Source organism: Marivita sp. S2033, assembly GCF_046592965.1.
Classification (GTDB): domain Bacteria; phylum Pseudomonadota; class Alphaproteobacteria; order Rhodobacterales; family Rhodobacteraceae; genus Marivita.
Map to the genome: position 1 here is coordinate 54643 of NZ_JBISBV010000005.1, position 107207 is coordinate 161849.

Consider the following 107207-nt stretch of genomic DNA (forward strand, 5'->3'; position numbering starts at 1 on the left):
GATCGTGCCGCCAAAGTCTTGCACGATACGTTCGGCGGTCTGATCCTCGGTCGGGCCGGCAAATTCGATCTCGACCCCGCATAACCGGTCTGTGCCGTCGCTCTTTTTGGCGACCGGAAGGGGCGGAAAGGGTGTGGCGTTGGTGGCCATGTCAGCCACGCGCCGGGGCAGGCACCTCTTGCGGGTCATCCTCCAGTGCCCCTGTCTGGATGACGAACACGCTGATCCAGACAACGATGGGCAGGGCCACGATGCCCCCGAGCGGCCCCCAAAGCCAGAGGCCGAACACAATGGCCAGAAACACGACCAAGGGGTTGAGGCTCAGTTGTTGGCCGACGAGCGTGGGCGTGACGAACTGCGCTTCGGTCATATTGAGCAGGAAGTAGACCAGCGGTGGCAGCAGAGAATAGGCGCCGTTGAATTGAGTGAGCCCTGCGACCAGAAAGGCAACGATCAGGATCACCGGGCCGAGATAGAGAACGAAGTTCAACAGAAATGCGGCCGTTCCCCAGAGGATCGGGTTCGGCAACCCGATCGCGGTCATGGCGGCAAAGACTGCACCGCCGAGCACAGCGTTGATGGTCGCGACCGTCACGAAGTAATGCGACACAGCGCGGTCCGCCTTGCGCAATGCGGATTGCTGCTTTTTGAAGTTGGTATAGATGTCGTTCTGCGTCAGGCTGTAGAAAAAGAAAGTGCCGGCGAACGTAAGGAATTGTGCCGCGAAGTTCGGCGCGATCCAAAGCGCGTCGATCAGGCTTGGCAAGGCCTCTTCCACAGCCTCTCCGCCCCCTTCTGCCAGCGACTCCTCGATCTCGCGCTGCACCGTTTCAAGCCCGCGGATGGTGCGGCTCAACCGGGTAAGCCAGAAGCGGATTTCGGCCTCGATCTGTGGCATCTGGTCGATGAGATCCATCATGACCGGACCGAGAACCGACACCAGAAGCACGCCGAGAAACACCACGAGCAGAAGACTGATACTGGCACTGACAGCGCGTGGAATGCCCGAGCGTTTGAGCAGGCGAACAGCGGGAGTGGCGATCACGCCAACGACGAGCCCGAGAACGACCGGGGCAAACAGGCCCTGTGCGGCACGAAGCGCGAACGCCGTGGCTATGAAAGCCAAAAGCCCAAGGCAGACGAGCTGCACTTGGGCCATTTTTTTATGTGACCGAAGCATCACACGGACTTGCGGGCGTCGGAGAACTCCGCTTTTGCTTCGGCGATACCGCTTTCGATGGCGGCCTTGCCTTGGCGTTCGACCTTGCTGATCTCATCGCGCAAAACGGATTCCGCGTCCCGCATCATCTGATCGCGGGTGGCGCCCATCAAATCGGCTTCAACCTTGGTTGACGGAATGAGAGCACCGATCACGGCACCTATTCCGGCGGCAATAGCGCCCGTGATGAAGGGTTGCGACTGGTGCGCCTCGCGCGCCTGGGCGGATGCCTTGTGCGCCTGATATTCAAACTTTTCCTGCGCGTCGATGACCTTGAGGCGGGCTTTGGTCACGCGGGCGCGCGCCTCTGGTGACAACTTGTCCAAGCCCTTGTCGAGCGACTTGCGCAAGGTCGAGGCTGATTGACTGTGCGCGAAATGTCCGCTTGCAGCGCGGCTCCTCGCTTTCATGTGGGCGTCGGCACGGTCAAGGCGATCGTCGAAATTGCCGGTGTCCTCGTAGGATTTCAGCCCGGCACTTGGGCGCGGTGTGTGTTGGGACCGTGCCGATGTGAGCGCGATCAATGCCGCGCCGACGCCGACAAGGGCAAATCCGGCGGGGTTGCGTTTTGCGCCGTCAAGGACGGCTCTGGTGACCATCTGACCCATGTCGGATGCTTCGCCGATTGCCCGTTTTCCACGTGCTTCGGGGTTAACCGAGGAGGCAAGGCTGCTCAGGCGATCCGCCAGATGCGCCCGGTGGGTTTCTGCGGTGCGTTCAAGTTGATCTTTGTCAGACACGGGTGATCTCCTTCATGGCGTGAACATCGGATTTGATCTGGCCGATCGTCCGATTGGGTTTCAGGGCATCGACCGACAGCCGCGATTTGCCGACGAGGGCGAAAATGGCAGCCAGGACAAGAAAGCCGATTGCGACGATCAGCGCGGACCACCCAAAGGGCACACCCAGCGCGGCAACGCCGAAAACGGCGGCAACCGCAAAGGCGTTCAGGGCGACGAACGCGGTCAGAGCGGCAATGCCGAACAAAACAAGGCCGGTGCCGGCGCGCGAGACATTGTCGGATATCTCGGTCTTCGCAAGTGCAAATTCCGCGCGGATCAGGGCGCGCGCGTCGGCAATCGACGCGCTGATCAGTTCGATGATGGTTGTGGGTTCGTTCGGGGGCGGGGTGTGTGTCATTAATAGGTCTCCGAATCCGAGTCCAGATACCCTGCCCACGGATCACTCGATGCATAGTCGCTGCGCGGCGCCGCGTTTCCCGACTTCATAAAGCGCGCGGCCGCGAAGCCGAGGATTGCAGCGCCACCCAAAAACAGCAGCGGATTCTTGCGGGCAAACACGACGACGTCGTCGAACATCTCGTCGACGGGCTTGTCGCGAAGGGCCGATGCGACATTTTCGATCTGGTTCCCGAGCTGCTGCATGGCCGCGGCCTGAATCGACCCTTGATCGAATTCCGAACCAGCGGCTCTGGCCGCGTCGGCTGTCGCATCTGCTTGATGTATCGCGCTATCGCGAGCCTGCTTTGCTTCTTCGCGTGCTGTATCGGTGACCGCCTCTTTGGCATCGTCCGCCAGTTCGCTGGCGCGATCCTTGATTTGGTCTGCGGTGCTTTTCGTGTTGGGCATTGTAACCTCCGACGTTACAGAAATTTCTTGTTTAGCGACTGTTCGAGAGGGTCGTGGACCTTCGACACCATCGCGGAAAGACAGGAAGCAGTTTTGCGAACGCGCAGCGCGTGAGCGGGTGTCGGTGCGTCAGGCGAGATGCGTGGCATTGTGTCCTCCTAGCTGAAAAGTGAACGCGTCAACGCCCCAGGAGTTCCTCGGCAAATGTTGGATGCACACCGGTGACTTTCGTCAGCATCGCTTTGCTTCCCGCAGCTTTTACAAGCACGCCGAACGGCGCGATCAATTCCGCTGCGGAGGCGTGCACAAGAGTGGTTCCGGCAAGCGTGTCGCCAACAAAGTGGTGCGCATAGGCATTGCAACCATGTCCCTCGGGCTTGAGAACACCTGAGGCCAGCCCGTCGCCGTAGGTCAGTTCGATGTCGTCAGGGACGGTGCCGACCTGCGCCACCGGTGGATAGACAAAGACGGCGGAAGGCACCTTGTCGAGATCGACCTGCGTGGCACCGGGGCCAAACTGCTGGTCCGCGAATGTCGTGCCATCGCGGGTTGCCACCGGAGTCAGCGGCAGGCGGTCGGCGGAATCGCCGACAGCGAATACGTCTTTCACCGACGTGGTGAATTCGGCATCTATCGCAAGCGCGCCGGATTTCGCGACCTCGAGCGCTTTGCAGATAGAGCCGAGCTTGTCGACATTGGGTTGCCGTCCGGTCGCGAGCAGAATCCGCTCGCTTTTGAGCGATGTTCCGTCCGAGAGATGGGTGACCAAATGGTCGTCCTTCTTCTCGAGCCTATCGGGCGTGACGCCGAGGTGCATCTCGACACCTTGCGCTTGCATGTTCTCTTTCGCCAACTGTCCCGCGCTGCGCGCAAACTGGTCAAGCAGCCGGTCGTCTTCGTTCACCAGCGTAACATCGACGCCCAATGCATTGAGGATAGAGGCGAATTCGCAGCCGATATAGCCGCCGCCTATGATCACGAGAGTGTCGGGCAGGCGGGTCCAAAGGAATACGTCATCGCTGACATCGGCCAAATCCGCGCCCTGGATATCAAGCCGCTTCGGCCGCGCGCCGGTCGCCAGCAGAAGCTTGTCGGTTGTATAGGAGGTGCCGTTGACGCGGATATCGTCAATGCCCGAGATTTCCGCCGCGCCACGGACCAGTGTGATACCGGCATCGGACAGCTGGTTTTCAAACATCGAATTCAGGTTAACGAGATGGTCGGTGATGCGGGTCTGCATCTGGCCGAAGTCAATTCGCGGCTCGTTCGCGATATCCATCTGATAATGTTCCGCCGCTTCGATTCGCTGTCTGGCGGTCATCCACATGAGTTTCTTGGGCACACACCCGCGATTGACGCATGTCCCGCCGAGGCGGTCGCGCTCGATCAATGCGACCCTGGCGCCGTGAGACGCGGCACGTTTGGCCGAAGAGAGCCCGCCGGAACCGCCGCCGACAACGATGAGGTCGAAGGTGTTCGACGCGTCAGATTTTGAGTTTACCATAGTGCCGCAACGCCGGTGCAGCGCGATTGGTTGCACGCGCGGCGCGAGATTAGATCAGCGGGCGTCTTTGCAGCGGATGCCCCGTGGATTTGCCGAGCGCGGCCAATTCTTCGGGGCGATGGACGGTGAGCGCATCATCGGCCCAAGTGATCACGCCCGCATCGCGCAGTTTCTTGAGCGTCTTGTTCGTATGGACAAGCGAAAGGCCCATCGCGTCGGCAATGTCCTGCTGTCGGTAGGGAAGCGGCACCTGGTTGTTTTCGTTCAGATGGAGAGCGCTGAGCCGGTTAAAGAAGCGGTTCATGCACCATGCGATTCTCGCAGTGGCGTCCATCTGGCCGACAGCAATGAGCGCCTCGCCGAGAAGATGCTCCTCGGTGGCCGCGACATGGGTCAGATCGAACGCGCGGTTTGGTTGCGATGTGAACAGGTCCCAAAGCTCGGATCTGTTGAAAACGCATAATGTCATACGGGACGTTGCTTCAACGGTGTGCTGCATCTCGCCCATGACGCCGCTTTGCAGGCCGACAAAATCGCCCGGCATGATGAAACCGACGACCTGTCTGCGTCCGTTATCAAGCGTTTTATATCGCAGACCCATGCCCTGAAGCACGCTGAAAAGCTGCGACGATGACGCCCCTTCGGCAAGAATTTCCGTGCCCGGCTGTGCCACCAATTCGCCGGTCTTGAATTTATCCATGAATTGGAGTTCGTCTTGAGACATGTCCTCGAAAAGATCGAGCTTGTTCAGCGGGCAATTAAAGCAATCGGTTGTCATGGTGTCCCTCTATGTCACAGTTTAATGCAGGGTTTTGCATCAAATGTCACTTGTTGGTTCAGACAGGAGGAAACCGATTCGATGACTGATCTGAACGACGCGGATACCACGGCGCTTGTAGTGACGAACAGCGTGCTCGAGGGCGAGGATCTGCTTGAGATTCTCGAGACGCAGGGCATTGGCCCGGCGCGGCACGTCAGGGATTTCGAGACGGCGCTGAGAGAGATCGCTTGTTCGGGCGATCGGTTGAAATTGTTGATTTTCGGATTGAATACTCGGGCTGACGAGGCGGCGGTTCTGCTGGCGGCGGTCGATCCCGCCAAGACAGCATTGCTGCTGATTGACGACTCACCTCACCTGTCATCTTCGGATGGGGCGGGATTTGTGGCCCGCCCCTTCACGACTGAGGATGTTATAGCGGCGTTGACTCAGGTCTGCCTGTCGACCTGAGACTTAGTGGCGACCGCGAAGGGCCAGCCCCAGAAGCACACCGACGCCGACTGCTCCCAATACAGCGGCGGTGGGGTTGCGCCGTACCATATCGTCAAACTCGGTTTGCATTGCGCTGGCGCGCTCGCTGCCCACTTCGACCATATGGGACGTGCGTTCCGCCACAGTATCGGCGGCATCGCGCACCTGCTGCTCGGCAGTTGCGACAGCCCCGCGAACGGTCTCCTGAGCTGTGGTCGCTGCGTCGCGTGCCTTGTCGGCAATCGCCTCTTTCCTGCTCTCGCCGGAGGATTGAACTTTCTTGTGCTCGTTGGGGGATTGACCCTCGGTCGTAGTGGTTTTGTTGTTGGCCATGAAATGTACTCCTTTCAAAGCGCCAACGTTCATGCCGGACAATAAGTTCCTGCGAATAATGACCGGAACATTCGCGCGACAGTGTTGGTTGAGTGTGCAGACATGCTGATGAAATTTGGGAGTACGAAATGCTGTATTGGGCAATTATCTTTCTCGTCGTCGCCTTGATCGCCGCTCTGTTCGGGTTTGGTGGCATTGCGTCAGCCTCTGCGGGTATCGCGCAGATCCTGTTCTTCATCTTTCTGGCGCTGTTCGTCGTGGCACTTATCGTTCGTGCCCTGCGATCAAGGTGAGATGAAGTTACAAAGTTGAAAAAACCCCGCATCGAGCGGGGTTTTTTTTGGCTTCAGGCTTTCAGGGTTTCGGTCGATGAGAAGAACATCGCCTGACTGACCGCCGACCTGACCTGTTCTTCGGTATAGGGTTTCGCGATCAGGAACGCCGGTTCCGGGCCTTCTCCGGTCAGCAGACGCTCCGGGAACGCGGTGATGAAAATCACAGGCATGTCGGGGTCTTTTGCGACAATCGCATTGACGGCGTCGATCCCGCTCGAATCGTCGGCCAACTGGATGTCGGACATGATCAGGTGCGGCTTTTCCGTCTGATACAATTTGACTGCCGCGTCAGCCGTGCGTGCAATTCCTGTCACGGCATGGCCCATATCCGACACGATCGCCTCGAGGTCCATCGCGATGATCGCTTCATCTTCGATAATCATCACGCGGCCGGCAAGCGACTTGGACATTTCGGTATACGCGATATCGACCAGCTTTTCAGCCTCCGCCGCGCTGACGTCCAGCACCTTGGCGGCATCCTCGAACGACAGCTCCTCGATCGTGTGCAGAAGCAGCGCCTCGCGGGTATCCGATGTCAGGCCGGACAGATGTTTCTGCGCCTTCGCTGCCACGCCCTGTTCGGCGTCGCTGAAGGTCGCGCCGGAGCTGGCCCAGATGGAGTGGAATACTTTGAACAAGGCAACCTTGTCCGGCAAGCTGTTGTCGAATGCGGACGGATCGCTGAGGATCGCTTCGAGCGTTGCCACCGCATATTTATCACCCTGCTCCTGAGAACCAGTCAGTGCCCGCGCATAGCGCCGAAGGTAGGGAAGGCATGCGCCAATTTTCGCGGTCAGGTCTTTGGGCTGTTCGGTCGACATTAATTTAAGCTCCCACTTAGTCGTATTATTCGGGAACCAAACGCGCCATTACACGTTAAGTTCCGCAGGATGAGCGTGGAACCGTCTTTTTCCATTTGAAGGGCTACATGAAACAGGAACGCAAAATGTCAAGTCTCGAGCAGGCGATAGAAGCCAACCTTAAACGCGCCTATGATGACGTCGCAAGCCAGGAAGTGCCAGACCGCTTTACGGAACTGCTGAACCAACTTCGGGAAGCTGAAAAAACGAAATCGGAGAACAAGAATGACTGATCCTCGTGAAGAGATCGTCGAACACCTTAGCGCCATGCGCGCATTTGCGATGAGCCTCACGAGAAATTCGGCCCTTGCCGATGATATGGTTCAGGACGCGCTGGTCAAAGCGTGGACCAAGATCGATTCATACCAGCCCGGCACCAATATGCGCGCGTGGCTGTTCACGATTTTGCGCAACACCTACTATTCGCATCACCGCAAGGCACGGCGCGAAGTGTCGGATGTCGATGGTGAACTGTCGGCCTCTCTGTCACAGAAGCCTGACCATGATGGGCGATTGCAAATGCGGGATTTCAACCGCGCATTCGATCAGTTGAACGTCGAGCAGCGCGAAGCGTTGGTTCTGGTCGGAGCCGGGGGATTTTCCTACGAAGAGGCTGCCGAAACATGCGGCGTCGCGGTCGGCACAATCAAGAGCCGCGTCAACCGTGCGCGTCGGCAATTGACGGTACTGATGCAGTTGAACGACGATGAGGTGATGGAAGCGACCGACATCGTCACCAGCGGGATCGTCGCCAATCAGAGAAGCGTTGCGTAACTTTACTTTCTTTAGAAACCAACTGGACCGGACGTGATGCATCCAAGCGCTGACGTGCGCACCGATACGCTTGCCGATTTCGATGTGCTTATCACAGCAGAAGAAGCCTGGCCCGCATTCGAGCGGGCCATTTTGAATGCTGAATCCGAAATTGATGCATCTTTCCGTATCTTCGACCTGCGAACCAAGTTGCGCTCTGACGCTGCGCGCGACATCGGGGAAGACTGGTTCGATCTCCTGGAGCACGTCATACGCAAGGGCGTCCGGCTCAGGCTGATCGTGAGCGATTTCGATCCGGTCATGGGCACGTCGCTGCACGAGCTGTCGTGGCAAACGGTGCGCCAAACACTCGCCATGGCCGAAATTGCCGAGGCGAAACCGGGGCAGGTGACGGTTCATGCCGCCCTTCATGCGGCCCGCGCCGGGGCGTTGCCGTGGGTTGCCTTGCTGCCGGGGGCGTTCAAGCTCAAATGGTCGCGCATGAAGCGTCTGGACGAAGCGCGCCTGTCGCGTCAGGCCGTTCTGCTCGACCAGAAGGCAGCGCCGGAACTGCGCACGGCGACGCATCATCAAAAGCTGGCCGTGATCGACGACGACACGCTGTTCATTGGCGGTCTGGACCTCAACGAGCGCCGGTATGATACGACCGAGCATGACCGGCCGGCCTCTGAAACATGGTCCGATGTCCAAGTCATCCTGCGCAATGGACCCGAGGTTGCAGAGGCCAAGGCACATCTTGAAACTTTCATCGGTGTCACCGACGGACGGGTTGAGCCGCCCGCCTTGAAATCCATCAAGCGCACAGCGTCTGCCCCGCGACGTATCCAGTTTCCGTTTCTGTCCCCGCGCACGGTGCTGCGCGAGATCGAGGAAGCGCATTTGATGGCGTTTCGGACCGCCAGGCATCTGCTTCACATCGAGACGCAATTCATGCGGTCCGGAGTCATCGCCGACGCGTTGGCCGAAGCTGCGGCCAAGAACACCGATCTACGTCTGGTGATGGTCCTGCCAGCGTTGCCCGACGATGTTGCCTTTGACGGCGCGCACAGTCTCGACGCGCAATTCGGCATGGCGCTACAGAAAGACGCGTTGCACATCATTGCGCAGGGATTTGGCGACCGTGCGATTTTCGCGTCACCTGTACGACCTGTCATGGCAGCGCGTGACGGGCTTCCCACACTTCGCGGATCTCCGATCGTCTATGTCCACAACAAGGTGCTTATTCGCGATGATGACTATGCCGTCATCGGATCGGGCAATCTGAATGGCCGCTCCATGCGTTGGGATACCGAGGCCGCGATCGAGATCACCGCGCCGGAGCGCTTGACGATCGTGAGAAACAAGATCCTTAATCATTGGTGGTTCGAACCGCTGGCAAAAGACGCGTTCGACTGCGCGACGCTGTTTCCCTGGTGGGACGAGAAAATCGCAAGGAACAGTGTTTGCCTGCCGGAGAACCGTTCGGGGTTCCTTGTTCCGCACGACCCGGATAACTTGGCGGAAACCGCTCAACGCCTGCCCGGCGTCACGGAAAACGTTGTCTGAGCGAATTCGGCTTTCGACTGTCCGGGCGCACAGGAGACAGTGAACATGCCGCGTGGACGCTCTGCCTACCATCCTTCCGAAATCCCTGCCAAGGGTCTGCTCGATGTCGTCGTTCGCATGTGGCACAAGCAGTTGACGCAAAACCTCGGTTTGATTGCGGCGGGGATTGCGTTTTACGGATTGTTGTCACTTTTCCCGGCCATCACCGCAGCGGTGGCGTTCGCCGGCGTTTTCCTGCAACCGGGAATGTTGGTCGCCAACAGCGCCGAGATTGCGGCCATGTTGCCCGACGCGGCGGCCGAGATCGTCCTTGACCAGCTGAATGCGGTGGCGAATGCCGACAACTCGACCCTGAGCTTTACAGCCGTTCTGGCGATTGCGATCACGCTGTATTCCGCGTCACGCGCCGTTGCGAATTTCATCGCCGGACTGAATGTCATCTACGACGAACGCGAAACGCGCAATTTCTTCAAGGTCAAGCTCCTGACCATCGTGTTGACGATGTGCCTGATCGTGGTTGTGATCGCGACCATCCTGATCGTCGCGGCAATCCCGATCTTTGCCTCCATTTTCGCCGAGGCCGGCATCATTGACGACGTCGTGATGTTTCTGCGTTGGCCCGTCCTGTTCGCAATGGGTGTCGTGGGGATCATGATCCTCTATCGGTTCGGACCTGACAGACGTTCGGCGAAGTGGCGTTGGCTCACCCCCGGGGCCGTCTTGGCCTGTGCGCTATGGGTTGCGAGCAGCTATGGCTTCAGCCTCTATGTGCAGTCGTTTGGCTCCTACAACGAAACGTTTGGCGCGCTGGGCGGTGTCATCGTGCTTTTGACGTGGCTTTGGCTATCCGCCTTCGTGGTGCTGATCGGTGCGTCGCTCGACGCGGAACTTGAAGCGCAAACGGCCCGTGACAGTACCATCGGCGCTGATCGCCCGATGGGCGAGCGCGGCGCCGTCAAGGCAGACACATTGGGCGCGGTCCGGGGAGAAGATTTGACGGAACCCTAGCCCTGCCGAGGCGTTGGCTCTTTAAGTGAATTACGAGGGCCTGATGGAACGGCACGACACCAGCCACACATCGTTACCTGATGCCGACAGTGCGCACCGGCTTGCGCAGCTGGAACGGTTGGCCGGCATTCTGGACAGCCGCTTCCGCGTGCCAATCATCGGATTTCGCATCGGGTGGGATTCCATTCTCGGACTGATCCCCGGTGTCGGGGATGTGGCGACCGTTGTACCGGCTGGCTATTTCATCTGGCACGCGCATCGAATGGGCACCCGGAAGTGGGTGCTGGCGCGTATGGGTGTGAACACAGGCATCGACATGGTCATCGGGAGCATACCGCTTGTCGGTGATCTGTTTGACGCCTCGTACAAATCGAACCTGAAAAACCTCGCGCTGCTCAAAGCCGAAATGCAGCAAAAGGTTGTCAAAGCAAGCAAAATGGAGGTTTCCAATGCCTGAACGTCACAGATCGAAAGATGGTAGCCGCGACACCGATAAGGTGCTCGGTGACGACACCGAGGTTTCGCAACAGGGGCGCGCGGGCGGGCGACTTGCTCGCACCGTTGGAACCAAGGACGAGATGAAACGCGCCAATGAACGCCCGGCAGGCGCGACGCGCGTCACCAAAGGCATGGAAGATGAGGAGAGCGGCGATGACGCGTAAATCGGGAGTACCAGAGGGCGCATGGGTCTTGATTGCGGATGGCGAAAAGGCTCTGTTTCTTGTGAACGAAGGTGACGAGCTTGACATGAACCTCGTCGTGCGTGGCAAGGAGGAGCAGGAGAACCCCCAAGCTCAGGACTGGGCCGCCAATCGACCGGGCCGGTTCAATGACGGTCCGAGTGTGCATCGCTCTGCTGTTCAGGATACGGACTGGCATGAGCTCGAAAAAGAGCGGTTTGCCAAGGATCTGGCCGATCAACTCTACAAGGATGCCCACAGCGGGCGCTTTGAGCATTTGATCATCGCCGCCAGCCGTCCTGCCCTCAGCGCGCTGCGCGACGAGCTTCACCAGGAGGTGACAAAGCGCATCATTCTCGATGTTCCAAAAGTGCTCACCAATCACCCGATGGACGAGATCGAAATGCTGATCAGCCGCGAGATGGAAAAGGCCTGATTGACGGCCTGAAATGTGCGCGGCATCGATCATGTTCGCAAGGAGCATCACATCATGAAACCGGCCTATGTCGTCGCCGCTCTCGTGCTTGTGGTGGCCATCGTTTTTGGCTTTTACATTATTGACGTCGATCGTGTCCGAGATGGTTCACTGCCCTCGGTCTCGGTCGACGGGGCAGGACCGTCCGTGAACGATCCCGAAGTCGGTGACGTTAACGTCGGAGAAAGAGACCTTCCGTAAGCGCTTACTGCTGCGAGGGTGGGGGTCCGGTTCCGATAACCTAGGGTCGCCAGCTTTGGCTGCTGTGGTGGGTTGCAATGATCGACCTCGCCAACCGGCTTCAGGCCCGTACCTGCTACAGCGTTTTGCGCTGACAGTCTGGTTAATCAGCAAGAGTTCAGTAGACCCATTTCCACCAGAGACTTGACCTGCATCCTTAATATCAATAATTCTTGATTTATGGATAGGAATCACGCACTCGACGCCTTTGCCGCGCTTGGTCAGTCTACCCGGCTTGATGTGTTCCGCCTGCTTATCAAGGCCGGCGATGGTGGCATGTCGGCAGGCGACATCGGTACCGCCCTCGGGGTTCGCCAGAACACGATGTCGGCCAATCTGGGCGTCTTGGCGCGTTCCGGTTTGATCCGCAGCGTCCGGGAAGGGCGCAACATCCGCTACTTCGCTGACATGGAAGGGATGCGGGGGCTTCTTGCCTTCCTCATGGAGGACTGCTGCGGCGGGCGTCCCGAATTGTGCCAGCCAGTCATCAATGAACTTGCCTGTGCCTGCTAGGGGCACCCTGAGGTCCAAAGATTGAAAGCCCGACATGACCGACATATCTAACTCCGCGACCGCAGGTCTGGGAACCTTCGAACGCTGGCTCTCCGTCTGGGTGGCGCTCGCCATCGGCGCGGGACTGCTCTTGGGCAATCTTTTCCCCGGCGTCTTTTCCTTCCTCGCCTCGCTCGAGGTCGCCTCGGTCAACCTGCCTGTCGCCGTGCTGATCTGGGCGATGGTCTATCCGATGATGGTCGGCGTCGACTTCGGCGCGTTGCGACAGGTGGGCGACAAGCCAAAGGGGCTGGTCGTGACGCTGGTGGTGAACTGGCTGGTCAAGCCCTTCACCATGGCCGCCCTCGGCGTGCTGTTCTTCGAGTATGTCTTTGCCGGCCTGATCCCTCCCGACGATGCACAGGCCTACCTCGCAGGCGTGATCCTGTTGGGGGCCGCGCCCTGCACAGCCATGGTGTTCGTCTGGTCAAACCTCACGCGGGGCGATGCGACCTACACCCTGGTGCAGGTCAGCGTGAACGATGTCATCATGATCTTCGCCTTCGCGCCCATCGTCGCGTTCCTGCTGGGCGTGACGGATATCGTCGTGCCCTGGGATACGCTGCTGCTGTCGGTCGGACTCTACGTCCTGCTGCCGCTGTTGGCCGGGTATCTGACGCGGCGCAATCTCGTCGCGACAGGCAGCGATGCCGCAGTGGATGCGTTCAAATCCCGCGTGCAGCCGTTTTCGATCCTCGGTCTGCTGGTGACGGTGGTGCTGCTCTTCGCCTTTCAGGGCGAGGTCATTCTGGACAGACCGCTCGTTATCGTGCTGATCGCCGTGCCACTGCTGATCCAGTCCTACGGCATATTCTTCGTCGCCTATGGCGCGGCGCGGGCATGGGGCATCCCGTTCAACGTTGCCGCCCCCTGCGCGCTGATCGGTACGTCGAATTTCTTTGAACTGGCCGTGGCCGTCGCCATCAGCCTGTTCGGGCTCGGTTCCGGGGCCGCCCTGGCGACCGTCGTCGGGGTTCTGGTCGAGGTGCCGGTGATGCTGTCACTGGTCGCCTTCGCCAACCGCACGCAGCACTGGTTCCCGAAGGACGGGACGGCGTCGTGAGCATCGTCATTCACCACAACCCCGACTGCGGAACGTCGCGCATCGTGTTGGCAATCATCACGGCATCGGGCGAGACGCCGGTGGTCGTCGAGTATCTGAAGACAGGTTGGACCCGCCCGCAGCTCCTCGCATTGTTCGCCGCTGCCGACCTGACGCCCCGCACCGCCCTGCGGACGACGAAATCTCCGGCAGAGCAATTGGGTCTGCTGGACCCTTCCGTGGATGACGAGACGCTGCTCGCGGCGATGCTCGACCATCCCGTCTTGGTGAACCGCCCCATCGTGTGCTCGCCCAAAGGCGTCCGACTCTGCCGCCCGAGTGAAACCGTGCTCGATCTACTCGATCACCTGCCTTCCGGCCCGATGGTGAAAGAGGACGGCACGCCCCTGATCGACGCAGACGGAAACCGCGTCGGCTGAGGTCGACATGGAAGAGCAGGGAACCAGAGGCCGAATTGTAGCGCACGTTTGAAGAATGCCCGAAAATCTCGATGTCACGATGTGACGGGCTGGTTCATGACCGGCGCACTCCCGCCGCAAGCTACGCGACTGCCGTGATTGAGCGCTAAGCCGCCGTTCCATCCGTAGAAAGCGCCGAGGTTCTGGACCTCTTGACGCGAAAAAAGCGACACCGTGAGGGCAATTCTGCGAACACTCCCGCTGGCGCAGAGGGAGGGGACAGCCAAGTCATTGGAAAAAAATGGAGGCGAGTACCGGAATCGAACCGGTGTACACGGATTTGCAATCCGCTGCGTCACCACTCCGCCAACTCGCCGTGTTGTTGTGGTGTTTCGGATTTAGACGATGGCGCGGGGGTTCGCAAGGGGGAAGGCGGCGGTGACGCTGTGAGCTGGCCAGGCCGGTCGCGGACGATCAACCTAAATGAGAAACGGGGGAGCATTGGCTCCGATGTTCCTGATCTGTCTCGAAGATATCGGGGTGACGCTGGCGCAGCTTGTTTGATGACCGGTTCCAAATTAAAGACCTGAGAAGAAGCAGTTCCGCGCGAGGAAACGGCTTGGGGGCTTGCCGGGCATCTGCGGTGGGGATGTTCGGTCGAAACGCGCGTCATATGCGCCGAAGGACATTTTCGATGACAGATCAGAATTCTGGAGTGACGCGCTATTCACCGGCGCCAGGTGCGTCTGACGAGACGATTGCCCATTTCCTGTCTGCGGCAAATGCGATTGATGTGGCGGGATGGCTTGAACACCTGCCTCAGCCGGAACTTTGGACATACTTGGCGCGGATGTCGCTGGCGCGTCGTGCGGACGTGTTCGGGAATCTTCCGTTGTCGGTGCAGGCGAACCTGGCGCGCAGTCTGACGTCACCCGATCTGGTTGCCATCGTCACCGGGATGGATGCGGATGATCGGGTCGATCTCTTCAACGAACTGACACCGCAGGAACAGGCGCGATTGATGGCCGATCTGTCGAGTGACGATCGCGCCGACATCACCCATCTGTCGGCTTACGCTGAAGAGACTGCCGGTGCGATCATGACCTCGGATTTCGCCGTGCTTGGCGAAGACATGACCGCGGACCAGGCGCTCGGTGAGCTTCGCCGTCAGGCTCCTGACGCGGAAACGATTTACCGCTCTTATGTACTGGACGACCATCACCGCCTGATCGGGTCGGTGCGATTGCACGAGTTGGTGCTGGCGTCGGATGCGGCTCTGGTGCGCGACCTCATGGACGCCGATCCGGTTGCCGTCTCGCAGGATACGGATCGTGAAGACGTTGCGCGGATGATCGCGCGCTATGACCTTCTGGCGTTGCCGGTGGTGGATGATCGGGGCCAGTTGCTCGGAATCGTAACGCATGACGATGCCGCAGACGCGATGCAGGCCGAGACGACCGAGGATTTTCAGAAGATCTCGACCGTGCTGCCGTTTTCGCAAAGCGTGCGCGACGCCGGGATCGGGGTGCTGTATTCAAAGCGGATCGTGTGGCTGGCGCTGTTGGTGTTCGGAAACCTGTTTTCCGGCGCGGGCATCGCCTATTTCGAAGAGACCATACTGGCGTATGTGTCGCTGGTGTTTTTCCTGCCGTTGTTGATCGACAGCAGTGGCAACGCCGGTGCGCAATCGGCCACGTTGATGGTCCGGGCGATTGCCACGGGCGATGTGGCTTTGAAGGACTGGCGCGATTTGATCCTGCGCGAACTGGCAATTGCGGCGGCGCTGGGCGCGACGATGGCGCTGGTGGTGTTTCCGCTCGGTCTGTGGCGCGGTGGGCCCGAGATTGCGTTTGTGGTGGGAATGACAATGGTTCTGGTGGTGATGATCGGCAGCCTTGTCGGCATGTCCTTGCCGTTCCTGCTCAGTCGGATGAAGCTTGATCCGGCCACTGCAAGCGGCCCGCTTGTCACGACGATTTCGGATGCGGTCGGCGTGGTGATCTATTTTTCGATTGCGACACTTGTGTTATCGTTATGACGTGGCACCGGGGGCTTGGCCGCAGATCAGGACATCGCAGGCCGCCTCTCGCAACAGACGTCTTGAGACACTGCCGATAAACGCCCGACGGATCAGACCCGATCGCCCCCGGCCAAGCGCCAACAAATCGACATTCGCACCGCGGCACAGGCTGGCGAGCACGTTTGCAGGATCGCCGTGCAGAACTTGCGTCGCGACGTTCAGTCCTGCGGTTTCGGCCAGCACGGACAGGTGAGCGTCGGCAGTTCGGGCAAGTTCGTCGCGCTGTTCGGCAAGACCTGATTGCGTGGTTCCGACGCGCAGCATCGCCTCTTCGAGTTGAGGCGGAATCTGCACCACCTGCACCAGTTTCAACTGCGCGTGCGGGAAAAAGGCTTTCACGCAAGTCACCGCATCAGTCGCCTGATCGCTGCCGTTCGTGGCGAGCGTTACACGCATGTAAGGCGCATCCGCCGGCGTCTTGACCACCAGAACCGGCGATTTGTCCGCCGCAATCAGGCGTTCCGTCGTCGAGCCAAGCAGCTTGTCCGCGATATCGGTTCGCTGATGGGCGCGCATGACCACAAGATCGGGCGAACGTTCCTCGCACAGCGCGATCAATTGCAAAGCGTGCGCGCCAGCCATGATCCGGATCTCGATTTCTTCACGGGTAATGTCGTGGCTCGCGAGCGCCGACTTGATCGTGTCGCGCGCCGTCTGCGCCGTTCGTCCCAGAAGGCTCGAGGGGTCGTTGAGATCCGCATCACTGCCGGGCAGATCAAGCACATGCACGATCCCGAGCTTGCCGCGACAGGCTTGCGCAACCTCATGCGCGCGGATCAGGACCGCGTCGTCGTGAGGAAGCTGGCCAATCGCGGCGATGACGAGAGGGTGGGGCATGGGCTGGCCTTTTGACGAGTTACGCGCCGGACGCGCGCCCAAAACCCGACAGCATCGACCACGCAGACGCATAGAAGACCATTGCCGGAAGCGCCGTCAAGCCGTAGCTCGACTTTGCCGCTGCCCGATTGCCATCAGCCTCGGGCGACTCGTCGCTATCGGAGGGCGAGGGCAGAACCATCCCGCCATCGTCCTTCCAGCGCGAGAGGCTGCTTTGGCTCGGATCGGAATGTTTCGACCGCTTGGATTTATTGAGATAGGCCGGGAAAAGCTCGTCCAGATCGGCTTTGGAGATCATCATTGGAGTGTCCTTTCGATGGAGAGTGGTCAGGGGTGTCCGCGCGGCCAACGTTGAGGCGGCGCGGACGGCTGAATGCCGAAGCGCGGTTTAGGCGGCGAGCCCGATGGTCGGCGCGGGCGCTGCGGTTTCGGCGACCGGCCGCATGCGGAGCTCGCGATCATCGAAACTGTCAACGATCTGCGTGATCTCGTGACGGTTGATGCCGATATCGCGCAGCATGTGATCGTTCATGCCCTGCAAGGCGGCGATCATCTTGCGTCGTTTCCAATTGCGGAAGGACGACCGGGTCCAGCGTCGCAAGAAGCCGGCCTGAGCGGGCATGTAGTCGGAGCTGCCACCGGTGATTGCGGCAGGGTTTCTGAAGTAGTTTCGGTGAGACAGAAAGGGATGCATATCATCCTCCAAGCGAAGAAATACTGAAGCCACGACAGAAGACCGGCGAGCAGAGGCGGAGGGCGTGTGACAAACGCTCCAACCTGCCAATAAAGCTTGTGTCTCTGTCAACTCGATCAGATCAGGTGGATCTGGTAGAACCCCGAGGCGTGATGCGGCGCGAGCCGGCATCCCCGCCCGGGGTTACCCGCGGTTCAGTAGATATCCTGCGATGCGCAGGACCCTCATATGGAAGCTGAACTTTGTCATGCTCACTATATGGACCGGATCGCCCGAGCTTTCAATCGAGCGTGGCCGAAACCGAACTTTTCGGCGCAAAAGCGCCTACTTTTCAGGTATTTGGCGCAAGTTTGACCGATGCAGGGGGTATAGCGGTCAGAACCTGCGATCAGGATTGACTTGGTGTCGCACCGTGCCTAGCTTATTGGCATGAAGGTTCACGCAGATCATTTTGGATTTCGCTTGCTGAACCGCCCGTTTCCCCGGGCGGTATAGGCGCGTTTGCGCCTTCGTACGTTCCGGGGCTCCTCACTTTGTCACAACCCGTACGCGGCGAACCTTCGCCTGAGGAGATAGCGTCATGAACACCCTGCAATCCGGCCATAGCCACCCGCATACGTTTCCCGACATCAGGGAGCTTCGGATGCCGACCACGTTTCTACCCGAGTCAGATTATGCCAAGCTGCGAGACCATCTTGCGGACTGCGAAGCCGCCCTGCGGCCGTCGTCGGCGCTGTTGGCGCATGTGTTGTCCCACAAGCTGATGACGACCGAGCCCGTTTCAGGCGCGCCGGACACGTCGGTCGTGGTCGGCGGATGCCACGTCACCTATTCGATTGATGACGGGGTCGCGCAATCTGGTCTGCTGGTCCACAACGCGCGTGCGGGCATGGCCAGCGGCGTCATTCCGGTTGCATCATTGCTCGGGGCGGCGCTGATTGGGATGCGAGCCGGTCATCACGCGCCACTGTTGCGCGAGGATGGCAGCATCGGTCGGGTCAAAGTGCTCGATGCCGGCCAACCCGTCTAGACACCACCGCCGAACCGAATTCCTTTCCCCTTCAAGGAGGCTATGAAATGCCATCCACAACACCCGTTTCCACCGCGAAGAAGCCGTCCAAACGGCATCCCAAGGTGATCATCAATGCCGACGATCTTGCCCATCTCGAAGGGCTGGCCGAAGGCATGATGAAGCGCAACCCCGCCTTGGCGGACCGCCTGTTCGACGAAATCGGGCGCGCCCGTATCGTTGCACCTGCCAAGGTGCCGAAAGATGTCGTCACGATGGGAAGCACCGTGACCTATCAGGACGAAGCAACCGGTCAGGAGAAATCCGTCATACTCGTCTATCCCGAAGACGCCGATATCGCGCGAATGCGAGTTTCGGTGATGACGCCCATCGGCGTTGCGCTTCTGGGTCTGAGCGAAGGTGCCAGCTTTTACTGGGACACCCGGACCGATCAGCGCCGGACTCTCAAAATCATCCGCGTCGAGCATCCTGGCGCGGATGACGAGAGCTAAGCCCGCGTCCTGCGAAAACCGGAGGGGCGCTACGCCGCCCCACCGTTGCTCGGGCCCGTCAGCATGAGCCCGGCGCCTTGCGGGTCGTCAGCGCCGATCATCCAGCCTGAATTGTCCGGCAACTCGAACGGGCCGTATTTCACGGTTCCACCAGTCGCTTCCACCGCAGATTTTGCCACGTCGATATCCGCAACCTGAAACGCAAAGTTCCAGAACGGCGTGGCGTCCTTGTCCTTGGCATTCATGACAGCCCCGAAATCCAATTCACCGCTTCGCAGGAACGTGTAGGGGCCGGCATCGTCCATCGGCATGCTGCCGGTTTTCTCCCATCCAAACAGGGCGCTGTAAAACTCGAGCGCCGATGTCTGGTCTCGCGTCACCAATTCGTTCCACACGCAATGGCCTTGCGCCGACGTCGAGAATGCACGGCTCATGTCGTCGCTGTCGCCGCGCATCAGATAAAAATGTGCGCCTTGCGGGTCGGTGACGAAGGCAAAACGCCCGACGCCGGGAATGTCCTGCGGCTCCATGTGCACCGCGCCGCCAAGCAATTTCAGCTTGTCGACCGCGGCATCCACGTCCGCCACCGCGAAATAGACCGACCACACCGGATCGAACGGCGCACCTTCGGGGATCTGCATGATCCCGCTTACCGTATCGCCGTCCTGCGCGGTGCAAAGCCGGTAGTCCCGTCCATCCGCGGTCTGCGTGATGTCGCAAGACCAGCCCATGATCGCGGCGTAAAACTCCTCTGCCACGTCCGGTGCGTTGGTCATCAATTCATACCAGATCGGCGTTCCTTCGCGGATCGTCATGGTTGTTCCTCCTTGGATTCCGAAAACAGCAGTCGGACGTAGTGTACCAGACGATTGCTCCGGTCCGGTCGAGATTCTTCAACCCTGCAATACGCTTGCCGCCAGCGGTGGACAGATGCCGGACGCCTGTGACGCTATTTCACGCGTTCTGCGCATTGCTGAAAGGTCACGGCTATGGCAGAAGTCCACCAAACCAACTGGACGAACGAGTTTTGGACATGATCGATTTTGCAGCCCGCCGAAATATGATGGTCGACACCCAGGTGCGGCCCTCGGATGTGACCAAATTTCCGATCATCGAAGCGATGCTCTCGGTGAAGCGAGAGCTGTTTGTCCCCTCCGATCAAATCGAAGCGGCGTATGTCAGCGAAAACATCCCGCTCGCGCCCGGGCGCGTCGTGCTCGAGCCGCGCACCTTGTCCAAGCTGCTGGACGGCCTCAACATTCAACGCAACGAGCTGGTGCTCGATATCGGGGCAGGGTACGGCTATTCCTCTGCGGTGATCGCGCGGCTGGCCGAAGCGGTGATCGCGGTCGAAGAAGACGAAGACATGGCGGCCGAAGCCCAAACCCTGCTGTCCGAGCAGGGCGCGGATAACGTGGCCGTGCACACCGGCCCGCTGAGCGAAGGCGATGCGAAAAACGGCCCCTTTGATGTCATTGTCATCCAGGGAGGCGTTGCCGATCTCCCCGATGCCCTGATCGACCAGATCAAGGAAGGCGGTCGCATTGGCTGTCTGTTCATGGAAGGCGCGCTTGGCGTCGCGCGCATCGGCTACAAGATCGACGGCGTGATGTCCTGGCGGTACTCGTTCAACGCCTCGGCCCCAGTGTTGCCCGGTTTCGCCACACAGCCCGCTTTTGCGCTATAGGTGTCGACAGATCATCAAAAATAATGGACCGTAAAGGTTCAAGGAGAGCAGCAATGGCGAAATACAGGAATTTGACAGCAATCGCTTTGACATTCGGTCTGGCGATGGGCGCGACGATCGCCAAGGCAGAAACGTTGGCCGACGCCATGATCGGCGCCTACAACACCAGCGGATTGCTAGAGCAGAACCGTGCCGTATTACGGGCCGCCGACGAGGACGTCGCGCAAGCTGTCGCCGCGCTTCGACCCGTCATCAACTGGTCGGCCGACGCGACGCGCCAGTTCGGAACTTCCCGCAGTTCATCGACCGCCGGAAATATCGTGCCGACGGTCTCCAACACGATGTCCGCCAACCTGATCGCGGAACTCACGTTGTTTGACAACGGCCAGAACACGCTGGCGATCAGCACCGCCAAAGAGGCTGTGCTGGCGACGCGGCAACAGCTGGTCAGCGTGGAACAGCAAGTGCTTTTCTCGGCGGTCGAAGCGTTCATGGAAGTGCGCCGCGCGCTTGAAAACGTGGCGCTGCGCCAAAACAACGTGCGCCTGATCACGCAACAACTGCGCGCTGCGCAAGAGCGATTTGAGGTCGGCGAAGTCACTCGCACCGACACCTCTCTGGCCGAAGCGCGTCTTGCTGCCGCTCGCAGCCAGCTTGCGACGGCCCAAGGTGCGCTGACCATTGCGCGCGAGCAATATCTCGCCGTGGTCGGACGGATGCCTGGCAACCTCGAACCGCCACGCAGCTTGCCGAATTTGCCCAATTCTATCGAAACCGCGAAAAGCATCGCCTTGCGCGGACATCCACAGATCAAATCCGTGCAGCATCAGGTCGCCGCGGCCGAATTGAATATCCTGCGCGCCGAGGCCGCGATGAAGCCGACGGTTCGAATGGCTGGCCGCCTGTCGGTGACCGAAGGAATCGATTCCGATAGATTCACCCGCGGCGGCTCCATCGGTATCGAAGCTGGCGGACCGATCTATCAGGGGGGGCGGCTGCCCTCGCTCGTCCGTCAGGCGATGGCGAACCGCGATGCGTCTCGGGGCGTGTTGCACCAAACCATTGATCAGATCGCGCAAACCGTCGGGGTTGCCTATTCCCAACTGCGCATCGCGCGCGCCAGCCTGGTTTCGACCGACGAGCAGATCCGGGCAGCAACGGTGGCGTTCCGGGGAATCCGCGAAGAGGCGGCCCTGGGTGCGCGCACCACCCTTGACGTGCTGAACGCCGAGCAGGAATTGCTGGACGCACGGTCGGCCCGCATATCGGCTCAGGTCGAAGAGGCGATCGCGGCGTACAGGGTCTTGTCCTCATTGGGGCAGTTGACGGCGGGTGACCTGAACCTGAACGTGCAGCAGTATGATCCGGCGACCTATTACAATCTGGTTAAGGACAGCCCCTCAAGCATCTCAAGACAGGGCGAACAACTGGATCGTGTTCTCAAGGCCCTAGGAAATAACTAAGTTTTTTCCTATCTGTTGTGCGAATTGCTGCCGCGGGTTACGCTATGGGCGAGGTAGCAGTGGTGAACCATGTCTGATCCCGTGACAAACGTGGAAATCGAAGACGTTCTATCGTCGATCCGCAAGCTTGTGGCCGAGGAATCGCGCTCCGCTCCGGCCCCGCGCAAACCTGCGCCTGAGCCAGAGCGTCTGGTTCTGACCCCGGCGCAACGTGTGGACGACCCGGTGCCGGTCAAAGCGCCGGATCCGGTCTTGCTGACGCAACCAGTCGACCCTCCACCGCGCGACACGGTTCTGAACAAGCCGATCGAAGAAATTCCCGGAACAGCGCGGCTTTCCGATTTTGGCGATGTCGAAGGTGCTTTCCCCGACGCCGACGGCGCGAATGACGACCACCTTGGCGTTGCCGAACAGGATGTTTCGGACGACACGCATGCGTATTCCGCAAGACAGTCGGAACTAAGCCGCCTGATCGAAGATGAAGTCTCGGCCGCGTTGACGTCGCCGAACGATGCATTCCAATCACTGTCCGACCGCGCCGCCCTCGTGCATGACGATGACGATACAGCATGGGATGACCTCGGCTTTGGTGACGATCAACTGACGCAGGATTCCGAAAGTGACGAGCAAGCACAGGAATTCGTCTCGGTTGACGAGGCCGAGGAGGTAGCATCAGAAGGCACGGCGGCAACGCTCTCACTCGAAGAGAAGGTTGCCGCCCTGGGGCGGCTGGTCGCGCGCGATACCCAAGAGTTTGAAGAAGACCCGGAAACCTCTGGCAGAACGGAACTGGCAGGGCAGGCGGAGGCGATGAACTGGTCTGAACCGGCCCCGTTTATCGAAGTCCGGGACGATGACAATTCCTTTGAAACGGGCAACGAACGCTCGAACGTCTTGCGCTCCGAGAGTGCATGGCCGGCCCCGGATGCCGACCTGCCAGACAGCGCTGACGAGGAACCCGCTGAGATCAGCGCGCCGCCCGCCGACGATGTGAGTGAAGACCTGGCACTGACAGAAATAGACGAGGCACTTCTGCGCGAAATGGTTGTCGATATCGTTCGCCAAGAGCTTCAGGGCGCATTGGGCGAGCGGATCACCCGCAACGTTCGCAAACTGGTGCGGCGCGAGATCCACCGCATGTTGATCGCTCAGGAGCTTGATTGACAAGCTGCGGCGACCAGCATCCAAGCACGCAAAAGGGCCACTCCAAAACGCAAAGAACGCGCCATAAGACAGGCGCGTTCTTTGCAATTTCAAGGGTTTATTAAGCGGCTTCTGCCTGTAGAGCGGCAGCGTTGCGACGCTCGCTCTCTTCACGCGACAGGGCGACAGAGGTGCGAACACCTTTGCCCACAAATTCCATCAGGCCAGACACAACCCGCTCGTTGGGGTCGATCCCGGCGCAGCTCAGCACCTCGCGGCCGTCACGCGACCGCGCCCAACGGGCGATCTGTTCCGGCCCGTTGCCATATTTCTTGTCATCCGCAATTGCGTCATCCAATGCCGCAAGAACCACAGCCGCAAACAGTTTGCGGGCGCGATTACCTTGCTCAGCGTTGAAGGCGGTACCGTCAACGAAATCCTTCATGATCCGTCCTGTGATTATTGCTCTTGTGTTTCCGGCTTGAGGCTTGTTATGGCGTATTTCAGTCGATTCGGATACCCTATATTCGCATAACATCTATGCGTCTGGCGCATAGCTCTTCGCGATTGCGCCACGATATCTGGTCGTCTGGACAGGCTCTCATCGCCCATATATAGGGTCTGCCAAAGTTCGATCAACCTTTTATCAAAGTTTAGCCATGCCCAAAATCAACGGTAACGAAATTCGCCCCGGAAACGTGCTGGAACATAACGGCGGTCTGTGGGCTGCCGTCAAGGTCGACCATGTCAAGCCCGGCAAGGGCGGGGCCTTTGCCCAGGTCGAGATGAAGAACCTGCGCAACGGGTCCAAACTCAACGAGCGCTTCCGGTCCGCCGACAAGGTCGAGCGCGTGCGCCTTGAGCAGAAGGACATGCAGTTTCTCTACGAGACCGACGGGATGCTGGTGTTCATGGATACCGAAACCTACGATCAGGTTGAACTGCCCGCCGATATCCTGGGTGAACGTCGCCCGTTTCTTCAGGATGGCATGACCATCGTTGTGGAATTTCACGAAGCCGAGGCGTTGAACGCGACACTGCCGCAGAAAGTCACCTGCAAGATCGAGGAAACCGAGCCGGTCGTCAAAGGTCAGACCGCCGCCAACAGCTTCAAGCCGGCGATCCTGGACAACGGCGTCAAGGTCATGGTGCCGCCCTTTGTCGGACAGGACGAATTGATCGTCGTCAACACCGAGACGATGGATTATTCCGAACGCGCCTGATCCGGCGTCAGCTTGGCTCGACGCGCGCCACAGTCGCGTCATCAGCCGTCATGGCACCGCTGGCGCGATCAAAGCGCAAATACGCCAATCCCTTGCCACCTGACTGGCTATAAAGCGTTCCGGCGGGTTTTTCGCCCGCCAGAATCTCGGTTCCGACAGGGACGGGGGCCGAGACCGTCACTTGTGCAAGCCCTTTGCGCAATTCGGTCTTGTGCTTCATACGGGCGGTCACCTCTTGCCCGACATAACAACCTTTGCGGAAATCCACGCCGTTCAGACGTTCGAAATCCATCTCTAGGATAAAGCTGTCGGCGGTCAGTTCCACGTCGCTTTCCGGGATCGCGGCCGCGACCCGCAGAGCCGTCCAGTCAACGTCATCGTCGCCCGCTTGGCCGTCATAACCGCGCCAGCCCAACGATGGGTCGCGCGGATCGGCAAACGCGCCGTCCGGAGCATCGCCAAGTCCGCGCGTGACACGGCGATCCGTCTCCTCGATATCGACGGATGAGCGCAGCTTGTACATCATCAGTGCCTGCTTCAGACCTGGCGCCAGCGGCGTCGCGACATCCAGCAGCACGTCGTCGCCATCCGGGACAAGAAAGAAATCGGCCCGATACTTGCCTTGCGGTGTCAGCATCGCGGCATAGACCAACCCCTGCTCAAGCTTGGCGACATCGTTTGTCACAAGCCCTTGCAAGAAGTCATGTGTGTCAGCGCCGCTCAAGCGGAAGATGGTGCGGTCTGTCATTCTGGCCTCGTGTGACGGGGATCACTCAAGAGGTAACAACCTGTCACCAGGCTACAAGGGCCTGCGTGTCTCAATTCTCTGGACGGTCGCGCTCCAGCGGTTCAAGCGCGCCTTGGCGCGGCGTTCCATCCGGGCGCGACGGCAGGCTGATCGTCTTGCAGGTGTCCGCGTCCACCAGTGTCCAGGCATTGCCCTGATAATCCACCTTCGAGGTGCCTGCCGTGTTCTTTTCCGGCTCGCTCATGCCGTCATTCTGCCCCGCCTTTGCGACGCCATAGCACTTTTCTTTCGCCTGTGCAGAGACCGGCGACGTCTGGAGATACAAGGCGGCGGCAATGATGCCAATCAAGGTTGCGGAATGAGTGATGCGCGACATTTGGACAATCCCAGGGAACAGTCGACAGCGAAATGCCACCGACGGCATATTATCGCCTGTTATCGCGCGCTGCGCCAGTCACACAAGCGTGTGAACGCAACGGGGCCGCTCCTGCAAAAGAACGGCCCCACTGTTCGGGATTTACCCTGATTACCTGATTAGACGAGATCAGGTGGTGTTGCGTCGCGCGCCAGCGATTCAACAATTTCGTCCAGCGAGATCACAGATGTCTGCTTTTCGCCAAGGCGGCGCACGGTCACGGTTTTATCCTCGACCTCGCGGTGGCCGATGGCCAAAATCACCGGCACCTTGCCAAGACTGTGTTCGCGCACCTTGTAGTTGATCTTTTCGTTGCGAATGTCGGCTTCGGCCCGCACGCCCTCGGCCTGAAGCGCGGCAACGACCTCGTGCACATACGCATCCGCTTCCGACACGATAGAGGCCACGACAACCTGACGCGGGGCCAGCCAGAACGGTAGTTTGCCTTCCCAGTTCTCGATCAGGATGCCGATGAAGCGCTCGAAAGAACCCAGACAGGCACGGTGCAGCATGTAGGGGCGATGCCGGTCGCCATCGGCACCGATATAGTTCGCGCCAAGCCGTTCCGGCAGGTTCGGATCGACCTGGAACGTGCCGCATTGCCAGACCCGGCCGATTGCGTCGGTCAGGTAGAAATCGAGCTTCGGGCCGTAGAATGCCCCGTCGCCCGGCTCCAGCACATACTCGCGCCCCACCGCCTTGATCGCGTTCTCCAGCGCGCCTTCTACGTGATCCCAGCTTTCGTCAGAGCCGACGCGCTTTTCGGGGCGAGTGGCGAAACGGATCTCGAAATCGTCAAACCCGAGTTCCTTGTAGACATTGGCAAGGAAGTCGATGAAGCGGGCGCATTCCTCCTGAATCTGGTCCTCGGTGCAGAAGATATGCGCGTCGTCCTGCGTAAAGCCGCGCACGCGCATGATGCCGTGCAGCGCGCCCGACGGCTCGAATCGCGCGCAGGAGCCGAATTCGGCCAGCCGCAGCGGCAGGTCGCGATAGGATTTCAGACCCTGGTTGAACACCTGCACATGGCACGGGCAATTCATCGGCTTGAGCGCGTTGATGCGGGTCTGGTCCTTGTTCTTCGCGCTCGCATCGTCGGTCTCGCCGTCGCGGCTTTCGTCCACCTCGACGATGAACATATGGTGCTGGTATTTCTCCCAATGGCCCGACGCTTCCCACAGCTTTCGGTCCACCACCTGCGGCGTGTTGATCTCTTGATAGCCACCGGCGCGCTGCTTGCGGCGCATGTAGTCCTGAAGCAGCGTGTAGATCGTCCAGCCGTTCGGGTGCCAGAACACCTGACCGGGGGCTTCTTCCTGCATGTGGAACAGGTCCATCTCGCGCCCAAGGCGGCGATGATCGCGCTTTTCCGCTTCTTCGAGGAAGGTCAGGTATTTCTTCAGGTCATCGCGGTTCTTGAACGCCACGCCATAGATCCGTTGCAGCATCGGGCGGGTGTTGTCGCCAAGGAAATAAGCGGCGCTGACGTTCATCAGTTTGAAGGCATCGGCCGGCACCTGTCCGGTATGGGCAAGATGCGGCCCGCGACACAGATCCATCCAATCGCCGTGCCAATACATGCGAATGTCTTCGCCCTCCGGAATCCGGTCGAGGATCTCGACCTTGAAGGGCTCGTTATTGTCGGTGTAGTGCTGGCGCACTTTTTCGCGTGACCAAAGCTCCGTGCGCACGTCGTCGCGCGCGTTGATGATCTCTTTCATCCGCTTTTCGATAGCGCCGAGGTCTTCGGGCGTGAACGGTTCCTTGCGGTCGAAATCGTAAAACCAACCATTGTCGCGCACCGGTCCGATGGTGACTTTGACATCAGGCCAGATTTCCTGCACCGCCCGCGCCATGATATGTGCAAGATCGTGACGGATCAGTTCCAGCGCCGGCTCATCGTCCGACATGGTGTTGATGGCAATCTGCGCATCATGGGCGATCGGCCACTGCAGATCGTGATGCGTGCCATTCACGGTGGCTGAAATTGCCTTCTTGGACAACGATTTGGAAATACTCGCTGCGACATCGGCAGGGGTGACGCCTGCGTCATACTCGCGCGCAGTGCCGTCGGGGAAGGTCAGGGAAATCTGGCTCATGGCCGATGCTCCTCGTCAGTTTGGCGCCCACGGAACGCCCGGTTGCGGGTTATGTGTGATAGACGCGCTTTTGGCAGTGCTGCAAAGCAGCGTCAAGATGCGGTGGCGCGATAGGCTTGGTGTGCTAGGTAAATACCCCGAACCCAATATGCCATTCAGCACAATCGCGCGTTTGCGGAGAGTTGAATCTACCAGCACGGATGCCACAGTCATGACCACTCCCATCCAATCGGCCTATGAAGAGATCACGGGCGCAACCGAGGACGTTCGCGCCCGCGAGGCCCGCAACGGCGTGCGTCACATGCTCAGCCTGTCGATGACCAAGGTGGCAGACGGGTTGATCGACCCCAAGCTGGTGCTGAGCTGGCTTGCCGGAGCACTGGGTGCCCCCGCTGCATTGATCGGGCTGCTGGTTCCCATCCGCGAGGCCGGGGCGCTCTTGCCGCAGATCGTCATGGCGGGATGGGTGGAGTCGATGACGCATCGCAAATGGGCGTGGGTCATGGGATCGTTTGGCCAGGGTGTCGCGGCACTGGCAATCGTGGGTATTGCCCTGACGATGACAGAAGCTGCCGCGGGAGTTGCACTCTGCGCTGCATTGGCGGTGCTGGCCGTGTCGCGGGCGGCCTGTTCGGTCAGTTACAAGGACATTCTGGGCAAGACGGTGCAGAAAACCCGCCGCGGCGCAGTGACGGGTGTTGCTGGCTCTGTCGCGTCCATCGCGGTGCTGGTGTTTGCCGGATTGCTTATCTCCGGTCTCTTGCGCGACGTGCTGCCGGTGGTTGTCGCCATCGGGTTGGCGGCGCTGCTTTGGGTTGGCGCGGCATTGCTGTTTTCGCGGCTCGAAGAAAAGGCGTCTGACGAGACCAGGGATACAACAATTGATTTCACCCCGCTCAAGGAAGACGCGCAGTTTCGGATGTTCATCCTTGTGCGCGGATTACTGACGGTGACCGCACTGGCACCGCCCTATTTCGTCATGCTGGGGGGCGGACAATCGGCGTTGCAGGGGCTGGGAGCCTTGCTTCTGGCCTCGGCTGCGGCGGCGTTTGTCAGTTCCTACATCTGGGGCCGCTTCTCGGACCGCTCCGCGCGCAAGGTGCTTTTTGCATCCGGGCTGATGGCGTCGATATTCGCCGCATTGGCGGTGGCCGCCGAGGTGGTCGGCTGGGCGAAAAGCGTGTGGGTGATTCCTCTCATCCTGTTCTTCTTCATGCTGTCCTATCAGGGCGTGCGTTCGGCGCGCTCGGTCTATCTGGTGGATATGTCGCCCGGAGATGCGCGTTCGTCCTACGCGGCACTGGCCAATACGGCGATCGGCGTGTTGCTGTTGTTGACAGGCGCGCTTGGCGGCGTTCTGGCATTGGTCGGGCCGGTGGCATCGCTCATCGGGTTTGCCGCGTTGTCGCTGGTTGGCGGGCTGCTGGCGCTCAGATTGAACGAGGTCGAACAGGACTGAGCACGCATCGCCTCTTGGGTTTTCGCGTGTGGTGCGTAAAGTCGCGCAAACCAGAACGGAGGCGTGTGTGACAGAATTGACCCATATCGACGGAGCGAACGGCACAAAGCTGGCCTATGTCAAAACGCAAGGACAGGGTCCGTGCATCGTGTTCCTGTCGGGGTTCAAGTCCGACATGGAAGGCACCAAGGCGATCCATCTGGAGGCATGGGCGCGCGATCGGGGTCGCGCATTCTTGCGGTTCGACTATTCCGGACACGGCGCGTCGGGCGGTGCGTTCGAGGATGGCTCGATCGGTGGTTGGGCCGCGGATTCGCAAGCGGTGATCGAGGCGGCGACCGACGGGCCGGTGATCCTCGTGGGCTCGTCGATGGGCGGCTGGATTGCAGCGTTGCTCAGCAAGGTGCTGCCGCAAGTGGTGGGATGTGTCGGCATCGCGGCGGCCCCGGATTTCACCGAAGACGGGTTCTGGGCGAATTTCACCGAAGACCAGCGCCGTGCGGTCATGGACGACGGACAAATCGCCCTGCCGTCGGAATATGACGAACCCTATATCATCACCCGCCGCCTCATCGAAGACGGGCGCGACCGGCTCGTGCTGCGCGCACCATTGCCGATGAGCTTTCCCGTGCGACTGTTGCAGGGCACCGAAGACACCTCCGTGACACGCAAAACGGCGTTGCGTCTGCTCGATCACATCGACGGCCCGGATGTGCGGCTGACCTTCGTGAAAGGCGCAGACCATCGCTTTTCCGACCCCGCCAGCCTCGCTCTGATCGAGTCCGCGATTGTTGACGTGGGCGGGTAGGCGGCTTCTTCCAACGGACCGGGCATGATGGCAAACGGCATGGCTGCTCGCACCGTGTCAGAGTGTTATGCGAGCAGGCGTTAACCAAATCGAAGGAAAAGCAGTGGAAAGAGGGGCAGAGGGCAAATGCTGGTCTGCCGATGTTGCGGGTCGGTCGGACGACTGAAAGGTTGAGCATGAAAGGCTTCGATACCCGCTTCGCGGATTTTCCCGACTATATCCTCGGGACCACGCGGGAGATTTGGGAAAACCGTGGTCTTCGTGCGCGGATGAAGGAGTATTATCATCCCGAAGTGATCGTGAGGATGCCCGGCGGCATATCGTTTGGCGAAAACGCCCTGTCCGCCGCGACGATGTCGGCGCTGACAGAATTTCCGGATCATGTCTTGCTTGGTGAAGACGTGATTTGGTCCGGCTCTCCCGAGGTGGGGATGTTGGCATCACATCGCCAACTGGCCTGCGCAACACATGCACGAGACGGTGCGTTCGGGCCGGCAACGGGGCGCAAGATCGAATATCGCGTGATCGCGGATCGCTATGCGAAGAATAACAGGATCAGCGACGAATGGGTGATCCGCGACAGTGCCGCGATGGTTCACCAGCTTGGGTTTTCCGTCAAGGAATGGGCGCGCGACCGCATCTCCGCTCTTGATCCGGACACCCAACCGTTCCGGCCCGCAATCGACGTCCAGGGCCCCTACACCGGGCGCGGGAACGACAATCAGTGGGGGCACGCATTTGCGGCGCTGTTGGGCCGCATCATGGAGGGCGAAAATTCGGTAATCGCGGATCAATATGATCGCGCTGTTCAGGCCGAATATCCCGGTGGAACCTCGGTTCACGGGATCGCAGAGGTGGACGCATTCTGGCTCGGCCTGCGCGCGGCGTTTCCATCGGCCACCTTTGCAATTCACCACCGGATCGGCATGGACGACGCCAACATGTCACCGCGCGCTGCGATCCGCTGGTCACTCAGCGGCAAACACGACGGCTGGGGCGCCTTTGGAGCACCGACGGGGGCAGAGGTGCATGTGATGGGGATCAGCCATGCCGAATTCGGGCCGCGTGGTTTGCGCCGCGAATGGACCCTCTACGACGCGACCGCGATCTGGATGCAGATCCTGGCACATCAGGGATGACGCCGAACGTCGCAGGAGAAATCAATGCGCGATGCGGCCTTTCTTGTTAGCATGAACGCCCAACGGGGAGAACGATCATGCTGAAAATCACCAAACCTGAACCCAACAGGGTCGATATCGAGCTTTCGGGCAAACTGGACGCGGACACCATGGCGAAAGGGCTGGATGAGCTGCTCGCCCTGTCGCAAGACGTCAACAACGGTGTCATGCTTTATCGCATCACCAGCATCGCAATGCCCGATCTCGGTGCCATAGCCGTCGAGTTGTCCCGCCTGCCAAAGCTGTTCGGATTGCTCAGCCGGTTCGACCGCTGCGCGGTTCTGAGCGATGCGGCCTGGATCCGCACGGCCGCGGAGGTCGAGGGCGCGCTCTTGCCTGGCTTTGAGATCAAGTCGTTCGAATTGGGTCAAGTTGATCGGGCCGAAGCGTGGTTGAAAACGGGAATGGCGTGAGCATCGAGCCGAAAGGTCAGACCGGCTGACCCAATGTTTCGCGCGCGAAACATTGGGTCCGCTTCGATCCTAAATCGGGATCTCGATCACTTCGCGCTCTGTCACGATCAAGTCCAGCTTCTGGTCCGTGGTCTCCAAGGGCAAGTCGCGATCCTCTTGCGCGGCGTAGGCAAACCCGATGGCCAGCATCGGCCTTTCAGCGCGAAGCCGTTCAAGCGTGCGATCATAAAACCCGCCGCCATAACCGAGGCGCCCACCCGTACGGCTGAAGGCGACCAACGGTACGATAACAATCTCGGGCGTCATCAGACGTTCATGCGTTGGCACAGTGGCACCAAACGACCCTGCGACCATCTCGCCGTCCGGTTCCCAGCGGGAGAAAACCAAAGCCTGACCGGGCGCGCGGATCACCGGCACCCCGACCGGCCCGTATGCGGCTGCTTCGGCCATCGCGGGCAGGGGGTCGATCTCGGTGCGAATCGGCATGTAGCCTGCGAGCGGCACGCCGCGATACCCCGCCAGAACCGCGCTCAGATGCGCCGATGCGCCGGAAGGCCGGGCCAAATGTGCCGCTTTGCGACGCGCGAACGCGGCTTTGCGGGCGGCGGCCTTGCGGTCCTGCAACGTCACAAAAGAACGATCACGGCCAACCCGAGGAAGGCAAAGAATCCCACGACATCCGTCACCGTCGTCACGAACGCGCCCGAGGCCAGGGCGGGATCGATGTTCAGCTTTTCAAGAATGATCGGAATGGCCGTGCCTGCCAACCCCGCAACGACAAGGTTGATCACCATCGCCGTGGCGATCACGCCACCCAATGCCAGCGAGCCGAACCAGACATAGCCCACGGCCCCCATGATGACGGCAAACGCCAATCCATTGATAAGGCCCACCAAAACCTCGCGCCGGATCACCCGCCAGACGTTCGATCCGGTGAGATCCTTGGTCGCCAAGGCGCGCACCGCAACGGTCAAGGATTGCGTGCCGGCGTTGCCACCCATCGAGGCGACGATAGGCATCAGCACCGCCAGAGCCACGATCGTGGCGATTGCGTCCTCGAATTGCGAAATCACGAGACTGGCCAGAATGGCTGTCACAAGGTTGACGAACAGCCACGGAAACCGCCGCTTGGTCGTCTCTCTCACCCGGTCGGAAACCGAGCTTTCACTGTCGACCCCGGCCAGACGCAGGATGTCCTCCTCGTGTTCTTCGTCAAGAACCGCCATCGCGTCGTCAATGGTGATGACGCCCACCAGACGGTCATTTTCATCGACAACCGGCGCGGAAATCAGGTGGTATTGATTGAACGCATAGGCCACGTCGCCTTCGTATTGCAGCACCGGAATCGTGTGAAACGTCTCTTCCACGATGGATTTCAGCAACACTTCGCGCCGCGATCCCATCAGCTTGCCCAAGGTGACGTTGCCGACCGGGCGCAGGCGCGGGTCAACCAGGGTCAAGTGATAGAACTGATCCGGCAGATCGTCGGAATTTCGAAGGTAATCAATCGCTTCGCCGACGTTCCAATGCTCGGGGGCCATCACCACTTCGCGCTGCATCAGGCGACCGGCCGAGTATTCGGGGTAGGTCATCGACTGCTCGACCGCGACCCGGTCGCTGTCTTCCAGCGCACCCAGAATGGCGTCCTGTTGCGGCTGGTTCAGATCCTCGAGCAGATCGACGACATCGTCGCTCTCCAACTCGCGAACCGCGTCGGCCAGCACCTCTGGCGACAGCAGACCGATGACCTCTTCGCGGATGGATTCATCGAGTTCTGACAGGATGTCGCCGTCGAATTCCTTGTCGTACAGTTTGATCAGGCGAATCCGGTCGAACGAGTCGACCTGTTCCAGAAGGTCGGCAATGTCCGCCGGATGCATCGGCTCCATCAGATGCACGAGCAGCGCGCGATCCTCCAGGTCCAGCGCCTGCCGGATATGCGCCACCGCCTTGCGATCCAGCTGATAGGCCTCGTCGCTTTCCTGGGTCTCGATGGTCTGGTCTTCGCTCATCCGTCGCCTCGCTTTGTCGCCGTTCCTTTTACGCGTATCTGCGCCAAAGCAACAGGGCACATACATATTTCAGACACGCAGCGTCCGAGCCGTCGTCAAACGCATATGCCACAAAAAAGGCCGCGCGGGGCAATCCCTGCGCGGCCTGATCTTCACTGTCCGTGAAACGTGAAGGCTACTTGATCTTGCCTTCTTTGTATTCGACATGCTTGCGCACGACGGGGTCGTATTTCCGCACCGACATCTTCTCGGTCATCGTACGTGCGTTCTTCTTGGTCACATAGAAATGACCCGTTCCCGCAGTCGAGTTCAGGCGGATTTTGATTGTGGTCGGCTTCGCCATGGGTCGTCTCCTGCACCGGGCAAGGACTGCCCGTAAAATTCCAGTATGAAGGCTGCCTTCTACCCGTGCCGACAGGCGAGTCAACCCTTCAAGCGCCGCTTCTTTGACGAAACGACGAGAAAAAAGCGCGGAGGGCCTGTAAGCCGGATTCTGTCCCGGATGGGTTGCCCCATCCATGGATGACCATTCCTCTGGGACCACCGTCACCGATGGCCTCGTGCTGCCAACCCGGGGATCTGGGCTGAAGCGACCCTGCCGACGCGCGGCGCGATCCCCCTATTCGGCATTGCTCCCGGTGGGGCTTGCCGTGCGGGGGCTGTTGCCAGCCCCCCGGTGGGCTCTTACCCCACCGTTTCACCCTTACCACGGACGAATCCGGGGCGGTCTGTTCTCTGTGGCGCTTTCCGTCAGGTTGCCCTGCCCGGGCGTTACCCGGCACCGTTGCTTCAAGGAGTCCGGACTTTCCTCCCCAAAAGGGGCGGCCATCCAGCCTTCCGCGCAAAGGTCGAGTTAGGCCAAGGCGGGCGGGCGGTCAATGGGGATGGTCAGCACGACCATTTCCGGGGTTAGCGCGGTCTGGCGCGTCGGGATGCCTCCGGCGGAGGTATTTGGGGCCCAAAGAAACCGGGCCGGTGCGTGTGTCGCAGGCGTTTTCTATCGCAGGACATAGGGCTGTTTCAGCCACTTGCGAAGCGCGTCGGTTGTCTCGTCAGGTGCTTCCAAAGTCGGGAGGTGGCCTGCATTGTCCAGCACGACAAGTTCGGCATGAGGAATGAGTTCGGCCATGAAGCTGTGGCGTTTGACCGGGCAAAGGGCATCATGCGCGCCGCACAGGACCAGGGCCGGTTGGCGGATTTTGCGCAATGTGGATTGCTGGTCGCGACGGCGCTGCAAGGCACGCGATTGGTTGACATAGACGTCCGGTCCGAGAGTCAGCGCCATCTCCATCACGGTAAGCAGAACCTGAGGGCGGCGCGGGCCGGGCGCAAGGTAACCCGGTTTCATTTCGTCCCGCATCACCTCCATCAGCTTGCCGGATTTCACCTTGACGATCTGGGGTTCGCGACTGGCCGCCACCGGCGGTGTTTCGGCCAGGCAATTTGTGTCCATCAACGCGATGCGGGTGACACGCTCCGGCGCACGACGCAGGAGTTCCATCGCGACGATGCCGCCCATACTGAGGCCGGCCAGTGCGAATTTCGCGGGCAGCATCGGCAACAGACCGGAGGCGATTTCCTCGATCCTCTGACCGTGGGTGATCGGCGCGATCATTACTGGGTGTGTTGTCGAAAATGCCCTGATCTGCGGCTCGAACAGCCGCGCGTCGCACATCATTCCGGGCAGGAAAACCAGCGGTTCCAACATCGCTTAGCTCTGCCCTTCGGGCGCGTGGCACAGATAGGCGAACGTCTTGATCCGGTTGATCTTGATCGACATGCTGACACACCCGCGCTGGAGAAGTTTGGCGGCACAGTAGCAAATCGCCTGCCGGACGGAAGGGGGTGTCATAAATCCGCCAGCCGCGCCGCAAGCTGGTTTTGCCGCTCAATGACGCGCGGTAGATCAATCGTGGTGACAACCCCGTCTGCAACCACCTGCCGCCCTTCGACAAGCAGATGCTTGACCCGGCTTGGCCCGGCCAGCAACAGCGCCGCAGGATCCCAACTTCCGGCGCTTTCGATGCCCGAGATGTCCCAGATCGCAATATCGGCGCGCTTGCCCACAGCGATCTGGCCGCAATCGGGCCGGCCCAGAACTTCTGCGCCGCCCCGCGTTGCGATGTATAACGCTTCGCGCGCGCTCATCGCGTCAGCGCCGCGCGTCACACGCTGCAACAGCATCGCTTGGCGGGCTTCGGCCGCCAGGTTTCCGGTGTCGTTGCTGGCCGACCCGTCGACGCCCAGACCGACCGGAACACCGGCGTCCCGCATCGCACGCACCGGCGCGATGCCCGACCCGAGGCGGCAGTTCGAACAGGGGCAGTGCGCGACACCTGTTTTGCTGTTGGCAAACAGATCAATCTCCGGCCCGTCGAGTTTGACGCAATGCGCGTGCCAGACATCGGGCCCCGTCCAACCCAGATCTTCGGCGTATTGGCCAGGGCGGCAGCCGAATTTTTCAAGGCTGTAGGCGACGTCTTCGTCGTTTTCCGCCAAATGGGTGTGCAGCATCACACCCTTGTCACGCGCCAACAGCGCGGCGTTGCGCATCAGGTCGCGACTGACCGAGAATGGCGAGCAGGGGGCTACGCCGACCCGCACCATCGCGCCTTCCGACGCATCGTGATGGGCGTCGATGACGCGGATGCAATCTTCCAGAATGGCCGCCTCGGCCTCTACCAGGGAATCCGGCGGGAGTCCTCCATCGCTCTCCCCGATGCTCATCGCGCCGCGCGTCGGGTGGAACCGCACGCCGATCTCGTGCGCTGCCGCAATCGTGTCGTCCAGCCGCGCGCCGTTGGGGTAGAGGTAAAGGTGGTCTGATGACAGCGTACACCCCGAAAGCGCCAGTTCGGCCAACCCGACCTGGGCTGAGGTGAACATCTCTTCCGGGCCGAACCTGGCCCAGATCGGATAAAGTGTCTGAAGCCAGCCGAACAACAACGCGTCCTGTCCGCCGGGCACTGCGCGGGTCAGGGATTGGTAAAGGTGATGGTGCGTGTTCACGAGGCCCGGCGTGACCACGCAACCGGCAGCGTTGATCACGGTATCGGCGTTCTCTGCGCCGTTACTGACCGCTGCGATCACACCGTTTTCGATGAGGATGTCGGTATTGCGCAGTTCCTGCGCGTCGTCGTCCATTGTCAGGGTGATGTCGGCGTTCTTGATCAAGGTTTTCATGGTATTGCCTTCCGCATGTCAGACGTCCTTTTCGGTGCAGTGCAAGGCCGCAACGACAGAAAAGGAGCGGAAGGACTCGACGCGGCACTTGGAATTTAGCGAAATTCGCAACGCCTGTCAGCCCCTGAGAAGACCAAGCGCCTGCGCGTGAAGCGTTTGATTGGCTGCTGCCAGCATTGTGCCGCCCTCATGCGCCGGGCCTCCCTCCCAGTTTGTGACAGTGCCGCCTGCCGCTTGGATCACCGCAATGGGGCCGTGCACGTCATAGGGGTTCAGTCCCGCTTCGATCACCAGATCGATCTGGCCTGCCGCCAGAAGCGCGTAGGCATAGCAGTCGCAGCCGAACCGGGTGAGATTGACGGCGTTCATCACGCGTTCGAACGCTGCGCGCTCGTTTGGCGTGCCGATCTCGGGGAAAGTGGAAAATAGTGTGGCTGCGGCCAGATCGGTCGTTGATCGCGTTGACAGGTGTTCATCGCGTCCCGGTCCGAACCACCGGGCGCGGCCCAAACCGCCCATGAAACGCTCGGAGGTATAGGGCTGGTCGATCATCCCCAGAACAGGCCCGCTGTCGTCGGACAATGCGATCAACACGCCCCATGTGGGCGTGCCGCTGATGAAGGAGCGTGTGCCGTCGATCGGGTCGAGCACCCAGGTCAACCCGCTGGTGCCGGTGATGGCGCCAAATTCTTCGCCAAGTATGCCGTCGCCGGGGCGCAGTTTTGCCAGCACATCGCGCATCGCGGTTTCCGCAGCGCGATCCGCCTTCGTTACCGGATCGAACCCGGATATCTGTTTGTTGTCGGCGATCAGGTTGCGGGACCGGAAATACGGCAGGATTGCATCGCCCGCGACGTCAGCCAGTCGTTCGGCGACCGCCCAAAGTGCAGCTGCCTCGCTATCGTCGAACCGGGTCATGATGCACCTTCCCTTGGCAGCCCGTTCACCGGGCTACCTCAGGTTACGGGTGCACTCAAGCAACGTCAGACAGGACACGCGCCAGTTCGAACAGGCGGCGGCGCTGGTTCTCGGGGATCGAATAATACGACCGGATCAAATCCAGCGCTTCCTTGTCGCCCAGAAGGTCGGCCGGAACCGCCTCGGTGCGGGCCGCAGTGGTGGCTTCGGGTTGCGCGTCTTCGATGCCTTCGAAAAAGAATGCGACAGGCACTTCCAGCGCATCGGCGATATCCCAGAGCCGGGACGCGCTGACGCGGTTCGCGCCGGTTTCGTATTTCTGGATTTGCTGGAACTTGATGCCAACTTTTTCAGCCAGCTGTTGCTGGGTCATGCCGACCAGCCACCGGCGATGCCGGACACGCTTACCTACATGTACGTCAACAGGATGTGCCATAGTGCTCCCTTTCTCAGACGTAATACTCGTCCTTGTACCGGACAGGACCATAGAGACCGTGGCTTAACCGATCCCTAAAGCAAACAACCTATCCGAATGTTCATTGAGAAACGCTATAGCATGACAGGTATCAGGGCAACAATTTTGGCGCGTCTTAACACAAAATGGTTAACAAAATGCAATCACAGGACGAGTTACGAGACGTGAATGCCGGATATTTTGAACTCTTGCGATACTTAACTTTGCGGCATAAGCCATGACGATACAATGAAAATCATAGACAGGTGTTCTGCATGAAAGCCTATCGGGTTCAGACACATGACGCGCATCCCACACTCACTGACATTGCGATGCCTGATCCCGCAGATGGCGAGATTCGCGTAAAAATTCACGCCTGCGGGCTGAATTTTGCCGATCTGCTGATGCTGTCGGGCACGTATCAGGACACGCCTGCGCTGCCATTCACTCTCGGAATGGAGGTGGGGGGAATCGTTGATGCGGTCGGTGAGAGCGTCACGACAGTGACCGTCGGCGACCGGGTGGCGGTGTTCGGCGGGCAGGGCGGTCTGGCGGAATTCGGCTGTTACGATTCGCGCCGCGCGGTGCGCCTGCCGGCTGGAATGTCGATGACGGACGCTGCGGCCTTTCAGATTGCCTATGGCACCAGCCACCTGGCGTTGGACCACCGTGCGCGCCTGCAACCCGGTGAGGTGCTGCTGGTTCTTGGCGCGGCCGGCGGCGTGGGGCTCACGGCGGTCGAAATCGGCAAGTTGATGGGCGCGACGGTTGTCGCCTGCGCGCGCGGTGCGGACAAGTTGGCTGCTGCCAGAAACGCCGGCGCCGATTATCTGATCGACAGCGACACTCAGGATATCCGCACCGAGATGATCCGGCTTGGCGGGGCCGATGTGGTGTATGATCCTGTTGGTGGCGACCAGTTCGAGGCCGCGTTTCGGGCCTGCAACCCGGAGGCGCGGATTTTGCCCATCGGCTTTGCCAGCGGCACGGTTCCGGTGATCAAGTCGAATCATCTGCTGGTCAAGAACCTGTCGGTTCTGGGTGTCTATTGGGGCGGCTATCTGAAGTTCCGGCCAGAGATCGTGACCGAAAGCCTTGCAACGCTTTTGCGCTGGTTTGAAGCAGGCAAGCTGAAACCCCATGTCAGCCATGTGCTGCCATTCGATCAGGTGGCGGACGGTCTGGAGTTGTTGCGCAGCCGAAAATCGACCGGCAAGGTGGTGATCGAGATCGCCGGATGAAAAATGCACCATTTCTCTGATAATTGAAGTAAGGCGTGACAACTGAAGCTTGAAATGTGCCTCGGTTGACACGATATTCGATGAACACGTCCCCGGCTTTGCGGGTGACATTGGAATTTCTTTCGGAGGGATAAATGGCTGAATTTAACACAATCCGGACGTCCGGCGTTGCTGGCGCCCGTGCCGCCCAGATTGATGAGGGTCTGCGCGCGCATATGAATAAGGTGTACAGCACCATGTCGATTGGCATGTTGCTCACCTTTGCTGTCGCTTGGGCCGTCGGCACAAGCCCCCAACTGCTTGCGGTGTTCCGTGATCCTGCCACGTTGCAGCCGAACATCCTTGGCTGGATCGCCATGTTCGCACCTCTCATCATGGTGTTTGCATTCGGTGCAATGATCAACAAACTGTCGGCTGCGGGCGCGCGGACGTTCTTCTATGTGTTCTCGGCCGTCATGGGTTTGAGCCTTGCGTGGATTTTCGTGGCGTTCACCGGCTTTTCGATCGCCCAGATTTTCCTCGTGACGTCGATCGCCTTCGCCGGCCTGTCGCTCTATGGCTACACGACCAAGAAGGACATCTCCGGCTGGGGCGCTTTCCTGATCATGGGTGTGATCGGCCTGATCGTGGCGATGGTGATCAACATCTTCCTCGCATCCCCGGCAATCATGTTCGCGATCTCGATCATCGGCGTGCTGATCTTTGCGGGTCTGACCGCCTATGACACGCAGAACATCAAGAACACGTACCTTCAGCACGCCGCTCATGGCGACAAGGAATGGCTTGAGAAGTCGGGCATCATGGGCGCGCTCAGCCTGTACCTGAACTTCATCAACATGTTCATGTTCCTGCTGCAACTCTTTGGCAATCGCGAATAATTCGCGCTGCAAGGTAAAGCAAAAGGCCGGTCTCGCGACCGGCCTTTTTTGTGTCTGTCAGAAATAAAGCCGCTTACACGCCGATGTCCGGGCCAAGGCACATCATCGGTTCATCGTTCTGCTGCGCCTCGTACAGGGTTGTGGCGTCAGGGTTGTTTTCAAAGATCGCCCGCAAGCCGTCGCTCTCCTTGAAAAATGACCAGCATTGCGGGTTCGGATTGTCTTCGTAGACAAAGCAGATCATGCCGCTGTCTTCGTACCAGATGCCATCCTTGCACTTGCCATCCAGAAACGACCATCGCACGCGTTGGTTATCAAGGTATTCCTCAACGCCATACGCCTCGCCGTTCTGGCCGAAATACAGGGTCTTGCCGGTGACATACGCGTCAAAGTCCTGGCCGTTCAACGGTTCTGCCGCCAAGGCGGGCAGAGCTGTACAGCCAGCGATCAGAGCGGGGATAAGAAACGATCTCATGCTCAAATCGTACCCAATTGAGCGCGCAGGTACAAATGACATCGACATGAGATCTCGGATAATTTTTGCGTAGCGCTCATAGGGGCCGACGCTTGGGCGCAGGCATTGTGTTGACCGTCGTTTTCAGGCTCGTCTTGGCGATGTCGTCGTGCCACCCTGCAGCGAGTCAGGGAAGAGGACGGCGGAATGGGACGCGATGAGCGCAAAGGTGTTTGGAAATCCGGGCGCGGCAAAGGCCGCGTTACCCCGAAGGGACGCCAGTTCACCGATGAGGCTTTGGCCGACGTGCAGGCGCTTCTGGACGGACGGCCGCGCCGCCGCGATCTGCTGATCGAGTTCCTGCACCTTATTCAGGATAAATACGGTCACTTGTCCGCGGCCCATCTTCGCGCGCTGGCGGAAGTGATGCGGCTTTCCATGGCCGAGGTGTACGAGGTCGCGTCATTTTACGCGCATTTCGACATCGTCAAGGAAGGCGAGGTGCCACCGCCCGCATTGACGATCCGGGTGTGCGACAGCCTGTCCTGTGAACTTGCCGGGGCACAGGAGTTGAAATCGGCCCTTGAGGAGGGGCTCGACCCGGCGCGTGTCCGGGTGTTGCGCGCACCCTGCATGGGCCGCTGCGACACTGCGCCGGTGTTGGAACTGGGTCACAATCACATCGACCACGCGACGCCCGCTAAGGTGCAGGCGGCGATTGCTGCCGATGCAACACATGTCGTCTTGCCAGAATATCAGCCGTTGGCCGAATACCGTGCCGCCGGAGGGTATAACGTGCTCGCCGATTTGCGCAAATCCGGAGATTGGGAGGCGGTGCAGGACAAACTGCTTGAGAGCGGCTTGCGCGGACTTGGCGGCGCGGGATTCCCTTCGGGCAAGAAATGGGGCTTCGTGCGCGCCAATCCCGGAACGCGATACCTTGCCGTCAACGGCGATGAGGGGGAGCCGGGTACGTTCAAGGATCGCTACTATCTTGAGCGCGAGCCCCACACATTTCTCGAAGGCATGTTGATCGCCGCTTGGGCGGTCGAGGCCGACACGTGCTTCATCTACATGCGCGACGAATACCCCGCCGTTCTGGAAATCCTGCGCCGTGAGATAGCGGCGCTGGAAGAGGCTGTCATCATCGAACCGGGCTTTGTCGACCTGAGGCGCGGGGCAGGCGCGTATATCTGCGGCGAAGAGAGCGCGATGATCGAATCCATCGAGGGCAAGCGCGGCCTGCCGCGGCATCGCCCGCCCTATGTTGCGCAGGTTGGCATCTTTGATCGCCCGACGCTCGTGCATAACGTCGAAACGCTGCATTGGGTCGCGCGCGTGTGCCGCGAAGGCCCCGAATGCCTGAACGCGCACGAGAAGAACGAGCGCATCGGACTGCGCAGCTATTCGATTTCCGGCCGGGTCGCCAATCCGGGCGTTTACCTGCTGCATGCAGGGTCCACCATCACCGACGCGATTGAAGCCGCCGGTGGCATGGCAGAGGGCCACCGGTTCAAAGCCTACCAGCCGGGTGGCCCGTCATCCGGCCTTCTGCCCGCCAGCATGGACGACATCCCGCTCGACTTCGATACGCTGCAACCCCACGGGTCGTTCATCGGCTCGGCGGCGGTCGTGGTGCTGTCCGATCAAGACAGCGCCCGCGACGCCGCGCTCAATATGCTGCGCTTTTTCGAGGATGAAAGCTGTGGCCAATGCACCCCCTGCCGGGTGGGTTGCGAAAAGGCGGTCAAGCTGATGCAGGCCGACCACTGGAATCAACCTCTGCTCGAGGAACTCTGCACCGCGATGGCGGATGCGTCGATTTGCGGATTGGGGCAGGCGGCGCCGAACCCGATCCGCTTGACGATCAAACACTTTCCGGAAGAACTTTAACCGTTGCGGCGCGGCATGAGCCTTTCATCTTGGCGCGCGAGCCACTAACTCAAGGACATCGGTTTCTTAACGCAAAGGCCGCACAATGTCCTTTTTTGGCAAACTGAAAACCAAACTGTTCAAATCCTCGTCCAAACTGGATGAAGGTCTGGACGCAATTGTTTCGGAGGGGGGCGAAGACACTCCGACATCCGGGGTTCCGCCGACACCGACGCCGAAACCCGATGTCACTCCGCCTCCAGAGACGCCGCCGCCGTCCGAGCCGGACCCGGTTCCCCAACCCCCCGATGCGCCGGTCCAGCCGCCTGCACCCGAAGAAGTGCCGGAACCGGATTTGCCACCGCAGCCGATCCAGCCGCCCAAGCCCGATCTACCACCCCGGCCAAACCCGACCCCAGCCACGCCGCCGCGCGAAGCGCCGCAGCCGTCCGATCCGGTGCCCCAACCACCCTCCGAAGCGCCGCCGGGACCGCCTGTCGAGGTGCCGCCACTATCGACACCTCCGGGCGGTGCGATGGCCTTGACCGATGTGCCGCCCGCGCGGGAAACAATGAAACCGGGGCTTTTGGACCGGCTTCTGAAACGCGAAACGGCCCCCACCGAACTGCGTCGCGAGCTTGATGACGACATGCTCGAACAGCTTGAGGAATTGCTGATCCAGGCCGACATGGGCGTTGACACGGCGCTGCGCGTCACCGCCAACATTGCCGAAGGTCGTTTCGGCAAGAAACTTTCGGCGCGCGAGATCAAGGAACTGCTTGCCGGCGAGGTCGCCCGCATCATGGAGCCGGTCGCGCGTCCGATGCCGCTTTATCCCACCAAGCCACAGGTGGTGCTGGTCGTCGGGGTCAACGGTTCGGGAAAGACCACGACGATCGGCAAGCTTGCCAGCCAATTCCGCGCCGCCGGCAAGTCGGTCATCATCGCCGCCGGCGACACGTTCCGCGCCGCCGCTGTTGAACAATTGCAGGTCTGGGGCGACCGCGCCGGTGTGCCGGTGCTGACTGCTCCCGAAGGATCGGATCCCGCCAGTCTTGCCTTTGATGCCATGACGCAGGCGCAGGCCGAGGGCGCGGATTTGTTGATGATCGACACTGCGGGCCGCTTGCAAAACCGTGCCGACCTGATGGAAGAACTTGCCAAGATCGTGCGCGTGATCCGCAAGAAAGACCCCGACGCGCCACATAACACATTGCTTGTTCTGGACGCCACGACCGGCCAGAACGCGCTGTCCCAAGTCAAGACATTCCAGGAACTCGCCAACGTCTCCGGTCTCGTGATGACGAAACTTGACGGCACCGCCAAAGGCGGCGTTCTGGTCGCGCTTGCCGACAAGTTCGGCCTGCCGATCCACGCCATCGGCATTGGCGAGCAGATCGACGATCTACAGGCATTCGATCCCGAGGAATTTGCGGCAGCCCTGACCGGCACAGCGGCGTGATGCCCTCAACAGGCGACACCCGCCAGCCATGAGCGCCTGGCTTCTTTCCCTTGAAGGCACTCCGCAGGGTCATCAGCTTGCCATGATGCTCGCCCTGTCGGCGGCTGTCTTGCACGCGGTTTTCGGCGCGTTGCAAAAGGGCCGTCACGACCCGTGGCTGTCGCGCGGTGCGATTGATATCAGTTACGGGTTGATGGCCGCTCCCTTCGCATTGTTCGTCGTGCCGTGGCCAGAGCCGCATATGTGGGTGATCTTCGCGGGCGCCTTCGTGATTCATCTGGCCTACAAGCTGCTGCAAGCGCAAGCCTACACCAAAGGTGCCTACACGGTCGTCTATCCGGTGGTGCGCGGCACCGGTCCGCTGTTCGCGGTGATCGGTGCCTACGTGATCTTCAACGAAACATTTACCTGGATTCAGTGGGCTGGACTGGGTGTGCTTTTGATGGGCATCTTCGGCCTTGCGCTTTACAACATGGTGTATCTGACCGCTGCGCGAGAGACCCTGACGTCGGCGCTTGGACTGGCGGTCGCGACCGGGCTGTTCGTGGCGCTTTATACCACCTATGACGCCTACGGTATCCGCGCCACTGCTGATCCGTTCACCTTTCTGGCGTGGTTTTTCATGATCGACGGCTTTGCCATGCCGATTCTGGCTGTCCTGCGCTATCGCTCCATGACCTACAAACCCGCGCTTCCGCCGCTCGCACTGCGCGGCTTTATCGGTGGGCTGATCGCTTTTCTCAGCTTCGGCTCGGTGATGATGGCAACACGGCTCGATCAGGTCGGCGAAGCAGCGGTGCTGCGCGAGACATCCACCGTCTTTGCCGCGATCATCGGCTGGGTGTTCCTGAAGGAAACCGTCGGTCCGCGCAGGATTGCACTCATGGCCCTGATCGCGCTAGGGGCGGTCATCGTGGAAATCGGAGGCTAGGTCTTGGCACAACGAAACATCCCGCAATGGGTCAAATCCGCGCTCGAACTGGGGCCGGTGATCGCGTTCTTCGTGGCCTACCTCTGGGTCAAGGACGAGGTCTTCGTTCTGAACGGCACGGAATATGACGGATTTATCCTTGTCACCGCCGCCTTTATCCCGGTGATCCTTGCGTCCATGGGGCTGCTTTGGTGGCTGACCGGCCATATCAGCCGGATGCAGATCGTCACCGCTGTTCTGGTGGTGGTGTTCGGCGGGCTGACCGTCTGGCTCAATGACGATCGTTTCATCAAGATGAAGCCGACGATGGTGTACCTTCTTCTGGGCGGCGTTCTCGGGATCGGTCTGCTGCGCGGACAGAGCTATCTGCGCGTCGTCATGGGCGAACTGCTCCCGATGGAGCAGGAGGGGTGGATGATCCTGACCAAACGGATGGCGGCGTTCTTCTTTCTTCTCGCGGTGCTGAACGAAGTTGTCTGGCGCACGCAGAGCACTGAAATCTGGGTCTATTTCGAGACCTTTGTCCTGACTGGGGCGCTGTTTTTCTTTTTCATCGCGCAGGCCGGGCTGATCCAGAAATACAGCACCGCCGAGGAAGACTAGCCGCGCCTGTCGAGCTTTGTGCTCAGATGAATGAGGCTCTCGGAGCTTTGCACGCCACGCGCCTCGGCGATGGTATCCAGCGTCCGGTCAAGCTCGTCCGTGCTTTGCGCGCTCAGCTCGACAATCAGATCGACCCGCCCTGAAACGGTGTGCACGCTGCGCACATTGGGCAAGGTCTTGAGCCGTGCCAGAACCTCGGCACCGGTGCGCGGTGCGATCGACACCAGCGCAGTGGCGCGGATGGGCGGCGCGTATGCGCCCCCTTCACGAATGGTGAAACCGGCAATCACGCCGCGCGACACCAGCCTGTCTATGCGCGCCTGAACCGTGGTGCGTGCGACATCGAACCGACGCGCCAGATCGGCGACCGGCGCACGCGCGTTTTCTGCAAGCGCGGCCAGCAATTTACGGTCTGTTTCGTCTAATTGTTCAGTCATTTCGTCATTTCTACGATGAAACATTTGCATTATGACAATTTTGATTGAATGAATCGACATCTTTTTCCTGCACACTGGCAAAACGCCCGGAAACAAGAGGTCAGAATGAGAGCCGTGACACACCCAAGCCATCGCGACAGCGCCGACCATGCGTCTGATATGGATCGCGTGACGAATTTCCTGCGCCGCGACGCGCCCGATCACCCGGTGGTGTTTCTGCGCCCCGACGTGCTGCGCCGTCAGGCCGAAAGGTTCCTCAGCGGATTTCCCGGTTTGGTCAGCTATGCGGTCAAGGCCAACCCCGGAGAGGCCGTTCTGCGTCAACTGGTACGGGCAGGGATCACCTCGTTCGATGTCGCCTCGGTGCAGGAAATGGTGCAGGTCCGGCAGATCGCGCCGAACGCACGGCTGCATTACCACAATCCGGTGCGGTCCAATTGCGAGATTGCGCAGGCCCGGAAACTGGGTGTTGCCTCGTGGTCGGTTGACCGGTTGTCGGAACTCGACAAGCTGAAAGACCTGCCTGAAGGCACTGAAATCGCGGTGCGCCTGTCATTGCCGCGCGCCGGTGGCGCATACGATTTCGGCAGCAAATTCGGGGCCAGCCCGGACATGGCGCAAACTCTTCTGGCTGAAGTTGCGTCGCGCGGACTGCGACCGGCCATGACCTTCCATCCCGGCACCCAATGCAAGGATGCGAGCGCTTGGGGCGACTATATTTCGGCGGTTGCGGAGGTCAGCCGCCGCGCCGGAGTGACGTTGCATGCGCTGAACGTCGGCGGCGGATTCCCGTCGTTGGTGGCGGACGACGACGACACGCTGGATCACATCTTCACCACCATCGACACTGCCATCACTGATGCGTTCGGCGTGAACCGCCCGGCGCTCTGGTGCGAGCCGGGTCGCGCCATGGTGGCGTCCTCGATGTGGCTGGCGCTGCGCGTCAAGGCGCGAAACGATCATGCGCTCACGCTGAATGACGGCCTCTACGGCGCATTGGGTGAATGGCGCGACATGCCGGTGCCGACGCGACTGCACGGCATTTCGTCAGACGGTCACAGGCGCACCGGAGAAATCGAACCCTACACCATCTTCGGCCCCACTTGCGACAGCCTCGATCGGTTGCCCGCTGCTTGGAACTTGCCTGGCGATCTCTGCGAGGACGACTATATTCTGGTCGAAGGCACGGGTGCCTATACCCAAGCCCTGACGACACGGTTCAACGGTTATGGGCTCGAGCGGGAAATTGATCTCGCGACCTGCAATTCTAGCTCTGGACAGGACCGCATGGCGGGTTAGGCTGCGCCTTCATCAAACCGGAGGGCGCGTGGAAAAATTCGGCAAATCGCAATCCGTTGTGCGGGTCGAAGATGTGCGCTTCCTGACCGGACGGGGCCGCTATGTCGATGATATCGCGCCGCCGAACGCGCTTCGCGGTTATGTGTTCCGCTCGATCGTTGCGCACGCGACGGTGGACCGGCTCGACGTGGCCGACGCACGCGAAACGCCGGGTGTTCACCTCTTACTCACGGCCGCAGACCTGACCGATGCCGGCTTTACGCAAGGCATGTGGGGCACAACCGTCACCAACCGCGACGGCACGAAGGGCGCTGCGCCGAAACGGCCGCTGCTGGCCACAGACACCGTGCGCTATGTTGGCGAGCCGCTGGCCTTCATCGTGGCAGACACGCTTGACGCCGCGCGTGACGCGGCCGAGCGGATCGAATTTGAATACACCGAAAAGCCGGTGCATCTTGGGCTGACCACCGGGGGGCAGGACCTGCACTCCGAAGCGCCGCAAAATCTGGCGTTTGATTGGGGCATCGGGGATGAAAATGCCACCGAGGCGGCATTTGACGCGGCGCACCGCATCGTCAGCATGTCGGTCGATGACAATCGCATCATCGTCAATTCGATGGAGCCGCGCGGATGTTTCGCCGAGTTGGAGGGCGACCGTCTGCATCTCGCGCTGAGCGCGCAAGGTGTGTGGGAGCACAAGAAACAGCTTGCCCAGCTTCTGAACCTCGAGCCCGATAGGGTGCGCGTCACCAATCCCGACGTGGGCGGCGGGTTCGGCATGAAGGGCATGGCGCATCCCGAGAACTTTCTGACAGCGATCGCCTGCCGGACGCTGAAGACACCCGTGCGCTGGATGTCCGAACGTAGCGAAGCGATGCTGAGCGACAGCGCGGGACGCGACCTGACCCATCTTGGAGAGTTGGCTTTTGACGCCGATCACCGCATCACGGCGTATCGTGTGCACACCGTTGCCAACATGGGCGCGTATAATTCGCAATTTGCCCAATCAATACAGACCAACCTGTTCGCCAAGGTCTTGATGGGGGTCTACGATGTGCAAACGACATGGCTGCATGTCCAAGGCGTCTATACCAACACCACGCCGGTCGATGCCTATCGCGGGGCAGGGCGGCCCGAGGCGATCTACCTGCTGGAGCGCATGATCGACCGTGCGGCGCGCGAACTGGATGTCGACCCGTGGGAGCTGCGCCGCCGCAATTTCGTCAAACCAGAGCAGTTCCCCTATGTCTCCGCCACGGGCGAGACCTACGACGTGGGCGATTTCGATCGCGTCCTGACACGCGTCGCGGACGTCGCGGACCGCGACGGGTTTGTGTCGCGTCGAGAGACATCTGCAAAACAGGGCAAACTGCGCGGGCTGGGGCTGTGCTACTACATCGAGAGCATTCTTGGCTCGCCAGTCGAGGATGTGAAGGTGACCTTCGACAAGGACGGCGGTGCGTCGATTTTTGTCGGCACCCAGTCCAACGGACAGGGGCATGAAACCGTTCTCACGCAGTTCCTGTCGGATCAGACGGGTATCCCGGCGGATCGCATCCGTTTTGTTCAGGGCGACAGCGATCTCATTCCACGCGGCGGCGGAACGGGAGGATCGCGCTCGGTCACGGTACAGAACACGGCGACCTTGGCGGCGGTCGATCAGATAATCACGCAGTTCACGGCTTTTCTTGCTGACTTTAACAAGCTGGACCCGACCGACATAACATTCGATGATGAGCAGTTCCGGGTCGGCACGTCGAATGTCACGCCGACCATGCTCGACGTCGCCCAGATGGCACGAGAGGCGGGGCGGGACGACTTGCTGAGCTTTGCCGCGACCATCAAGCTGGATGCACGTTCGTTTCCCAATGGTGCGCATGTGGCCGAGATTGAACTGGACCCCGACACCGGCAAGGTTGAAGTCGCGCGCTATAGCGTCGTTGACGATTTCGGTCATCTCATCAATCCGATGCTCGCTGAAGGTCAGGTGCATGGCGGTGTGGTGCAGGGGCTTGGTCAGGCGCTATGCGAACGGGTCGTTCACGACGAAGACGGCCAGTTGCTGACCGCGACCTTCATGGATTATGCCATGCCGCGCGCCGATGATGTGCCTTTGATCGGGTTTGCGACCGAAATGACCCCCTCGATGACGAACCCGATGGGCATGAAAGGGTGTGGCGAGGCTGGCACCGTCGGTGCACTGGCGGCGATCTCGAATGCGGTTCAGGATGCGCTGTGGCCGCTTGGGGTCCGTCAGGCCGACATGCCGTTCACACCACAACGCGTCTGGAGTATGTTGCAGGATGCGACCCGCAAAACTGGGTAGAGTTGTCTTTGACTGGTTCCGCAAGCGTCTCGCTTCGGGCCATTCCAAGGTCGCGGTGCGCAGAGGCCCGCGTGATCATGTCATCATTCTCGATGGCACGATGTCGTCTCTCAACCCCGGGCATGAAACCAATGCAGGATTGCTCTACAGGTTGTTGCAGGAAGTCGGCAGCGATGTGTCGCTTTACTATGAATCCGGGCTGCAATGGACAGACTGGCGCAGCGCGTCCGACATCATGACCGGGCGCGGCATCAATCGGCAGATCAAGCGCGCCTACGGCTTTCTCGCGTCCCGGTATCGCCCCGGTGATCGCATCTTCTTTTTCGGCTATTCGCGCGGGGCTTATGCAGTTCGCTCGCTGGCAGGCGTCATTGACAGCATCGGGCTGCTGCGCAGCGACTGCGCGACCGAGCGCAACATTCGTCAAGCCTATCGCCTTTACAGCGGCGCCCCGAACGGCAAGACCGCAGAGGACTTTGTTCGTCTTTACTGTCACGAGCCGCCGCAGATCGCCGTGGTCGGGGTCTGGGACACGGTCAAGGCGCTGGGCCTCCGGCTGCCGCTCATGTGGCACATCAACGATGCACGCCACGGCTTTCACAGCGACCACCTCGGCGCCTCGATCCAGCACGGCTTTCATGCGCTGGCCTATCACGAACGGCGCCGGGCCTATGAGCCGGTTTTGTGGACGGCAACGCCCGGCTGGAACGGGCAAGTGGAGCAGGTGTGGTTCAAGGGCGTCCACGGCGATATCGGTGGACAGTTGCGGGGCTTTGAAGAGGCCAGGCCGTTGTCAAATATCCCTTTTGTCTGGATGCTCGAACGCGCCGAAGGGGCGGGCTTGCGGTTGCCTGAAAACTGGCAGAACCGCTTTGAACAGGATGTGAATGCGCCGTCTTCGGGAAATTGGCGCGGTTGGGGCGTCCTGTTCTGGAATCGCAGGCAGCGAACGGTGGGCGCCGACCCCAGCGAAAGGCTGCACGAGAGCTTGTTGGAAACCCATCCCGACATCGCGTTGAAGGCGGTTTCATGACTGTGCTAACGCAACTGTGATTCAACGCGCACCGGCAAGGCTTTAATCGCCGGGAAAGATGCCTATCTCTTGATCAGAGCGCGGGTTTGGAACGCCCGCAGTCTCTTCACTGTCCCTCGTTCCACCACTGGCGCCCAAGGTTTCCTTGGGCGCTTTTTCTTTCGGATCGGACACGATAGGCTGATGGCATGACATATACAGATGATTATCTCCGCGATATCCTGAACCGCACCAAGACGATCGCCCTCATCGGCGCGTCGATGAATCCCGAACGCCCGTCAAACTATGTCGGGCGCTATCTGGTCGACCAAGGGTACAGGGTGATTCCGGTAAATCCCGGCCATGCGGGCAAATCGCTTTTCGGCACGCAGGTGGTTGGCACGCTGTCGGAAATAGACGCGCCGGTAGATATGGTCGATATCTTCCGCCGCTCCGAAGCGGTGCCGCCGATCGTGGACGAGGCGCTGGAGGCGTTTCCGGACCTGCAGACGATCTGGATGCAGATCGGCGTGCGCCATCCCGAGGCTGCGGCGAAGGCCGAGGCGAAAGGGGTTGATGTCGTAATGGACCGCTGCCCGAAGGTCGAGATTCCGCGCCTTCTGGGTGCAAGCGCCTGAGCGGGGCAGCGCGTGTTAACCGCGCCCGGCCTTTTCGGCCAGTCCGGATTGCTCTTGCCGCCGCTCCAGTTCCGCCATCACATCCGCCAGCGCCACATCGCGCGATTTGAGCATCACCAGCAGGTGAAACAGCACATCCGCCGTTTCCGAGGTCAGCTTGGCACGGTCGCCTTTGACGGCTTCGATGATGGCCTCAATTGCCTCTTCGCCAAATTTTTCGGCGCATTTTTCGGGGCCCTTGGAAAGCAGCTTCGCGGTCCAGCTGGACTCGGGGCTGGCGTTTGCGCGGTTGGCGATGATCTGTTCCAGATCGTGCAGCGTTTTCATAATCTCACCGGAATCCCTGCGGCGGCCATATGCGCCTTGGCCTCGCCGATGGTAAATTCGCCGAAGTGAAAGATCGACGCGGCCAGCACGGCGCTTGCGTGGCCTTCGACAACGCCCTCGACCAGATGATCCAGCGTACCGACGCCTCCGCTCGCGATGACCGGCACGTTCACCGCATCGGCTATGGTGAGGGTCAGCGGCAGGTTGAAACCGGATTTGGTTCCATCGCGGTCCATCGAAGTGAGCAGAATCTCCCCGGCCCCTTTTTCGGTGACGGTGCGGGCAAATTCAACGGCGTCGATGCCGGTGGGTTTGCGCCCGCCATGAGTGAATATCTCCCACTTGCCCGGCGCGACGGTCTTGGCGTCAATCGCCACCACGATGCACTGGCTGCCGAACTGGTCCGCCGCCTGCGCCACCACATCAGGATTGGCAACAGCCGCGGAGTTGAACGACACCTTGTCCGCACCGGCGAGAAGCAAGGCGCGCACATCGGCGACCGTGCGAACGCCGCCGCCGACCGTGAGCGGGATGAAACACTGCTCGGCGGTGCGGGTGACCACATCAAACATGGTGCCGCGGTTTTCGTGGGTGGCATGAATGTCGAGAAAACAGATCTCGTCGGCGCCCGCTGCGTCATAGGCGCGGGCGGCATCGACCGGATCACCGGCATCGCGCAGATCGACGAAATTCACGCCTTTGACCACGCGCCCGTCAGCGACGTCGAGGCAGGGGATGATGCGGGTTTTCAACATGCCCGCTCCTTACGCGCCCGGTCGGGTCCGGGCAAGTCGGGAACGCATGTGCGGTCGGGACGGTTACATTCCCACACCCCAAGCAAGGAGATTGAACATGCGTCTGTTCCCCCTGACCGCCGCCGCGCTGATTGCCGCCAGCCCGGCGCTCGCTGAATTCGAAGAGACCCGCAGTGCCCATTCCGTCGCAACCACGATCGACCGGCTTGAAGAGGCGGTGACTGCCGCCGGAGCGACTGTGTTCGCGCGGGTCAATCACGCCGAAGGCGCGGCCTCGGTCGACATGGACCTACCTGCCGCCGAAGTCCTGATCTTTGGAAACCCAAAACTGGGAACACAGGCGATGCAGGCGGATATCACTGCCGGATTGCTGCTGCCGATGCGTGCGCTCGCCTATGAGGACGCGGACGGTCAGGTCTGGCTGACATGGCAGGAGCCCGAGGACATGTTCGACGATCTCGATATCGACGATGATGCAGACTATCTTGACCAGATGGAAAAGGCGCTGGAAACCCTGGCAGGAAAAGCCACTGGCGATTGATCAGCCGCTGGACAGCGTCGCAAGCGCCTGACGAAGATCGAGCGCGCCATCATACAGCGCACGGCCAGAGATGGCGCCGTTCAGATTCGCTCCGCAATCGCGCAGCGCGATGAGGTCGTCCAGCGAGGACACGCCGCCCGAGGCGATCACCGGAATTGACACCGCGCGCGCCAGATCGGCTGTCGCCTGAACATTCGGCCCCTGCATCGCGCCGTCGCGGTTGATGTCGGTATAGATGATCGCCGCCACACCCGCATCCTCGAAGGAGCGGGCAAGATCTGTCACCATCACGTTTGTCTCTTCCGCCCAACCCTTGGTCGCAACGCGGCCATTGCGCGCGTCGATGCCAACGGCGACCCGACCGGGAAAGGCGCGGGCCGCGTCGCGCACCAGCCCCGGGTTTTCCACCGCCACGGTGCCGAGGATCACCCGCGCAAGACCCTTGTCCAGCCAACGCTCAATCGTTGCCATGTCGCGGATGCCGCCGCCCAACTGGGCCGGAACCCTGGTTTGCGCCAAGATCGAGTCCACGGCCGCGCCATTGACCGGTTCTCCGGCAAAGGCACCGTTCAGATCGACCAGATGAAGCCACTCGCAGCCGGCATCGACAAACTCCATAGCCTGCGCGGCGGGATCATCGTTGAACACGGTCGATTTCTCCATATCGCCCCGCAGAAGGCGCACAGCCTGTCCGTCTTTCAGGTCAATGGCGGGGTACAGGATCATGGCGTTTTCTCCGATGTGAGGCTGGCTGCGCTTTGCCATGACGGGACGATACATGCAACGCGACCCCGCGTCAGGCTTGATCGCACACGGCATTGCGCGTCAGAATTAACGGTATCAAACAGGGAGGAGACCCGACATGAAACTGACAACAATGGTCGCCGGACTGGCCATGATCGCGGGTGCGGCCTGGGCCGATCCGGTCGAGGGCACATGGCAGACCGAGGTGGATGAGGGCAATTACGCCCATGTCCGCATGGTGCCGTGCGGTGACATGATCTGCGGCGTGATCGCGCGCAGCTTCAATGCACAGGGCGAATTCAAGTCGCCCAACACCGGCAAGACATTGGTGATCAACATGGTGCCGCAAGGAAACGGAAAATACGAAGGCAAGGTGTGGCGTCCGTCAAACGACAAGATTTACATGGGCAAGATGCAGGTGAACGGCAATTCGCTTGATCTGTCGGGATGTGTGGCCGGTGGTCTGCTGTGTTCCAAGCAGACGTGGAGCCGGGTGAACTAGCCACCAGGAATACCGTGCGGCAGCGCGATACAGGCTGCCGCAGGGAATATGAGTTTATTTGGCAAGATGAAGCATCAGGGTCGCCAGTTGAGAAAATTGGCGATCATTTGCAGGCCCGTGCCGGCGCTTTTTTCAGGGTGGAATTGAAACCCGATCATCGTATCCCGCGCAACGATTGCGGTGACGTCGCCGCCATAATCCACATGCGCCACGCGTTGCGCCGGATCATCGACGCGCACCTGGTATGAATGCACGAAATACGCATGGGCGCCGGTAGCGATTCCTTCCAGCACCGGATGGGCGGTGTCGATCACCAGATCGTTCCAGCCCATATGCGGGACTTTCAGCGATGCTTGTTTAGGCGCGATGCGTTCCACTTCGCCGTCAATCCAGCCTAACCCGTTGGTCGGCTCATATTCATGGCCAACGCGCGCCATCAGTTGCATGCCAACGCAAATGCCAAGGAAGGGCCGGGCCTTGATCTCGACTGCCTCGACCATGGCGGCAAACGCCCCCGATGCACGCAAGGCCCTGGCGCAGGACGGGAACGCGCCGTCGCCGGGCAGGACGATACGATCGGCGCGCGCGATCACGTCCGGATCAGAGGTCACGACGACAGATCCCGCGCCGGTATCCTGCGCCATCTTCTGAAACGCCTTTTCGGCGGAATGCAGATTGCCGCTTTCGTAATCAATGATGGCCGTCACCATCGCCTAAAGCGCGCCCTTAGTGGACGGGATCGCATCGGATTTGCGCGGATCGACCTCGAGCGCGTCGCGCAGGGCGCGCGCGACGGCCTTGAACGCCGCCTCGGCGATATGGTGGCTGTTGATCCCATGCAGGCAGTCGACATGCAGCGTGACGCCGCCGTGGGTGGACAGCGCCTGAAAGAATTCGCGCACCAGTTCGGTGTCGAACGTGCCGATCTTGCCGGTGGGCAGATCAACGTTCCACACCAGAAACGGCCGCGCTGAAAGATCAAGCGCCGCACGCACCAGCGCGTCGTCCATCGGCAAAAGGCACGCGCCGTAGCGGACGATCCCTTTCTTGTCACCCACTGCCTTTGAGAGCGCCTGACCGAGTGCAATGCCGGTATCCTCGACCGTATGATGGTCGTCGATATGCAGATCGCCGGTGGCGCGGATTGTCATGTCGATCAGCGAGTGGCGCGCCAACTGATCAAGCATGTGATCGAAGAAGCCGACGCCGGTCTGGTTGTCATAGGTTCCGGTGCCGTCGAGATTGATCTCCACGCGGATCTCGGTCTCTGCCGTAGTGCGGGTGACGGTCGCGTTGCGCATTATGCTGTATCCTTGGGCGTATTCACGGCCTTATAGGCCGGCTTTGCCGTTGCGCCAAGCCGCGATGCGCAGGTTGACATCAGGTGACGTTCTGCTGTCGACTCCTTGAAAACCGGACACCGTCATGACCGTTCCCTCAATCGCCGCCGGGCTCGCTTACGGGCTGAGTGTCTTTTTCCTCGGCTTCCTGTTGGGTGTGCTGCGCACGCTCGTGCTGCATCCCGCTATCGGCGAGATCCCGGCTGTCGCGCTTGAGATCCCGGTGATCCTCGCCGCGTCCTGGATGATCTGCGCGACGCTGGTTCGCCGCTTGTCCGTACCTGCGCGCTGGCCCGAGAGGCTGATCATGGGAGGGGTTGCGCTGGCCTGCGTCCTCGCCGGCGAGGTTGCCGTGTCGGTCTGGATGGCGGACCGGACATTGGCAGAGCACGTTGCGCTTTACGCCACGCCAAGATCGGCGCTTGGATTGCTGGCACAAGTGGCCTTTGCGCTGTTTCCGGTGATGCGGCTGTGGCGGAAAAGCGCGATGTCGTGACGAAAAAAAGAACCGATGGAGCGGGCGAGGCGATTCGAACGCCCGACCCTAACCTTGGCAAGGTTATGCTCTACCCCTGAGCTACGCCCGCGCTGCCATCGTTCTGTCCGGATTGGAGCGGGCGAGGCGATTCGAACGCCCGACCCTAACCTTGGCAAGGTTATGCTCTACCCCTGAGCTACGCCCGCGCTGCCAATCTGGTATGGGCGGATTTAGTGGGTGTTGGGGCGGGGTGCAAGAGGAAATTTCTGTCCACTGTTTCTGGATTTCGCGCTAGCGTTATGTCTCTTTGATCCAGGGGAAGATCAGCTATGCCCGACGTCAATCCGGTCCTGTCCGTCACCGTTCGCCGTTTCCGGGCAGATTACAAGACGGACATCGAAACGTCGCTGCACCGTTTGCAGGACGCGGCGGCGCGGCATCGCGGTTATCTGGGTGAGCAGAACAGCCTGTCGCAAAGCGGCGACCTTTGCGAGTTGGTCACGGTATTTGCGTTTGATTCGCGCGTTTCAAGGGAAAGCTGGGAACGCTCGGAAGCACGCGCCGAGACTTTGGCCGAACTCGATAAATTTCCACAGGAAATGACGAAACACACGCAGTTCGATGAACTGGCGGCTCTGATCGAACCCAAATCTAGAGTGTCGAAGATCGAGATCGTGTTGATCCTGATTTTCTGGATCGTTCTCAACAGCACAATTCTCGACTTCATTGCCACGTTTCTGCTGCCGCAGACCATCCCTGCGCTGGTCGAGAAAACCCTGCTGATTGCAGTGAACGTCGCACTCATCAGCTATGTGCTTCTGCCGTGGTCAAGCCGTCTTCTGTCACGGCTCAAGGAGTGGATTCAGCGCAAATAGCCGCCGAACCCGTCCTTTTCCACACGCGGAAATCGATTATTCCAACTCCACCAACAGATCCTTCGCATCAATCTGCGCCGCAGGCGACACATGCACCGCCTTGACCACGGCGTCCTTCTCCGCGTGCAACCCGGTTTCCATCTTCATCGCCTCGATCGTCAGCAGCAGATCGCCCACCTTGACCTTCTGGCCCTGCCGCACCGCAACGCTGGCGACCACTCCGGGCATTGGCGCGCCGATATGGTCCGGATTGCCGGTCTCGGCCTTGGGCCGCGCCGCGGTCGTGGCCTTGATCTTGCGGTTCGCCACCCGGATCGTGCGCGCCTGACCGTTGAGCTCGAAGAACACCTTGACGTCGCCGTCCTCGTTCGTCTCGCCCACGGTTTGCATCTGGATCTCGAGCGTCTTGCCGGGGTCGATCTCGACGCTGATGCCTTCGCCTGGTTCCATGCCGTAAAAGAAGGTTCTGGTCGGCAGGGTGCGCACCGGGCCATAGCTGCGATGGCGGCCCATGTAATCAAGGAACACCTTGGGATACATCAGGTATCCGTTCAAATCCTCGTCGTCGATGCTGCGGCCTTCGAGCTCGGATTTCAAGACGGTGCGTGTTTCGTCAATATTGACGGGCGCCGCATGCTTGCCGGGGCGGTCGGTGAAGGGTTTCTCGGATTTGAGCACCTTCTTCTGAATCGCCTTGGGCCATCCGCCCGGAGGCTGGCCGAGATTGCCGCGCATCATGTCGATGACGCTGTCGGGGAAACTCAGATCGACATCGGGGTCTTCGACTTCGGCGCGGGTCAGCCCCTGACTCACCATCATCAACGCCATGTCGCCCACCACTTTCGAGGACGGCGTGACCTTGACGATATCGCCGAACATGCGGTTCACGTCGGCATAGGTCTGCGCGACCTCGTGCCAGCGCTCCTCAAGACCCAAGGAGCGCGCCTGCGCCTTGAGGTTGGTGAACTGCCCGCCGGGCATCTCGTGCAAGTACACCTCGGAGGCGGGCGCCTGCTGGCCGCTCTCGAACGCCGCGTATTGGCCGCGCACGCCCTCCCAGTAGTTGCTGATTTCGCGGATGGCCGAGACGTCGAGACCGGTGGCGCGCTCGGTGTGCTCCAGCACTTCGACAACCGATCCGAGGGTCGGTTGCGAGGTGTTGCCCGACAGCGCATCCATCGCCGCATCGACCGCGTCCACACCAGCGGCAGAGGCCGCCATGATCGTGGCGATGCCCGCACCTGACGTGTCGTGCGTGTGGAAGTGGACCGGCAGGCCGACCTCTTCTTTCAGCGCCGTGATGAGCGGACCTGCGGCGGCGGGTTTGAGCAAGCCCGCCATGTCCTTCAGGCCGAGAATGTGCGAACCCGCATCGCGCAGCTCCTTGCCCATCTGGACATAGTATTTCAGATCGTATTTGGAGCGGTCCGGGTCGTTGAGATCGCCGGTATAGCAGATCGTGCCTTCAAGAACGCGGCCGGTATCAAGCACCGCATCCATCGCGACGCGCATGTTTTCGACCCAGTTGAGGCTGTCGAACACGCGGAACAGATCAACGCCGGTCTCGGCCGCCTGTTTGACAAAGAACTGCACCACATTGTCGGGGTAATTCGTATATCCCACCCCGTTCGCGCCGCGCAAAAGCATCTGCGTCATCAGGTTCGGCATCGCCGCGCGCAGGTCGCGCAGGCGTTGCCACGGGCATTCCTGCAAAAACCGGTACGCCACATCGAACGTGGCGCCGCCCCAGCACTCGACGCTGAACAGTTGCGGCAGGTTGGCGGCATAGGCGGGCGCGACCTTGATCATGTCGATCGAGCGCATCCGGGTGGCCAGCAAGGACTGGTGCCCGTCGCGCATGGTGGTGTCGGTGATCAGCACCTGTTTTTGCGCTGCCATCCAGTCGGCCACGGCCTGCGGGCCTTCGCGGTCCAGCAGCGTCTTGGTGCCGTCGGGTGGCGTGTCGGTACGCAGTTTCGGCAGGCGCGGGGACTTGAGATCGTCCGCCGGGCGCGGGCGGCCCGCAACCTCGGGATGCCCGTTGACGGTGATGTCGGCGATATAAGTCAGCACCTTGGTCGCGCGGTCGCGGCGCTTGGTGAACTGAAAGAGCTCTGGCGTCTCGTCGATGAACTTGGTGTGGTACTGGTTGTTGAGGAACGTCGGGTGCTTGAGCAGGTTTTCCACGAAGGAGATATTGGTGCTGAGACCGCGAATCCGGAACTCGCGCAGCGCCCGGTCCATCCGCGCGATCGCCTTTTCCGGCGTCTGTGCCCAGGTGGTGACCTTCTCCAGAAGCGAATCGTAAAAGCGCGTGATCACCGCGCCGGAATAGGCCGTGCCGCCATCAAGCCGCACGCCATTTCCGGTGGCGACGCGATAGGCGGCGATGCGGCCATAATCGGGGATGAAATTGTTCTGCGGATCCTCGGTGGTGATCCGCGTCTGCAAGGCGTGGCCGTTCAGGCGGATGTCATACTGGCTGGCCTTGCCGGTGGCCTCGGCCAGCGATTTACCCTCGGCGATCATGATCTGCGCCTGCACAATGTCGATGCCGGTCACCTCCTCGGTGACGGTATGTTCCACCTGCACGCGCGGATTCACCTCGATGAAGTAGAACTTGCCGTCATCCATATCCATCAGGAATTCCACGGTGCCGGCACATTCGTAATTCACATGGGCGCAAAGCTTGCGGCCCAACTCGCAAATCTCCTCGCGCTGCGACTCGGAAAGATAGGGCGCGGGGGCGCGTTCGACGACCTTCTGGTTGCGGCGCTGGACCGAGCAGTCACGCTCGTAAAGGTGATAGATGTTGCCTTGCTTGTCGCCGAGGATCTGCACCTCGACGTGACGGGCGCGGGTGATCATCTTTTCCAGATACCCCTCGCCATTGCCAAACGCCGCTTCGGCCTCGCGCCGCCCTTCAAGCACCTTTTCCTTGAGCTCGTCCGGTCCCTCGATCGGGCGCATCCCGCGTCCACCGCCGCCCCAGCTTGCCTTGAGCATCAGCGGATAGCCGATTTCTTCGGCCTCGCGCGCGATGGCGTCCCAATCGTCGCCCAGAACCTCGGTCGCGGGGATGACCGGCACACCGGCCTCAACCGCCACCTTGCGCGCGCTCGCCTTGTCGCCCAGGGCGCGCATCGTTTCGGCGCGTGGTCCGATGAAGGTGATGCCGTTGGCGACGCAAGCGTCCACCAGATCGGGGTTCTCTGACAGCAGGCCGTAGCCGGGGTGCACCGCATCCGCGCCCGATAGTCTGGCGACGCGGATGATCTCGTCAATCGACAGATACGCAGCGACCGGCCCCAGATCCTCGCCGATCCGGTAGGCCTCGTCCGCCTTGAACCGATGCAGGCCCAGCTTGTCCTCTTCGGCATAGACCGCGACGGTCTTCTTGCCCATCTCGTTGGCCGCGCGCATGATGCGGATGGCGATTTCGCCGCGATTGGCGATGAGGATCTTCTTGAAATCGGGCATGGCGGGGCGTCCTGATATGTTCATGTGTTAGCGGTAACTAGATAGAATCGCGCCCGATCTCAACCGGGCAGGCGCGGAGGCCAAGCCGACGTGGGCGGTGCCCAGCGGGCCTGTCCGCGCAAATCAACAGGGCGGCTCACGCCAAGTTGGCCAAGGTTGGACTCCATGTCCTTGCGCAAAAGGTCCGCCAGATGCGCAGGCCCGTCCTCGCCCAATGCGGCAAGCGCATAATGCCATGCACGGCCCAGCATCACGAAATCCGCGCCAAGCGCGATGGCGCGCAGAATATCAAGCCCGCCTTCGATGCCGCTGTCCAGGATCAGGGGCAGGGAGGTCGCGTCGCGCATCGCGGGCAACACCTCGATCGGGGCAGGGGACGCGTCAAATTGGCGACCGGCGTGATTGGACAGCCAGATCGCATCCACTCCGGCCTTCTCCAAGGGCGCAGCATCGTCGGGGTTCAACACCCCCTTGACGAAAAACGCGCCTTCCCAAGCGTCGCGCAGCCATCGCAGATAGTCCCAATCTGGCGACGTGCGCAGCAGATAGCCTGCATGTTGCGTCGAACTCAGCCCCGTCAGTTGGCCCGCGTAATCGTCGATCAGCCGCATCCGCGGCATCCCGAGTTTCGCCGTGCCCATGGCCCAGACAGGCCGCATCGCCACCTGAGCCAAAAGCCGGGGCGTCAGCCGGGGCGGCGTTGTGAGGCCGGACCGGACCTGACGCTCGCGGCGCGACGGCACCGGCACATCGACGGTCAGAATCAGCGTGGTGAACCCTGCATCGCGCGCACGTTTGAGCATGTTGGTGCGGATGCCCTCATCGCGGGGCGGATACATCTGGAACCAGCCATTGCCGTTCAGATGCGGCGCGACCTCTTCAGGTGTGCGGGTGGCAACTGTCGAGATGGAGTAAGGAATACCCGCCCCGGTTGCCGCTGCGGCCAGCTTGCGTTCCGCATCGGGCCACATCAGCCCCGACATGCCGACCGGGCTGATCCCGAACGGCAATTGATAGCTCTGGCCGCACAACGTGGTGCTCAAATCCGTGGCAATCTCGCCGTGCAGGATCGACGGGGTAAACAACAGATGATCCAAAGCCGCACGATTGCGGCGCAGCGTTGCTTCGGTGCCGGTGGCGCTGTCGAGGTATTCCCAAACGAATTTCGGTATGCGTCGCCTGGCACGGGCCTTGAGGTCACTGATTGCGGGGTATTTGGCGTGGTAATCCATAGATTTGCATTTGTTGTCATGCCGCACGGTTTGTCCAGCACCGGATTTTTGGCAAATCATGCGTGGTTCACGCGGGCAAAATACAGCTTTGGAGATGTGAACATTATCGGAACATCTTTAACTCCGGCGCAAGCGGCGCTATCTTGCCCGCCATGAGCAGCTTCGATGAAATGGACGCGTTCGAGAACGCCAGCCTCTCCGCCCGCGCCATGGCGGCGCGCCCTCAGCCCTATCTGGACGATCTCAACCCCGCGCAGCGGCTGGCGGTGGAGACGATGGATGGCCCCGTCCTGATGCTGGCCGGTGCAGGGACCGGCAAGACCAAGGCGCTGACGACGCGGATCGTGCATCTTTTGAACACCGGGCGCGCCCGTCCGAACGAAATTCTGGCCGTGACTTTCACCAACAAGGCCGCACGCGAGATGAAAGAGCGTGTGGGCCGCCTGCTTGGCGAAACCGTCGAGGGGATGCCGTGGCTCGGCACGTTCCATTCGATCTGCGTGAAGCTCTTGCGCCGCCATGCGGAACTGGCGGGGCTGAAATCGAACTTCACGATTCTGGATACCGACGATCAGTTGCGCCTGCTCAAGCAACTCGTGCGCGCGGCGGGCATCGACGACAAACGCTGGCCGGCGCGGCAGCTTGCCGGGATCATCGACAACTGGAAGAACCGCGCGCTCACGCCGGACAAGGTGCCGGCTGCTGACGCGGGCGCGTATAACCACGAAGGGCCAAAGCTCTACGCGCAATATCAGGCGCGGCTGAAAGAGCTGAACGCGGTGGATTTCGGTGATCTGCTCTTGCACGTCGTGACAATATTTCAGGCGCATCCCGACGTGCTCGAGCAGTACCAGCGCTGGTTCAAATACATTCTCGTCGACGAGTATCAGGACACCAACGTCGCCCAATATCTGTGGCTGCGCCTGCTTGCGCGGGCGCATAAAAACATCTGCTGCGTGGGTGACGATGACCAGTCGATCTATGGTTGGCGCGGCGCGGAAGTGGGCAACATCCTGCGATTCGAAAAGGATTTCGAGGGCGCGCATGTGGTGCGGCTGGAACAGAACTACCGCTCCACCCCGCATATTCTCGCGGCTGCATCCTCTGTGATTTCGGGCAATCAGGGGCGCTTGGGCAAAACGCTCTGGACCGAGGAGCAGGACGGCGAGAAGGTTCGCCTGATCGGCCATTGGGATGGCGAGGAAGAGGCCCGCTGGATCGGTGAAGAGATCGAGGCGATGCAGCGCGGCACCCGAGGGATGTCCGCTTTCGGTCTGGATAACATGGCAATTCTCGTCCGCGCCAGCCACCAGATGCGCGCCTTCGAGGACCGGTTCCTGACCATTGGTCTGCCCTATCGCGTGATCGGTGGGCCGCGCTTTTACGAGCGTTTGGAAATCCGCGACGCGATGGCCTATTTCCGGATCGTCGTCAGCCCCGAGGACGATCTCGCTTTCGAACGGGTGGTCAACACGCCAAAACGCGGCCTTGGCGACAAGGCGCAGCAGACCATACAGACGGTGGCCCGCGCCAATGGCGTCAGTTTGGTCGAGGGTGCGCGGCTGGCCGTCGAACAGGGGCTGATCAAGGGAAAAGGCGCCACCGAACTGCGCCGGTTGGTGGACGATCTGGCACGATGGGGCCGTATGACCGGCGATGTCGAACACGTTGAACTTGCCGGGCAAGTGCTGGACGAAAGCGGCTATACCGCGATGTGGCAGAACGACAAGACCCCCGAAGCGCCGGGGCGGCTGGAAAACCTCAAGGAACTGGTCAAGGCGCTGGAAGAATTCGAGAATCTGCAAGGCTTCCTTGAGCATGTCAGCCTGATCATGGACAACGACAAGGGCGGCGATGGCGAGAAAGTGTCGGTCATGACGCTGCACGCCGCCAAAGGGCTGGAATTTCCCGTGGTGTTCCTGCCGGGCTGGGAAGACGGGTTGTTTCCGTCCCAGCGCAGCATGGATGAGAGTGGGCTGAAAGGCTTGGAAGAGGAACGCCGTCTGGCCTATGTCGGCATCACGCGCGCCGAAGAGGTGTGCACGATCTCGTTCGCCGCCAACCGTCGGGTGTTCGGGCAATGGCAATCGGCCCTGCCGTCGCGCTTTATCGACGAACTGGACGAGACTCATATCGACATACTGACCCCGCCGGGGCTCTATGGTGGTGGTTATGGTGCGGCGGGCATGGCGTCTCCGGTGACGCAAACCATGGCGGGATCGGACCTGCACGAAAAGGCCGCCAGCGCAAATGTCTACAATTCGCCGGGCTGGAAACGGCTTCAGGCACGCTCGGCGCAGCGCCCCGTGTCACAACCAACCGAAGCGCGCCACACGGTGATCGACGCCACTGCCGTGTCGTCTTACGCGATCGGGGAACGGGTGTTTCACCAGAAATTCGGCTACGGCGCCGTGCAGGGCATCGAAGGCGACAAGCTCGAGATCGCGTTCGACAAGGCCGGACTGAAAAAGGTCGTGGCGCGGTTTATCTGTCCGGCAGACGATGTGCCGTTTTAGAGCGCGCTGGAGGCTCTGCCTCCAGACCTCCGAGGTATTTTGTGCCCAAAGAAGCCGGTGCTGCCGTTCTTGACCTGTTTCATACGAGGCGATAAACGAAATTCGTGGCGATTTGTTACCGGATTGCGGGCCACGTTAAACATTCCGCTAAAAGGCCCGCCGAAAGCCCCTTTCGCTTGGCCGAAACGGGGCTTTATTATTGGGCGTGGCCTGAAAGGTGAAACACATGAAAGACAAGAAACCGCGCACCCGACTGGTTCATGGCGGCACAAGGCGCAGCCAGTGGAACGAGGTGAGCGAGGCGATTTTCCTCACCCAGGGGTTTGTCTACGACAGTGCCGAACAAGCCGAACAACGATTTATCAAGTCCGGCCCTGACGAATATATCTATGCGCGCTACGGCAATCCGACCGTTGCGATGTTCGAGGAACGCATGGCGTTGCTGGAGGGGGCCGAAGACGCGTTTGCAACCGCAAGCGGCATGGCGGCGGTCAATGGCGCGCTGGTGTCGATGCTCAGGGCGGGCGATCATCTGGTGTCAGCGCGCGCGTTGTTCGGATCGTGCCTTTACATCGTTGACGAGATCCTGCCGCGGTTCGGTGTTGAGGTGACGCTGGTGGACGGTGCGGATCTGGAGCAATGGCGCGCTGCGGTGCGCCCCGACACCAAGGCGGTGTTCTTTGAGTCCATGTCCAATCCGACACTGGAACTTGTCGATATTGAAGCGGTGTCGAGAATCGCACATGCGCAGGGCGCGCTTGTCGTGGTCGACAACGTGTTTTCCACGCCTGTATTCTCCGACGCCGTGTCGCAAGGCGCGGATGTCCTGATCTATTCCTCGACCAAACATATCGACGGGCAGGGGCGCACCTTGGGTGGGATCATCCTGGGAACGCAGGACCACATCCGCTCGGTGGTTGAGCCCTACATGAAACACACCGGCGGCGCGATGTCTCCGTTTACCGCGTGGGTTCAACTCAAGGGGCTTGAAACGCTCGATCTTCGGGTGCGCGCGCAGGCGCAATCCGCGCAGGCCATCGCCGAGGCGCTGGATGGGCATGGCGCGCTTGAGACCGTGATCTATCCCGGCCTCGCGTCGCATCGCCAGGCAGAACTCGCGCAGCGCCAATTGGGGTCGGGCGGAACCATGTTGGCCATCGAGGTGGCGGGCGGCAAAGAGGGCGCGTTCCGCTTTCTCAATGCGCTCGAGATCATCATCATTTCCAACAATCTCGGGGATGCGAAAAGCATCGTCACACATCCTGCCACCACCACACACCAACGCTTGACGCCGGACCATCGCGCGGCGCTGGGTATCGGTGACGGGCTGGTGCGCCTGTCTGTGGGGATCGAGGATACCGACGATCTGATCGAGGATCTCCTGTCGGCATTGAATGAAGTCGGCTGACGCCACCTGAGCGCCCCGCTTGTCCATTGTGACAGCGTCGAATTGGTGTGGAAAAGCTGCGCTGGCCTCTTATGTTATAAGGCAGGACCAGACGTGAAAGGGGCCTGCGGATGAACATTCAGACGCCCGACATCGAAGACGCTCCCAGCCGCGAGGAGGCCGAAGCCGCCTTGGCGGTGTTGCGGCGATGGGCGTCCGCGGCTTCGCCCGATGATGTTGATCTTCCCGACGCGTCCGCGCTTGGATTGGAGCGTGGGGCCAGCAACCGCTACCCCGACTTCACCCGCGACTATCCCGAGGCGTTTGCAGTTGATGCAGCGTACAAGGCTGGCTTGCCGGATTTGCAGAATGGACCTTCCGCCTCGATCCGGGGCGCGAACCGAGGGATCCAGCATGTCGGCATCTCGAACTTTCGCCTGCCGATCCACTACCACACCCGTGACAATGGCGATTTGACGCTGGAAACAAGCGTGACCGGAACTGTCAGTCTTGAGGCCGACAAGAAGGGCATCAACATGAGCCGCATCATGCGGTCGTTTTATGTGCATGCCGACAAGACCTTCAGCTTTGGCGTGATCGAAGCGGCGCTTGACGATTACAAGAGCGATCTGGAGTCATTTGACGCCCGCATCAACATGCGCCTGTCCTTTCCGATGAAGGTCGACAGCCTGCGATCCGGGTTGTCGGGCTTCCAGTATTACGACATCGCGCTGGAACTGGTGGATTTCGACGGCGTGCGGCGCAGCATCATGCATCTGGATTACGTCTACAGCTCGACCTGCCCGTGCTCGCTCGAACTCAGTGAACATGCGCGGCGGGAGCGGGGGCAATTGGCAACGCCGCATTCGCAGCGCTCGGTCGCGCGGATTTCCGTTGAAGTGAAGGACGGCAAATGCCTCTGGTTCGAAGACCTCATCGACATGTGCCGCGGCGCCGTGCCCACCGAGACGCAAGTGATGGTCAAGCGCGAGGACGAACAGGCGTTTGCGGAACTGAACGCTGCGAACCCGATTTTCGTCGAGGATGCTGCCCGGCTTTTCGCGGAACGCCTGCAAGCCGACCCGCGCGTCGGCGATTACCGTGTTCTGGCCAGCCATCAGGAAAGCCTGCACAGTCACGACGCGGTGTCGGTCCTGACAGAAGGCGATCTCTTTGCCGCCGACAGTCTGGATCCGAAGCTGTTTTCGACGCTGTTCCACGTCGGCTAGATCCATGCGAAAGGCGGCAGGCCTGCGCGATACGCTGAGATTTCGCGTGAGTTTGCGGGTCCGTCGTAGCGAAAAGCAGATCGCACCACACATGATCCCGAACGTGCCGCGGATGCTTGACACCTTGCGGGTACGGGTTCAACGCTAGCGCCATGTTCGACCTGCGCCCCGTAGCATATGTGATCGGCCTGCTTGTGACCGTTCTGGGGGCCACGATGCTGTTGCCGCTTCTGGTCGATCTGGCCGAGGGGCGGGGTGAATGGCATGTCTTCCTTCAAAGCTCGATCCTGACCATGTTTTCAGGGGGATTGATCGCGCTGGCCTGCTCCAACGGGGTGCGCGAAGGGCTTTCGATCCAGCAAACCTTTCTCCTCACCACCGGCGTATGGGTGGCGCTGCCGATCTTCGGGGCGATCCCGTTTGTGCTTGGCGACACCGACGCGCGGTTTGTCGATGCGTTTTTCGAGGCGATGTCGGGCCTGACAACCACCGGATCGACGGTATTGAGCGGTCTTGACGATCTTCCCAAGGGCATCCTGCTCTGGCGCGGCCTGCTGCAATGGCTTGGTGGTATCGGCATCATCGTGGTCGCGATGGTGTTCCTGCCCGAACTGCGTGTCGGGGGTATGCAGATCTTTCGCACCGAGAGCTTTGACACGATGGGCAAGATCCTGCCGCGCGCGACGCAGATCAGCTCGAGTATCTCCACGATTTACCTCTCCCTGACGCTGGCGTGCATCCTGTGCTATGTCTTGACCGGAATGGATGTGTTCGATGCCACGGTCCATGCCATGACCACGGTGTCGACCGGTGGGTTCTCGAACTACGATGCGTCGTTTTCGACCTTCTCGGGACCGGCGGAATGGGTGGCCGTGTTCTTCATGATTTGCGCTGCGCTGCCGTTTGTGCGCTATGTCCAGCTCGTCAACGGAAACAACAACGCGATCCTGCGTGACAGCCAAATCCGCGCGTTCCTCGGCACCATTGCCATTCTGATCGCGGTCGCAGCCTCGGTTCTGATGCTCACGTTTCCACACCATCCAGAGCAGGCATTGCGCGAAGCCGCATTCAACATCACGTCGATCATCACCGGCACCGGATACGCCAGCGCGGATTACATGCTGTGGGGCGCGTTCATGGTATCGGTGTTCTTTTTCACCGGTCTGATCGGCGGCTGTGCGGGGTCGACCTCGTGTTCGATCAAGATATTCCGCTACCAGTTGCTGTTTGCGTCCGTGCGCGCACAGCTGCGCAAGGTGCGGTCGCCTCATGGCATCTTCACACCCCGCTACGAGGGCCGTCCGGTATCCGAGGATGTCCTGAACTCGGTCATCTCGTTTTTCGTGTTTTTTGTCATCACGCTGGGAGTCCTGTCGGTGGGTCTGGGCATGACCGGCCTTGATCTCACGACGTCGGTCTCGGGCGCGGCGACGGCGATCGGCAATATCGGCCCCGGTCTGGGTGACAGGATCGGACCGTCGGGTAATTTCGGCGGCTTGAACGACACGGCAAAGTGGATGCTGTCATTCGGCATGCTGATTGGCCGGCTCGAATTGCTCGCGGTTTATGCCATTTTCACTGTCAACTTCTGGAGAGCGTGATGACCCTTCAACCCCTCGGCGTACAGATTTCGCAGATGCTCAAGGAGCGCGATGTCGACACGATTTTCGGCATTCCCGGCGTTCACAATGTCGAACTGTATCGGGGCATCGAACAAGCGGGCATCACGCATGTTCTGGCCCGGCACGAACAAGGTGCAGGCTTCATGGCCGACGGGTACGCGCGTGCGTCCGGCAAACCCGGCGTTGCCTATGTCATCACCGGGCCGGGCCTGACCAATATCCTGACGCCGCTGGGGCAGGCCTATTCGGATTCCGTTCCGGTTCTGGTGATCTCGTCCTGCCTTGATGAGACCGCTGCAAAGCGTGGACAGTTGCACCAGATGCGCGACCAACGGGCTGCGGCAGACTGCGTTTGTGCATGGTCGCTCGAAGCCCGCTCGCCCGAGGCTGCTTATTCGCTGATTGACCGGGCGTTTGATCAGTTCGCCAGCACACGGGCGCGGCCCTGTCACGTTCAGGTTCCCATAGACACCCTCGGCGCGATGGCCGAGGCCGCTCCGCCTCCGCCGCCACGGCCCGGCTATCCTGCGGCGCGGTTCGCCGATGTCTATGCCGCAGTGGCGGCTGTTCTGGCCGCAAAGAAACCGCTCTTCGTGTTTGGCGGCGGGGCGCGGGCAGCAGCCGATGCGATTCCGGATGTGCTGCGCCAGACCGGTGCGGCGTCGTTCGTGACCTATGCGGGCCGCGGTCTCGTACCCGCTGAAACGCCGCTGCATTTTGGTAGTTATCTGGCCCGTCAGGACAGTGCGGCCATCGCTGCCGAGGCGGATTTGGTCATCGCTGTCGGCACCACCCTGTCCGAAGTTGACCTGTGGCGCCCATCTTTGGGGCATACCGCGCCGATGATCCGTGTCGATATTGACCCCGAGTGCTTTTGCGATCTTGCGGCGCAAGACACGGCCATTCTGGCGGATGCGGGCGAGTTCCTGCGCGCGATGTCGATCGCGATTCCGGCGCGAACCGAGGATCAAGCCGCAAAATGGGACGCCGCGCTCATCAGGCGTCGCCGCGCGACCTGGCGGGCCGAAGTCGATGCAGAGCGCCCCGGAATTGTTGCGATAAGCGACGCTTTGCAGACCGCGCTGCCGGACAACACGATGATCTTCTCCGACATGACCCAGTTTGCCTATGCGTCAAAGGAAATCTGGGACATGGCCCGTCCGGGACATTGGCATCACCCCTTCGGGTTCGGAACGCTGGGCTACGCGCTGCCCGCCGCAATCGGAGGCGCAATGGCCCGCGCGGGCCTGCCCACGGTGGCAATCGCAGGCGATTACGGGGTGCAATACACCATCCAGGAACTCGGCACCGCTGTCGAATTGGGACTGCCGTTGCCCATTCTGGTTTGGGACAACGGAAAGCTTGGCGAGATCGAGGAAAGCATGGTGCGCAGCCAGATCGCACCCAATGCCGTTATTGCCAAAAACCCAGATTTCCTAGCTCTGGCACGCGCTTACGGAGCCGGAGCGGAGCAACCCGAGACATTGGCGGCGCTACAGGATACCGTGCTGGCGGCGCTTGACGCGGACAGCCCAACGGTGATCCGCATGACCTGCGCCCTGGCGGGTTGATCGAGGCGGGTTGACGGGCGGGCCAGTGGCCCACCCGACATCTCATCCCAGTTCCGCCAGTCGGGCCAATGCTTCGTTCAGCTTGGCCTCCTCGTCCTCACGCGCGGCAAGGTTGGCACGGGTTTCGGCAACCACCTCGTCCGGCGCGCTTTCGACGAATTTGGGGTTGTGAAGCCGCCCTTTGAGACCGCCGATTTCCTTGCCCAGCTTCTGCACCGATTTCTCCAGACGGTCCTTTTCGGCGCTCACGTCGATGATATCGGCGAGCGGCAACCCGAAGGTCGCGCCCTCGGCGGGAACCGTCGCGCAGCCTTTGGGGAAGCTGGCAACCTCCTCCAGCGTTTCGATCCGCGCCAGACGCTTGATCAACGTTTCGTTGCGCCCCCAGGCGGCGCGGGCCTGATCGCTCATGTCCTTGACCACCAGCGGCAGTTGTAGCCCCGCCGGTACATGCATTTGTTGGCGTGCGGAGCGGATGGATTCGATCAAAGCGATCACCCAGTTCATCTCCTGATCCGCTTGCGCGTCGATCAGATCGGGCCCGTAATCGGGCCAGTCGGCGTGGATCAGCATGGTGTCGCGCTGGCCGGTTTCGCTCCAGAGCTCCTCGGTGATGAAGGGCATGATCGGGTGTAGCAGGATCAGGCACTGGTCGATCACCCACGCCATGACAGCCTGCGTTTCGGTGCGTTCCGGCGCGGAGTCGTCAAGCAGGGGTTTGGAAAACTCGACATACCAGTCACAGACCTTGCCCCAGACGAACCGATAAAGGGCAGTGGCCGCATCATCAAAGCGATACGCCTGCAATGCGGCGTCCACCTCGGCGCGCACGCGGGCGGTTTCACCGATGATCCAGGTGTTCACGGTCGCCGTTGCCTCTGGCACACCGCTCGGCACCGCGCCGGAAAACGCGCCGTTCATCTCGGCAAAGCGCGCCGCGTTCCAAAGCTTCGTGCCGAAATTGCGATAGCCGGCAATGCGCTGCATGTCGAGCTTGAGCACCCCGCCCAGAGACGCCATCGACGCATTGGTAAAGCGCAGCGCGTCGGCACCGTATTCGTCGATGATTTCAAGCGGATCGACCACGTTGCCAAGGCTCTTGGACATCTTCTTGCCCTTGGCGTCGCGCACCAGCCCGTGCAGGTAGACCTGCCGGAACGGCACCTCGTCCACGACCGCAAGCTGCATCATCATCATCCGCGCGACCCAGAAGAACAGAATATCCTGTCCCGTCACCAGCACGGATGTCGGGAAGTAGCGTTTCAACGCATCTGTCTGCTCTGGCCAGCCCAGCGTTCCGATCGGCCAGAGCCCGGAGGAAAACCATGTGTCCAGCACATCCGGATCTCGCCAGACCGGATACACGAGCTGCGTCGGATCCTGGTTGTTCGCCTCGTATTGCGCCAGACCCTGAGCCAGAACATGTGTCGCGTCCTCGCGATTGTCCACCTCGACCACGCGGGCATGGTTCAAGGGGGTCGGAAGGCCCGACAGCACGTCCCCGAACTTGGCCTGCAACTCTTCGATATCGGCCGCGGCATGATGCCTGTCGGTGCGCCGGCGCAACGCCTGCCCATCCAGCAAGCGTCCCATTTCCACCAGATCGAGCGCTCCGTCGCCTTCGTCGTCGGTAAACCCCTCGCCGGACAGGTCGAACCCGTACCACACCGGAATCTGATGCCCCCACCAAAGCTGGCGCGAGATGCACCAGGGTTCGATATTCTCCAGCCAGTGATAATAGGTCTTTTCGCCCGATTCAGGGATGATCTTGACCTCACCGGACCGCACCGCGTCCAGCGCAGGGCCGACGATCTTTTCGGCATCGACGAACCATTGATCGGTCAGCATCGGCTCGATCACGACCTTCGAGCGGTCACCGAACGGCTGCATGATGGGTTTGGATTCCACCAGCGGCACCAGCGTGTCATCCCGCGCTTCGCCGCCTTCCTCGGGCGCAAGCGGCGTTTGCGGTTTGCCAAGGCGCGGATCGTTCACCGGAACCATCACTGCCAGACCTTCGGCAGTGATTTCCTCAACCACACGCTTGCGCGCCTCGAACCGGTCAAGGCCGCGCAGATGATCGGGCACGAGATTCAGCCTGTCGGCATCGGCCTCGGACAGTTCGGTCTCGCCGCGTGCGACGCCACCTGCGGTGATCGCTTCGGACGTGTAGGGCGCGCCGTCGTCGCGCATGTAGCCGCGTGTATCCATCAGCCGGTAACAGGGAATCCCGTTGCGCTTGGCCACGCCATAGTCATTGAAATCATGCGCGCCGGTGATCTTGACCGCGCCGGAGCCGAAATTCGGATCGGGGTATTCGTCGGTGATGATGGGGATCAGGCGCCGATGTTCCTTCGGTCCAACCGGAATTTCGCACAATTGCCCGACAATCGGCGCATAGCGCGCATCCGACGGATGCACCGCGACCGCGCCGTCACCCAGCATCGTTTCGGGCCGGGTCGTGGCGATCGAGATATAGTCGCGCTCTTCCTCGAACAGCACGTTCCCGTCTTCGTCCTTTTCGACATAAGTATATGTCGCGCCATTGGCGAGCGGATACTTGAAATGCCACATGTGACCGGGCGTTTCGACGTTCTCGACCTCCAGATCGGAGATCGCGGTTTCGAAATGCGGATCCCAGTTCACCAGCCGCTTGCCGCGATAGATCAGTCCCTTGTCATACATATCGACAAAGACCTTGATCACGGCGTCGTGGAAATTCGGGCCGTTCCCCTTGTCCGGATCACCCGTGGCACCGCCCATCGTGAACGCCTCGCGCGACCAGTCACAAGACGCGCCAAGGCGCTTCAGTTGCCCGATGATCGTGCCGCGCGATTTGACCTTCTGATCCCAGACACGGCGCAGAAACGCCTCCCGCCCCATTTCGGCCCGCGTCGGCTCTCCGTTGGCGGCCATTTCGCGTTCGGTCACCATCTGCGTTGCGATACCGGCATGATCGGTGCCCGGCTGCCAGAGCGTGTCGAACCCGCGCATCCGGTGCCAGCGCACGAGGATGTCCTGAAGCGTGTTGTTGAACGCATGGCCCATATGGAGCGAGCCGGTGACGTTGGGTGGCGGGATCATCACGCTGAACGATTCATCGCGCGAGGCGTTGGCGCCTGCCTTGAACGCGCCACTGTCTTCCCACGCCTTGTAGATACGATCCTCGGCCTTGCCTGCGTCGAACTTCTTTTCCATCGCCATCGGTTGCGTCCCGCTGCTTGTGCCGCGCGCTGCGGCAACAGGTGTTCTGTTGCGCATCATCTAGCGAAAGGACGGGGAAAGGAAAAGCCAAGCCGTCGGGAAAACACGGCCCCCGCGCAGCAGATATAAAAAAACGGTGATGCCAAGGGAGGAGAGGCATCACCGTTTCCAGGTATCGGCACCCAGGGAGGAGGAGAGGGCACCGAGCTCGTTCGAGCCGTTAGGCTCTGGATGGGGTGGCGGTGACACGAGGGAGGAGGAAACGTGTCACCGCCGTATTCGGAGCGCCCCAGGGAGGAGGAGAAGGGCGTCCGATCTGTTGGCGGGAGGGGACTTTTTCAGCCCGGTCCTGCCGGTTGTTTCTAGTGTTCGTACGCCGCCTGATAAGCAACGCGTGTCAGCATGGAGCGGTTCAGCCCCAGATCGTCAAGCTCGCGGGTGCTGAGCGCGCTGAGTTCGCGCAGGGTTGTGCGGTACATTTTGCGACGTGCGGCTTTTTCGCGGATGTTCGCGACGAGCGCGGTCAGACGATCCATGAACCCGTTCGACGCAACTTCGGTAAGATTGCTCTGATATGCCATTTTGAATTCTCGGTTTCGTTTATGTTTGTTTCTGTTCGGTTGAGAGGAAGATAGGCAATTGCTGCATATGCACAATACCCTTTCGCTCAATGCTGCTATGCGGCATTTGCATGGGCAAGAGGTTGCTTTTCCTGCGTTCATGCCTAGCGCTAACATTCATGGCGCCCGAGAGTTGCAGTTGACCTCCGGGAATGCCACCTCAGGTAGGTGATAGATAGGAGAGCGGACATGACGGTGACCGTAGATGACGTGCGAAACGCCTTGTCGCAGATTGCAATTCCCGACGGCAAGACATTGATATCCGGCGATTTGGTGCGCGCCATTCAGGTTGACGGCGCGACTGTGCGCTTCGTGATCGAGGCTCCGTCGTCCGAGGTGGCCCGCCACATGGAACCGGTGCGCAAGGCGGCCGAGGCGGCGGTGGCCAGCCTGCCTGGCGTTGACGTGGTGTCGGTTGCATTGACCGCCCATGGCCCTGCGGCCCCGGCGCCGTCCGGCGTCAGGATCGGCGGACATCCGAAGAAACAGACCGGCTCGATCAAGCCGTCCGGTGTGGCACGCATATTGGCGGTGGGCTCGGGCAAGGGCGGTGTCGGCAAATCGACCGTGTCCACGAACCTTGCCGTTGCTCTGGCGCGCGCGGGTCGGCGGGTCGGGCTGCTGGACGCCGACATCTACGGCCCCAGCGTCCCCCGCATGATGGGTGTATCCGAAAGGCCCAAGAGCGAGGACGACACGATCATCCCGTTGCAGGCGCATGGCGTGACGGTGATGTCGATCGGATTGATGTTGCCAGAGGAGAAGGCCGTGATATGGCGCGGCCCGATGTTGATGGGTGCCTTGCAACAGATGTTGTCACAGGTTGCCTGGGGAACGCTGGATGTGTTGATCGTCGATCTTCCGCCCGGCACCGGCGATGTTGCCATGACCTTGTGCCAGAAGGCGCAGGTGACGGGCGCAATCGTGGTGTCCACGCCACAGGACGTGGCTTTGCTCGATGCGCGCAAGGCGCTCGATATGTTCGAGACGTTGAAGACACCGGTGTTGGGCTTGATCGAGAATATGGCGGTGTTCACCTGCCCTCATTGCGGGGGTCAAAGCCACATCTTCGGCGCCGGTGGCGTGGCCGAGGAGGCCGAGCGGCGCGATGTGCCGCTGTTGGCGCAACTGCCGCTCGATCTCGATACGCGCTTGGCCGGAGATGGCGGCGTGCCAGTGGCCGCCGGGGACGGGCCGTTGGCTGACGCCTACGCCGTGCTGGCAGATCGGTTGATCGACGGCGGCATGGCCTAGCGTGTGAAGGACAACGGCAGGTTGAAGCGATAGCTGGCGTCCTTCAGCTCTTTTGGTGCACGGGGCAGGCGGGCGCGGGTCACTGCGGAAATCGCGGCGCGGTCGAGGCGGCTATCGCCTGAGGAACTTATGAGGCGGACGCCCGAGGTCTGGCCCGAGGGGCTGACCGTGATCTGTAGCTTGGCAACACCGCTGGCACGGGTGCCGTTCGGATAGCGCTGCGCGCGCGCGATGGCGGCGCGGATGCCCGCACCCCATTGCGCCTGCGCGGCCGCAATCTCCGCCTTGGATGGGCCCGAGGCTGCGGGAGCCTGGCGCGCCGGTGCGGATTTGGCGACCGGCGTGCCGCCGTTGCCGCGCGCTTTTTGCGCCGGTCGTGGCACGGTTGGTGCAACCCGCGCCCGGCGTGGCTCGGGGCGGAGCGAAGCGACCGGCGCGGTGTCGACGCTTGGCAGGTCTGCTGACGGCGGCGCGATTGGTTGAGCCGGCGCGCCAAATTGCGCCGGGCTGGAACGGTCGGAGGTTTTCGGGCGTGTCACCTTTGGAGTCTTTGGTTCTGTCAAGGCATTCAGTGTGGTCTGAGTGGGCTGCCTGGGTGCGGCTGGCAGGCGCGAGTCCATCGCGGGAAGGGCCGCGTCGGACTCCGGTTGCGGCAACGCTGCGACAGGTGAGCCGGGGGTTGGCGATACCTCCGGCTTTGGTATCTGCGGCGCAGATTGTTCTTGTGGAATTGAGAGCTGCGGCGCGGTGCTGACCTCCGGGGAGCGGTCCCAATCAGCGACCATCGCGGCGAGGGTTGGGGTCACTGCGCTCAGGGTGACGTCAGTCGCGCCGTCGGTTCCGCCACCGCCGCTCTCGCCCAAGGTCAGAGGGGCGAGCGTCAGGGCCGCGACATGCAACGCGCCCGACACCGTCAGAAAAACCGCGACCTCCATCACCCGCATTCAGCCGCCCTCCGTCACCAGTTCGACCTTGGTTGCGCCAAGCGCCGCAAGCTCACCAAGCAGGCGTGCAAGCGTTTGCGCGTTGAGCGCGGCATCGGCTGACAGGCGCAGCGTATCGGTGCGGGCCGCGGCCTGCACCAAGGCGGTGTCGCCGCGCAAGGCTTCGAAGGCAATGTCGCCATCGGCAGAGATGTAAAGCGTGGCGTCACCTGCATCCTCGTCGCCGTCGGCCGTGGGGAGCGTCAGATCGAATGGGGCGGGTGGCACGATCTGCGCTGTCATCAGGAAGAAGATCAACAGCAGGAACACCACGTTGATCATCGGCACCACCGGCTCGCGCGATGCGCGGCGCGGGCGAGGAGATAGGGACAGCAGGCTGGTCATTCCAGCACCGCCAGATTGGACAGTCCCGCAGCGCGCAGATCGCCCATCACATCAAGCAGGCGCTGGACGGACACGGTATTGCCGGCGCGCAGGATGATCATGTCCGTAGGCCGCGCCATCAATGGAGACAGCGCCGCGACCGGATCGTCGCTTGCAATGCCGTTGACGAGCAGACCGTCGGCCTCAACCGTCACCAGCCGGGGCGGCCCGTCATAGGGCGCATCGTTGCCACCGGTAAGGGACAGCGATATCGCCTCGGTTCCGCCGAACCGCGCGGCCAGCATGAAGAACACCAAAAGCAGGAACACCACGTCGATCATCGGCGTCAATCCGATGCGGCGGCGCTGTGGAATGATGCCAAGCTCAAGCATCGCGGCCCCGCTTTGCCGTCAGAACGCGGGTCGCGAGATCTTCGAAATCATGGGCCAGGCGAGTGTTGATACTGTCAAACCAGCTGAGCGCCATCGAAGCCGGGATGGCGACCGCCATGCCGGCGGCGGTGGTCAGCAAGGCCTGCCAGATACCACCGGCAAGCGCCGCCGGATCGGCGCGCGCGCCGCTGTCCTGCAAGGCCTGAAACGCCTCGATCATGCCCAGAACCGTGCCAAGAAGGCCGATCAGCGGCGCAATTGTCGCGATCAAGTCAAGCGCGCGCAAGCCGCTGCCCGCGTCCATCAACGCCCCACGCGCGACGCGCGCTGTCTCGTTGCGGGCGTCCTCGATCTCCTGAAACCGGACCGCGTTCATCGCCGCCTTGACGACGCGGGCGCGCAATCCTTTGCGATGCTGCAATACCTTCAACGCCTTGCCGCGCTGGCCGCTTTGCCACAGCGTCACCGCCTGTTCAGTCGCATCGCGTCGCCATGCCCCCATCCGCGACAAGCGCCACAGCTTCCACAGGATCAGGCCCAGCGTCACCACGCTCAACGTGGCAATCACCCAAAGCGCGGGCCCGCCGCGATTGAGGGCTTCGATTGTCTGGTTCATGTCAACACTCCAAGCGGAATAACGACCGGGCCTTGCGGTGTGGCGAAGATATCGGCCTTGAGGTGGAACACATCGGCAAGGATGCGCGGTGTCAGCACGTCGCGGGGCGCTCCATCGGCAACGATCCGCCCCGACCCGATGATGACAAGCCGGGTGCAATAGCGCGCCGCAAGCGACAGGTCGTGCAACGAGGTCAGCACCGCGCGCCCTTCACCGGCCAGCGATTGAAACACCTGCAACGTCGCGATCTGGGCAGCCGGATCAAGCCCGGCGATCGGTTCGTCCGCCATCAGCAACGGCGTGTCCTGCGCCAATGTGCGGGCAATCAACACACGCGCCTGCTCTCCGCCCGACAATTCGGTGGCCCGGCGCGTCCGAAACGCGGTTAGACCCATGCGCTTCAGAGCGGCGGTTACCGCGTCCTGGTCTGCGCCTGCCAGCCCCGCACCCCGCGCGAGATAGGGCAGGCGGCCCAGAGCGACGACCCGTTCAACGGTCATCGGCCACGCGATTTCGCGCGTCTGCGGCAACCACGCGACACGGGCGGCGCGGTCTCGGGCGCTCAGATCGGCGAGGTTGCTGGTGCCTTCAAAGGGCAACAGACCCAGCGCACCGCGCAACAGCGAGGTTTTGCCCGCGCCGTTCGGGCCGATCAGTCCGACGCATTCGCCCGCGCTAATCGACAGGCTGGCAGTGTCCACCACCGGACATTCGCCGCGCCGCACGGTCAGGTTGCGGAGGCTCAGAAGGGTCATGCGATTTCCCTCCGGGTCTTGTAGATCAGGTGCAAAAACAGCGGCGCGCCGATCAAGGCCATGACGACGCCGAGTTTCAGGTCTCGTTCCGGCAGGATCAGCCGGATGGCAAGGTCGGCCGCCAGAACCATCGCCGCGCCGCCGATTGCCGACGCCCAGAGCAGAGTGGACGGGCGGCCCTGCGCAAAGCGGCGCAGGATGTGGGGTACGACCAGTCCGACAAAGCCAACCGCGCCCGCAACAGCGGTCGCCGCGCCAACGGCGGCGGCGGTCCCGAGCAGCAATTGCAGACGCAACCGCGAGAGCGAGACACCAAGCGCCTGCGCGGCGTCTTCGCCCAGCGTCAGCGCGTCCAGCCCACGCCCCAGCGTGGCAAGCGCCAGCCAGCCCAGTGCCATGATCGGCAGCGCCAACCCCACATGGGTCATTGCGCGATCCGCGACCGATCCCATCATCCAGAAGACGATCTCGGATGCCGCATAAGGGTTGGGTGAGAGATTGAGCGCCAGCGCCGTGAGCGCGCCGGCGAAAGCCGACACCGCAATACCGGCGAGGATCAGCGTCAGCGACGATCCGCGCGGCCCGGCGAGCAGCAGGATGAGTCCGACAGCGGCGGCGGCCAGGACAAGCGCCGAGAGCGGCAATGCCAGCAGGAACGCGCCCGCAAAGCCGGTTTGCAGCGCGATCACCGCGCCAAGCGCCGCAGACCCCGACACCCCGATCAGCCCCGGTTCGGCCAAGGGATTGCGCAAAAACCCCTGCATGGCAGCCCCGGACAGCCCGAGCGACACGCCGACCATCGCCGCCAGCAAGGTGCGCGGCAGGCGGATGTCCTGCATCACCGAGACATAAAGCGGATCGCCCTGGCCCATCAGCGCGGCAAGCCCCGCCGGAACGGGGATCGCAGCATAGCCGACAAACAGCGATGTCATGAACATCGCGGCGAAAAGGGCCATCAGCGCAATAAAGAGTTTCACTCTACGGTCTCCCGCGCGCGGTGCAGTCATCTGTCATTGAGAGCCAAGGCCCCAAGACGGCGAGTTGCCACCACACCGGAGAACCGGCACATCCAACGCACCCCGCGTGGACGTAAGGTGATCTGTCGCGGCAGGTCTCCTGACTTGCGGGTTGTCGCGATGCCTGGGCCTTCCCGGATGTCTCCAGTGGCATGTGCCAGGCACGCTCGCCGCTTACAGTTGCGGGGGCAGTCGTGGGGTCTCACCACGTTCCCTTTTCACCGGGACGTGCCCGGACCGTGACGGATTTGGGGTACCCGTGTCAGCGCTCTGATGCAAGTGCGGTCTGGAGCTAGCGGGCACTGACGGTGGGCTGAACGTTCCCAAACTTGACGGTTATTGACGGCCCGCGGTAACCTCGCGCGGGGTCTTTAATACGGATCCGCGCAGGCTGTCGTTGCTAAAGGCGGGTCGAAATGTCGTTTCAGCTTTCAGGTCAAGGCCCTGAAATTTACGAAAACACCATGGTCCCCTTGTGGTTTGGACGCTGGGCCAGCGCACTGCTTGACTTGGTTGATCTGAAACCGGGAGAGGCTGTTCTGGACGTGGCTTGTGGGACCGGTGTGACGACACGACTGGCGAAACGGGCCGTGGGCAAAAACGGACAGGTCATCGGTCTCGATATCAACTCCGGTATGCTCGAAATGGCAAAGCGGCTTGCGCCCGACGCGGATATTGCCTGGACAGAAAGCGACGTCGTGGGAATCCGTTTGCCATCGCAGAGCGTCACCGCGGTCATTTCGCAGCATGGGTATCACTACTTTCCCGACAAACCCGTTGCTCTGCGAGAATTCTTTCGGCTCCTCAGGCCGTCCGGTCGCCTTGCGATGTCGATATGGGATGGTCACAGTGTCTACACTCAGGCGCTTTGCATCGCGGTTGAGAAACACATTTCATCCGATATTGCAGAAAAACAGCGCAGCCAGAGAGTGACGCCGTCGGATCGCGACTTGATCTCCGACCTTGCGGCAGCCGGGTTCCGCGATGTCGAAGTGCGTCGGCAAGAGCTGATGATCGACGTGCCGCATGCTGAGGAGTTTGTTCCGCTTCACCTTGGTTCCATGCCGATTGCCGATGCCTTTCACGCACTGGACCAGGCAGCGCAGCATGCGTTGATATCAGACGTCAGTGCCGCGCTGAGCGGTTACACGGTCGGTGGGCGCTTGATTTATCCTGACGCCGTGAACGTGGTGCTGGGCGTCAAGTGAGCTGAGGCTCAAGCCCCTCGAACCCTGACGGGTTCTCTGTGGGAAACGATGGGACGGATTAATCCGAAAAGCTGGTTCTACTCGAATCACAGTCCGGATTCGGCGCGAAATTTGAGTGAACCGCGCAGTTTGGCAGGCAATCTTTCTTAGCGAAATCTGATGTTCTTGGTTTGTTTGTTGCTCGTGTGGGAAAACATGGGCAATTATTTTCCATCGCCAAAATTACTATATGTTGTAGGCGATCCGCGCCTTGGTGGCTCATGTGCCACTTTCTGATCGGAATCCGCACTATATGCTGTGTTGCATGTGTGCGATAAACCACATCAAGTGGCGGCTACGGCCAAAAAACAGTTGCGACCCATGATTTCCCATGCCATCCCTAATGGCACGAGATGAGAGCAGGAAAGACAAGGGGAACAAAACAAACCCCGACTTCCTAACAAAAACAAAAAACGAGCAGGTTTCATACAGGCACCCGCTTTCATCTAACACAGAGATCCGGCGCGCGGGCGAGCAGACATCCCCCCAGGTGGCGCGTGCAGTCGGACTTTCCCGGAAACGGGACACGGGCGGCGGGTTGATCAGTGGCAGCAGATCAACCCGCCGTTTCCGTTTCCAGGGATCAGAGAAATTGGAAGGACCGGTCGGACAGTGGCTCGTAAGCTCAGGTTCAGAGGCGAGAGTCATCACAAGGTTGATGGCAAGGGCAGGGTGTCCATCCCGGCCCCGTTCCGCCGTGTGCTGGAGGCGGGCGATCCAGCCTGGACCGAAGGGCTGAACCCCGAACTGGTCGTGGTCTATGGCGATAAGCGCCGCAAATACCTTGAATGCTACACCATGCAGGCCATCGAAGAGGTGGACGAGAAGATCGAATCCCTGCCGCGCGGATCGGTCGAGCGGCGGATGCTGCAACGCCTGTTCAACGGACAATCCCATCCAACAAGCGTCGACGAGACCGGGCGGCTGGTGCTGCCGGCCAAGCTTCGTCAGAAGATCGGACTGACCGGCGAGGCGTTCTTCATCGGTGCCGGCGACACCTTCCAGATTTGGGAGCCGGAAACCTACGAAACCGAAGAACAGGCCGCGACCGACGAATGGCTGGACGAGCTGCCGGACGATGTCGATCCGCTGATCTATCTGGACAGGCAGCCGGGAGAGTAAACCAATGTCCGCTGCCGCTGCCACTCCTCCCAAAGACCCCCATGTTCCTGTCCTGCTTGCGCCGCTCCTGCGGACGGTCGCGCCCGTGTCCGGTGTCTGGATTGACGGCACCTTCGGCGCGGGCGGCTATGCGCGCGGTCTGATCGAGGCGGGCGCGGATAGCGTGATCGGCATCGACCGCGATCCTCTGGCGCAGGAGATGGCAGCGGAGTGGCTGCCACGTTACGACGGGCGCATCACGCTGCACCGTGCGAATTTCGCGGACATGGATCAGATCGCGTCCGACGTGGACGGCGTTGTGCTCGATCTCGGCGTGTCCTCGATGCAGCTTGATCTGGCCGCGCGCGGATTTTCCTTCATGCGCGACGGGCCATTGGACATGCGGATGGGGCAGGATGGCCCCTCGGCGGCGGATATCGTCAATCACGCCGATGAATTCGACATTGCGGACATCCTTTACACCTACGGCGAAGAACGCGCCTCGCGCCGGATCGCCAAGGCCATTGTCGCCGCGCGCAAGGTGGCGCCGATCACCCGGACGCTTGAATTGACCAAGATCGTCGAAAGCTGCCTGCCACGCGCCAAACCCAACCAGTCGCACCCCGCCACGCGCAGTTTTCAGGCGTTGCGCATCGCCGTGAACGATGAATACGGCGCATTGATGCAAGGTCTCATGGCGGCGGAACGGGCGCTGAAACCCGGCGGATTGCTGGCCGTGGTCAGCTTTCATTCGGTCGAGGACCGGATGGTGAAGCGCTTCATGCAGGCTCGTGCGGGCCAGACCGGACGCGCCAACCGCTATGCGCCCGAGATCGACGCGATCACGCCTGCCTTCGAGATCATGACCCGCAAGGCGGTGGGGCCGGACGAGGACGAACTTGACGTCAACCCGAGGGCGCGCTCGGCCAAGCTGCGCGTGGCGCGGCGCACCGATGCCCCGGCGGGTGACATTGATGCGGGACAAATTGCGCTTCCCCAGTTGAAGGAGGATCGGTGATGCGGTCGTTTTTGTACATCGTGACGTTTCTGGCCGTCATTGCGGCCGCCTTTTGGGCCTATCACGAGAACTACAAGACCCAGGCGGCGCTCGGTGAGGCGCAGCAGGTGCGTGGCCAGATCGCCGAGGCGCGTGCGCGACTTGCTGTTCTCAGGGCTGAATGGGCCTACCTGAACCGCCCAGACCGTCTGCGCGATCTGGCAGACGTGAACTTTGACCGTCTTGGCCTGATGCCGTTGCAGCCTGACCAATTTGGCCGGGTGGACCAGATCGCCTACCCGATGCCGCCGCAATTGCCGATCACCGATCCGGTCGATGTGACCAGCGCAGGAGCAAACCCATGATCCGCACGCCGCTTCGCCCGCTTGCCCGCATCCTTGAAGCCCGCAGCAAAGGCGAAAACCCCGACGCCATCGAACGCGAAAACCTGCGCATCCGTCACGAGCAGATGCGCGACAAGGCCAGATCGCGCGCCGAGGGGCGGCTGTTGGTCATGGCGGTGATGTTCTTCTGTGCCTTCGGCGTCGTCGGCGCGCGCATGGGTGTTCTTGCCGCCTCCGAGGCCGAGGAGCCGCGTGCGCAGGCCACCGGCGCGTCGATCATCGCCAGCCGCGCCGATATCGTCGATCGCAAGGGCCGGATCATGGCGACCAACATGGAAACCGTGTCGCTGTATGCCCACCCCCAGCAGATGATCGACCCGGTCGGCGCGGCGGAAAAGCTGGCCGCGATCTTTCCCGATCTCGATCAGGACCGGCTGAAAAAGGACTTTACCGGCAAGCGCAAGTTCATGTGGGTGCGCAAGAAGCTGAGCCCTGAGCAGAAACAACTGGTGCATGATATCGGCGAGCCCGGCCTTCTGTTCGGCCCGCGCGAGATGCGACTCTATCCCAACGGTGCCGTGGCATCGCACATCCTGGGTGGCGCAAGTTTCGGGCGCGAAGGCGTGCATTCGGCTGAAGTGATCGGCACAGCCGGGATCGAGAAGTTCTTTGATTCCGAATTGCGCGACCCCGCCCGCGAAGGCGCGCCGCTGGAACTGTCGCTGGATCTGACCATTCAGGCCGCGACCGAGCGTGTCTTGTTGGGCGGGATGAAACTGCTCAACGCCAAGGGCGCCGCAAGCGTGCTGATGGATGTGCACACTGGCGAAGTGATCGCCATCGCGTCACTGCCCGACTTTGACCCCAACGACCGGCCCCGTCCGCTGACCGAGGGCGACGCGTCCGACAGCCCGTTGTTCAATCGCGCGGTGCAGGGCGTCTACGAGCTTGGCTCGACCTTCAAGATTTTCGCGTCCGCGCAGGCGCTCGAGCTTGGTCTGGTGAACCCGACCACGGTGATCGACACGTCAGGCCCGTTGAAGGTGGGTGGCTTCCGGATCGGTGAATTCAACAACAAGAACTACGGCCCGTTGTCGGTGTCTGACATCATAGTTAAAAGCTCGAACCGGGGCACCGGGCGTCTGGCGCTTGCGATCGGCGCAAAGCGTCAGCAGGAGTTTCTGGACAGCCTCGGGTTCTTCAAACCGGTCCCGTTGCAGATTGTCGAGGCGACCGGCGGGCAGCCGCTGTTGCCCAAACGCTGGACGGATCTGTCGAGCGTGACGATTTCCTACGGCCACGGCCTCAGCTCGAGCCCGCTGCATCTGGCGGCAGGCTATGCGGCGATTGCCAATGGCGGGCATCAGGTCACACCGACGCTGCTCAAGCAAACAGGTCCGAAACTCGGACCGCGCTTGATGTCCGAACGCACCGCGGCGCAATCGCTGGACATGCTGCGCAAGGTCGTCACCGAAGGCACCGCGAGCTTTGGCGAGGTGCCGGGCTATTCGGTGGGTGGCAAGACAGGCACCGCCGACAAGCCCAAGCGGCGCGGCGGCGGGTATTACAAGGACAAGGTGATCAACACCTTCGCATCGGTGTTCCCGACCAACGACCCGAAATATGTGCTGATCGTCACTCTCGACGAACCCGTCGAGACCAGTGGTACGAAGCCCCGGCGCACCGCCGGCTGGACAGCGGTGCCGGTGGCGGCCGAAATGATCAGCCGCATCGCACCGCTTCTGGGCTTGCGTCCAGAGGTCGAAACGCGTCATTTGACGGGCATCATCAACACCTCGAATTGAAAGGCGCCGCCTTTCGCGGGGCATCATAAACAGGGGGTGTGGCATGAGGGCAGACGCCAAAAGCCTGAGCCAGCTTGGTCTCACCGCGCGCGGCGGAGCGGACGTTTTTGTCACCGGTCTGGCGGTGGACAGTCGCGATGTGAAAGACGGTTATCTGTTTGCCGCTTTGCCCGGCACGCGGATGCACGGCGCCGAATTCATCCAGTACGCGCTGCGCATGGGCGCTCGCGCTGTTCTCACCGATATGGACGGCGCGCAGATCGCACAGGACGAACTGGCCGACGCGAACGTTGCCGTCGTGATCGCCGCCGACCCGCGTCAGACACTGGCGTTCACCGCCGCCCTCTGGTTCGAGCGGCAGCCCGACACGATGGTCGCCGTCACCGGCACCAACGGCAAAACCAGCGTTGCCAGTTTCGTGCGCCGCATCTGGCAGTTGCTGGGGCATCCCGCCATCAATCTGGGCACCACCGGCGTCGAGGGTGATTGGCAGGCGCCGCTGGCCCACACCACGCCCGAGCCGATCACCTTGCACCGGGCGCTGGCCGGCGCGTCCGAGGCCGGGGTGGAACATGCCGCGATGGAAGCGTCTTCGCACGGGCTGGCGCAGCGGCGGCTGGACGGGGTGAACCTGCGTGCGGCAGGCTTTACCAACTTCACCCAGGACCATCTCGATTATCACGACAGTTTCGAAGCCTATTTCGACGCCAAGGCGGGGCTGTTCGCTCGGGTGCTGCCCGAGGACGGAATCGCCGTGGTCAACATCGAGGACGCGCGCGGCGTGGACATTCTCGCCATCGCGCGGGCGCGCGGGCAGGAAGTGATGACTGTCGGGCGCGACACTGGTGCCGACATGACCCTTCTGGCGCAGCGCTTTGACGCCACCGGGCAGGATGTGCGAATCAAGTTCGGTGGCGAGACCTTCCAGACCCGTCTGAACCTCATCGGGGGATTTCAGGCTGAAAACGTCATGGTGGCGGCTGGTCTGGCAATTGCCAGTGGCGCGGTGCCGGACCGGGTATTTTCGGTTTTGCCCGAACTGGAAACCGTGCGCGGGCGCATGCAACTCGCCGCGACGCGCACCAATGGCGCTTCGGTCTATGTCGATTACGCCCACACGCCCGACGCGGTCGCGACCGCATGTCAGGCGCTGCGCCCGCATGTCATGGGGCGGCTGGTGGCCATCATTGGCGCAGGCGGCGATCGCGATCCCGGCAAACGCCCCATAATGGGCGCGGCCGCTGCCGAATTCGCCGATCAGGTGATCGTCACCGATGACAACCCGCGCAGCGAAGACCCGGCCGACATCCGCGCCGCCGTCCTCGAAGGCGCGCCCGAGGCTTCCGAGGTCGGCGACCGGGCCGAGGCCATCTTGCGCGGTGTCGATGCGGTCGGGCCGGGCGATGCGTTGCTCATCTGCGGCAAGGGCCACGAGACAGGCCAGATCGTGGGCGACACGGTATATCCGTTTGACGATGCCGAGCAGGCCAGCGTGGCCGTGGCGGCGCTCGACGGGAAGCTGGCATGACGCTCTGGACGGGCGAAGACGCCGCACGCGCCACCGGTGGAACGCTTCGCGGCGACTGGACCGCGACAGGCGTGTCCATCGACACCCGCAGCTTGCAACAGGGAGATCTGTTCATTGCCTTGAAGGCGGCGCGCGACGGGCATGATTTTGTGGCCCAGGCTTTGGACGGGGGCGCGGCGGCGGCACTGGTCAGCCGGGTGCCAAACGACGTGGCGTCAGACGCACCTCTGCTGATCGTGGATGATGTGCAGACCGGGCTTGAAGCCTTGGGCCGAGCGGGACGCGCGCGCAGCAAGGCGCGCGTGATCGGTGTCACCGGGTCGGTGGGAAAAACCTCGACCAAGGAAATGATGCGGACGGTTCTGGGTGCGCACGGTACGGTTCACGCCGCCGAGGCCAGTTACAACAACCATTGGGGCGTGCCGCTGACGCTGGCCCGCATGCCGCGCGACACCGATTTCGCGGTGATCGAGATCGGCATGAACCATCCCGGCGAAATCGCCCCGCTGAGTGCCCTCGCGCGCCCCCACGTGGCCGTCGTGACGATTGTCGCGCCCGCGCATCTGGAAGCGTTCGAGAGCATTGACGGCATCGCGCGCGAGAAAGCGGCGATCTTTGACGGTCTGGAACCGGGCGGCGCTGCGATCTGGAACGGCGACCTGCCAACCAGCCCCATCCTTGAAAAGCGGGCCCGCGCAAGAGCCGCCACCTGCCTGTCGTTCGGCGAAACCGAAGGCTGCGACATGCGCGTGACATCGCTGCGCGACGGGTCTGGATGCAGCGTGGTGCAGGCGATCCATGACGGCGAAGAGCTGCTTTACAAGATCGCCGCGCCGGGACGGCATTTCGCGATCAACGGCGCTGGCGTTCTGGCCATGTGCGAGGTGCTGAAGCTGGACCGCGCCCTGTCACTCGCCGCCATCGGGCGCTGGCAGCCCGGTGCCGGGCGCGGGGCGTACCTGACCGTATCGCTCGACGTGGCAGACCCGACCGCGACGCTTGCGCTCTTTGACGATGCCTATAACGCCAACCCCGCCTCGGTTGCGGCGTCACTGGCGGTGTTGGCCGCGGCATCCGTGCAGCACGATATCGGCCGGGTCAGCAAGGGACGGCGAATCGCTGTGCTGGGCGACATGAAGGAACTGGGCCCCACAGGCCCGCAACTGCACGCCGCACTGGCCGAACTGGAGGCCACGAAAACGCTGGATCTGGTGCATTGCGTCGGACCGCTGATGCGCCATCTGCACGAGGCACTGCCCGAGGAAAAACGCGGGATGTGGTTTGAAACGTCCGACGAAATGGCGCTGCGCCTGCCGCGCCGGCTCGATGCGGGCGATGTGGTGATGGTCAAGGGCTCGCTGTCGATGGGACTCGCGCGCGTGGTTGACGCCATTCGCAATATGAGCGAAGGCAGCGGCCCGCACGGCGCGGGCGAGGGATAAAGGGACTATGTTGTATTGGTTGACCGCGCTGTCGGACGGGGGCGATGTTTTTAACCTCTTTCGCTACATCACCTTCCGCGCGGGGGGCGCTTTCCTGACGGCGCTGCTGTTCGGCTTTATCTTTGGCCGTCCGCTGATCAACGTCTTGCGCAAGCGTCAGGGCAAGGGCCAGCCGATCCGCACCGACGGGCCAGAGGGTCATTTTGCCAAGGCCGGAACGCCCACGATGGGCGGGCTCTTGATCGTCGGGGCGTTGCTGACATCAACGGTACTCTGGGCGCGGCTGGACAATCCGTTCGTCCTGATGGTGCTCTTTGTCACCATGAGCTTTGCCCTGATCGGATTTGCCGACGACTACGCCAAGGTGAAAAAGCAAAACACCGAAGGTGTGTCCGGCAAATTGCGCTTGTTGCTGGGTTTCCTGATCGCCGGGATCGCCGCGTACTGGGCTGCGCAATATCACCCCGCCGAATTGACCAATCGTCTGGCGTTTCCGGTGTTCAAGGACACGTTGCTGAACCTGGGCGTGTTCTTCGTGCCATTTTCGGTGATCGTGATCGTCGGCGCGGCGAATGCGGTGAACCTGACCGATGGGTTGGACGGCCTTGCGATCATGCCGGTGATGATCGCGGCGGGCACGCTTGGCGTGATCGCCTATGCCGTGGGCCGGGTCGACTTTACCGAATATCTTGACGTGCACTACGTTCCCGGCACCGGCGAGATCCTGATCTTTACCGCGGGCATTTTCGGCGGCGGGCTGGGTTTCCTGTGGTACAACGCTCCGCCTGCAGCGGTGTTCATGGGCGACACCGGATCATTGGCCCTTGGCGGCGCTTTGGGAGCCATTGCGGTGGCCACCAAGCACGAGATCGTTCTGGCGATCGTCGGCGGCTTGTTCGTGGTCGAGGCGCTGTCGGTCATCATTCAGGTGTTTTATTTCAAACGCACCGGCAAGCGCGTGTTCCTGATGGCTCCGATCCATCACCATTACGAGAAAAAGGGCTGGGCCGAGCCGCAGATCGTGATCCGGTTCTGGATCATTTCGCTCATCCTGGCGCTGATTGGTCTGGCGACATTGAAAGTCCGGTAAACGCGCCTCACTCGCGGAACCGGTTTTTGCATATTCACAGCAAACTGCGCCGTCCAGTTGCGCGCAATTTCGCCGCGCTGTAGGGAGGTGCGCAGATCAAGGGACGCAACCGATGACACACATCGCGCATATTCAACTGGATGACGGCAACCTGCCGCCGCCAACCCCGGAAATCGAACAGGAACGCCGAGTCGCGATGTTCGACCTGATGGAGCACAACACGTTCGAACTGCCGCAACGCGACGGGCGCGAGGCGCCGTCGGGGCCGTATAATGTCGGCCTCTCCATTCGCGACAAGCGTCTGGTGTTCGACGTGACCACCGAAGCGCATGAAAAAGCGGCGGAATTTCACCTGTCGCTCACGCCGTTTCGGCAGGTGGTAAAAGATTACTTCCAGATCTGCAAATCCTACTTCGACGCCGTCAAGACGCTGCCGCCCAGCCAGATCGAGACCATCGACATGGCCCGCAGGGGCATCCACGACGAAGGCGCGCGCATCCTGAAAGAGCGGCTTGAGGGCAAGGTTGCGATCGATGAGGATACGTCGCGTCGGCTTTTCACGTTGGTGTGCGTGCTGCATTTCGGGGGCTGAGCGTGGCATCACTGCCGCAATCTGTCCTGTTTTGCTGCGACCACAACGCTGTTCGCTCTCCAATGGCCGAAGGGATCATGAAAAAGCTCTATGGCTTTGATACCTATGTACAATCCGTCGGTGTCGTGAGCGATCTGGAAATCGACGGTTTTGCGATTGCGGTGTGCAAGGAAATCGGCGTCGAGATGAGCCGTCATCGCGCGCGCAGCTTCGATGAGTTGGAGCAGTATGGCGAGGCGCTGTCGGGATTTGACCTGATCGTCGCACTGTCTCCGGCATCGCAGCGTCGGGCACTCGATCTGACTCGCCTGTTTCATCTGACGGTCGAATACTGGCCGATCATGGACCCCACCGGTCTGGGTGAGACTCGGGAACAGAAGCTTAACGCATATCGCCAGACCCGCGATCAGCTCGTGGATCGCATGACGCAAAAATGGCAGGGCAGTCTATAATCCGCGTAACCTGAGCGCATGAGGAGATCGACCAATGAAGATCGCGACGGCCGCCTATCCGATGGATTTTCTCGAGTCCATGAGGGCTTACGAGTCAAAGCTGAGGCATTGGGTTGACGACGCAGCGGGCAACGGGGCCGACCTTCTGGTCTTTCCCGAATACGGCGCGATGGAGTTGGCCACATTGTCAGGACGCGATGTTGCGCTTGATCTCGAGGCGTCGTTGCACGCGGTGTCCGATGTTCTGCCCGAGGTCGATGCATTGCATACGCAATTGGCGCAGGAGTTCGGCGTTTACATCCTCGCGGCCTCCGCTCCGGTGTTTGACGCATCACTTGGCGCGCGACCGGTGAATCGGGCCCGGTTTTTCGCACCAGACGGCGATATGGGCCATCAGGACAAACAGATCATGACACGGTTCGAGCGCGAGGAGTGGGGCGTTGTCGGCGGCGGCCCGCTCACGCTGTTTGAAACGCGCTTTGGCAGGATCGGGATTCTCATCTGCTATGACAGCGAGTTTCCACTGCTGGGCCGCGCCTTGGCCGAAGCGGATCTGATAATGGTGCCATCCTGCACCGAGGCGCTTGCCGGCTATTCCCGAGTGCGGATTGGCGCAATGGCGCGCGCCTTGGAAAATCAATGCGTTACGGTCATGTCTTCAACCGTTGGCGCAAATGACTGGTCGCACTCGGTCGAAGAGAATACAGGCATGGGCGGCATCTTTGGCCCGCCCGACACCGGTTTCCCGCCGACAGGCGTGATCGCGGAGGGGCACCTGAACACCCCCGGCTGGACCTACGGCGAGGTCCACCTTGAGCGGATCGCACATGTCCGCACCGATGGCGTTGTCCTCAATCGCAGCCATTGGGGGGAGCAGTCGGGACGTGACGTGATTGCCGCAGCGCGGAAACTCGGCTGAATAGCCCTTGATAATCTGACGATTTGTGCCCATTTAATAGCGCGTCCCGCTTTATGGCGGGGATGTTTACGAAGGAGAGACTATGGCCAAGGAAGATACGCTCGAATTTCCCGGTGTCGTTAAGGAACTCCTGCCTAACGCGACGTTTCGGGTCGAGCTTGAGAACGGCCATGAGATCATCGCGCACACGGCAGGCAAGATGCGCAAAAACCGTATCCGGGTTCTGACCGGCGACAAGGTTCAGGTGGAAATGACACCTTACGATCTGACCAAGGGTCGGATCAACTACCGCTTCAAGTAAGCGCGATGCCTGCATCCCGCACTGCGGCCCCCGGCTATCGGGCAGGATGCGGTTTACCATGACAACGCGCCTGATTCTCGGCTCCGGCAGCCCGCGCAGACGCGAGCTTCTGGCGCAGATCGGTGTAACGGCGGACGACATCCGCCCGCCCGACATCAACGAAGATCCCCAGCCCGGCGAATTGCCGCGCCCCTATTGCGTGCGTCTGGCGCGCGAAAAGGCGTGGGCGGTTCAGGCCGGTGACACCGACATCGTCCTTTCGGCCGACACCACTGTTGCCCTGGGCCGCCGCATTCTGGGCAAACCCGCCACCGCTGCCGAGGCGGCGACGTTTCTCTATGCCTTGTCGGGCCGGCGGCACCGGGTCGTGACGGCAGTGGCCGTGCGGCGCGGCGATCGCATCTGGGAGCGCGACGTGGTCACGCAGGTCAAGATGAAGGCACTCAGCGACATCGAGGTGAACGCCTATCTCGCCAGCGAGGATTGGCGCGGCAAGGCGGGCGGCTACGCGATTCAGGGACCGGCCGGCGCATTCGTGCCATGGATCAACGGCAGCTTCAGCGCCGTCGTCGGCCTGCCGCTGGCGGAAACGGCAACGCTCTTGCTGGCCGCCGGGTATCCACTTTACGGGAGGGGCGCATGAAGGGACGAGTGATTGCACTCGATCACGTCGCGGGCCGCGAGGCGGCGGCGCTGATGGTGGACGGGCGGGTCGAGGATCTGTTTCTGGCCACCGATCTGCCCGCTCCGGGCACCATTTACCGCGCTATTGTCGAACGACCGATGAAGGGTCAAGGCGGCATGTTCTTGCGCACGCCTGACGGCTCGGCCTTCGTGCGTCAGGTCAAGGGTCTGTCGCCGGGTCAGGCGCTGGTCGTGCAGGTCACCGGCTATGCCGAGCCGGGCAAGGCGATCCCGGTCACGGCAAAGGTTTTGTTCAAAAGCCGGTATGCCATCGTCACGCCCGATGCGCCGGGACTGAACGTGTCGCGGCGGATCAAGGACGAAGATGCGCGCGAGGCGCTGTTGGAAATTGCGCATGAGGTGATGGATGCAGACGGGTTCGGCCTGATCCTGCGCTCCTCCTGCGAGGGTGCCGACACGGACGAAATCGCAGAGGACATCGCCGCGATGCTCGATCAGGCAACGCAGATCGCGGGCGACACCGCTGGCGACGCGGAAATCCTGATGCAGGGCGACGGACCGCATCTGATGGCCTGGCGCGAATGGACCGACCGAGCCGAGATCGACAATGCCGATGGCAGTTTCGAGCGGCACGGCGTCCTCGATGTGCTCGACGGATTGATGCAGCGCGACGTGGCGCTGGATGGGCAGGCGTCCATGGCGATCGAGCCGACACGGGCTCTCGTCGCGGTTGATGTGAACACCGGCGGCGATACCAGCCCGGCGGCAGGGCTCAAGGCCAATCTGGCAGCGGTCAAGGATTTGCCACGCCAGTTGCGTCTGCGCGGCTTGGGCGGGCAGGTGGTCATCGACACGGCTCCGACCGCCAAGAAAGACCGCAGACAGATCGAAAGCGCCTTGCGTGCAGCCCTCAAGCGCGACAGTGTCGAGACGGTGTTCGTCGGCTGGACGCCGCTCGGGCATATCGAATTGCAGCGCAAGCGCGATCGCTTGCCGTTGGCCGGGAGTTTGACATGAGCTGTCCGATTTGTGGCAAGGAAACCAAACCGGAGCTGCGCCCGTTCTGCTCCAAGCGCTGCGCGGATGTCGATCTGGGCCGTTGGCTGTCGGGAAGCTATGCCGTCCCGTCCGAAGATCCTGACGACATCGAGGCGGCGCTGGAAGCCAGCGAACGGGCCGACACGCCCGACGACAAGCTGCACTAAGGCTTGCCTCGCGCGGTGAACGCGCGCTACGTCTGAGACATGCACGGCTCCCCTTCACCGACGTTCACGCCTGTGATCCGCTCCGCCGGTCTGAGCGGGGCTTTGGTGACGTTTGGCGACGCGTTAAGCGAACCTGCCAATCGGGCCGCGCTGGCGTTTGCAGCGGCGCTGGAGGCGGCCGGAATCGATGGGGTCGAGGAATGCGCCCCCTCGCTGGTGTCGGTTTTCGTGCGCTTCGATCCGCTGCATCTCGGTTTTGACCGGCTGGCGGAACTTATGTCTCGATTGCTCGCGCAGCAGGATTGGCACGCCGCCCCCTTGCCAGATGGCCGGCGCTTGATTCGGGTGCCAACGGTCTATGGCACCGAGCTTGCGCCGCAACTGGAAGAGGCGGCACAGGCGGCTGGCATGGACATTGACGCGGCGGTCAAATCGCTGTCGACCGCCCGCGTGCGCGTCCAAACCATCGGCTTCGCACCCGGCCAGCCCTATCTCGGGCTGTTGCCGGACGCATGGGACATTCCACGCCAGACAACGCTGACACGCGCCGTGCCGGAGGGCGCGCTGGTGGTGGCGATCCGGCAGTTGGTGCTGTTCTCGGTATCCAGCCCGACGGGCTGGCGGCATGTCGGACAAACCGCGCTCCGACTGTTTCGCCCCGAAAGCGACACGCCGTTTTTCCTGCGCCCCGGAGATGAAGTCATCTTTGAACCTGTCACACGCGAGACATTCGAGCGGCTGAAATCCGATCCCGATGGCGGCGCCAGAATCGAGCCGATATCATGAACGCAGCCCTGCATGTGCACCGCATCACGCCCGGCGCAACGGTTCAGGATGCCGGACGGACCGGGTATCTGGCGTTCGGCCTGTCACGCGGCGGCGCGGCGGACGTGCTTGCCCTGGCCGAGGGGGCCGCCTTGCTGCGTCAAAGCCGCAAATGTGCCGCGCTTGAATTGCCGGGGTCGGGTGGCTTGTTCGAGGCCACCACAGCAACGCGCATCGCCCTGACCGGGGCACCGATGCGCGCCACGCTCGATGGTGAGCCACTGGCGTGGAACGCCTCGCACCTGCTTTCGCAAGGCGCGCGGCTCGACATCGGCGGGGCGATCGAGGGGCAGTACGGGTATCTGCACGTGGGTGGCGGGATTGACCTGCCGTGTGTTATGAACGCCCGCTCGGCACATCTGGCCGCCGGAATTGGCGCGCAGGTCAAGGTGGGTGACGTGCTCCCCGTTGGTGCGGATCAACGCGGCGAAACCGGGTTGAAACTGCCACAAGACAGCCGGTTTTCCGGCGGGGCGTTGCGGTTGGTCGAGAGTTTCCAGACAGCGCTGTTTGATGCTGAAACGCGGGCACGATTTAGCCAGACCGAGTTCCACCGCGATGCGCGCGCGAACCGCATGGGAGTCCGACTGACCTTTGAAGGACAAGGTTTTGCACCACAGGGCGGGCTGAACATCTTGTCCGAGACGATTGTGCCGGGGGACATCCAGATCACTGGCGATGGCACGCCGTTCCTGCTTTTGGGCGAAAGCCAGACAACCGGCGGCTATCCCCGCATCGGCACGGTGATACCGGCCGATCTGCCGCGCGCCGCGCAAACGCCAGCGGGCAAGACGGTGACGTTCTCCTTCATCTCGCGGAGCGCGGCGTTGCAGGCAGAGCAGACGTTCCGCACGCACCTGGCCCAGCTTGAGAAATCATGCGAACCGCTGGTGCGTGACCCGGCGCAGATCCGGGATTTACTGTCTTATCAACTTATCAGCGGCGCGACGTCCGGACGTGCAGAATAAAGGTTTGCAATGAATATGGTACATGTCGATCTTAACGCAGATATGGGGGAGAGTTTCGGCCCCTGGCCAATGGGGTCTGACGCGGCATTGCTCGAGGTGGTCACGTCCGCCAACGTCGCTTGCGGCTTCCACGCCGGCGACCCTGATGTGATGGCGCGGACAATGGCGCTGGCGGTGCAGCACGACGTGGGCATCGGGGCGCATCCGGGCTTTGCCGACCTTCAGGGCTTTGGACGTCGCCGCATGACGCTCAGCCATGACAGCCTGCGCAACCTGGTGCGCTACCAATTGGGCGCGGCTCAGGCGATGGCGCGCTCTGTCGGGGGCGAGGTTCGACATCTGAAACTGCACGGTGCGCTGTCGAACATGGCGTCCGAAGATTTGACACTGGCGACCGCCTGTTACGACGCCGCCCTGTCGGTCGATCCCGATATCATCATCATGGTCCTGGCCGCGACCCGCCAGCAAGCGGCGGTCGAGTCGCTGGGGTGCAACTGGGCGGGCGAGATCTTCGCCGACCGCGCTTACAACGATGACGCCACCTTGGTGGACCGCAGCCTGTCTGGCGCGGTCATCCACGATCCTGACGAAGCGGCGAGGCGGATGGTCGAGATGGTCAAGGCGGGCGCCATCATCACCCGGAGCGGCGCACATATTCCGGCGGCGGTGGACACGATCTGCCTGCACGGCGACGGCGCAACCGCCGTACAGATCGCCCGTACGGTCCGTACGGCTCTGGCGGACGCGGGCGTGACGCTTAAACGTTTTAAGGGTCGTCAGGGCGCGATCAGCAACGCCTGAACATCCGCCACATTGGTGCCCGTCGCTGCGGTCATCAAGAGGTCTCCGGCCGCCGAAAGGGCGGCATAGCTGTCGTTATTGGCCAGCAACGCAGCCGCATCGACACCCGCGGCCTTCATGCGCGCCACCGTGCTTGCATCGACGAGGCCACCGGCAGCGTCTGTCGGCCCGTCGCGCCCGTCGGTGCCACCCGACAGAAACACCCAAGGCGCTCTGATATCTTTGGCCCCCAGTGCCACTCGCAAGGCCAGTTCCTGATTGCGCCCACCCCGCCCGTCGCCGCGCAAGGTGACGGTGGTTTCGCCGCCATAGAGCAGAGCGCTTGGCTCGGATTGGCGGGTCAGATCGCCCAAAATAAGTGCGGTGGCCTCGGCAACGTCTCCGGTCAGTGCGTCATTGACCAGTCTGGGCTTCAACCCAAGCTGGCGCGCCCGGTCGGCCATCGCGTCAAGAGACAAGCGGTTCGAGCCCACGAGCGTGTTGGTTGCTTCGGGCAGCGACACAGGGGGGATGCCTTGCGCGCGTTCCAGATGCGCCCGGATGGATGCCGGGACAGCGTCCCAGATATCAGCGGCGCGCAAGATGGCGATGGCGTCGGATGCTGTGCCGATGGGGCTGACGGTGGGGCCAGACGCGATTGCACGCAGGTCATCGCCGATCACGTCGGACAAAATATACGCATAGACCTTCGCTGGCGCCGCGAGACGTAAGAAACCTCCGCCTTTCAACAGGCTGACCTGTTGGCGCACCAGGTTCATCTGAACGATATCAAGCCCTGCCGCCAGCAAGGCATCGTTGAGCCGCGCCTTGTCGGCAAGGCTCACACCGGAAGGCGGAGCGGGCAACAAGGCCGATCCGCCGCCAGAGATCAGCGCGACGACGCGGTCTCTCTCGGTCGCGCTGGCAAGCACGTCCATGACCCGCGTGGCGGCCCGAGCCCCGGCTGCATCAGGCACTGGATGGCCCGCGTGCACTATCTCGCCCGTCTCTAGAATTGCTGGATTACCGTGATGGGTGACGGCCAGAGCGGTGTCAGCGTCGGGCAAGGCGATCAGTGCTTCGCGCAACATCGCGGGGGCGGCTTTGCCGATGGCGATCAGGTGTGTCTTTCCATGCGCCGTCGTTGGCGGCAGCGGCGCTTGAGAGAGCCCGCGCCGGACGGCCTTGGCCGGATCTGCCGCAATGACGGCGGCGTCAAACAGAAGGCGGGCTTTGGTGCGAAGATCGTCGGTCATGTGCCGATTAGGACGGCTCCGCGCCGCCGAAGTCAAATTGATGTCAAAATGAAGTAAGTGGTGGGCGACCCAGGAATCGAACCTGGCGTGCGTCTCCGCGAGGGAGTTACAGTCCCCTGCCACACCTTGCGGCCTGTCGCCCACTGCGTCAGAGGCCCGGCCTCTGGCGTGAGCGGGTGATTACAATTGCCCCCTTGCGGCGTCAACCGGAAAATCCCATCAAGCGGCAGGTGCGTTTTGTGCCGTGAAAACCGGAGAGCGTGCATGGTCAAGAAACCGAAATGGGTGGTCGCGAAAGAACAGTCCAAACGGGCGGCGGCCGCAGAGACGGTGTGGCTCTTCGGGCTGCACGCGGTCCGCGATGCCTTGGTCAACCCCAATCGCGAGCGGTTGCGGCTGGTGGTGACGCGCAATGCGATGGACAAGCTGGCGGATGCGATTGCACAAGCCGGGATCGAGCCCGAGATGAGTGATCCGCGCAAGTTTGATGCGCCGATTGATCCGCAATCGGTGCATCAGGGCGCGGCGCTGGAGGTCAAGCCGCTGAACTGGGGGCGGCTGGAAGATGTGGCGTTGGGAGACAGCGCCAGTGATGGTCCGCCGCGCGTCGTGCTGTTGGATCGTGTGACCGACCCGCACAATGTTGGGGCGATTCTACGCTCGGCAGAAGTGTTCGGAGCATCGGCCGTCGTCGGGACTTTGCATCATTCGGCGCCGGAAACCGGCGCATTGGCGAAAACCGCATCGGGCGCGCTGGAACGTCAGCCCTATCTGCGCGAACGCAACCTCGCGGATGCAATGGAGCGTTTGCGGGCGATGGGGTACATGATCTACGGACTTGACGGTGAGGCGGAGCAAACGCTGGAAGATGCGATTGCGCCGGTGCGTGACAGGCCGATCGCGCTGGTGTTGGGGGCCGAGGGGCCGGGGCTGCGGCCCAAGACGAAGGACACCTGCGACGGGTTGGTCAAGATCCCGTTTTCACGGGAGTTCGGGTCGTTGAACGTGTCGAATGCGGCGGCAGTGGCGCTTTACGCCGCACGGGCCTGATCTTGTCGCGCGGCGTGCGCGACCCAATATTGCGACCCAAAGGAGACGCCATGCCCCAAGGGACGAAGATTGCCACCTGCTGCTATTGCGGCACGCGCGCCGCATTGGTTTTGCGCGGCCGAGACCGTCACGAGCTTAGCTGCGCCGCCTGCGGCGCACCGTTGCACAACATGAAGATGCTACGCATGGATGCGGTCGAGAGGCCGGTGTCGAGCGAGCGTCACGCTCCGAACCGTCCGGTGAAGCGCGGCACCGACCGCGCGGCGTCCGTGCCAAGTTGGGAGCGGTCGATGCGCAAGCCGACTGGCAAGAAGAAGAAAAAGCGCAAAACCCTGACGCGCCGGCTTTTCGAGGAAGCGTTCGACGTTCTGGAAGACATTTTCGATTGAGGGCAGGGGCGCTGCCCCTCTTGGCCTTCGGCCAATTCACCCCGAGGTATTTTGAGCCCAAAGAAGCCCACCGGGCGCGCGCGGCGCGTGACGTTCCACTGGTCAAGCGGAGCGCCGTGATTTATGGGCCTGAGTGACAGGAAAGAGGTGCGCGTGATGAGCTTTGAAAAACCCGGTGTGGTCGAGGAAAACTGGAAGGACGCGATTTCTTCGGTGGAAGAGATCATTGAAGACGCACGCAATGGCAAGATGTTTATCCTGGTGGATCACGAAGACCGCGAGAACGAGGGCGATCTGGTGATCCCGGCGCAATGGGCGACACCGGATGCCATCAACTTCATGGCGATGCACGGGCGCGGTTTGATTTGTCTGGCGATGACTTCGCGGCGGATCGAAGAGCTTGGGCTCCAGTTGATGTCGACCAACAATTCCAGCCGCCACGAGACCGCGTTTACCATCTCCATCGAGGCGCGCGAGGGTGTGACGACGGGCATTTCCGCCGCCGACCGGGCGCGTACCGTTTCGGTGGCGATCGACGGCACCAAGAGCGCGCAGGACATCGCGACACCGGGCCATGTGTTTCCCTTGCGCGCCAAGGAGGGTGGCGTTCTGGTGCGTGCGGGCCATACGGAGGCGGCGGTGGATGTGAGCCGTCTGGCCGGGCTGAACCCTGCGGGCGTGATCTGCGAGATCATGAACGAGGACGGCACCATGTCGCGCCTGCCCGAACTGGTGGCATTTGCGCAGCGGCACGGGCTCAAGATCGGCACGATCAGCGATCTGATCGCCTATCGTCGCCGCAACGACAATCTGGTGCGCGTGCGCACCGAGGACGTGATCCAGTCGGAATTCGGCGGCGAATGGAAGATGCGGATCTATACCGACGAAACTCACGGCGACGAGCATATCGTGTTGAGCAAGGGCGATTTGTCGGGCGATGATCCGGTTCTGGTGCGGATGCACGCGATGGACCCGATGCTGGATGTTGTCGGCACCGGCCCCAAGGGGCGCGCCGATGAATTCAAGCACGCGATGGAAGCGGTGGCGTCTGAAGGGCGTGGCGTCGTCGTACTCTTGCGCGACACGTCGATGAAGCTCGAGGCGATCGAGGGTGTGTCACCCAAGACGTTGCGGCAATACGGATTGGGGGCGCAGATCCTGTCGTCGCTGGGGCTGTCCAAGCTCGTGCTGCTGACGAATTCGCCGACGCCCAAGGTCGTCGGACTGGAAGCCTACGGACTGGAAATTGTCGGCACGCGCAAGATTTCGGAGTTGGGATGATGGCGGCATCTGTTGAGCATTATGTCTTGGAGCGCCCGGACTTCGACCGTCCGGTCAAACTGCTGATCGTGGTGGCGCCCTATTACAAGGAGATCGCCGACCAGATGATCGAAGGCGCGAAGGCCGAGATCGAGGCCTGCGGCGGAACCCACGAGTTGATCGAGGTTCCCGGCGCGCTCGAAGTGCCGACCGCCATCGGCATTGCAGAGCGGTTGACGAATTTTGACGGCTATGTCGCTTTGGGTTGCGTCATTCGCGGTGAGACGACGCATTACGAAACCGTGTGCAATGACAGTTCGCGTGGCATCACGTTGCTGGGCTTGCAGGGTTTATGCATCGGCAACGGCATCCTGACGGTCGAGACGATGGCGCAGGCGCAGGTGCGCGCCGAAGTGGCGGGGCAGAACAAGGGCGGCGGGGCCGCCGCGGCAGCCTTGCACCTGATTGCGCTCGCCCGTAAGTGGGGCGGGCAACGCAAGGGCGTTGGGTTTGTCCCGCAGCGGGATGAATACCAGATCGCCGGCACTCCGAAGGACCCGAACATCGCATGACCTCTGCTGCCAAGCCAACCAAGGTGGACCAAAAACGCCAGATGCGCTCTGCGTCGCGGCTTTATGCCGTTCAGGCGTTGTTCCAGACCGAACAGTCGGGACAAGCGGTCGACAAGGTCGCGGCGGAATTTCTGGATCACCGTTTCGGGCTGGCGCAGGTCGAGGGGATCGAGATGGTCGAGGGCAATGTCGATCTGTTCCGACGCATTGTCGACGAGGCGGTGAACTGGCAGGCCAAGATCGACCAGATGACGGATCGCGGGTTGGTTGCGAAATGGCCTATCGCGCGGATCGATCCGACGTTGCGTGCCTTGTTCCGCGCAGCCGGCGCGGAACTGGTGAGCACCGAGACGCCACCCAAGGTGGTGATCAACGAATATGTCGATATCGCGCGGGCCTTTTTCCCCGAGGGAAAAGAGGCGAAATTCGTCAACGCCGTGCTGGATCATATGGCGCGTGAGGCACGACCCGAGGCGTTTTGAGGCATTGGATCGCCGACACTCAGTTGCTATGTTGTCGTTGTGCGCATCCGCGCTAGGTTAAGCACCAGCGCAAAGGGGAAAGCCATGCCGCAGTTGATCAAGGTCTACATCCGCCAATGTCTCGTGGGATTTGCCCTGTCTGCGGTCTTTGTCGGCACGTTGCTGTATTTTGATGTCGTGAATCTCTGGCATCTGGTGACACATACCGACGGCGGGTATCTGGCTGTCGTTCTGCTCTGGATATTCAACGGAATCGTTTTTGGCGGGGTGCAGTTCGGCATCACAATCATGTCACTGAAATCTGATGATGACGACGATGACACTCATCGCGGCAGACCGATCGGCTTGACTCCGATCAGGGTCGAAGCGGCCGCATCGCGCAAGCCGCATCACGGTATGTCGAAGAGATAAGCGGCGGGAACCACGCAAACCGTGCGGTTCTCTCATTCCCGAGGACCTGTATGTACAGGTGGGCGTCAGGTAACCGGACCAGGGCCCGGACAGAGCCAACTCCCTCGGAATTGCTTAAGGCCACCGGAATGCAACCAATCACGAGAAGGGCAGAACCCGCCGTTGATTGAGATAGGGCTGCAATCGGATCAGGACAAGGGGCATCGGACCTTCGCGGTCTGATTTGATCAAAGAAAGCGTATGTGACCCCTCGTGTTGCCCGAGAGCGAAACGCAATGATGATGGACAGGCCAGTGACGGGCTTGAGCTTGGCCTTGCATTTGTTCACGCAATGTTCATATTTTGGAACATGTCAATCGCTCCCAATCCTCTGCGCGACGATATCACATCATTCCAGCCCGGCCAGCTTCTGGCGCGTGGCGTGTGCCGTCACCTTGCCACTCGCGGATTTTCCGTGATCGAGGAATTTTCACCGGATCGTGGATTGCGTGTGGACGTCATGGCGCTCGGCCCCAAGGGCGAGATCTGGGTGGTAGAGTGCAAATCCTCGCGCGCGGATTTTCAGTGTGATCACAAATGGCAAGGGTATCTTGAGTGGTGCGACCGCTACTTCTGGGCGGTCGATATCGAGTTTCCCACCGATCTTTTGCCGTTGGAAACCGGATTGATTATTGCCGATGCCTATGATGGAGAAATCTTGCGCATGGCACCCGAAAACAAGTTGGCCGCCGCGCGACGCAACAAGTTGATCCGAAAATTCGCCGGCCACGCAGCGCGACGCCTTCAGGCGTTGCGCGATCCAGACGCGGGATTGTCGGGATGGGCCTGACCGCGTATCAGGCTTTCAGCTTGCGCGCGCCCTGAGCCGCAAGACGGATCTCCTCGGCAATCTCGTCAGCCTCATCGGGGGAAAAATCCATCGGAATTTCTGTTCCGTCAGCCAGGATGAACAGTCGGACCATTCCCTGATCGGTCGGCCCGATTTGCAGGTTCGCTTCGATATCGCGTTCGGTGTTGATGCCCATGACGTGCCTCTGATGTTCGCTTCAGGTCAGACGCAGTATCGTCAGGAGCAGTGGTTTGCAAGCTTGGCTGTCGCTCTCAGCCTATTTGCCCCGCGCCGCGAGAACCTGTCCGGGTTGCGGCCAAAGGGTGACTTTCGGTCTTGCATTGACCCGAATAGAGCGTTATTTCGCCACCGAGTGCCGGCATAGCTCAGTTGGTTAGAGCGCTTGATTGTGGATCAAGAGGTCCCCCGTTCGAGCCGGGGTGCTGGTACCATACTCACTCAACATCGATCTGGATTGTTTGCAGCAGACGACCGTTGTCGCGGGCAAAGATCAGGATTTGGTCGCCCTCTGTCACGACCGCGTACCAGTTGCGCGCCTGCGTGAAAGCGGTGGCTGTCGTGCCATCGGGCAGGGCGATGCTATCGGGCAACGGGGCGGCGGATTGATTGTAACGGATGACAATCAGGCTGGTGATGAGTATGACCCCGGCGATCATCGTGACGGTCAGCACCGTCACCAGGCGGCGCAGAAAGCGCAAGCTGGCCGGTTCGGTGATCTGATCTTCGGGAGCGTTTTCCATGTCTGAGTCCATCTTGCGGGTCATCATCGGCGCATCGCCGCCGCCGCGCCTTGATAAGGCGTTGGCGCGCGACGTGCCAGAGGATGCCGCGTTGTCGCGCACACGGCTGACGAAATTGATCGAAACCGGCTCGGTGCAACGGGCCGGGGTGGTCTTGAGCGACCCCAAGGCGCGTGTGGCCGAAGGGGACAAGATCGACATCTCCGTGCCAGCGGTGATCGAGAGCCACATTCTGCCGGAAGACCTGCCGCTCGACATCCGGTTCGAGGATGACGACCTGATCGTCGTGATGAAACCGGCTGGGATGGTTGTGCATCCGGCTCCCGGCACTCCGTCGGGAACCTTGGTAAACGCATTGCTGCATCATTTTGATGGCAACCTGTCCGGGGTTGGTGGCGTGGGGCGGCCCGGAATCGTACATCGCATCGACAAGGATACGAGCGGGCTTTTGGTGGTTGCGAAATCTGACAGGGCGCATCACGGGTTGGCGGATCAATTTGCCGCCCACACGGTTGAGCGCGCCTATCTTGCGCTGGTGCACGGGCATCCCGATCCGGGCGACCCACGCTTGCGCGGTGTGCGGGGTGTGTCGATCGAACCTGGTGCGGTGATCCGGATCACCAGCGATCTGGCGCGGCACAAGACGGACCGGCAGAAGCAGGCGGTTTATTTCGGACATGGTAAACATGCGATCACCCGCGCCCGCGTGCTCGAAACGTTTGGAACACCTCCGCAAATTTCTCTGGTGGAATGCCGGCTGGAGACCGGGCGCACACACCAGATCAGGGTGCACATGGCCCATGCGGGACACGGGCTTGTCGGTGACCCGGTCTATGGCGGGCGGCGCAAGGTTGCCAAAGCTGCGCTGTCCGACCGTGCGATGGATGCGGTCATGCGGTTCGATCGTCAGGCGTTGCATGCCGCGATCCTCGGATTTGACCACCCGGTGACCGGGGAAACCATTCGGCTGGATGCAGCGTTACCTTCAGACATGACGATGCTGATCCAAGCGTTGGCTGGCTGAAACAAACGTCCCATGTGCGTGAGCGCACGGACCTTTGTGTTACGTTGCGCGGTTCGTGCGTTACTATGGAGTCGAGCAAGGCGGATTTGCCTTGAAACACGGCCTTGGCATTCCCAGATAGAATGTTAAGGCAATAAACATTGAGGGACATGGGTATGGCCAATTTTGCAAATCTCCCGGCCCCGTCGCCGGAAGCCGGTCTGAGCCGGTATCTTCAGGAAATACGGAAGTTTCCGCTTTTGGAGCCTGAAGAAGAATACATGCTTGCCAAACGCTGGGTTGAGCAGGAAGACACCGAGGCTGCGCATCGGATGGTGACGAGCCATCTGCGGCTGGCGGCCAAGATCGCCATGGGCTACCGCGGATATGGTTTGCCGCAAGCCGAAGTCATTTCGGAGGCGAATGTCGGCCTGATGCAAGCGGTCAAGCGCTTTGACCCTGAAAAGGGGTTCCGCCTTGCGACCTACGCGATGTGGTGGATCCGCGCCTCCATTCAGGAATACATTCTGCGCTCGTGGTCGCTCGTCAAGATGGGGACGACATCGGCGCAAAAGAAGCTGTTTTTCAATCTGCGCAAGGCGAAATCTCGCATCGGCGCGCTGGAGGACGGCGACCTGCGACCCGAACATGTGCAAAAGATCGCGCATGATCTGGGGGTCAAGGAAGACGAGGTCATCTCGATGAACCGCCGCTTGTCGGGCGGTGATGCGTCTTTGAACGCAACCGTCGGCTCCGAGGGCGAAGGCACCATGCAATGGCAGGACTGGCTTGAGGACGAGAGCGCTGATCAGGCCGGTGACTATGAAGAAAAAGACGAGTTGGACACGCGCCGCGCAATGCTGAGCGAAGCGATGGAAGTGTTGAACGATCGCGAGAGAGACATCCTGACACAACGCAGGTTGTCGGAAAAGGCCGTGACGTTGGAAGAGCTTTCGGGACAGTACGATGTCAGCCGTGAACGCATTCGGCAGATCGAAGTGCGAGCGTTTGAAAAGTTGCAAAAGCGGATGCGTGAGCTTGCAAAAGAGCAGGGCCTCGTCGTCGCCTAATGCTGACTTGGTCAAAACCGAGTGATGCCGGATGTGATCGTGCCGAGGATCGTACTTGCCGGTGAGCTGCCGCTCTCCGGCAAGGTTGCAAACAGCAAGAAGCGGTTTCTTAGCGAATTGAGGGTGTCCGGGGCGGTGAAATCTGCCAGTCGGTCTGTCCCGAACTGTCGCGCCGCGCGCGCTTTGATGTCCGCGAGTTGCCGGTCGATATCTTGCTGATTGAAGCTATCGGGCGTGTTGAGCGCGGTTTCAAAGACTTTCCGCAACGGGTTGGACGCGAGAACCGCGAACCACTGCGCGTCATTGGACCGCTTCGGCCCAAGAACCTGCGTCAGATCGCGGTTCAAGCTCAACGCCAGCCGCATATTCGGATCGCTCTCTCCAACCTGAATTTCGAATTGCCGCTCGATATAGGTTTGGATGATGGCGTCAGTGAATCCGGGTGGATATGTGCGGCCTGTGCTGGATGTTTCGAGGTTCAACGCGGCGACAAATGGTTTCAGACGCGGATCGGGAAGGACGTTGAGAAGGGAGGTCGGATTGTTCGGGTCGGACGTCAACAACCGGTTTGCAAACGCCGCGCTATCGCTGCGCAGGGGGAGGTCGAAGATGTCGAACACGGCCAACATCAGCCGAGCGTCCTTGAAGAAATCTTCGGCAGTTTCAATTTGAGCAGGTCGGGACGACACCGTTTCGACGAAGGTTTCGAGCTTGCTTTCGAAAGCTGGGTCACTGCTTTGGGCGCGTTCTGCAAAGCCGAAGACATCGGCCCAGGCAGCGTAGCGGGGATCGTCAAGAGTGTTGGCGAAGGACGCCGGGTCGCTCAAATCGGAGTCCAGCACCGACCGCAAGAAAACCGTGCGCCCGCTGTCGCCATCGAGCCCGAAAAACCGCAAGGATGCGGTGAGAGCGTCGTCATTTCCCAACAAGTCGTCGGCGACGATCAGATCACCGGCAATCTCCAAGAAACGCTCGGCGAACCCGTAGATGCTATTTTCGGCGGCGCGCTTTTCGCTGAGCGCGAATGTCTTGGCCAACTCGCCGTAACGCGGATCCGACAACTCATTGGCGAACGATTCGGGATCTGATGCATCGGATTCAAGGACGCGTTGAAGGAAGAAGAGGTTGCCAATGTCACGCTCCAGGCCAAAGCGTTCAAGGGTTGCGCGCAGCAATGGCGTGTTTGTCAGCAGATCATCAGCCGTTTCAAGTTTGGCCAGTTGCGTTCGGATCGTATCTTCCGGCGTACCACCTGGTGATTTGGCGGAGTCGCCGAAGAAATTGAAGGTTTCGGCAAGTTCCCGATATCTTTTGTCGGCCAGTTTATTGGCCAGAGATTGATCATCACTAAGATCGGACGTCAGGATTTTTTCAAGAAATGCGCGATTGTTGATGTCTTCATCAAGACCGAAGGCACCCAGAGCAACGCTGAGCAATGCACGGTCATCCAGAAGCTGATCGGCGGTTTGCAGGTTTTCGAGCCGCGCTTTCGCAGCGTCGGTGTTGCGCACGATCTGCGGCGTTTGCGCCAGCAACGCTTGTTGCGCGCTGCGCGTCCGCGTGAGAAAGGCGTATCCGCCAAGACCCGAGCCTATAACTGTCGGTGAAAACGTCATCCGCGCGCCTTTTCCTTGCATCGGGTTCAATCGACACAATGGCGTCTCAAACGTTAATGATTGATCTACAGCCGCCGTAAGTATTTCAGGGAAATTACATCAAATCAGAAAGATTAAGGGCCGATCCTGTGACCGGCCCAATCTTTCAAGCAACGTTGATGTTCGCCGCGCTTTGTTTCGCAACCTTGGATTTGGGAGCATCCGCCGCATTGCTGTCGATGAAATCGAGCACCATCGGACGGATATTGTTGCGCCAGCTTTTGCCCGCGAAGATGCCATAGTGTCCGGCACCGGGTTCGACATGGCTTGCCTTTTTCTCGTCCGGCAGGCTGGTGCAGAGGTCGAGTGCTGCAATACACTGGCCCGGAGCGGAGATATCGTCGTTTGCACCTTCCACTGTCTTCACGGCGACGCGGGTGATTGCGCCCATATCAACCTGATGACCGGCAACGACAAATTCGTTCAGAGCGATTTCGCGGCGTTTGAAAATGCGGTTCACGGTAGACAGGTAGAATTCGGCAGGCATGTCCATGACAGCCAGATATTCGTCATAGAACCGGTTGTGCGGGTCGTGATCCGACGCTTCGTCACGCATCACGTTCTGGATCTGGTTGGTGAAAGCACTGGAGTGGCGATCGCTGTTCATCGAGATGAAGGATGCCAATTGCAAGAGACCGGGATAGACCATGCGGCCGACGCCCGGGTATTTAAAACCGACGCGCTGGATCATCGTCTCTTCAAGCTGTCCCATCGTGACGCGGCGACCGAAATCCGTCACGTCCGTCGGTGTCGCGTCCGGATCGACAGGGCCACCGATGAGCGTCAGGGTGCGCGGCTGTGCATCCGGGTCAAGCTCCGCCAGGTAGGCTGTGGCGGCAAGCGTCAGCGGCACGGGCTGGCAGATGGCGACGACGTTGGTGTCGGGCCCCATCTCGCGCATGAATTCCATGAGGTATAGAGTGTAATCTTCAACATCGAATTTTCCCGCGCTGACGGGGATGTCGCGGGCATTGTGCCAGTCCGTCACGTAGACTTCGCAATTGACGATCAGGGATTTCACGGTCGAGCGCAGCAAGGTAGCGTAGTGTCCGGACATGGGAGCCACCAGCAGAATCTTGCGCTTTTGCTCCTCACGACCAGGGATATGGAAATGGATCAAATCGCCAAACGGCTTTTCGACAACTTTCCGGAT

The 107207-nt window shown here is 61.2% G+C and carries 118 protein-coding genes, 5 tRNA genes, 1 other RNA gene and 2 riboswitches (2 of these 126 only partly in view); of the genes, 72 read left to right on the top strand and 52 right to left on the bottom strand.

The window, feature by feature from the left end:
* The 7 genes from ACGKZZ_RS10330 to ACGKZZ_RS10360 all read right to left on the bottom strand — a co-directional run.
* A protein-coding gene (locus ACGKZZ_RS10330; protein WP_411223487.1) for an amidoligase family protein crosses the window boundary here: on the bottom strand, nt 1-189 show its 5' portion. 834 nt of this gene lie to the left of the window's left edge; 189 of the gene's 1023 nt are visible here — the first part of the coding sequence; it begins with the start codon at nt 187-189; its stop codon lies beyond the left edge, outside the window.
* Complete coding sequence (locus ACGKZZ_RS10335) at nt 152-1159, bottom strand: AI-2E family transporter (protein WP_411223488.1); 1008 nt, start codon at nt 1157-1159, stop codon at nt 152-154. Before ACGKZZ_RS10335 ends, ACGKZZ_RS10330 begins: the two co-directional genes overlap by 38 nt.
* Nucleotides 1160-1179: 20 nt before the next feature.
* Nucleotides 1180-1959, bottom strand: coding sequence for a hypothetical protein (locus ACGKZZ_RS10340; protein ID WP_411223489.1), 780 nt, complete (start codon nt 1957-1959; stop codon nt 1180-1182).
* A complete protein-coding gene (locus ACGKZZ_RS10345; protein ID WP_411223490.1) occupies nt 1952-2359 on the bottom strand; it encodes a phage holin family protein in 408 nt (135 codons plus the stop codon). Before ACGKZZ_RS10345 ends, ACGKZZ_RS10340 begins: the two co-directional genes overlap by 8 nt.
* Complete coding sequence (locus ACGKZZ_RS10350) at nt 2359-2808, bottom strand: hypothetical protein (RefSeq protein ID WP_411223491.1); 450 nt, start codon at nt 2806-2808, stop codon at nt 2359-2361. The genes ACGKZZ_RS10345 and ACGKZZ_RS10350 overlap by 1 nt, the downstream gene beginning before the upstream one ends.
* A 178-nt stretch (nt 2809-2986) precedes the next feature.
* Nucleotides 2987-4312, bottom strand: coding sequence for a dihydrolipoyl dehydrogenase family protein (locus ACGKZZ_RS10355; protein ID WP_411223492.1), 1326 nt, complete (start codon nt 4310-4312; stop codon nt 2987-2989).
* A 49-nt stretch (nt 4313-4361) separates the two neighbouring features.
* A complete protein-coding gene (locus ACGKZZ_RS10360; RefSeq protein WP_411223493.1) occupies nt 4362-5090 on the bottom strand; it encodes a Crp/Fnr family transcriptional regulator in 729 nt (242 codons plus the stop codon).
* Nucleotides 5091-5171: 81 nt separating this feature from the next.
* Between ACGKZZ_RS10360 and ACGKZZ_RS10365 the strand changes: the two genes are divergently transcribed.
* Complete coding sequence (locus tag ACGKZZ_RS10365; RefSeq protein WP_411223494.1) at nt 5172-5540, top strand: hypothetical protein; 369 nt, start codon at nt 5172-5174, stop codon at nt 5538-5540.
* Between the two features lie 3 nt (nt 5541-5543).
* Here ACGKZZ_RS10365 and ACGKZZ_RS10370 read toward each other — a convergent pair whose 3' ends face one another.
* Complete coding sequence (locus ACGKZZ_RS10370) at nt 5544-5894, bottom strand: YqjD family protein (RefSeq protein WP_411223495.1); 351 nt, start codon at nt 5892-5894, stop codon at nt 5544-5546.
* Between the two features lie 128 nt (nt 5895-6022).
* Between ACGKZZ_RS10370 and ACGKZZ_RS10375 the strand changes: the two genes are divergently transcribed.
* Nucleotides 6023-6187: a DUF1328 domain-containing protein gene (locus ACGKZZ_RS10375; protein WP_411223496.1), complete on the top strand. Its 165-nt coding sequence runs from the start codon at nt 6023-6025 to the stop codon at nt 6185-6187.
* Between the two features lie 53 nt (nt 6188-6240).
* Here ACGKZZ_RS10375 and ACGKZZ_RS10380 read toward each other — a convergent pair whose 3' ends face one another.
* Nucleotides 6241-7050 carry a response regulator gene (locus ACGKZZ_RS10380; RefSeq protein ID WP_411223497.1) on the bottom strand — a complete coding sequence of 270 codons (810 nt, stop codon included), beginning with the start codon at nt 7048-7050 and terminating at the stop codon, nt 6241-6243.
* A 107-nt stretch (nt 7051-7157) separates the two neighbouring features.
* On the opposite strand from ACGKZZ_RS10380, the gene ACGKZZ_RS10385 reads away from it, so the two are divergent.
* The 11 genes from ACGKZZ_RS10385 (at nt 7158) to arsC (ending at nt 13845) form a co-directional block, all read left to right on the top strand.
* Nucleotides 7158-7322, top strand: a complete 165-nt coding sequence (locus ACGKZZ_RS10385; RefSeq protein ID WP_411223498.1) for a NepR family anti-sigma factor — start codon at nt 7158-7160, stop codon at nt 7320-7322.
* Nucleotides 7315-7863: an RNA polymerase sigma factor gene (locus ACGKZZ_RS10390; protein WP_411223499.1), complete on the top strand. Its 549-nt coding sequence runs from the start codon at nt 7315-7317 to the stop codon at nt 7861-7863. Before ACGKZZ_RS10385 ends, ACGKZZ_RS10390 begins: the two co-directional genes overlap by 8 nt.
* 36 nt (nt 7864-7899) lie before the next feature.
* Nucleotides 7900-9408: a phospholipase D family protein gene (locus ACGKZZ_RS10395; RefSeq protein ID WP_411223500.1), complete on the top strand. Its 1509-nt coding sequence runs from the start codon at nt 7900-7902 to the stop codon at nt 9406-9408.
* Nucleotides 9409-9453: 45 nt separating this feature from the next.
* Nucleotides 9454-10416 carry a YihY/virulence factor BrkB family protein gene (locus tag ACGKZZ_RS10400; protein WP_411223501.1) on the top strand — a complete coding sequence of 321 codons (963 nt, stop codon included), beginning with the start codon at nt 9454-9456 and terminating at the stop codon, nt 10414-10416.
* Nucleotides 10417-10441: 25 nt separating this feature from the next.
* On the top strand, nt 10442-10873 hold the full coding sequence (locus tag ACGKZZ_RS10405) for a DUF4112 domain-containing protein (protein WP_411223502.1): 432 nt from the start codon (nt 10442-10444) through the stop codon (nt 10871-10873).
* A complete protein-coding gene (locus tag ACGKZZ_RS10410) occupies nt 10866-11078 on the top strand; it encodes a hypothetical protein (protein ID WP_411223503.1) in 213 nt (70 codons plus the stop codon). Before ACGKZZ_RS10405 ends, ACGKZZ_RS10410 begins: the two co-directional genes overlap by 8 nt.
* On the top strand, nt 11068-11532 hold the full coding sequence (locus ACGKZZ_RS10415; RefSeq protein WP_411223504.1) for a host attachment protein: 465 nt from the start codon (nt 11068-11070) through the stop codon (nt 11530-11532). The genes ACGKZZ_RS10410 and ACGKZZ_RS10415 overlap by 11 nt, the downstream gene beginning before the upstream one ends.
* Nucleotides 11533-11586: 54 nt before the next feature.
* Entirely contained in the window at nt 11587-11772 is a 186-nt protein-coding gene (locus tag ACGKZZ_RS10420; RefSeq protein ID WP_411223505.1) for a hypothetical protein, read from the top strand.
* Nucleotides 11773-11991: 219 nt separating this feature from the next.
* A complete protein-coding gene (locus tag ACGKZZ_RS10425; RefSeq protein WP_411223506.1) occupies nt 11992-12324 on the top strand; it encodes an ArsR/SmtB family transcription factor in 333 nt (110 codons plus the stop codon).
* A gap of 34 nt (nt 12325-12358) precedes the next feature.
* Complete coding sequence (gene arsB / locus ACGKZZ_RS10430) at nt 12359-13426, top strand: ACR3 family arsenite efflux transporter (RefSeq protein ID WP_411223507.1); 1068 nt, start codon at nt 12359-12361, stop codon at nt 13424-13426.
* Nucleotides 13423-13845 carry an arsenate reductase (glutaredoxin) gene (gene arsC, locus ACGKZZ_RS10435; protein WP_411223508.1) on the top strand — a complete coding sequence of 141 codons (423 nt, stop codon included), beginning with the start codon at nt 13423-13425 and terminating at the stop codon, nt 13843-13845. Before arsB ends, arsC begins: the two co-directional genes overlap by 4 nt.
* A 281-nt stretch (nt 13846-14126) precedes the next feature.
* On the opposite strand, the gene ACGKZZ_RS10440 is transcribed toward arsC, so the two are convergent.
* Nucleotides 14127-14200, bottom strand: a tRNA-Cys gene (locus tag ACGKZZ_RS10440).
* 318 nt (nt 14201-14518) lie between these two features.
* On the opposite strand from ACGKZZ_RS10440, the gene mgtE (ACGKZZ_RS10445) reads away from it, so the two are divergent.
* Nucleotides 14519-15862, top strand: coding sequence for a magnesium transporter (mgtE, locus tag ACGKZZ_RS10445; protein ID WP_411223509.1), 1344 nt, complete (start codon nt 14519-14521; stop codon nt 15860-15862).
* Here the strand turns inward: mgtE (ACGKZZ_RS10445) and ACGKZZ_RS10450 are convergent.
* From ACGKZZ_RS10450 to ACGKZZ_RS10460, 3 genes are all read right to left on the bottom strand, one after another.
* Entirely contained in the window at nt 15857-16741 is an 885-nt protein-coding gene (locus ACGKZZ_RS10450) for a universal stress protein (protein ID WP_411223510.1), read from the bottom strand. The two genes, mgtE (ACGKZZ_RS10445) and ACGKZZ_RS10450, sit on opposite strands and share 6 nt — an antisense overlap.
* 19 nt (nt 16742-16760) lie before the next feature.
* Complete coding sequence (locus ACGKZZ_RS10455; RefSeq protein ID WP_411223511.1) at nt 16761-17042, bottom strand: hypothetical protein; 282 nt, start codon at nt 17040-17042, stop codon at nt 16761-16763.
* A gap of 87 nt (nt 17043-17129) precedes the next feature.
* Entirely contained in the window at nt 17130-17435 is a 306-nt protein-coding gene (locus ACGKZZ_RS10460) for a DUF1127 domain-containing protein (RefSeq protein WP_411223512.1), read from the bottom strand.
* A 580-nt stretch (nt 17436-18015) separates the two neighbouring features.
* Here ACGKZZ_RS10460 and ACGKZZ_RS10465 point away from each other — a divergent pair.
* Nucleotides 18016-18465 carry a hypothetical protein gene (locus ACGKZZ_RS10465; protein ID WP_411223513.1) on the top strand — a complete coding sequence of 150 codons (450 nt, stop codon included), beginning with the start codon at nt 18016-18018 and terminating at the stop codon, nt 18463-18465.
* A gap of 47 nt (nt 18466-18512) precedes the next feature.
* Nucleotides 18513-18956, top strand: a complete 444-nt coding sequence (gene rnk / locus ACGKZZ_RS10470; RefSeq protein WP_411223514.1) for a nucleoside diphosphate kinase regulator — start codon at nt 18513-18515, stop codon at nt 18954-18956.
* A 29-nt stretch (nt 18957-18985) separates the two neighbouring features.
* Here the strand turns inward: rnk and ACGKZZ_RS10475 are convergent, their stop codons facing one another.
* Nucleotides 18986-19771: a VOC family protein gene (locus tag ACGKZZ_RS10475; protein WP_411223515.1), complete on the bottom strand. Its 786-nt coding sequence runs from the start codon at nt 19769-19771 to the stop codon at nt 18986-18988.
* Nucleotides 19772-19989: 218 nt separating this feature from the next.
* Between ACGKZZ_RS10475 and ACGKZZ_RS10480 the strand changes: the two genes are divergently transcribed.
* The 3 genes from ACGKZZ_RS10480 (at nt 19990) to ACGKZZ_RS10490 (ending at nt 23270) form a co-directional block, all read left to right on the top strand.
* Nucleotides 19990-20643, top strand: coding sequence for a protein-L-isoaspartate O-methyltransferase family protein (locus tag ACGKZZ_RS10480; RefSeq protein WP_411223516.1), 654 nt, complete (start codon nt 19990-19992; stop codon nt 20641-20643).
* A 53-nt stretch (nt 20644-20696) separates the two neighbouring features.
* Nucleotides 20697-22106, top strand: a complete 1410-nt coding sequence (locus ACGKZZ_RS10485) for a TolC family outer membrane protein (RefSeq protein WP_411223517.1) — start codon at nt 20697-20699, stop codon at nt 22104-22106.
* A 69-nt stretch (nt 22107-22175) separates the two neighbouring features.
* Nucleotides 22176-23270, top strand: a complete 1095-nt coding sequence (locus ACGKZZ_RS10490) for a hypothetical protein (RefSeq protein WP_411223518.1) — start codon at nt 22176-22178, stop codon at nt 23268-23270.
* 100 nt (nt 23271-23370) lie between these two features.
* Here ACGKZZ_RS10490 and ACGKZZ_RS10495 read toward each other — a convergent pair whose 3' ends face one another.
* Nucleotides 23371-23694 carry a DUF6280 family protein gene (locus ACGKZZ_RS10495; RefSeq protein WP_411223519.1) on the bottom strand — a complete coding sequence of 108 codons (324 nt, stop codon included), beginning with the start codon at nt 23692-23694 and terminating at the stop codon, nt 23371-23373.
* A 214-nt stretch (nt 23695-23908) separates the two neighbouring features.
* Here ACGKZZ_RS10495 and efp point away from each other — a divergent pair, with 214 nt between their 5' ends.
* Nucleotides 23909-24472: an elongation factor P gene (gene efp / locus ACGKZZ_RS10500; RefSeq protein WP_411223520.1), complete on the top strand. Its 564-nt coding sequence runs from the start codon at nt 23909-23911 to the stop codon at nt 24470-24472.
* Between the two features lie 7 nt (nt 24473-24479).
* On the opposite strand, the gene ACGKZZ_RS10505 is transcribed toward efp, so the two are convergent.
* The 3 genes from ACGKZZ_RS10505 to thrS all read right to left on the bottom strand — a co-directional run bounded on the left by ACGKZZ_RS10505 (nt 24480) and on the right by thrS (nt 27734).
* Nucleotides 24480-25220, bottom strand: coding sequence for a YgfZ/GcvT domain-containing protein (locus ACGKZZ_RS10505; protein WP_411223521.1), 741 nt, complete (start codon nt 25218-25220; stop codon nt 24480-24482).
* Between the two features lie 70 nt (nt 25221-25290).
* Nucleotides 25291-25596: a DUF2282 domain-containing protein gene (locus ACGKZZ_RS10510; RefSeq protein WP_411223522.1), complete on the bottom strand. Its 306-nt coding sequence runs from the start codon at nt 25594-25596 to the stop codon at nt 25291-25293.
* Between the two features lie 158 nt (nt 25597-25754).
* On the bottom strand, nt 25755-27734 hold the full coding sequence (thrS, locus tag ACGKZZ_RS10515; RefSeq protein WP_411223523.1) for a threonine--tRNA ligase: 1980 nt from the start codon (nt 27732-27734) through the stop codon (nt 25755-25757).
* A 211-nt stretch (nt 27735-27945) separates the two neighbouring features.
* On the opposite strand from thrS, the gene ACGKZZ_RS10520 reads away from it, so the two are divergent.
* The 4 genes from ACGKZZ_RS10520 to ACGKZZ_RS10535 all read left to right on the top strand — a co-directional run bounded on the left by ACGKZZ_RS10520 (nt 27946) and on the right by ACGKZZ_RS10535 (nt 31592).
* Nucleotides 27946-29193 carry an MFS transporter gene (locus ACGKZZ_RS10520; RefSeq protein WP_411223524.1) on the top strand — a complete coding sequence of 416 codons (1248 nt, stop codon included), beginning with the start codon at nt 27946-27948 and terminating at the stop codon, nt 29191-29193.
* 67 nt (nt 29194-29260) lie between these two features.
* A complete protein-coding gene (locus tag ACGKZZ_RS10525; protein ID WP_411223525.1) occupies nt 29261-30001 on the top strand; it encodes an alpha/beta hydrolase in 741 nt (246 codons plus the stop codon).
* Between the two features lie 176 nt (nt 30002-30177).
* On the top strand, nt 30178-31140 hold the full coding sequence (locus ACGKZZ_RS10530) for an ester cyclase (protein ID WP_411223526.1): 963 nt from the start codon (nt 30178-30180) through the stop codon (nt 31138-31140).
* A gap of 77 nt (nt 31141-31217) precedes the next feature.
* Nucleotides 31218-31592, top strand: coding sequence for an STAS/SEC14 domain-containing protein (locus tag ACGKZZ_RS10535; RefSeq protein WP_411223527.1), 375 nt, complete (start codon nt 31218-31220; stop codon nt 31590-31592).
* 69 nt (nt 31593-31661) lie between these two features.
* On the opposite strand, the gene ACGKZZ_RS10540 is transcribed toward ACGKZZ_RS10535, so the two are convergent.
* The 9 genes from ACGKZZ_RS10540 to ACGKZZ_RS10580 all read right to left on the bottom strand — a co-directional run bounded on the left by ACGKZZ_RS10540 (nt 31662) and on the right by ACGKZZ_RS10580 (nt 38141).
* Nucleotides 31662-32222, bottom strand: coding sequence for a 5-formyltetrahydrofolate cyclo-ligase (locus ACGKZZ_RS10540; RefSeq protein ID WP_411223528.1), 561 nt, complete (start codon nt 32220-32222; stop codon nt 31662-31664).
* The gene (mgtE, locus tag ACGKZZ_RS10545) at nt 32219-33604 is read right to left on the bottom strand and encodes a magnesium transporter (protein ID WP_411223529.1); all 1386 of its coding nucleotides are present in this window, start codon (nt 33602-33604) and stop codon (nt 32219-32221) included. Before mgtE (ACGKZZ_RS10545) ends, ACGKZZ_RS10540 begins: the two co-directional genes overlap by 4 nt.
* Before the next feature lie 175 nt (nt 33605-33779).
* Nucleotides 33780-33947, bottom strand: coding sequence for a 50S ribosomal protein L33 (gene rpmG, locus ACGKZZ_RS10550; protein ID WP_068241894.1), 168 nt, complete (start codon nt 33945-33947; stop codon nt 33780-33782).
* 123 nt (nt 33948-34070) lie between these two features.
* Nucleotides 34071-34445: RNase P RNA component class A (gene rnpB, locus ACGKZZ_RS10555), an RNA gene on the bottom strand.
* 156 nt (nt 34446-34601) lie between these two features.
* Entirely contained in the window at nt 34602-35312 is a 711-nt protein-coding gene (locus ACGKZZ_RS10560) for an alpha/beta fold hydrolase (protein WP_411223530.1), read from the bottom strand.
* A gap of 3 nt (nt 35313-35315) precedes the next feature.
* Entirely contained in the window at nt 35316-35456 is a 141-nt protein-coding gene (locus ACGKZZ_RS10565) for a hypothetical protein (protein ID WP_411223531.1), read from the bottom strand.
* On the bottom strand, nt 35453-36787 hold the full coding sequence (locus ACGKZZ_RS10570) for an 8-oxoguanine deaminase (RefSeq protein ID WP_411223532.1): 1335 nt from the start codon (nt 36785-36787) through the stop codon (nt 35453-35455). Before ACGKZZ_RS10570 ends, ACGKZZ_RS10565 begins: the two co-directional genes overlap by 4 nt.
* A gap of 117 nt (nt 36788-36904) precedes the next feature.
* Nucleotides 36905-37705 carry a histidinol-phosphatase gene (hisN, locus tag ACGKZZ_RS10575; RefSeq protein WP_411223533.1) on the bottom strand — a complete coding sequence of 267 codons (801 nt, stop codon included), beginning with the start codon at nt 37703-37705 and terminating at the stop codon, nt 36905-36907.
* Between the two features lie 55 nt (nt 37706-37760).
* Complete coding sequence (locus ACGKZZ_RS10580; protein WP_411223534.1) at nt 37761-38141, bottom strand: helix-turn-helix domain-containing protein; 381 nt, start codon at nt 38139-38141, stop codon at nt 37761-37763.
* Nucleotides 38142-38434: 293 nt separating this feature from the next.
* On the opposite strand from ACGKZZ_RS10580, the gene ACGKZZ_RS10585 reads away from it, so the two are divergent.
* Both ACGKZZ_RS10585 and ACGKZZ_RS10590 read left to right on the top strand, forming a co-directional pair.
* On the top strand, nt 38435-39400 hold the full coding sequence (locus tag ACGKZZ_RS10585) for an NADPH:quinone oxidoreductase family protein (RefSeq protein ID WP_411223535.1): 966 nt from the start codon (nt 38435-38437) through the stop codon (nt 39398-39400).
* Nucleotides 39401-39534: 134 nt separating this feature from the next.
* Nucleotides 39535-40278, top strand: a complete 744-nt coding sequence (locus tag ACGKZZ_RS10590) for a Bax inhibitor-1 family protein (protein WP_411223536.1) — start codon at nt 39535-39537, stop codon at nt 40276-40278.
* Between the two features lie 73 nt (nt 40279-40351).
* Here ACGKZZ_RS10590 and ACGKZZ_RS10595 read toward each other — a convergent pair whose 3' ends face one another.
* Entirely contained in the window at nt 40352-40753 is a 402-nt protein-coding gene (locus ACGKZZ_RS10595) for a hypothetical protein (RefSeq protein WP_411223537.1), read from the bottom strand.
* Nucleotides 40754-40939: 186 nt separating this feature from the next.
* On the opposite strand from ACGKZZ_RS10595, the gene ACGKZZ_RS10600 reads away from it, so the two are divergent.
* The 4 genes from ACGKZZ_RS10600 to ACGKZZ_RS10615 all read left to right on the top strand — a co-directional run bounded on the left by ACGKZZ_RS10600 (nt 40940) and on the right by ACGKZZ_RS10615 (nt 45600).
* A complete protein-coding gene (locus ACGKZZ_RS10600) occupies nt 40940-42625 on the top strand; it encodes an NAD(P)H-dependent oxidoreductase subunit E (protein ID WP_411223538.1) in 1686 nt (561 codons plus the stop codon).
* An 85-nt stretch (nt 42626-42710) separates the two neighbouring features.
* Complete coding sequence (ftsY, locus tag ACGKZZ_RS10605) at nt 42711-44066, top strand: signal recognition particle-docking protein FtsY (protein WP_411223539.1); 1356 nt, start codon at nt 42711-42713, stop codon at nt 44064-44066.
* 28 nt (nt 44067-44094) lie between these two features.
* A complete protein-coding gene (locus ACGKZZ_RS10610) occupies nt 44095-44997 on the top strand; it encodes an EamA family transporter (RefSeq protein ID WP_411223540.1) in 903 nt (300 codons plus the stop codon).
* A 3-nt stretch (nt 44998-45000) separates the two neighbouring features.
* Nucleotides 45001-45600, top strand: a complete 600-nt coding sequence (locus ACGKZZ_RS10615) for an inner membrane-spanning protein YciB (protein ID WP_411223541.1) — start codon at nt 45001-45003, stop codon at nt 45598-45600.
* Here ACGKZZ_RS10615 and ACGKZZ_RS10620 read toward each other — a convergent pair.
* Nucleotides 45597-46037, bottom strand: a complete 441-nt coding sequence (locus ACGKZZ_RS10620) for an Lrp/AsnC family transcriptional regulator (RefSeq protein ID WP_411223542.1) — start codon at nt 46035-46037, stop codon at nt 45597-45599. The two genes, ACGKZZ_RS10615 and ACGKZZ_RS10620, sit on opposite strands and share 4 nt — an antisense overlap.
* A 105-nt stretch (nt 46038-46142) precedes the next feature.
* Here ACGKZZ_RS10620 and ACGKZZ_RS10625 point away from each other — a divergent pair, with 105 nt between their 5' ends.
* The 4 genes from ACGKZZ_RS10625 (at nt 46143) to ACGKZZ_RS10640 (ending at nt 51312) form a co-directional block, all read left to right on the top strand.
* The gene (locus tag ACGKZZ_RS10625; RefSeq protein WP_411223543.1) at nt 46143-47336 is read left to right on the top strand and encodes a type III PLP-dependent enzyme; all 1194 of its coding nucleotides are present in this window, start codon (nt 46143-46145) and stop codon (nt 47334-47336) included.
* A 28-nt stretch (nt 47337-47364) separates the two neighbouring features.
* Nucleotides 47365-49662, top strand: a complete 2298-nt coding sequence (locus ACGKZZ_RS10630) for a xanthine dehydrogenase family protein molybdopterin-binding subunit (RefSeq protein ID WP_411223544.1) — start codon at nt 47365-47367, stop codon at nt 49660-49662.
* Nucleotides 49640-50695, top strand: a complete 1056-nt coding sequence (locus ACGKZZ_RS10635) for a DUF2235 domain-containing protein (protein WP_411223545.1) — start codon at nt 49640-49642, stop codon at nt 50693-50695. The genes ACGKZZ_RS10630 and ACGKZZ_RS10635 overlap by 23 nt, the downstream gene beginning before the upstream one ends.
* A 188-nt stretch (nt 50696-50883) precedes the next feature.
* Nucleotides 50884-51312, top strand: coding sequence for a CoA-binding protein (locus tag ACGKZZ_RS10640; RefSeq protein ID WP_411223546.1), 429 nt, complete (start codon nt 50884-50886; stop codon nt 51310-51312).
* 15 nt (nt 51313-51327) lie between these two features.
* Here the strand turns inward: ACGKZZ_RS10640 and ACGKZZ_RS10645 are convergent, their stop codons facing one another.
* Together ACGKZZ_RS10645 and hisF are read right to left on the bottom strand one after the other, a co-directional pair.
* Nucleotides 51328-51639 (bottom strand): phosphoribosyl-ATP diphosphatase, encoded by a 312-nt coding sequence (locus ACGKZZ_RS10645; protein ID WP_411223547.1) that lies wholly within the window; start codon nt 51637-51639, stop codon nt 51328-51330.
* The gene (hisF, locus tag ACGKZZ_RS10650) at nt 51636-52394 is read right to left on the bottom strand and encodes an imidazole glycerol phosphate synthase subunit HisF (RefSeq protein WP_411223548.1); all 759 of its coding nucleotides are present in this window, start codon (nt 52392-52394) and stop codon (nt 51636-51638) included. The genes ACGKZZ_RS10645 and hisF overlap by 4 nt, the downstream gene beginning before the upstream one ends.
* Nucleotides 52395-52491: 97 nt before the next feature.
* Here hisF and ACGKZZ_RS10655 point away from each other — a divergent pair, with 97 nt between their 5' ends.
* Nucleotides 52492-52935: a DUF302 domain-containing protein gene (locus ACGKZZ_RS10655; RefSeq protein ID WP_411223549.1), complete on the top strand. Its 444-nt coding sequence runs from the start codon at nt 52492-52494 to the stop codon at nt 52933-52935.
* Here ACGKZZ_RS10655 and hisA read toward each other — a convergent pair whose 3' ends face one another.
* Nucleotides 52936-53661 carry a 1-(5-phosphoribosyl)-5-[(5-phosphoribosylamino)methylideneamino]imidazole-4-carboxamide isomerase gene (gene hisA / locus ACGKZZ_RS10660; protein ID WP_411223690.1) on the bottom strand — a complete coding sequence of 242 codons (726 nt, stop codon included), beginning with the start codon at nt 53659-53661 and terminating at the stop codon, nt 52936-52938.
* Nucleotides 53662-53797: 136 nt separating this feature from the next.
* Between hisA and ACGKZZ_RS10665 the strand changes: the two genes are divergently transcribed.
* Entirely contained in the window at nt 53798-54181 is a 384-nt protein-coding gene (locus ACGKZZ_RS10665) for a DUF2147 domain-containing protein (RefSeq protein ID WP_411223550.1), read from the top strand.
* Between the two features lie 74 nt (nt 54182-54255).
* Here ACGKZZ_RS10665 and hisH read toward each other — a convergent pair whose 3' ends face one another.
* Nucleotides 54256-54891 carry an imidazole glycerol phosphate synthase subunit HisH gene (gene hisH, locus ACGKZZ_RS10670; protein WP_411223551.1) on the bottom strand — a complete coding sequence of 212 codons (636 nt, stop codon included), beginning with the start codon at nt 54889-54891 and terminating at the stop codon, nt 54256-54258.
* Nucleotides 54892-54894: 3 nt separating this feature from the next.
* Nucleotides 54895-55482: an imidazoleglycerol-phosphate dehydratase HisB gene (gene hisB, locus ACGKZZ_RS10675; protein WP_411223552.1), complete on the bottom strand. Its 588-nt coding sequence runs from the start codon at nt 55480-55482 to the stop codon at nt 54895-54897.
* A gap of 124 nt (nt 55483-55606) precedes the next feature.
* On the opposite strand from hisB, the gene ACGKZZ_RS10680 reads away from it, so the two are divergent.
* Nucleotides 55607-56017: a hypothetical protein gene (locus tag ACGKZZ_RS10680; RefSeq protein WP_411223553.1), complete on the top strand. Its 411-nt coding sequence runs from the start codon at nt 55607-55609 to the stop codon at nt 56015-56017.
* A 16-nt stretch (nt 56018-56033) separates the two neighbouring features.
* Here the strand turns inward: ACGKZZ_RS10680 and ACGKZZ_RS10685 are convergent.
* Together ACGKZZ_RS10685 and ACGKZZ_RS10690 are read right to left on the bottom strand one after the other, a co-directional pair.
* Nucleotides 56034-56108 (bottom strand) — tRNA-Gly (locus tag ACGKZZ_RS10685).
* Between the two features lie 22 nt (nt 56109-56130).
* Nucleotides 56131-56205 (bottom strand) — tRNA-Gly (locus ACGKZZ_RS10690).
* 123 nt (nt 56206-56328) lie between these two features.
* On the opposite strand from ACGKZZ_RS10690, the gene ACGKZZ_RS10695 reads away from it, so the two are divergent.
* Nucleotides 56329-56874: a hypothetical protein gene (locus tag ACGKZZ_RS10695; protein ID WP_411223554.1), complete on the top strand. Its 546-nt coding sequence runs from the start codon at nt 56329-56331 to the stop codon at nt 56872-56874.
* 36 nt (nt 56875-56910) lie between these two features.
* On the opposite strand, the gene ACGKZZ_RS10700 is transcribed toward ACGKZZ_RS10695, so the two are convergent.
* Nucleotides 56911-60354: a pyruvate carboxylase gene (locus ACGKZZ_RS10700; protein ID WP_411223555.1), complete on the bottom strand. Its 3444-nt coding sequence runs from the start codon at nt 60352-60354 to the stop codon at nt 56911-56913.
* Nucleotides 60355-60413: 59 nt separating this feature from the next.
* Nucleotides 60414-61586 carry an alpha-hydroxy acid oxidase gene (locus ACGKZZ_RS10705; protein ID WP_411223556.1) on the bottom strand — a complete coding sequence of 391 codons (1173 nt, stop codon included), beginning with the start codon at nt 61584-61586 and terminating at the stop codon, nt 60414-60416.
* 152 nt (nt 61587-61738) lie between these two features.
* Here ACGKZZ_RS10705 and ACGKZZ_RS10710 point away from each other — a divergent pair, with 152 nt between their 5' ends.
* From ACGKZZ_RS10710 to ACGKZZ_RS10730, 5 genes are all read left to right on the top strand, one after another.
* A complete protein-coding gene (locus ACGKZZ_RS10710; protein ID WP_411223557.1) occupies nt 61739-64102 on the top strand; it encodes an ATP-dependent helicase in 2364 nt (787 codons plus the stop codon).
* Between the two features lie 94 nt (nt 64103-64196).
* Nucleotides 64197-64273, top strand: a riboswitch (SAM riboswitch).
* Nucleotides 64274-64328: 55 nt separating this feature from the next.
* Nucleotides 64329-65510 (top strand): O-succinylhomoserine sulfhydrylase, encoded by a 1182-nt coding sequence (gene metZ, locus ACGKZZ_RS10715; RefSeq protein WP_411223558.1) that lies wholly within the window; start codon nt 64329-64331, stop codon nt 65508-65510.
* A 110-nt stretch (nt 65511-65620) separates the two neighbouring features.
* On the top strand, nt 65621-66718 hold the full coding sequence (gene folE2 / locus ACGKZZ_RS10720) for a GTP cyclohydrolase FolE2 (protein WP_411223559.1): 1098 nt from the start codon (nt 65621-65623) through the stop codon (nt 66716-66718).
* A 152-nt stretch (nt 66719-66870) separates the two neighbouring features.
* A complete protein-coding gene (locus ACGKZZ_RS10725) occupies nt 66871-68319 on the top strand; it encodes a TrkH family potassium uptake protein (RefSeq protein ID WP_411223560.1) in 1449 nt (482 codons plus the stop codon).
* Complete coding sequence (locus tag ACGKZZ_RS10730) at nt 68319-69911, top strand: 5-guanidino-2-oxopentanoate decarboxylase (RefSeq protein WP_411223561.1); 1593 nt, start codon at nt 68319-68321, stop codon at nt 69909-69911. The genes ACGKZZ_RS10725 and ACGKZZ_RS10730 overlap by 1 nt, the downstream gene beginning before the upstream one ends.
* A 42-nt stretch (nt 69912-69953) precedes the next feature.
* On the opposite strand, the gene ACGKZZ_RS10735 is transcribed toward ACGKZZ_RS10730, so the two are convergent.
* Both ACGKZZ_RS10735 and ACGKZZ_RS10740 read right to left on the bottom strand, forming a co-directional pair.
* Nucleotides 69954-73115, bottom strand: coding sequence for a valine--tRNA ligase (locus ACGKZZ_RS10735; RefSeq protein WP_411223691.1), 3162 nt, complete (start codon nt 73113-73115; stop codon nt 69954-69956).
* A 362-nt stretch (nt 73116-73477) separates the two neighbouring features.
* Nucleotides 73478-73696, bottom strand: coding sequence for a DUF1127 domain-containing protein (locus tag ACGKZZ_RS10740; protein ID WP_411223562.1), 219 nt, complete (start codon nt 73694-73696; stop codon nt 73478-73480).
* Between the two features lie 228 nt (nt 73697-73924).
* Between ACGKZZ_RS10740 and ACGKZZ_RS10745 the strand changes: the two genes are divergently transcribed.
* A complete protein-coding gene (locus ACGKZZ_RS10745; protein ID WP_411223563.1) occupies nt 73925-74989 on the top strand; it encodes an Mrp/NBP35 family ATP-binding protein in 1065 nt (354 codons plus the stop codon).
* On the opposite strand, the gene ACGKZZ_RS10750 is transcribed toward ACGKZZ_RS10745, so the two are convergent.
* From ACGKZZ_RS10750 to ACGKZZ_RS10775, 6 genes are read right to left on the bottom strand one after another with little or no spacing between them, the layout of a single operon-like run.
* Nucleotides 74986-75933 carry a TonB family protein gene (locus ACGKZZ_RS10750; RefSeq protein ID WP_411223564.1) on the bottom strand — a complete coding sequence of 316 codons (948 nt, stop codon included), beginning with the start codon at nt 75931-75933 and terminating at the stop codon, nt 74986-74988. The genes ACGKZZ_RS10745 and ACGKZZ_RS10750 overlap by 4 nt on opposite strands.
* The gene (locus ACGKZZ_RS10755) at nt 75934-76317 is read right to left on the bottom strand and encodes an ExbD/TolR family protein (RefSeq protein WP_411223565.1); all 384 of its coding nucleotides are present in this window, start codon (nt 76315-76317) and stop codon (nt 75934-75936) included. It abuts the gene before it with no gap.
* Nucleotides 76314-76688 carry an ExbD/TolR family protein gene (locus ACGKZZ_RS10760; protein WP_411223566.1) on the bottom strand — a complete coding sequence of 125 codons (375 nt, stop codon included), beginning with the start codon at nt 76686-76688 and terminating at the stop codon, nt 76314-76316. Before ACGKZZ_RS10760 ends, ACGKZZ_RS10755 begins: the two co-directional genes overlap by 4 nt.
* On the bottom strand, nt 76681-77304 hold the full coding sequence (locus ACGKZZ_RS10765; RefSeq protein ID WP_411223567.1) for a MotA/TolQ/ExbB proton channel family protein: 624 nt from the start codon (nt 77302-77304) through the stop codon (nt 76681-76683). Before ACGKZZ_RS10765 ends, ACGKZZ_RS10760 begins: the two co-directional genes overlap by 8 nt.
* A complete protein-coding gene (locus ACGKZZ_RS10770) occupies nt 77301-78059 on the bottom strand; it encodes an ABC transporter ATP-binding protein (RefSeq protein WP_411223568.1) in 759 nt (252 codons plus the stop codon). The genes ACGKZZ_RS10765 and ACGKZZ_RS10770 overlap by 4 nt, the downstream gene beginning before the upstream one ends.
* Nucleotides 78056-79066 (bottom strand): FecCD family ABC transporter permease, encoded by a 1011-nt coding sequence (locus ACGKZZ_RS10775; protein ID WP_411223569.1) that lies wholly within the window; start codon nt 79064-79066, stop codon nt 78056-78058. Before ACGKZZ_RS10775 ends, ACGKZZ_RS10770 begins: the two co-directional genes overlap by 4 nt.
* Nucleotides 79067-79147: 81 nt before the next feature.
* Nucleotides 79148-79332, bottom strand: a riboswitch (cobalamin riboswitch).
* A gap of 207 nt (nt 79333-79539) precedes the next feature.
* Here ACGKZZ_RS10775 and ACGKZZ_RS10780 point away from each other — a divergent pair.
* The 18 genes from ACGKZZ_RS10780 (at nt 79540) to ACGKZZ_RS10865 (ending at nt 95337) form a co-directional block, all read left to right on the top strand.
* The gene (locus tag ACGKZZ_RS10780; RefSeq protein ID WP_411223570.1) at nt 79540-80283 is read left to right on the top strand and encodes a methyltransferase domain-containing protein; all 744 of its coding nucleotides are present in this window, start codon (nt 79540-79542) and stop codon (nt 80281-80283) included.
* Between the two features lie 711 nt (nt 80284-80994).
* Complete coding sequence (gene mraZ, locus ACGKZZ_RS10785) at nt 80995-81444, top strand: division/cell wall cluster transcriptional repressor MraZ (RefSeq protein WP_411223571.1); 450 nt, start codon at nt 80995-80997, stop codon at nt 81442-81444.
* Nucleotides 81445-81448: 4 nt separating this feature from the next.
* The gene (rsmH, locus tag ACGKZZ_RS10790) at nt 81449-82441 is read left to right on the top strand and encodes a 16S rRNA (cytosine(1402)-N(4))-methyltransferase RsmH (RefSeq protein ID WP_411223572.1); all 993 of its coding nucleotides are present in this window, start codon (nt 81449-81451) and stop codon (nt 82439-82441) included.
* Complete coding sequence (locus ACGKZZ_RS10795) at nt 82441-82785, top strand: cell division protein FtsL (protein WP_411223573.1); 345 nt, start codon at nt 82441-82443, stop codon at nt 82783-82785. The genes rsmH and ACGKZZ_RS10795 overlap by 1 nt, the downstream gene beginning before the upstream one ends.
* The gene (locus tag ACGKZZ_RS10800; protein ID WP_411223574.1) at nt 82782-84569 is read left to right on the top strand and encodes a peptidoglycan D,D-transpeptidase FtsI family protein; all 1788 of its coding nucleotides are present in this window, start codon (nt 82782-82784) and stop codon (nt 84567-84569) included. The genes ACGKZZ_RS10795 and ACGKZZ_RS10800 overlap by 4 nt, the downstream gene beginning before the upstream one ends.
* A 43-nt stretch (nt 84570-84612) precedes the next feature.
* Complete coding sequence (locus ACGKZZ_RS10805) at nt 84613-86097, top strand: UDP-N-acetylmuramoyl-L-alanyl-D-glutamate--2,6-diaminopimelate ligase (RefSeq protein WP_411223575.1); 1485 nt, start codon at nt 84613-84615, stop codon at nt 86095-86097.
* A complete protein-coding gene (locus ACGKZZ_RS10810) occupies nt 86094-87539 on the top strand; it encodes a UDP-N-acetylmuramoyl-tripeptide--D-alanyl-D-alanine ligase (RefSeq protein ID WP_411223576.1) in 1446 nt (481 codons plus the stop codon). Before ACGKZZ_RS10805 ends, ACGKZZ_RS10810 begins: the two co-directional genes overlap by 4 nt.
* 7 nt (nt 87540-87546) lie before the next feature.
* Complete coding sequence (gene mraY, locus ACGKZZ_RS10815; protein WP_411223577.1) at nt 87547-88629, top strand: phospho-N-acetylmuramoyl-pentapeptide-transferase; 1083 nt, start codon at nt 87547-87549, stop codon at nt 88627-88629.
* 112 nt (nt 88630-88741) lie between these two features.
* Nucleotides 88742-89221: a UPF0262 family protein gene (locus ACGKZZ_RS10820; protein ID WP_411223578.1), complete on the top strand. Its 480-nt coding sequence runs from the start codon at nt 88742-88744 to the stop codon at nt 89219-89221.
* 2 nt (nt 89222-89223) lie between these two features.
* A complete protein-coding gene (locus ACGKZZ_RS10825; protein ID WP_411223579.1) occupies nt 89224-89673 on the top strand; it encodes a low molecular weight phosphatase family protein in 450 nt (149 codons plus the stop codon).
* Nucleotides 89674-89707: 34 nt separating this feature from the next.
* Nucleotides 89708-90592 (top strand): carbon-nitrogen hydrolase family protein, encoded by an 885-nt coding sequence (locus ACGKZZ_RS10830; protein ID WP_411223580.1) that lies wholly within the window; start codon nt 89708-89710, stop codon nt 90590-90592.
* An 82-nt stretch (nt 90593-90674) separates the two neighbouring features.
* Nucleotides 90675-90893, top strand: coding sequence for a translation initiation factor IF-1 (infA, locus tag ACGKZZ_RS10835; protein WP_411223581.1), 219 nt, complete (start codon nt 90675-90677; stop codon nt 90891-90893).
* Nucleotides 90894-90951: 58 nt separating this feature from the next.
* Entirely contained in the window at nt 90952-91536 is a 585-nt protein-coding gene (locus tag ACGKZZ_RS10840) for a Maf family protein (RefSeq protein ID WP_411223582.1), read from the top strand.
* The gene (locus tag ACGKZZ_RS10845; RefSeq protein ID WP_411223583.1) at nt 91533-92555 is read left to right on the top strand and encodes a ribonuclease E/G; all 1023 of its coding nucleotides are present in this window, start codon (nt 91533-91535) and stop codon (nt 92553-92555) included. The genes ACGKZZ_RS10840 and ACGKZZ_RS10845 overlap by 4 nt, the downstream gene beginning before the upstream one ends.
* Nucleotides 92552-92743, top strand: coding sequence for a DNA gyrase inhibitor YacG (locus ACGKZZ_RS10850; RefSeq protein ID WP_411223584.1), 192 nt, complete (start codon nt 92552-92554; stop codon nt 92741-92743). The genes ACGKZZ_RS10845 and ACGKZZ_RS10850 overlap by 4 nt, the downstream gene beginning before the upstream one ends.
* Nucleotides 92744-92782: 39 nt before the next feature.
* Nucleotides 92783-93529 (top strand): 5-oxoprolinase subunit B family protein, encoded by a 747-nt coding sequence (locus tag ACGKZZ_RS10855; RefSeq protein ID WP_411223585.1) that lies wholly within the window; start codon nt 92783-92785, stop codon nt 93527-93529.
* Nucleotides 93526-94536: a biotin-dependent carboxyltransferase family protein gene (locus ACGKZZ_RS10860; protein WP_411223586.1), complete on the top strand. Its 1011-nt coding sequence runs from the start codon at nt 93526-93528 to the stop codon at nt 94534-94536. The genes ACGKZZ_RS10855 and ACGKZZ_RS10860 overlap by 4 nt, the downstream gene beginning before the upstream one ends.
* A gap of 15 nt (nt 94537-94551) precedes the next feature.
* Nucleotides 94552-95337, top strand: coding sequence for a LamB/YcsF family protein (locus ACGKZZ_RS10865; protein ID WP_411223692.1), 786 nt, complete (start codon nt 94552-94554; stop codon nt 95335-95337).
* Here ACGKZZ_RS10865 and ACGKZZ_RS10870 read toward each other — a convergent pair.
* Nucleotides 95313-96572, bottom strand: a complete 1260-nt coding sequence (locus ACGKZZ_RS10870) for a glycerate kinase (RefSeq protein ID WP_411223587.1) — start codon at nt 96570-96572, stop codon at nt 95313-95315. The genes ACGKZZ_RS10865 and ACGKZZ_RS10870 overlap by 25 nt on opposite strands.
* A 58-nt stretch (nt 96573-96630) precedes the next feature.
* A tRNA-Tyr gene (locus ACGKZZ_RS10875) sits at nt 96631-96714 on the bottom strand.
* Nucleotides 96715-96836: 122 nt separating this feature from the next.
* Between ACGKZZ_RS10875 and rlmB the strand changes: the two genes are divergently transcribed.
* The 7 genes from rlmB to ACGKZZ_RS10910 all read left to right on the top strand — a co-directional run bounded on the left by rlmB (nt 96837) and on the right by ACGKZZ_RS10910 (nt 101565).
* Nucleotides 96837-97622, top strand: a complete 786-nt coding sequence (rlmB, locus tag ACGKZZ_RS10880) for a 23S rRNA (guanosine(2251)-2'-O)-methyltransferase RlmB (RefSeq protein ID WP_411223588.1) — start codon at nt 96837-96839, stop codon at nt 97620-97622.
* A 50-nt stretch (nt 97623-97672) separates the two neighbouring features.
* The gene (locus ACGKZZ_RS10885; RefSeq protein WP_411223589.1) at nt 97673-98011 is read left to right on the top strand and encodes a hypothetical protein; all 339 of its coding nucleotides are present in this window, start codon (nt 97673-97675) and stop codon (nt 98009-98011) included.
* A gap of 156 nt (nt 98012-98167) precedes the next feature.
* The gene (ribB, locus tag ACGKZZ_RS10890) at nt 98168-99292 is read left to right on the top strand and encodes a 3,4-dihydroxy-2-butanone-4-phosphate synthase (RefSeq protein ID WP_411223590.1); all 1125 of its coding nucleotides are present in this window, start codon (nt 98168-98170) and stop codon (nt 99290-99292) included.
* The gene (locus tag ACGKZZ_RS10895) at nt 99292-99843 is read left to right on the top strand and encodes a 6,7-dimethyl-8-ribityllumazine synthase (protein WP_411223693.1); all 552 of its coding nucleotides are present in this window, start codon (nt 99292-99294) and stop codon (nt 99841-99843) included. The genes ribB and ACGKZZ_RS10895 overlap by 1 nt, the downstream gene beginning before the upstream one ends.
* Nucleotides 99840-100325 carry a transcription antitermination factor NusB gene (nusB, locus tag ACGKZZ_RS10900; protein WP_411223591.1) on the top strand — a complete coding sequence of 162 codons (486 nt, stop codon included), beginning with the start codon at nt 99840-99842 and terminating at the stop codon, nt 100323-100325. Before ACGKZZ_RS10895 ends, nusB begins: the two co-directional genes overlap by 4 nt.
* 84 nt (nt 100326-100409) lie before the next feature.
* Nucleotides 100410-100736, top strand: a complete 327-nt coding sequence (locus ACGKZZ_RS10905; protein ID WP_411223592.1) for a hypothetical protein — start codon at nt 100410-100412, stop codon at nt 100734-100736.
* Between the two features lie 349 nt (nt 100737-101085).
* Nucleotides 101086-101565, top strand: coding sequence for an MmcB family DNA repair protein (locus ACGKZZ_RS10910; RefSeq protein ID WP_411223593.1), 480 nt, complete (start codon nt 101086-101088; stop codon nt 101563-101565).
* 7 nt (nt 101566-101572) lie between these two features.
* Here ACGKZZ_RS10910 and ACGKZZ_RS10915 read toward each other — a convergent pair whose 3' ends face one another.
* Nucleotides 101573-101761, bottom strand: a complete 189-nt coding sequence (locus ACGKZZ_RS10915; protein ID WP_411223594.1) for a DUF6324 family protein — start codon at nt 101759-101761, stop codon at nt 101573-101575.
* 179 nt (nt 101762-101940) lie between these two features.
* Between ACGKZZ_RS10915 and ACGKZZ_RS10920 the strand changes: the two genes are divergently transcribed.
* Nucleotides 101941-102017 (top strand) — tRNA-His (locus tag ACGKZZ_RS10920).
* 3 nt (nt 102018-102020) lie between these two features.
* Here ACGKZZ_RS10920 and ACGKZZ_RS10925 read toward each other — a convergent pair.
* Nucleotides 102021-102326, bottom strand: coding sequence for a DUF6476 family protein (locus ACGKZZ_RS10925; protein WP_411223595.1), 306 nt, complete (start codon nt 102324-102326; stop codon nt 102021-102023).
* On the opposite strand from ACGKZZ_RS10925, the gene ACGKZZ_RS10930 reads away from it, so the two are divergent.
* A complete protein-coding gene (locus ACGKZZ_RS10930; RefSeq protein WP_411223596.1) occupies nt 102325-103350 on the top strand; it encodes an RluA family pseudouridine synthase in 1026 nt (341 codons plus the stop codon). The two genes, ACGKZZ_RS10925 and ACGKZZ_RS10930, sit on opposite strands and share 2 nt — an antisense overlap.
* Nucleotides 103351-103505: 155 nt before the next feature.
* Nucleotides 103506-104399, top strand: coding sequence for an RNA polymerase sigma factor RpoH (gene rpoH / locus ACGKZZ_RS10935; RefSeq protein ID WP_411223597.1), 894 nt, complete (start codon nt 103506-103508; stop codon nt 104397-104399).
* 11 nt (nt 104400-104410) lie between these two features.
* Here the strand turns inward: rpoH and ACGKZZ_RS10940 are convergent, their stop codons facing one another.
* Together ACGKZZ_RS10940 and phaZ are read right to left on the bottom strand one after the other, a co-directional pair.
* The gene (locus ACGKZZ_RS10940; protein WP_411223598.1) at nt 104411-106015 is read right to left on the bottom strand and encodes a DUF1217 domain-containing protein; all 1605 of its coding nucleotides are present in this window, start codon (nt 106013-106015) and stop codon (nt 104411-104413) included.
* Between the two features lie 145 nt (nt 106016-106160).
* On the bottom strand, nt 106161-107207 hold the 3' portion of the coding sequence (gene phaZ, locus ACGKZZ_RS10945) for a polyhydroxyalkanoate depolymerase (RefSeq protein WP_411223599.1). Its footprint extends 237 nt past the window's final position; the window shows 1047 of its 1284 coding nt (coding positions 238-1284); the start codon falls outside the window, past its right edge; the stop codon is at nt 106161-106163.

What these genes read in the sequence shown, in the direction of transcription:
- ACGKZZ_RS10335 (WP_411223488.1), bottom strand. Translation starts at nt 1,159, where the DNA reads ATGGCCCAAGTGCAGCTCGTCTGCCTTGGGCTTTTGGCTTTCATAGCC.
- ACGKZZ_RS10345 (WP_411223490.1), bottom strand. Translation starts at nt 2,359, where the DNA reads ATGACACACACCCCGCCCCCGAACGAACCCACAACCATCATCGAACTG.
- ACGKZZ_RS10350 (WP_411223491.1), bottom strand. Translation starts at nt 2,808, where the DNA reads ATGCCCAACACGAAAAGCACCGCAGACCAAATCAAGGATCGCGCCAGC.
- ACGKZZ_RS10355 (WP_411223492.1), bottom strand. Translation starts at nt 4,312, where the DNA reads ATGGTAAACTCAAAATCTGACGCGTCGAACACCTTCGACCTCATCGTT.
- ACGKZZ_RS10360 (WP_411223493.1), bottom strand. Translation starts at nt 5,090, where the DNA reads ATGACAACCGATTGCTTTAATTGCCCGCTGAACAAGCTCGATCTTTTC.
- ACGKZZ_RS10365 (WP_411223494.1), top strand. Translation starts at nt 5,172, where the DNA reads ATGACTGATCTGAACGACGCGGATACCACGGCGCTTGTAGTGACGAAC.
- ACGKZZ_RS10370 (WP_411223495.1), bottom strand. Translation starts at nt 5,894, where the DNA reads ATGGCCAACAACAAAACCACTACGACCGAGGGTCAATCCCCCAACGAG.
- ACGKZZ_RS10375 (WP_411223496.1), top strand. Translation starts at nt 6,023, where the DNA reads ATGCTGTATTGGGCAATTATCTTTCTCGTCGTCGCCTTGATCGCCGCT.
- ACGKZZ_RS10380 (WP_411223497.1), bottom strand. Translation starts at nt 7,050, where the DNA reads ATGTCGACCGAACAGCCCAAAGACCTGACCGCGAAAATTGGCGCATGC.
- ACGKZZ_RS10385 (WP_411223498.1), top strand. Translation starts at nt 7,158, where the DNA reads ATGAAACAGGAACGCAAAATGTCAAGTCTCGAGCAGGCGATAGAAGCC.
- ACGKZZ_RS10390 (WP_411223499.1), top strand. Translation starts at nt 7,315, where the DNA reads ATGACTGATCCTCGTGAAGAGATCGTCGAACACCTTAGCGCCATGCGC.
- ACGKZZ_RS10395 (WP_411223500.1), top strand. Translation starts at nt 7,900, where the DNA reads ATGCATCCAAGCGCTGACGTGCGCACCGATACGCTTGCCGATTTCGAT.
- ACGKZZ_RS10400 (WP_411223501.1), top strand. Translation starts at nt 9,454, where the DNA reads ATGCCGCGTGGACGCTCTGCCTACCATCCTTCCGAAATCCCTGCCAAG.
- ACGKZZ_RS10410 (WP_411223503.1), top strand. Translation starts at nt 10,866, where the DNA reads ATGCCTGAACGTCACAGATCGAAAGATGGTAGCCGCGACACCGATAAG.
- ACGKZZ_RS10415 (WP_411223504.1), top strand. Translation starts at nt 11,068, where the DNA reads ATGACGCGTAAATCGGGAGTACCAGAGGGCGCATGGGTCTTGATTGCG.
- ACGKZZ_RS10420 (WP_411223505.1), top strand. Translation starts at nt 11,587, where the DNA reads ATGAAACCGGCCTATGTCGTCGCCGCTCTCGTGCTTGTGGTGGCCATC.
- ACGKZZ_RS10425 (WP_411223506.1), top strand. Translation starts at nt 11,992, where the DNA reads ATGGATAGGAATCACGCACTCGACGCCTTTGCCGCGCTTGGTCAGTCT.
- arsB (WP_411223507.1), top strand. Translation starts at nt 12,359, where the DNA reads ATGACCGACATATCTAACTCCGCGACCGCAGGTCTGGGAACCTTCGAA.
- mgtE (WP_411223509.1), top strand. Translation starts at nt 14,519, where the DNA reads ATGACAGATCAGAATTCTGGAGTGACGCGCTATTCACCGGCGCCAGGT.
- ACGKZZ_RS10450 (WP_411223510.1), bottom strand. Translation starts at nt 16,741, where the DNA reads ATGCCCCACCCTCTCGTCATCGCCGCGATTGGCCAGCTTCCTCACGAC.
- ACGKZZ_RS10455 (WP_411223511.1), bottom strand. Translation starts at nt 17,042, where the DNA reads ATGATGATCTCCAAAGCCGATCTGGACGAGCTTTTCCCGGCCTATCTC.
- ACGKZZ_RS10460 (WP_411223512.1), bottom strand. Translation starts at nt 17,435, where the DNA reads ATGCATCCCTTTCTGTCTCACCGAAACTACTTCAGAAACCCTGCCGCA.
- ACGKZZ_RS10465 (WP_411223513.1), top strand. Translation starts at nt 18,016, where the DNA reads ATGAACACCCTGCAATCCGGCCATAGCCACCCGCATACGTTTCCCGAC.
- rnk (WP_411223514.1), top strand. Translation starts at nt 18,513, where the DNA reads ATGCCATCCACAACACCCGTTTCCACCGCGAAGAAGCCGTCCAAACGG.
- ACGKZZ_RS10475 (WP_411223515.1), bottom strand. Translation starts at nt 19,771, where the DNA reads ATGACGATCCGCGAAGGAACGCCGATCTGGTATGAATTGATGACCAAC.
- ACGKZZ_RS10480 (WP_411223516.1), top strand. Translation starts at nt 19,990, where the DNA reads ATGATCGATTTTGCAGCCCGCCGAAATATGATGGTCGACACCCAGGTG.
- ACGKZZ_RS10485 (WP_411223517.1), top strand. Translation starts at nt 20,697, where the DNA reads ATGGCGAAATACAGGAATTTGACAGCAATCGCTTTGACATTCGGTCTG.
- ACGKZZ_RS10490 (WP_411223518.1), top strand. Translation starts at nt 22,176, where the DNA reads ATGTCTGATCCCGTGACAAACGTGGAAATCGAAGACGTTCTATCGTCG.
- ACGKZZ_RS10495 (WP_411223519.1), bottom strand. Translation starts at nt 23,694, where the DNA reads ATGAAGGATTTCGTTGACGGTACCGCCTTCAACGCTGAGCAAGGTAAT.
- efp (WP_411223520.1), top strand. Translation starts at nt 23,909, where the DNA reads ATGCCCAAAATCAACGGTAACGAAATTCGCCCCGGAAACGTGCTGGAA.
- ACGKZZ_RS10505 (WP_411223521.1), bottom strand. Translation starts at nt 25,220, where the DNA reads ATGACAGACCGCACCATCTTCCGCTTGAGCGGCGCTGACACACATGAC.
- ACGKZZ_RS10510 (WP_411223522.1), bottom strand. Translation starts at nt 25,596, where the DNA reads ATGTCGCGCATCACTCATTCCGCAACCTTGATTGGCATCATTGCCGCC.
- thrS (WP_411223523.1), bottom strand. Translation starts at nt 27,734, where the DNA reads ATGAGCCAGATTTCCCTGACCTTCCCCGACGGCACTGCGCGCGAGTAT.
- ACGKZZ_RS10520 (WP_411223524.1), top strand. Translation starts at nt 27,946, where the DNA reads ATGACCACTCCCATCCAATCGGCCTATGAAGAGATCACGGGCGCAACC.
- ACGKZZ_RS10530 (WP_411223526.1), top strand. Translation starts at nt 30,178, where the DNA reads ATGAAAGGCTTCGATACCCGCTTCGCGGATTTTCCCGACTATATCCTC.
- ACGKZZ_RS10535 (WP_411223527.1), top strand. Translation starts at nt 31,218, where the DNA reads ATGCTGAAAATCACCAAACCTGAACCCAACAGGGTCGATATCGAGCTT.
- mgtE (WP_411223529.1), bottom strand. Translation starts at nt 33,604, where the DNA reads ATGAGCGAAGACCAGACCATCGAGACCCAGGAAAGCGACGAGGCCTAT.
- rpmG (WP_068241894.1), bottom strand. Translation starts at nt 33,947, where the DNA reads ATGGCGAAGCCGACCACAATCAAAATCCGCCTGAACTCGACTGCGGGA.
- ACGKZZ_RS10560 (WP_411223530.1), bottom strand. Translation starts at nt 35,312, where the DNA reads ATGTTGGAACCGCTGGTTTTCCTGCCCGGAATGATGTGCGACGCGCGG.
- ACGKZZ_RS10565 (WP_411223531.1), bottom strand. Translation starts at nt 35,456, where the DNA reads ATGACACCCCCTTCCGTCCGGCAGGCGATTTGCTACTGTGCCGCCAAA.
- ACGKZZ_RS10570 (WP_411223532.1), bottom strand. Translation starts at nt 36,787, where the DNA reads ATGAAAACCTTGATCAAGAACGCCGACATCACCCTGACAATGGACGAC.
- hisN (WP_411223533.1), bottom strand. Translation starts at nt 37,705, where the DNA reads ATGACCCGGTTCGACGATAGCGAGGCAGCTGCACTTTGGGCGGTCGCC.
- ACGKZZ_RS10580 (WP_411223534.1), bottom strand. Translation starts at nt 38,141, where the DNA reads ATGGCACATCCTGTTGACGTACATGTAGGTAAGCGTGTCCGGCATCGC.
- ACGKZZ_RS10585 (WP_411223535.1), top strand. Translation starts at nt 38,435, where the DNA reads ATGAAAGCCTATCGGGTTCAGACACATGACGCGCATCCCACACTCACT.
- ACGKZZ_RS10590 (WP_411223536.1), top strand. Translation starts at nt 39,535, where the DNA reads ATGGCTGAATTTAACACAATCCGGACGTCCGGCGTTGCTGGCGCCCGT.
- ACGKZZ_RS10595 (WP_411223537.1), bottom strand. Translation starts at nt 40,753, where the DNA reads ATGAGATCGTTTCTTATCCCCGCTCTGATCGCTGGCTGTACAGCTCTG.
- ACGKZZ_RS10600 (WP_411223538.1), top strand. Translation starts at nt 40,940, where the DNA reads ATGGGACGCGATGAGCGCAAAGGTGTTTGGAAATCCGGGCGCGGCAAA.
- ftsY (WP_411223539.1), top strand. Translation starts at nt 42,711, where the DNA reads ATGTCCTTTTTTGGCAAACTGAAAACCAAACTGTTCAAATCCTCGTCC.
- ACGKZZ_RS10610 (WP_411223540.1), top strand. Translation starts at nt 44,095, where the DNA reads ATGAGCGCCTGGCTTCTTTCCCTTGAAGGCACTCCGCAGGGTCATCAG.
- ACGKZZ_RS10620 (WP_411223542.1), bottom strand. Translation starts at nt 46,037, where the DNA reads ATGACTGAACAATTAGACGAAACAGACCGTAAATTGCTGGCCGCGCTT.
- ACGKZZ_RS10625 (WP_411223543.1), top strand. Translation starts at nt 46,143, where the DNA reads ATGAGAGCCGTGACACACCCAAGCCATCGCGACAGCGCCGACCATGCG.
- ACGKZZ_RS10635 (WP_411223545.1), top strand. Translation starts at nt 49,640, where the DNA reads ATGCGACCCGCAAAACTGGGTAGAGTTGTCTTTGACTGGTTCCGCAAG.
- ACGKZZ_RS10640 (WP_411223546.1), top strand. Translation starts at nt 50,884, where the DNA reads ATGACATATACAGATGATTATCTCCGCGATATCCTGAACCGCACCAAG.
- ACGKZZ_RS10645 (WP_411223547.1), bottom strand. Translation starts at nt 51,639, where the DNA reads ATGAAAACGCTGCACGATCTGGAACAGATCATCGCCAACCGCGCAAAC.
- hisF (WP_411223548.1), bottom strand. Translation starts at nt 52,394, where the DNA reads ATGTTGAAAACCCGCATCATCCCCTGCCTCGACGTCGCTGACGGGCGC.
- ACGKZZ_RS10655 (WP_411223549.1), top strand. Translation starts at nt 52,492, where the DNA reads ATGCGTCTGTTCCCCCTGACCGCCGCCGCGCTGATTGCCGCCAGCCCG.
- hisA (WP_411223690.1), bottom strand. Translation starts at nt 53,661, where the DNA reads ATGATCCTGTACCCCGCCATTGACCTGAAAGACGGACAGGCTGTGCGC.
- ACGKZZ_RS10665 (WP_411223550.1), top strand. Translation starts at nt 53,798, where the DNA reads ATGAAACTGACAACAATGGTCGCCGGACTGGCCATGATCGCGGGTGCG.
- hisH (WP_411223551.1), bottom strand. Translation starts at nt 54,891, where the DNA reads ATGGTGACGGCCATCATTGATTACGAAAGCGGCAATCTGCATTCCGCC.
- hisB (WP_411223552.1), bottom strand. Translation starts at nt 55,482, where the DNA reads ATGCGCAACGCGACCGTCACCCGCACTACGGCAGAGACCGAGATCCGC.
- ACGKZZ_RS10680 (WP_411223553.1), top strand. Translation starts at nt 55,607, where the DNA reads ATGACCGTTCCCTCAATCGCCGCCGGGCTCGCTTACGGGCTGAGTGTC.
- ACGKZZ_RS10695 (WP_411223554.1), top strand. Translation starts at nt 56,329, where the DNA reads ATGCCCGACGTCAATCCGGTCCTGTCCGTCACCGTTCGCCGTTTCCGG.
- ACGKZZ_RS10700 (WP_411223555.1), bottom strand. Translation starts at nt 60,354, where the DNA reads ATGCCCGATTTCAAGAAGATCCTCATCGCCAATCGCGGCGAAATCGCC.
- ACGKZZ_RS10705 (WP_411223556.1), bottom strand. Translation starts at nt 61,586, where the DNA reads ATGGATTACCACGCCAAATACCCCGCAATCAGTGACCTCAAGGCCCGT.
- ACGKZZ_RS10710 (WP_411223557.1), top strand. Translation starts at nt 61,739, where the DNA reads ATGAGCAGCTTCGATGAAATGGACGCGTTCGAGAACGCCAGCCTCTCC.
- metZ (WP_411223558.1), top strand. Translation starts at nt 64,329, where the DNA reads ATGAAAGACAAGAAACCGCGCACCCGACTGGTTCATGGCGGCACAAGG.
- folE2 (WP_411223559.1), top strand. Translation starts at nt 65,621, where the DNA reads ATGAACATTCAGACGCCCGACATCGAAGACGCTCCCAGCCGCGAGGAG.
- ACGKZZ_RS10725 (WP_411223560.1), top strand. Translation starts at nt 66,871, where the DNA reads ATGTTCGACCTGCGCCCCGTAGCATATGTGATCGGCCTGCTTGTGACC.
- ACGKZZ_RS10730 (WP_411223561.1), top strand. Translation starts at nt 68,319, where the DNA reads ATGACCCTTCAACCCCTCGGCGTACAGATTTCGCAGATGCTCAAGGAG.
- ACGKZZ_RS10735 (WP_411223691.1), bottom strand. Translation starts at nt 73,115, where the DNA reads ATGGCGATGGAAAAGAAGTTCGACGCAGGCAAGGCCGAGGATCGTATC.
- ACGKZZ_RS10740 (WP_411223562.1), bottom strand. Translation starts at nt 73,696, where the DNA reads ATGGCATATCAGAGCAATCTTACCGAAGTTGCGTCGAACGGGTTCATG.
- ACGKZZ_RS10745 (WP_411223563.1), top strand. Translation starts at nt 73,925, where the DNA reads ATGACGGTGACCGTAGATGACGTGCGAAACGCCTTGTCGCAGATTGCA.
- ACGKZZ_RS10750 (WP_411223564.1), bottom strand. Translation starts at nt 75,933, where the DNA reads ATGCGGGTGATGGAGGTCGCGGTTTTTCTGACGGTGTCGGGCGCGTTG.
- ACGKZZ_RS10755 (WP_411223565.1), bottom strand. Translation starts at nt 76,317, where the DNA reads ATGACCAGCCTGCTGTCCCTATCTCCTCGCCCGCGCCGCGCATCGCGC.
- ACGKZZ_RS10760 (WP_411223566.1), bottom strand. Translation starts at nt 76,688, where the DNA reads ATGCTTGAGCTTGGCATCATTCCACAGCGCCGCCGCATCGGATTGACG.
- ACGKZZ_RS10765 (WP_411223567.1), bottom strand. Translation starts at nt 77,304, where the DNA reads ATGAACCAGACAATCGAAGCCCTCAATCGCGGCGGGCCCGCGCTTTGG.
- ACGKZZ_RS10770 (WP_411223568.1), bottom strand. Translation starts at nt 78,059, where the DNA reads ATGACCCTTCTGAGCCTCCGCAACCTGACCGTGCGGCGCGGCGAATGT.
- ACGKZZ_RS10775 (WP_411223569.1), bottom strand. Translation starts at nt 79,066, where the DNA reads ATGACTGCACCGCGCGCGGGAGACCGTAGAGTGAAACTCTTTATTGCG.
- ACGKZZ_RS10780 (WP_411223570.1), top strand. Translation starts at nt 79,540, where the DNA reads ATGGTCCCCTTGTGGTTTGGACGCTGGGCCAGCGCACTGCTTGACTTG.
- rsmH (WP_411223572.1), top strand. Translation starts at nt 81,449, where the DNA reads ATGTCCGCTGCCGCTGCCACTCCTCCCAAAGACCCCCATGTTCCTGTC.
- ACGKZZ_RS10795 (WP_411223573.1), top strand. Translation starts at nt 82,441, where the DNA reads ATGCGGTCGTTTTTGTACATCGTGACGTTTCTGGCCGTCATTGCGGCC.
- ACGKZZ_RS10800 (WP_411223574.1), top strand. Translation starts at nt 82,782, where the DNA reads ATGATCCGCACGCCGCTTCGCCCGCTTGCCCGCATCCTTGAAGCCCGC.
- ACGKZZ_RS10805 (WP_411223575.1), top strand. Translation starts at nt 84,613, where the DNA reads ATGAGGGCAGACGCCAAAAGCCTGAGCCAGCTTGGTCTCACCGCGCGC.
- ACGKZZ_RS10810 (WP_411223576.1), top strand. Translation starts at nt 86,094, where the DNA reads ATGACGCTCTGGACGGGCGAAGACGCCGCACGCGCCACCGGTGGAACG.
- mraY (WP_411223577.1), top strand. Translation starts at nt 87,547, where the DNA reads ATGTTGTATTGGTTGACCGCGCTGTCGGACGGGGGCGATGTTTTTAAC.
- ACGKZZ_RS10820 (WP_411223578.1), top strand. Translation starts at nt 88,742, where the DNA reads ATGACACACATCGCGCATATTCAACTGGATGACGGCAACCTGCCGCCG.
- ACGKZZ_RS10830 (WP_411223580.1), top strand. Translation starts at nt 89,708, where the DNA reads ATGAAGATCGCGACGGCCGCCTATCCGATGGATTTTCTCGAGTCCATG.
- infA (WP_411223581.1), top strand. Translation starts at nt 90,675, where the DNA reads ATGGCCAAGGAAGATACGCTCGAATTTCCCGGTGTCGTTAAGGAACTC.
- ACGKZZ_RS10840 (WP_411223582.1), top strand. Translation starts at nt 90,952, where the DNA reads ATGACAACGCGCCTGATTCTCGGCTCCGGCAGCCCGCGCAGACGCGAG.
- ACGKZZ_RS10845 (WP_411223583.1), top strand. Translation starts at nt 91,533, where the DNA reads ATGAAGGGACGAGTGATTGCACTCGATCACGTCGCGGGCCGCGAGGCG.
- ACGKZZ_RS10850 (WP_411223584.1), top strand. Translation starts at nt 92,552, where the DNA reads ATGAGCTGTCCGATTTGTGGCAAGGAAACCAAACCGGAGCTGCGCCCG.
- ACGKZZ_RS10855 (WP_411223585.1), top strand. Translation starts at nt 92,783, where the DNA reads ATGCACGGCTCCCCTTCACCGACGTTCACGCCTGTGATCCGCTCCGCC.
- ACGKZZ_RS10860 (WP_411223586.1), top strand. Translation starts at nt 93,526, where the DNA reads ATGAACGCAGCCCTGCATGTGCACCGCATCACGCCCGGCGCAACGGTT.
- ACGKZZ_RS10865 (WP_411223692.1), top strand. Translation starts at nt 94,552, where the DNA reads ATGGTACATGTCGATCTTAACGCAGATATGGGGGAGAGTTTCGGCCCC.
- ACGKZZ_RS10870 (WP_411223587.1), bottom strand. Translation starts at nt 96,572, where the DNA reads ATGACCGACGATCTTCGCACCAAAGCCCGCCTTCTGTTTGACGCCGCC.
- rlmB (WP_411223588.1), top strand. Translation starts at nt 96,837, where the DNA reads ATGGTCAAGAAACCGAAATGGGTGGTCGCGAAAGAACAGTCCAAACGG.
- ACGKZZ_RS10885 (WP_411223589.1), top strand. Translation starts at nt 97,673, where the DNA reads ATGCCCCAAGGGACGAAGATTGCCACCTGCTGCTATTGCGGCACGCGC.
- ribB (WP_411223590.1), top strand. Translation starts at nt 98,168, where the DNA reads ATGAGCTTTGAAAAACCCGGTGTGGTCGAGGAAAACTGGAAGGACGCG.
- ACGKZZ_RS10895 (WP_411223693.1), top strand. Translation starts at nt 99,292, where the DNA reads ATGGCGGCATCTGTTGAGCATTATGTCTTGGAGCGCCCGGACTTCGAC.
- nusB (WP_411223591.1), top strand. Translation starts at nt 99,840, where the DNA reads ATGACCTCTGCTGCCAAGCCAACCAAGGTGGACCAAAAACGCCAGATG.
- ACGKZZ_RS10905 (WP_411223592.1), top strand. Translation starts at nt 100,410, where the DNA reads ATGCCGCAGTTGATCAAGGTCTACATCCGCCAATGTCTCGTGGGATTT.
- ACGKZZ_RS10910 (WP_411223593.1), top strand. Translation starts at nt 101,086, where the DNA reads ATGTCAATCGCTCCCAATCCTCTGCGCGACGATATCACATCATTCCAG.
- ACGKZZ_RS10915 (WP_411223594.1), bottom strand. Translation starts at nt 101,761, where the DNA reads ATGGGCATCAACACCGAACGCGATATCGAAGCGAACCTGCAAATCGGG.
- ACGKZZ_RS10930 (WP_411223596.1), top strand. Translation starts at nt 102,325, where the DNA reads ATGTCTGAGTCCATCTTGCGGGTCATCATCGGCGCATCGCCGCCGCCG.
- ACGKZZ_RS10925 (WP_411223595.1), bottom strand. Translation starts at nt 102,326, where the DNA reads ATGGAAAACGCTCCCGAAGATCAGATCACCGAACCGGCCAGCTTGCGC.
- rpoH (WP_411223597.1), top strand. Translation starts at nt 103,506, where the DNA reads ATGGCCAATTTTGCAAATCTCCCGGCCCCGTCGCCGGAAGCCGGTCTG.
- ACGKZZ_RS10940 (WP_411223598.1), bottom strand. Translation starts at nt 106,015, where the DNA reads ATGACGTTTTCACCGACAGTTATAGGCTCGGGTCTTGGCGGATACGCC.